The sequence below is a fragment of the Enterocloster citroniae genome (assembly GCF_040545455.1).
Taxonomy (GTDB): domain Bacteria; phylum Bacillota; class Clostridia; order Lachnospirales; family Lachnospiraceae; genus Enterocloster; species Enterocloster citroniae.
In genome coordinates this window covers 115,344-230,686 of sequence record NZ_JBEPLZ010000002.1, presented here as the reverse complement: position 1 = coordinate 230,686, position 115,343 = coordinate 115,344, and the positions used below count along the sequence as shown (strand labels likewise).

The 115,343-nt window shown below is 46.8% G+C and carries 101 protein-coding genes, 2 pseudogenes and 1 riboswitch (2 of these 104 cut by a window edge); of the genes and pseudogenes, 30 read left to right on the top strand and 73 right to left on the bottom strand.

The genetic code is table 11. From position 1 onward, the window contains the following. The 4 genes from ABID13_RS03050 to ABID13_RS03035 form a co-directional block, all read right to left on the bottom strand. Positions 1-251: the 5' portion of a ribokinase gene (locus tag ABID13_RS03050; protein WP_007860612.1), read on the bottom strand. 634 nt of this gene lie to the left of the window's left edge; the window shows 251 of its 885 coding nt (coding positions 1-251); the start codon lies at positions 249-251; the stop codon falls past the left edge of the window. Between the two features lie 111 nt (positions 252-362). After that, a complete protein-coding gene (locus ABID13_RS03045) occupies positions 363-1,466 on the bottom strand; it encodes an alginate O-acetyltransferase AlgX-related protein (protein ID WP_048929816.1) in 1,104 nt (367 codons plus the stop codon). A 21-nt stretch (positions 1,467-1,487) separates the two neighbouring features. Beyond that, positions 1,488-2,960, bottom strand: a complete 1,473-nt coding sequence (locus ABID13_RS03040; RefSeq protein WP_045093227.1) for an MBOAT family O-acyltransferase — start codon at positions 2,958-2,960, stop codon at positions 1,488-1,490. A 39-nt stretch (positions 2,961-2,999) separates the two neighbouring features. Beyond that, positions 3,000-4,361, bottom strand: a complete 1,362-nt coding sequence (locus ABID13_RS03035; RefSeq protein WP_048929817.1) for an MATE family efflux transporter — start codon at positions 4,359-4,361, stop codon at positions 3,000-3,002. 351 nt (positions 4,362-4,712) lie between these two features. On the opposite strand from ABID13_RS03035, the gene ABID13_RS03030 reads away from it, so the two are divergent. After that, the gene (locus tag ABID13_RS03030; RefSeq protein ID WP_007860618.1) at positions 4,713-5,279 is read left to right on the top strand and encodes a manganese efflux pump MntP; all 567 of its coding nucleotides are present in this window, start codon (positions 4,713-4,715) and stop codon (positions 5,277-5,279) included. A gap of 107 nt (positions 5,280-5,386) precedes the next feature. Here the strand turns inward: ABID13_RS03030 and ABID13_RS03025 are convergent, their stop codons facing one another. The 3 genes from ABID13_RS03025 to ABID13_RS03015 form a co-directional block, all read right to left on the bottom strand. Continuing rightward, a complete protein-coding gene (locus ABID13_RS03025; RefSeq protein WP_007860619.1) occupies positions 5,387-6,133 on the bottom strand; it encodes a hypothetical protein in 747 nt (248 codons plus the stop codon). Between the two features lie 40 nt (positions 6,134-6,173). Beyond that, positions 6,174-7,400 (bottom strand): tyrosine--tRNA ligase, encoded by a 1,227-nt coding sequence (gene tyrS / locus ABID13_RS03020; protein WP_007860621.1) that lies wholly within the window; start codon positions 7,398-7,400, stop codon positions 6,174-6,176. A 462-nt stretch (positions 7,401-7,862) separates the two neighbouring features. Next, on the bottom strand, positions 7,863-8,804 hold the full coding sequence (locus ABID13_RS03015; RefSeq protein ID WP_045093229.1) for a DMT family transporter: 942 nt from the start codon (positions 8,802-8,804) through the stop codon (positions 7,863-7,865). Between the two features lie 297 nt (positions 8,805-9,101). On the opposite strand from ABID13_RS03015, the gene ABID13_RS03010 reads away from it, so the two are divergent. Then, the gene (locus ABID13_RS03010; RefSeq protein WP_007860629.1) at positions 9,102-10,133 is read left to right on the top strand and encodes a 3-deoxy-7-phosphoheptulonate synthase; all 1,032 of its coding nucleotides are present in this window, start codon (positions 9,102-9,104) and stop codon (positions 10,131-10,133) included. 260 nt (positions 10,134-10,393) lie between these two features. On the opposite strand, the gene ABID13_RS03005 is transcribed toward ABID13_RS03010, so the two are convergent. The 9 genes from ABID13_RS03005 to ABID13_RS02965 all read right to left on the bottom strand — a co-directional run bounded on the left by ABID13_RS03005 (position 10,394) and on the right by ABID13_RS02965 (position 19,805). After that, entirely contained in the window at positions 10,394-11,236 is an 843-nt protein-coding gene (locus ABID13_RS03005) for an undecaprenyl-diphosphate phosphatase (protein WP_007860631.1), read from the bottom strand. An 81-nt stretch (positions 11,237-11,317) separates the two neighbouring features. After that, positions 11,318-11,992, bottom strand: a complete 675-nt coding sequence (locus tag ABID13_RS03000) for a uracil-DNA glycosylase (RefSeq protein WP_007860632.1) — start codon at positions 11,990-11,992, stop codon at positions 11,318-11,320. A gap of 223 nt (positions 11,993-12,215) precedes the next feature. Next, positions 12,216-13,556 carry an APC family permease gene (locus ABID13_RS02995; protein WP_045093231.1) on the bottom strand — a complete coding sequence of 447 codons (1,341 nt, stop codon included), beginning with the start codon at positions 13,554-13,556 and terminating at the stop codon, positions 12,216-12,218. Positions 13,557-13,631: 75 nt separating this feature from the next. Then, positions 13,632-15,014: an MmgE/PrpD family protein gene (locus ABID13_RS02990; protein WP_045093232.1), complete on the bottom strand. Its 1,383-nt coding sequence runs from the start codon at positions 15,012-15,014 to the stop codon at positions 13,632-13,634. Positions 15,015-15,042: 28 nt separating this feature from the next. Then, positions 15,043-16,329 carry an MFS transporter gene (locus tag ABID13_RS02985; protein ID WP_007860635.1) on the bottom strand — a complete coding sequence of 429 codons (1,287 nt, stop codon included), beginning with the start codon at positions 16,327-16,329 and terminating at the stop codon, positions 15,043-15,045. A gap of 102 nt (positions 16,330-16,431) precedes the next feature. After that, positions 16,432-17,478, bottom strand: coding sequence for a LacI family DNA-binding transcriptional regulator (locus ABID13_RS02980; protein ID WP_045093234.1), 1,047 nt, complete (start codon positions 17,476-17,478; stop codon positions 16,432-16,434). 169 nt (positions 17,479-17,647) lie between these two features. Beyond that, positions 17,648-18,409, bottom strand: a complete 762-nt coding sequence (gene hisF / locus ABID13_RS02975) for an imidazole glycerol phosphate synthase subunit HisF (RefSeq protein ID WP_048929818.1) — start codon at positions 18,407-18,409, stop codon at positions 17,648-17,650. A 28-nt stretch (positions 18,410-18,437) separates the two neighbouring features. Next, on the bottom strand, positions 18,438-19,043 hold the full coding sequence (gene hisH, locus ABID13_RS02970) for an imidazole glycerol phosphate synthase subunit HisH (protein ID WP_048929819.1): 606 nt from the start codon (positions 19,041-19,043) through the stop codon (positions 18,438-18,440). A 99-nt stretch (positions 19,044-19,142) separates the two neighbouring features. Beyond that, positions 19,143-19,805 carry a hypothetical protein gene (locus ABID13_RS02965; RefSeq protein WP_048929820.1) on the bottom strand — a complete coding sequence of 221 codons (663 nt, stop codon included), beginning with the start codon at positions 19,803-19,805 and terminating at the stop codon, positions 19,143-19,145. A 154-nt stretch (positions 19,806-19,959) separates the two neighbouring features. Here ABID13_RS02965 and ABID13_RS02960 point away from each other — a divergent pair, with 154 nt between their 5' ends. Continuing rightward, on the top strand, positions 19,960-21,813 hold the full coding sequence (locus tag ABID13_RS02960; protein WP_048929821.1) for an ABC-ATPase domain-containing protein: 1,854 nt from the start codon (positions 19,960-19,962) through the stop codon (positions 21,811-21,813). Positions 21,814-21,864: 51 nt separating this feature from the next. Here ABID13_RS02960 and ABID13_RS02955 read toward each other — a convergent pair whose 3' ends face one another. The 3 genes from ABID13_RS02955 to ABID13_RS02945 all read right to left on the bottom strand — a co-directional run bounded on the left by ABID13_RS02955 (position 21,865) and on the right by ABID13_RS02945 (position 24,761). Beyond that, complete coding sequence (locus tag ABID13_RS02955; protein WP_048929822.1) at positions 21,865-23,187, bottom strand: MATE family efflux transporter; 1,323 nt, start codon at positions 23,185-23,187, stop codon at positions 21,865-21,867. A 167-nt stretch (positions 23,188-23,354) separates the two neighbouring features. Beyond that, positions 23,355-24,377, bottom strand: coding sequence for an aldo/keto reductase (locus ABID13_RS02950; RefSeq protein ID WP_048929823.1), 1,023 nt, complete (start codon positions 24,375-24,377; stop codon positions 23,355-23,357). A 138-nt stretch (positions 24,378-24,515) separates the two neighbouring features. Then, positions 24,516-24,761, bottom strand: a complete 246-nt coding sequence (locus ABID13_RS02945; protein ID WP_007860651.1) for a hypothetical protein — start codon at positions 24,759-24,761, stop codon at positions 24,516-24,518. 196 nt (positions 24,762-24,957) lie between these two features. Between ABID13_RS02945 and ABID13_RS02940 the strand changes: the two genes are divergently transcribed. The 5 genes from ABID13_RS02940 (at position 24,958) to ABID13_RS02920 (ending at position 28,820) form a co-directional block, all read left to right on the top strand. Continuing rightward, on the top strand, positions 24,958-25,383 hold the full coding sequence (locus ABID13_RS02940; protein WP_048929824.1) for an acyl-CoA thioesterase: 426 nt from the start codon (positions 24,958-24,960) through the stop codon (positions 25,381-25,383). 21 nt (positions 25,384-25,404) lie between these two features. Continuing rightward, entirely contained in the window at positions 25,405-26,568 is a 1,164-nt protein-coding gene (locus tag ABID13_RS02935; RefSeq protein WP_330376676.1) for a ComEC/Rec2 family competence protein, read from the top strand. A gap of 57 nt (positions 26,569-26,625) precedes the next feature. Next, the gene (locus ABID13_RS02930; protein WP_007860655.1) at positions 26,626-26,838 is read left to right on the top strand and encodes a DUF3006 domain-containing protein; all 213 of its coding nucleotides are present in this window, start codon (positions 26,626-26,628) and stop codon (positions 26,836-26,838) included. Between the two features lie 86 nt (positions 26,839-26,924). Next, positions 26,925-27,932 (top strand): aspartate--ammonia ligase, encoded by a 1,008-nt coding sequence (asnA, locus tag ABID13_RS02925; RefSeq protein ID WP_045093238.1) that lies wholly within the window; start codon positions 26,925-26,927, stop codon positions 27,930-27,932. Between the two features lie 231 nt (positions 27,933-28,163). Continuing rightward, complete coding sequence (locus ABID13_RS02920) at positions 28,164-28,820, top strand: trimeric intracellular cation channel family protein (RefSeq protein WP_007860657.1); 657 nt, start codon at positions 28,164-28,166, stop codon at positions 28,818-28,820. A gap of 39 nt (positions 28,821-28,859) precedes the next feature. Here ABID13_RS02920 and ABID13_RS02915 read toward each other — a convergent pair whose 3' ends face one another. Beyond that, positions 28,860-29,702 (bottom strand): class I SAM-dependent methyltransferase, encoded by an 843-nt coding sequence (locus tag ABID13_RS02915; protein ID WP_322746752.1) that lies wholly within the window; start codon positions 29,700-29,702, stop codon positions 28,860-28,862. Between the two features lie 371 nt (positions 29,703-30,073). Continuing rightward, positions 30,074-31,747, bottom strand: coding sequence for a Na/Pi cotransporter family protein (locus ABID13_RS02910; RefSeq protein ID WP_007860666.1), 1,674 nt, complete (start codon positions 31,745-31,747; stop codon positions 30,074-30,076). Between the two features lie 534 nt (positions 31,748-32,281). Here ABID13_RS02910 and ABID13_RS02905 point away from each other — a divergent pair. The 3 genes and pseudogenes from ABID13_RS02905 (at position 32,282) to ABID13_RS02895 (ending at position 33,562) form a co-directional block, all read left to right on the top strand. After that, a complete protein-coding gene (locus ABID13_RS02905; RefSeq protein ID WP_007860668.1) occupies positions 32,282-32,905 on the top strand; it encodes a hypothetical protein in 624 nt (207 codons plus the stop codon). Positions 32,906-32,973: 68 nt separating this feature from the next. Next, a pseudogene (locus tag ABID13_RS02900) lies at positions 32,974-33,183 on the top strand (LysR family transcriptional regulator); the annotation flags it as partial. 148 nt (positions 33,184-33,331) lie between these two features. Continuing rightward, positions 33,332-33,562, top strand: a complete 231-nt coding sequence (locus tag ABID13_RS02895) for a hypothetical protein (protein ID WP_007860669.1) — start codon at positions 33,332-33,334, stop codon at positions 33,560-33,562. A 116-nt stretch (positions 33,563-33,678) separates the two neighbouring features. Here ABID13_RS02895 and ABID13_RS02890 read toward each other — a convergent pair whose 3' ends face one another. The 6 genes from ABID13_RS02890 to ABID13_RS02865 form a co-directional block, all read right to left on the bottom strand. Then, entirely contained in the window at positions 33,679-34,653 is a 975-nt protein-coding gene (locus ABID13_RS02890; RefSeq protein WP_007860673.1) for an ABC transporter permease, read from the bottom strand. A gap of 16 nt (positions 34,654-34,669) precedes the next feature. Continuing rightward, positions 34,670-36,178, bottom strand: coding sequence for a sugar ABC transporter ATP-binding protein (locus ABID13_RS02885; RefSeq protein WP_040415151.1), 1,509 nt, complete (start codon positions 36,176-36,178; stop codon positions 34,670-34,672). 73 nt (positions 36,179-36,251) lie between these two features. Continuing rightward, positions 36,252-37,379 carry a substrate-binding domain-containing protein gene (locus tag ABID13_RS02880; RefSeq protein ID WP_007860677.1) on the bottom strand — a complete coding sequence of 376 codons (1,128 nt, stop codon included), beginning with the start codon at positions 37,377-37,379 and terminating at the stop codon, positions 36,252-36,254. 137 nt (positions 37,380-37,516) lie between these two features. Beyond that, the gene (locus ABID13_RS02875; RefSeq protein ID WP_007860678.1) at positions 37,517-37,960 is read right to left on the bottom strand and encodes an RbsD/FucU family protein; all 444 of its coding nucleotides are present in this window, start codon (positions 37,958-37,960) and stop codon (positions 37,517-37,519) included. 19 nt (positions 37,961-37,979) lie between these two features. Further along, the gene (gene rbsK, locus ABID13_RS02870) at positions 37,980-38,903 is read right to left on the bottom strand and encodes a ribokinase (protein ID WP_007860679.1); all 924 of its coding nucleotides are present in this window, start codon (positions 38,901-38,903) and stop codon (positions 37,980-37,982) included. Between the two features lie 38 nt (positions 38,904-38,941). Then, positions 38,942-40,000 (bottom strand): LacI family DNA-binding transcriptional regulator, encoded by a 1,059-nt coding sequence (locus ABID13_RS02865; RefSeq protein WP_007860680.1) that lies wholly within the window; start codon positions 39,998-40,000, stop codon positions 38,942-38,944. A 334-nt stretch (positions 40,001-40,334) separates the two neighbouring features. Between ABID13_RS02865 and deoC the strand changes: the two genes are divergently transcribed. After that, positions 40,335-40,970 (top strand): deoxyribose-phosphate aldolase, encoded by a 636-nt coding sequence (deoC, locus tag ABID13_RS02860; protein WP_007860681.1) that lies wholly within the window; start codon positions 40,335-40,337, stop codon positions 40,968-40,970. 218 nt (positions 40,971-41,188) lie between these two features. Continuing rightward, positions 41,189-42,295 (top strand): KamA family radical SAM protein, encoded by a 1,107-nt coding sequence (locus ABID13_RS02855; protein WP_045093241.1) that lies wholly within the window; start codon positions 41,189-41,191, stop codon positions 42,293-42,295. Positions 42,296-42,406: 111 nt separating this feature from the next. Here ABID13_RS02855 and ABID13_RS02850 read toward each other — a convergent pair whose 3' ends face one another. The 6 genes from ABID13_RS02850 to ABID13_RS02825 all read right to left on the bottom strand — a co-directional run bounded on the left by ABID13_RS02850 (position 42,407) and on the right by ABID13_RS02825 (position 51,289). Further along, positions 42,407-43,198, bottom strand: coding sequence for a hypothetical protein (locus ABID13_RS02850; RefSeq protein WP_048929912.1), 792 nt, complete (start codon positions 43,196-43,198; stop codon positions 42,407-42,409). Positions 43,199-43,368: 170 nt separating this feature from the next. Beyond that, positions 43,369-44,517 (bottom strand): lactaldehyde reductase, encoded by a 1,149-nt coding sequence (fucO, locus tag ABID13_RS02845; protein WP_007860686.1) that lies wholly within the window; start codon positions 44,515-44,517, stop codon positions 43,369-43,371. A 176-nt stretch (positions 44,518-44,693) separates the two neighbouring features. Then, positions 44,694-45,269 (bottom strand): TetR/AcrR family transcriptional regulator C-terminal domain-containing protein, encoded by a 576-nt coding sequence (locus ABID13_RS02840; protein WP_207740153.1) that lies wholly within the window; start codon positions 45,267-45,269, stop codon positions 44,694-44,696. An 82-nt stretch (positions 45,270-45,351) separates the two neighbouring features. Next, entirely contained in the window at positions 45,352-48,102 is a 2,751-nt protein-coding gene (locus ABID13_RS02835; protein WP_048929825.1) for a hypothetical protein, read from the bottom strand. Beyond that, complete coding sequence (locus tag ABID13_RS02830; RefSeq protein ID WP_007860693.1) at positions 48,092-50,362, bottom strand: efflux RND transporter permease subunit; 2,271 nt, start codon at positions 50,360-50,362, stop codon at positions 48,092-48,094. The genes ABID13_RS02835 and ABID13_RS02830 overlap by 11 nt, the downstream gene beginning before the upstream one ends. Positions 50,363-50,380: 18 nt before the next feature. Then, positions 50,381-51,289, bottom strand: coding sequence for a hypothetical protein (locus ABID13_RS02825; protein WP_048929826.1), 909 nt, complete (start codon positions 51,287-51,289; stop codon positions 50,381-50,383). Between the two features lie 444 nt (positions 51,290-51,733). Between ABID13_RS02825 and ABID13_RS02820 the strand changes: the two genes are divergently transcribed. The 3 genes from ABID13_RS02820 to ABID13_RS02810 all read left to right on the top strand — a co-directional run bounded on the left by ABID13_RS02820 (position 51,734) and on the right by ABID13_RS02810 (position 53,966). Beyond that, positions 51,734-52,324, top strand: a complete 591-nt coding sequence (locus ABID13_RS02820; RefSeq protein ID WP_007860695.1) for a TetR/AcrR family transcriptional regulator — start codon at positions 51,734-51,736, stop codon at positions 52,322-52,324. Positions 52,325-52,422: 98 nt separating this feature from the next. Continuing rightward, positions 52,423-53,655 (top strand): class I SAM-dependent rRNA methyltransferase, encoded by a 1,233-nt coding sequence (locus ABID13_RS02815; RefSeq protein ID WP_048929827.1) that lies wholly within the window; start codon positions 52,423-52,425, stop codon positions 53,653-53,655. Positions 53,656-53,798: 143 nt separating this feature from the next. Then, positions 53,799-53,966 carry a hypothetical protein gene (locus ABID13_RS02810; RefSeq protein ID WP_007860697.1) on the top strand — a complete coding sequence of 56 codons (168 nt, stop codon included), beginning with the start codon at positions 53,799-53,801 and terminating at the stop codon, positions 53,964-53,966. A 7-nt stretch (positions 53,967-53,973) separates the two neighbouring features. Here the strand turns inward: ABID13_RS02810 and ABID13_RS02805 are convergent, their stop codons facing one another. From ABID13_RS02805 to ABID13_RS02795, 3 genes are all read right to left on the bottom strand, one after another. Beyond that, complete coding sequence (locus ABID13_RS02805) at positions 53,974-55,317, bottom strand: MATE family efflux transporter (protein WP_048929828.1); 1,344 nt, start codon at positions 55,315-55,317, stop codon at positions 53,974-53,976. Positions 55,318-55,387: 70 nt separating this feature from the next. Then, on the bottom strand, positions 55,388-55,807 hold the full coding sequence (locus ABID13_RS02800) for a MarR family winged helix-turn-helix transcriptional regulator (protein ID WP_045093247.1): 420 nt from the start codon (positions 55,805-55,807) through the stop codon (positions 55,388-55,390). A 186-nt stretch (positions 55,808-55,993) separates the two neighbouring features. Continuing rightward, positions 55,994-56,428 (bottom strand): VanZ family protein, encoded by a 435-nt coding sequence (locus ABID13_RS02795; RefSeq protein WP_270279454.1) that lies wholly within the window; start codon positions 56,426-56,428, stop codon positions 55,994-55,996. A gap of 559 nt (positions 56,429-56,987) precedes the next feature. Here ABID13_RS02795 and ABID13_RS02790 point away from each other — a divergent pair. The 11 genes from ABID13_RS02790 to ABID13_RS02740 all read left to right on the top strand — a co-directional run bounded on the left by ABID13_RS02790 (position 56,988) and on the right by ABID13_RS02740 (position 69,881). Beyond that, entirely contained in the window at positions 56,988-57,941 is a 954-nt protein-coding gene (locus ABID13_RS02790) for a tyrosine-type recombinase/integrase (RefSeq protein WP_048929830.1), read from the top strand. 343 nt (positions 57,942-58,284) lie between these two features. Further along, a complete protein-coding gene (locus ABID13_RS02785) occupies positions 58,285-59,607 on the top strand; it encodes a nucleotide sugar dehydrogenase (protein ID WP_048929848.1) in 1,323 nt (440 codons plus the stop codon). 19 nt (positions 59,608-59,626) lie between these two features. Beyond that, positions 59,627-60,097: a PssD/Cps14F family polysaccharide biosynthesis glycosyltransferase gene (gene pssD, locus ABID13_RS02780; protein WP_048929847.1), complete on the top strand. Its 471-nt coding sequence runs from the start codon at positions 59,627-59,629 to the stop codon at positions 60,095-60,097. Beyond that, the gene (gene pssE, locus ABID13_RS02775; RefSeq protein WP_117450753.1) at positions 60,098-61,663 is read left to right on the top strand and encodes a PssE/Cps14G family polysaccharide biosynthesis glycosyltransferase; all 1,566 of its coding nucleotides are present in this window, start codon (positions 60,098-60,100) and stop codon (positions 61,661-61,663) included. 162 nt (positions 61,664-61,825) lie between these two features. After that, positions 61,826-62,986 carry an EpsG family protein gene (locus ABID13_RS02770; protein WP_048929845.1) on the top strand — a complete coding sequence of 387 codons (1,161 nt, stop codon included), beginning with the start codon at positions 61,826-61,828 and terminating at the stop codon, positions 62,984-62,986. Between the two features lie 22 nt (positions 62,987-63,008). Further along, positions 63,009-63,953, top strand: a complete 945-nt coding sequence (locus ABID13_RS02765; RefSeq protein WP_048929844.1) for a glycosyltransferase — start codon at positions 63,009-63,011, stop codon at positions 63,951-63,953. A gap of 57 nt (positions 63,954-64,010) precedes the next feature. After that, positions 64,011-64,772 (top strand): glycosyltransferase family 32 protein, encoded by a 762-nt coding sequence (locus ABID13_RS02760; RefSeq protein ID WP_053095349.1) that lies wholly within the window; start codon positions 64,011-64,013, stop codon positions 64,770-64,772. A gap of 7 nt (positions 64,773-64,779) precedes the next feature. After that, positions 64,780-65,799 (top strand): polysaccharide pyruvyl transferase family protein, encoded by a 1,020-nt coding sequence (locus ABID13_RS02755; protein WP_048929843.1) that lies wholly within the window; start codon positions 64,780-64,782, stop codon positions 65,797-65,799. 53 nt (positions 65,800-65,852) lie between these two features. Next, positions 65,853-67,349 carry a lipopolysaccharide biosynthesis protein gene (locus ABID13_RS02750; protein ID WP_048929842.1) on the top strand — a complete coding sequence of 499 codons (1,497 nt, stop codon included), beginning with the start codon at positions 65,853-65,855 and terminating at the stop codon, positions 67,347-67,349. A 1-nt stretch (position 67,350) separates the two neighbouring features. Next, positions 67,351-69,060: a thiamine pyrophosphate-binding protein gene (locus tag ABID13_RS02745; protein ID WP_048929841.1), complete on the top strand. Its 1,710-nt coding sequence runs from the start codon at positions 67,351-67,353 to the stop codon at positions 69,058-69,060. A gap of 2 nt (positions 69,061-69,062) precedes the next feature. Then, the gene (locus ABID13_RS02740) at positions 69,063-69,881 is read left to right on the top strand and encodes an SDR family NAD(P)-dependent oxidoreductase (RefSeq protein ID WP_048929840.1); all 819 of its coding nucleotides are present in this window, start codon (positions 69,063-69,065) and stop codon (positions 69,879-69,881) included. A gap of 301 nt (positions 69,882-70,182) precedes the next feature. On the opposite strand, the pseudogene ABID13_RS02735 reads toward ABID13_RS02740, so the two are convergent. The 27 genes and pseudogenes from ABID13_RS02735 to ABID13_RS02610 all read right to left on the bottom strand — a co-directional run. Continuing rightward, positions 70,183-70,284, bottom strand: a pseudogene (locus ABID13_RS02735) (AAA family ATPase); the annotation flags it as partial. Positions 70,285-70,368: 84 nt separating this feature from the next. Then, the gene (locus tag ABID13_RS28630; RefSeq protein ID WP_416387854.1) at positions 70,369-70,449 is read right to left on the bottom strand and encodes a hypothetical protein; all 81 of its coding nucleotides are present in this window, start codon (positions 70,447-70,449) and stop codon (positions 70,369-70,371) included. Between the two features lie 236 nt (positions 70,450-70,685). Beyond that, positions 70,686-71,330 carry a DDE-type integrase/transposase/recombinase gene (locus ABID13_RS02730; protein WP_156200074.1) on the bottom strand — a complete coding sequence of 215 codons (645 nt, stop codon included), beginning with the start codon at positions 71,328-71,330 and terminating at the stop codon, positions 70,686-70,688. 204 nt (positions 71,331-71,534) lie between these two features. Next, the gene (locus ABID13_RS02725; protein ID WP_048929913.1) at positions 71,535-72,038 is read right to left on the bottom strand and encodes a KdsC family phosphatase; all 504 of its coding nucleotides are present in this window, start codon (positions 72,036-72,038) and stop codon (positions 71,535-71,537) included. Between the two features lie 998 nt (positions 72,039-73,036). Continuing rightward, positions 73,037-74,656: an aldolase catalytic domain-containing protein gene (locus ABID13_RS02720; RefSeq protein WP_048929839.1), complete on the bottom strand. Its 1,620-nt coding sequence runs from the start codon at positions 74,654-74,656 to the stop codon at positions 73,037-73,039. A gap of 52 nt (positions 74,657-74,708) precedes the next feature. Then, positions 74,709-75,371: an acylneuraminate cytidylyltransferase family protein gene (locus tag ABID13_RS02715; RefSeq protein ID WP_048929838.1), complete on the bottom strand. Its 663-nt coding sequence runs from the start codon at positions 75,369-75,371 to the stop codon at positions 74,709-74,711. Positions 75,372-75,391: 20 nt separating this feature from the next. Continuing rightward, complete coding sequence (locus ABID13_RS02710) at positions 75,392-76,807, bottom strand: lipopolysaccharide biosynthesis protein (protein ID WP_048929837.1); 1,416 nt, start codon at positions 76,805-76,807, stop codon at positions 75,392-75,394. A 12-nt stretch (positions 76,808-76,819) separates the two neighbouring features. Further along, positions 76,820-78,739 (bottom strand): HAD family hydrolase, encoded by a 1,920-nt coding sequence (locus tag ABID13_RS02705; protein WP_048929836.1) that lies wholly within the window; start codon positions 78,737-78,739, stop codon positions 76,820-76,822. Then, a complete protein-coding gene (locus ABID13_RS02700) occupies positions 78,729-79,940 on the bottom strand; it encodes an O-antigen ligase family protein (protein ID WP_048929835.1) in 1,212 nt (403 codons plus the stop codon). The genes ABID13_RS02705 and ABID13_RS02700 overlap by 11 nt, the downstream gene beginning before the upstream one ends. 30 nt (positions 79,941-79,970) lie before the next feature. Next, positions 79,971-81,152: a glycosyltransferase gene (locus tag ABID13_RS02695; RefSeq protein WP_048929834.1), complete on the bottom strand. Its 1,182-nt coding sequence runs from the start codon at positions 81,150-81,152 to the stop codon at positions 79,971-79,973. Further along, positions 81,149-81,994, bottom strand: coding sequence for a 6-hydroxymethylpterin diphosphokinase MptE-like protein (locus tag ABID13_RS02690; RefSeq protein WP_048929833.1), 846 nt, complete (start codon positions 81,992-81,994; stop codon positions 81,149-81,151). Before ABID13_RS02690 ends, ABID13_RS02695 begins: the two co-directional genes overlap by 4 nt. 16 nt (positions 81,995-82,010) lie before the next feature. Beyond that, positions 82,011-83,075 carry a glycosyltransferase gene (locus tag ABID13_RS02685; RefSeq protein ID WP_048929832.1) on the bottom strand — a complete coding sequence of 355 codons (1,065 nt, stop codon included), beginning with the start codon at positions 83,073-83,075 and terminating at the stop codon, positions 82,011-82,013. A gap of 1,001 nt (positions 83,076-84,076) precedes the next feature. After that, on the bottom strand, positions 84,077-85,507 hold the full coding sequence (locus ABID13_RS02680) for a sugar transferase (protein WP_048929849.1): 1,431 nt from the start codon (positions 85,505-85,507) through the stop codon (positions 84,077-84,079). Between the two features lie 109 nt (positions 85,508-85,616). Beyond that, a complete protein-coding gene (locus ABID13_RS02675) occupies positions 85,617-86,318 on the bottom strand; it encodes a hypothetical protein (RefSeq protein ID WP_007860730.1) in 702 nt (233 codons plus the stop codon). Between the two features lie 127 nt (positions 86,319-86,445). After that, a complete protein-coding gene (locus ABID13_RS02670) occupies positions 86,446-87,519 on the bottom strand; it encodes an LCP family protein (RefSeq protein WP_045092866.1) in 1,074 nt (357 codons plus the stop codon). Next, the gene (locus ABID13_RS02665; protein WP_048929850.1) at positions 87,516-88,265 is read right to left on the bottom strand and encodes a CpsD/CapB family tyrosine-protein kinase; all 750 of its coding nucleotides are present in this window, start codon (positions 88,263-88,265) and stop codon (positions 87,516-87,518) included. The genes ABID13_RS02670 and ABID13_RS02665 overlap by 4 nt, the downstream gene beginning before the upstream one ends. Beyond that, positions 88,262-89,044 carry a YveK family protein gene (locus ABID13_RS02660; RefSeq protein WP_007860734.1) on the bottom strand — a complete coding sequence of 261 codons (783 nt, stop codon included), beginning with the start codon at positions 89,042-89,044 and terminating at the stop codon, positions 88,262-88,264. The genes ABID13_RS02665 and ABID13_RS02660 overlap by 4 nt, the downstream gene beginning before the upstream one ends. A gap of 8 nt (positions 89,045-89,052) precedes the next feature. Continuing rightward, on the bottom strand, positions 89,053-89,775 hold the full coding sequence (locus tag ABID13_RS02655; protein ID WP_007860735.1) for a CpsB/CapC family capsule biosynthesis tyrosine phosphatase: 723 nt from the start codon (positions 89,773-89,775) through the stop codon (positions 89,053-89,055). Position 89,776: 1 nt separating this feature from the next. Beyond that, complete coding sequence (locus ABID13_RS02650) at positions 89,777-90,268, bottom strand: AfsR/SARP family transcriptional regulator (protein WP_007860736.1); 492 nt, start codon at positions 90,266-90,268, stop codon at positions 89,777-89,779. Between the two features lie 234 nt (positions 90,269-90,502). Then, the gene (locus tag ABID13_RS02645; RefSeq protein ID WP_007860737.1) at positions 90,503-90,955 is read right to left on the bottom strand and encodes a hypothetical protein; all 453 of its coding nucleotides are present in this window, start codon (positions 90,953-90,955) and stop codon (positions 90,503-90,505) included. 384 nt (positions 90,956-91,339) lie between these two features. After that, positions 91,340-91,825: a xanthine dehydrogenase subunit XdhC gene (gene xdhC / locus ABID13_RS02640; protein ID WP_040415158.1), complete on the bottom strand. Its 486-nt coding sequence runs from the start codon at positions 91,823-91,825 to the stop codon at positions 91,340-91,342. Then, positions 91,818-92,705, bottom strand: coding sequence for a xanthine dehydrogenase subunit XdhB (gene xdhB, locus ABID13_RS02635; RefSeq protein ID WP_048929851.1), 888 nt, complete (start codon positions 92,703-92,705; stop codon positions 91,818-91,820). Before xdhB ends, xdhC begins: the two co-directional genes overlap by 8 nt. 17 nt (positions 92,706-92,722) lie before the next feature. Then, positions 92,723-95,011 (bottom strand): xanthine dehydrogenase subunit XdhA, encoded by a 2,289-nt coding sequence (gene xdhA / locus ABID13_RS02630; RefSeq protein WP_048929852.1) that lies wholly within the window; start codon positions 95,009-95,011, stop codon positions 92,723-92,725. A gap of 183 nt (positions 95,012-95,194) precedes the next feature. After that, complete coding sequence (locus tag ABID13_RS02625) at positions 95,195-96,589, bottom strand: NCS2 family permease (RefSeq protein WP_045092863.1); 1,395 nt, start codon at positions 96,587-96,589, stop codon at positions 95,195-95,197. 121 nt (positions 96,590-96,710) lie between these two features. Further along, the gene (locus ABID13_RS02620; RefSeq protein WP_045092924.1) at positions 96,711-97,985 is read right to left on the bottom strand and encodes an amidohydrolase family protein; all 1,275 of its coding nucleotides are present in this window, start codon (positions 97,983-97,985) and stop codon (positions 96,711-96,713) included. 162 nt (positions 97,986-98,147) lie between these two features. Continuing rightward, a riboswitch (purine riboswitch) is annotated at positions 98,148-98,243 on the bottom strand. Positions 98,244-98,882: 639 nt separating this feature from the next. Continuing rightward, entirely contained in the window at positions 98,883-99,551 is a 669-nt protein-coding gene (locus ABID13_RS02615; RefSeq protein WP_040415718.1) for a potassium channel family protein, read from the bottom strand. 162 nt (positions 99,552-99,713) lie between these two features. Beyond that, positions 99,714-101,006, bottom strand: coding sequence for a TrkH family potassium uptake protein (locus tag ABID13_RS02610; RefSeq protein WP_007860750.1), 1,293 nt, complete (start codon positions 101,004-101,006; stop codon positions 99,714-99,716). Between the two features lie 330 nt (positions 101,007-101,336). On the opposite strand from ABID13_RS02610, the gene ABID13_RS02605 reads away from it, so the two are divergent. Together ABID13_RS02605 and ABID13_RS02600 are read left to right on the top strand one after the other, a co-directional pair. After that, positions 101,337-102,896: an ATP-binding protein gene (locus ABID13_RS02605; RefSeq protein ID WP_007860751.1), complete on the top strand. Its 1,560-nt coding sequence runs from the start codon at positions 101,337-101,339 to the stop codon at positions 102,894-102,896. Further along, positions 102,889-103,587, top strand: a complete 699-nt coding sequence (locus ABID13_RS02600) for a response regulator (RefSeq protein ID WP_007860752.1) — start codon at positions 102,889-102,891, stop codon at positions 103,585-103,587. The genes ABID13_RS02605 and ABID13_RS02600 overlap by 8 nt, the downstream gene beginning before the upstream one ends. Positions 103,588-103,605: 18 nt before the next feature. Here the strand turns inward: ABID13_RS02600 and ABID13_RS02595 are convergent, their stop codons facing one another. From ABID13_RS02595 to argC, 10 genes are all read right to left on the bottom strand, one after another. Next, complete coding sequence (locus ABID13_RS02595) at positions 103,606-104,733, bottom strand: hypothetical protein (RefSeq protein WP_053095350.1); 1,128 nt, start codon at positions 104,731-104,733, stop codon at positions 103,606-103,608. A gap of 1 nt (position 104,734) precedes the next feature. Beyond that, the gene (locus tag ABID13_RS02590) at positions 104,735-105,958 is read right to left on the bottom strand and encodes a TolC family protein (RefSeq protein ID WP_048929853.1); all 1,224 of its coding nucleotides are present in this window, start codon (positions 105,956-105,958) and stop codon (positions 104,735-104,737) included. Between the two features lie 47 nt (positions 105,959-106,005). Next, positions 106,006-107,220, bottom strand: a complete 1,215-nt coding sequence (locus ABID13_RS02585; protein WP_045092861.1) for an ABC transporter permease — start codon at positions 107,218-107,220, stop codon at positions 106,006-106,008. Further along, on the bottom strand, positions 107,210-108,112 hold the full coding sequence (locus ABID13_RS02580) for an ABC transporter ATP-binding protein (protein WP_007860758.1): 903 nt from the start codon (positions 108,110-108,112) through the stop codon (positions 107,210-107,212). Before ABID13_RS02580 ends, ABID13_RS02585 begins: the two co-directional genes overlap by 11 nt. A 13-nt stretch (positions 108,113-108,125) precedes the next feature. Continuing rightward, positions 108,126-109,556, bottom strand: coding sequence for an efflux RND transporter periplasmic adaptor subunit (locus ABID13_RS02575; protein ID WP_048929854.1), 1,431 nt, complete (start codon positions 109,554-109,556; stop codon positions 108,126-108,128). 278 nt (positions 109,557-109,834) lie between these two features. Further along, positions 109,835-111,076 (bottom strand): aspartate aminotransferase family protein, encoded by a 1,242-nt coding sequence (locus ABID13_RS02570; RefSeq protein ID WP_045092859.1) that lies wholly within the window; start codon positions 111,074-111,076, stop codon positions 109,835-109,837. Beyond that, entirely contained in the window at positions 111,069-111,959 is an 891-nt protein-coding gene (argB, locus tag ABID13_RS02565) for an acetylglutamate kinase (RefSeq protein ID WP_007860765.1), read from the bottom strand. The genes ABID13_RS02570 and argB overlap by 8 nt, the downstream gene beginning before the upstream one ends. Before the next feature lie 177 nt (positions 111,960-112,136). Then, complete coding sequence (argJ, locus tag ABID13_RS02560) at positions 112,137-113,381, bottom strand: bifunctional glutamate N-acetyltransferase/amino-acid acetyltransferase ArgJ (RefSeq protein ID WP_007860767.1); 1,245 nt, start codon at positions 113,379-113,381, stop codon at positions 112,137-112,139. Positions 113,382-113,453: 72 nt separating this feature from the next. Further along, entirely contained in the window at positions 113,454-113,918 is a 465-nt protein-coding gene (locus tag ABID13_RS02555; protein ID WP_007860768.1) for a GNAT family N-acetyltransferase, read from the bottom strand. Between the two features lie 50 nt (positions 113,919-113,968). Further along, positions 113,969-115,009 carry an N-acetyl-gamma-glutamyl-phosphate reductase gene (argC, locus tag ABID13_RS02550; protein ID WP_048929855.1) on the bottom strand — a complete coding sequence of 347 codons (1,041 nt, stop codon included), beginning with the start codon at positions 115,007-115,009 and terminating at the stop codon, positions 113,969-113,971. A 290-nt stretch (positions 115,010-115,299) separates the two neighbouring features. Here argC and ABID13_RS02545 point away from each other — a divergent pair, with 290 nt between their 5' ends. Then, on the top strand, positions 115,300-115,343 hold the start of the coding sequence (locus tag ABID13_RS02545; protein ID WP_007860770.1) for an argininosuccinate synthase. 1,189 nt of this gene lie beyond the right edge of the window; only the first 44 of its 1,233 coding nucleotides appear in the window; its start codon is at positions 115,300-115,302; its stop codon lies off the right edge, out of view.

Genomic DNA, 115,343 nt, shown 5'->3' with positions numbered 1-115,343 from the left:
ACTGCGATCAGCTCCGTGTTAACACCGGCACTTTGAAGCTGCCGGATCAGGAAGTCCCCGTCTCCTGTTCCCACCGCGCCTGCATGCCAAACCTCAGCCCCGCTTTTGCTCAGGGCAATGGACTGGTTTAACCCTTTTCCGCCGGAAAATACATTCATGCTGTCTGACGACAATGTCTCCCCACCCCTTACAAAATGATCCACACTGTAGGTATAGTCAATATTCAATGAGCCATAATTCAAAATCTTCATGTACGTTCCTTCTCCTTTTCTGCTTCTATATTGAGTATTGCACAGCATTACATGCTATCCCATCTGATTATACGATATTTTATCCATTTACAAAAGATGTAGTTTAAAAAATCATTCCGCGTCCAAGGGAGGCAGCATCTTTTCTACATCCTGTGGAATCCTGGTCAGATCCCTCTCCACGATCTGGTACACAATGGCATCCGGCGGATTCTCCTCCAGCATAGTATAGTCAAATGCCTGCCAGTGGTAAAAGTCCACATTTGCAAAATATCTGGGCAGTTTATCCATCAATGCGGTTCCAAATGAGTCCCTGATAACCGCGATCTGCCTTTTGTCCGGAGCTCCCGGGGTGGACATATGGAGTATGTTTTTATCCCCGTTCACATCCTCTGCATTGACTGTCAGCTCATCCCTGTAACCGGTCACCACCGCATTCTCTTCACTGCAGAACCGTTCCGGCAAATGGAACAGGTTCACCAGATCCCCGGGAGTCCCCTGCTCATAAGTTACGGTCACACCCTCAATGGGTACCGGCGTACCGCCCAGGGCTTCTATGATCATCTGCGTTCCCACGTATCCCCCTGCAAAATTCCAGTGGGTATCGGTCTTGTAGTACCAGGTATAGTCCCTGTTGGCATTAAAATATTCCCTGGGGTCCAGCACCGTGATACCGGAGTGTTCACGGAGATACTCTTCCAGCTGGGCAGGCCTGTTCCCCTCCCATACGCGGCCGTAGCAATCCGGCATGTATTCCCTGTAAACGCCTTCTTTATTAGGCGGTATCATTACGATAAACGGGATCCCCCTGCTCTCATAATAATCTGCCGCCCGTATGATCTGATTCCCGATCCATGCAACATCATCCGGATAAAAGGGCTCCGTGCCCAGCGCATCGTACAGGCTCATGCCTCCTGCAAAAAAATACCAGCCGTCTTTTCCTCTGATCACATCCTGGTTATCCGCATATCCGAACAGCTTTAAGTTCAGCACTGAATTGGCGCTGAGAAAGCGGTTTCTGAAAGCCGCATGGTCGTTGATGTAACTGTCCACCGCTGAGGGAAATGTTTCATATGTATCCGCTTCAAACACAGGAAATTCCGCAAGGGTCCGGTTCTCCGTCCCCCCGCCATCCCCCTTGCCCCCGGCCAGCATAAACAGCAGGTTGGGAAGGAGCACAAGCGCCCAGAATCCCCCGATCAAAATCTTTTTTATCATAAATGTACTCCCTTATGTATGTCAGAATCTGAAGTAGATAAACGCCTGATAGGTACTGCTGACCATGAGCATTGTACAGAGAAGGAGCAGGAATGCCATAACCGCCACATCCAATACCCCCATGCGCTCTTCATCAAACAGCCGCTTTTTAAGCCCAGGAAACAGCTGCTGAACAGGACCGCAAAAGCATACTGCAAGTATCAGGAGGAAAATGATCCGATTGTCCATAAAAATACGGAGATTCCACAGGCCTGCCTTTGGAACCAGCATGGCAGTGACCATGACCTTGGCCTGGTGAAGGTTCTGCACACGGAACAGCAGCCACCCGAAAGCTACCACCACCAGTGCGTACACGTGGTTCAGCACCTTATATGGATTCTTATCCAAAAGCGTTCCGATCCACAGACGCTCCGCCACGATAAATATCCCGTAATAGATGCCCCAGCAGATAAAATTCATGCTGGCTCCATGCCACAGTCCCGTTGCAAGGAACACCACAAACAGATTGACGCAGGTCCTATTAAGGCCCTTGCGGTTGCCTCCCAGGGGAATGTAGAGATACTGCTTAAACCAGGTGGATAAGGATATATGCCACCGCCTCCAGAACTCACTGACAGAGGCGGACAGGTAGGGGAAATTAAAATTTTCCTGATAGGTAAAGCCAAACATACGCCCCAGTCCAATGGCCATATCCGAGTAACCGGAAAAATCATAATAAATCTGGAAACTGTATAGAATGACTGTAAACCACACCATGGCCGTGCCCAGCTGCTCCAGGGGAAGTTCCCAGATCCGGTCCACCACCTGTCCAAACATATTGGCAAATATCATCTTTTTGGCAAGTCCGCAGACAAACCGCTTGATGCCGTAGGCGTGCATGGAAATGCTCTCCCTGCGGCCCGTGATCTGCGGTTCCAGTTCATTGTATCTTACAATGGGACCTGAAAGGATCTGTGGAAACAGCGATATATAAAGGGCAAGCCTGAACATATTTTTCTGCACCGGCTTTACGCCCCGGTATATGTCGGCTATATAGGAAATGGCTTGGAAGGTATAAAAGGAAATGCCGATGGGCAAAGGAATGTTTCTGGGTGTAAATCCATCTTTTCCCGCAATGGTATAAACCAGTTCCAGGAAAAAATTAAAGTATTTGAAATACCCCAGCAGGCAGATGTTTGCTATGACGCAAACGGCCAGGGCCAGCTTTTTCCTGCCCAGCCTTTTCCTGTCCGGTTTCATTTCTCCCGGCCCTTTTTCATCGGATGCTTTCACACCTGGCCCTCTGTCAAGGCCCGCAATGACAAGGCCAAATACATAATTGACCAGAATGGATAAAAGCACCAGCACCACATAGCGGGGTTCCCCCCATGTATAGAATATCAGGCTGGCGATCAGCAGGATCGCATTTTTAAGTTTCCGCCCCGGCATCAGGTAATAGATCAGGGCCAGAGCAGGAAGGAAAAACCATACAAAGGTAAGTGAGCTGAACAGCATAGAGTAATGTTACCTTTCTTTTGCATCTTTTATTGGCATCTAAATCATGGGCATTGCATCCTGTTTCGGAATCTTGCGGCGTATCTTGCGGAAGGTGATCATGTGGGCTGCCGCGGTGATGGCCCAGGACACCGGATATGACAGATATAGGACATCCAGGGAATGATATGCTGCAAATACAGTGAACACCCACAGCACACGGAATCCGCAGGCCCCTGTCAGTGAAACGAACATGGGAATAATGGAGTAACCAAGGCCGCGCAGGCTTCCCACCATACAGTCCATGATGCCGCAGAGAAAATAGGTGGTGCAGATGATCCCCAGCCTCAGCATACCGTATCGCAGCACTTCCGGGTCAGAGGAATAGATCCCAAGCAGCATCCTGCCGCCCAGCACGGCCGTCAGCCCTAAGGACAGGCCAACTCCGGTGACCACCCCCAGGCATATGTACATGATCTTATTGATCCTGCTGTATTTCCTGCCGCCCAGGTTCTGGCTGGTAAAGCTTAGATTGGTCTGATACACCGCGTTCATGGCCGTATACACAAACCCCTCTATATTGGAGGATGCTGTATTTCCCGCCATGGCAATGGAGCCAAAAGAATTGACCGAGGACTGGATCAGCACATTGGAAATGGAGAATATGGCTCCCTGCATTCCTGCCGGAAGTCCGATCTTTATGATCCGCTTCAGCTTCTTGGGATGGATCCGCAGGTTCTTAAGGGACAGCTTCAAGGCTCCGGGCGCTTCCATCAGGCTCTTTAACACAAGCAGGGCCGATATATGCTCGGATATAACCGTGGCCCACGCCACACCGTCCACCCCCATGCCAAGGCCGATCACAAAAAACAGGTTCAGAACCACGTTCACTATACCGGCCGCAAACAGGAAATAAAGAGGGCGCCTGGTATCCCCGATGGCTCTCAGGATCGCTGCGCCGAAGTTGTACAGCATCAGCACAGGCATTCCCAGAAAATAGATCCGCATATACAGCACGGACTGGCTCAGCACATCATCGGGAGTCCCCATCAGGTGCAGCAGAGGTTTGGCTGCCACCAGGCCTAAGACCACCAGGAACAGTCCGCTGAGGACACTTGTGGTAATGGCCGTATGGACCGTTTCGCTCATGTCCTTTTCCCTGCGGCCTCCATAGTACTTGGCCACCAGGACATTGACACCCACGGACAGGCCCACAAACACATTGATCAGCAGATTGATCAGGGCCGAGGTGGATCCCACTGCCGCCAGGGCACTGCTGCCTGCAAACCGTCCCACCACAATGATATCCGCTGCATTAAACAAAAGCTGCAGGATTCCTGACATCATTAAAGGCACGGAAAATAAAAGGATCTTGCCCAAAAGCGGACCGTTGCACATGTCTATTTCATATGACTTTTTCATCTCGCGTAAACTCCCTGTATACTCCTTTTTTCTGCTGTTTTCCGCAGTATCGGTACGTTCTTATCAGTTTAGCACAGGGGCTGTTTTTTTACAATGGTCTGAATCAACGAATTAAACGCTGTTTCAGATCTTTTTTGAGAATTATTCTTGACTTTTCTTCCAATGTCACGTAAAATGTAGCAAGTGATAAGGGAGTAATTGGCATGCGCTGCATGTAATAAGGTCAACACGCTGATAGATTCTATCTGGCTTTATTTTAAATAATGAGACTTATCTACGGCAAGAGAGCTGTAGATGGGTCTTTTTTTATACGCCATTCCATATATTAAACCAATAACGGGAGGATCTGCTATGTCATTAACCGAGTTATTCATCATTGCCGTGGGCCTGTCCATGGATGCATTTGCTGTTGCTGTCTGTAAGGGCCTGGCCATGCCCAGGATGAGCTGGAAGGGTGCGCTGATCGTGGGTCTGTACTTTGGAGGATTCCAGGCCGCCATGCCATTGTTGGGATACTTCCTGGGCTCTAAGTTCAGCATGGCTATCCGTGCCTACGACCACTGGGTGGCTTTCCTCCTTCTGGTCCTCATAGGCGCCGGCATGGTGAAGGAGTCCTTTGAAAAAGACGAGTCCTGCGCCAACGCGTCCCTGGATGTGCGCGGCATGGTCCTTCTGGCCGTGGCCACCAGCATCGATGCTCTGGCCGTGGGAGTCACCTTCGCATTCCTGAACGTTGACATTGTTCCTGCCGTGTCCTTTATCGGCGCTGTCACATTTACCCTGTCCATGGTGGGCGTAAAGGTTGGAAATGCCTTTGGCTGCAAATACAAATCCAGGGCGGAGCTGGCCGGAGGCGCCATTCTGATCCTTATGGGGCTTAAGATCCTGCTGGAACATTTGGGGCTGTTGGCATTTTAAAACATATCTGCACCACATATTTTCAGCACATATTCTCAGCACATATCTGCAATAAAAAAGCTGTATCCGGCACATCATACCTGCCGGGTACAGCTTTTTTCATGTTTTTAATCCACTCGTTTACCGCTGGAATCCAGACGGAATCCGTCAATGGTACAGTCCGCGCGCATCACACCGCTGTCAGGGCTCAGGTAATATACATCTCCCTTATAATCCTGCCATCCGGTCTTCATATATCCGTCTGCGCCGAAATAGTACCATTTTTCATTGATCAGGGCCCAGTTCGTGAGAACCTCGTCCTGATATTCATATTTCCATCCCCGGGTCTCTTTTTTCCATTTTCCCAAAAGGATGTTGCGGTATGCATTCATATCCTCCTCGGGAAACACGGAAAAATACATGGACGACCTGGCATCCCCATAACAGAATTCCACCACATAACAGCGGTTTAGGTATTCATAGAGATTGCCTGCTGCCTTTTCCCGCTCCACGGTCTCCGGCCGGACAATGGGATAATGAGTTCCCTCCTTCAGGCCATAAACCGTGCATTCCAGATACTTTTGTGTCTCACCGTCATAGGTGAGAAGATAATAATTCATTGTCACGTCATCAAGATTGATGTCGTTTCTGTCTTTTGTAACCGTGAATGTATCACTTTCCGATGCCCTGTAGCCAAGCACATAGGTGGAATACCCATCATAGATGGATGTCCTTCTGCTGTTGATATCCATGTGCATGGATACAGGCACCTGTGGCTTTACGGCTGCTGCTTCCGAAACAAACACCGAGCCTATACTTAGGACAGCTGCAGCCACAAATGCTCCCAGCTGCCGTACCGGTCTGAAACCGCTCATCCGGCACCCTCCTCTCAATCTTCTGACTCCGCAGGACTTTTTATTTGGCAATGACCTTCATAAAATTCTTTTTGCCGCGCTTAAACACAAGGCCTTCGCCTGCAAACTGGTCCTTTGAGAAAACTGCCTTGATATCCTTTACAGCATTCCCATCCACGGATACACCGCCCTGTTCCACATTTCTTCTTGCCTCTGAACGTGAAGCACAAAGTCCTGACTTCTGAAGCACGCCCAGCACGTCAATGGCGCCATCGGTAAAGTCCTCATCTGTCAGCTGGTATGTGGGCATGTTAGCCGTGTTGCCGCCGGACTCAAACAGGGCTCTTGCCCCTTCCTGCGCCTTGGCTGCCTCTTCCTCACCATGCACCAGGCTGGTGAGTTCATATGCAAGGATCTCTTTGGCCTTATTCAGCTGGCTGCCTTCCCACCGGTCCATCTCATCAATCTGCTCAATCGGAAGGAATGTAAGCATACGCAGGCACTTGAGTACATCCGCATCCGCAATATTCCTCCAGTACTGGTAAAACTCAAAGGGAGATGTCTTATTGGGATCCAGCCAGACAGCGCCGGACTGGGTCTTGCCCATCTTTTTGCCCTCGGAGTTGAGCAGCAGCGTGATGGTCATGGCGTGGGCATCCTTGCCCAGCTTTCTGCGGATCAACTCCGTGCCGCCAAGCATGTTGCTCCACTGGTCATCACCGCCAAACTGCATATTGCAGCCATAGCGCTGGAACAGCTCATAGAAATCAAAGCTCTGCATGATCATGTAGTTGAATTCCAGGAAGCTTAATCCCTTCTCCATCCTCTGCTTATAGCACTCAGCCCTCAGCATGTTGTTGACGGAAAAATGGGGTCCCACTTCCCTGAGAAAATCAATGTAGTTAAGTTCTAACAGCCACTCCGCATTGTTGACCATCAGCGCCTTGCCTTCAGAGAAATCTATAAAACGGCTCATCTGTTTCTTAAAGCAGTCACAGTTGTGCTGGATGATCTCAGGAGTCATCATGGTACGCATGTCGGAACGTCCGGACGGATCTCCGATCATGCCGGTGCCTCCTCCGATCAGGGCGATCGGCTTGTTGCCTGCCATCTGCAGGCGCTTCATCAGGCACAGGGCCATAAAATGCCCTACATGGAGACTGTCAGCCGTTGGATCAAAGCCAATATAGAATACAGCCTTGCCTTCGTTTACCATTTTCTTAATTTCTTCTTCGTTTGTGACCTGGGCAATTAAGCCTCTGGCAACTAATTCTTCGTAAATCTGCATGGTGTTTTCTCCTCTTCCTACTCTAAATATTTTATCATATTTCCTGTTTCATGCAAGGGCTTGATTCTTACGTTTTTCTATCAGGCAGCATTTCCCCGGGAGGGGGAGATGTTTTCCTGAGTACTAAAAAAGCCCCGTCCTCTTGATTCAAAAGGACGAAGCCATGTGCTCCGTGTTACCACCTGATGTTTACAGACAGCTCACGCTGCCCGCCTCTTCGAGTACTGGAGTGCATGCCTCTCCTTTATACTCTAGCACGATAACGTGTGCAGGATCCGTCACAGCCTACTGGGCAGCCGCCGTTGGGTGTGAAGCTCTAAGATGTATTCATGACCTGCTTTCCATGCGCCTCTCATCACCCGGCTGCTTTCTGTATGCTTTTGCAGATCATTACTTGTTCCCGTCATAGCCAATTCATGAAATTATCCCCATTATAGACAGGCTTCCCTGTTTTGTCAAGCCCTAAATACCGTCTGTTATCCCTGCATCCGCCTTTTTTAGGGATTCGGGCCTCTGTGAAAATGTCAGCACAAACACAGCTCCCAGGATCAGGGCAAACCCAATAAAATCAGCAGGGGTAAAGGACGTGTTCAGCCAAAACACGGAAATAATGACCGCGGACACCGGCTCCACACTCCCCATAATGCTTCCCCGCAAAGGGCCTATAAGGCTGACCCCCTGCAAAAACAGACCAAAAGCCAGGGCTGTCCCCACCACGATCACGCCGGCCAGGGCGCCAACGGTTCCCGTATCCCACACCGGCGCGCAGGTCCACGGACGCACGAATATTCCCATGGCAATGCCGCCCATGAACATGCCGAATCCCAGTACCTGGTAGATATCATATTTGAGGATCAGACCGCCTGGTATCATGGTATAGATCATGGAGCTGACAGCGGCCAAAAGGCCCCAGAACAGCGCTTCCCCCGAGATATGGAAGGTGTGGATATCCCCATGGGTCCCTATGACAAAGGTGCCAAGGAGCGACAGCCCGATGGCCCCCAGCTCCAGGCCTTTGGGAAGGCGTTTTCCACGGATGCACACCACCAAAAGGATCAGTACCGGCGACAGGTACTGCAGCACCGTGGCGGTTCCCGCATTGGATGCCTGGATAGCCATAAAATACGTATACTGGCAGAAGGTGATGCCAAAAATAGCAAAGGCCAGAAGATGGAGTGCGTCCTGTTTTTTTCTGAATATATTAAGATTCTCCCTTCCGTTCAGCTTAAATCCTGTCAGGATCAAAAGGATGCCTGCAAAGAAAAGGCGCACGGTCACCAGCCACGGTGCCTGTACCGCCTTCTGCTCAAATAAGAACTGGCCGCAGCATCCTGAAAAACCCCAGCATATGCCGCCTGCCAGCGCCATGATCGTCCCCATGGTCTGTCTGTTCCCTGTCTTCATAGTTATGTTCTGTCTCCTGGTTATGTATTGTGCCCCGTCTATGGATCGTGTCCCGGTCAGGTATTGTCTCCCGGCAGGTATTATCTCCCGGTCAGGTATTGTCTCCCAAAACCGCCATGTCTCTATTTATACTTGGAAATGCCTTTATTGTCAACATTTTCGTGGGATTCACTATTTACGAATCCCTGTTTCTATACTATAATGAAGCATTGGAACATATCCGTGCGCTGGGGGCATTACATATAGATCGATCCCACGCATAACGGCACGGTATTTATACATGGGAGGATATAGAAAATGGGATTCACGTTTATTAACAAACTGCCGACTCCGGCAGAGATACGGGAACAGTTCCCTCTGGACCAGAAGCTGGCACAGATCAAACAGCAGAGGGATGAGGATGTCAAAAAGGTATTCACCGGGGAAAGCGACAAGTTTATTGTGATCATCGGCCCCTGCTCTGCCGACAATGAGGAATCCGTGTGCGATTACACGGGACGCCTTGTTAAGGTTCAGGAAAAAACAAAGGACAAGCTCATCATCATTCCCCGTGTCTACACCAACAAGCCGCGGACCACGGGCGAGGGTTATATGGGCATGGTGCACCAGCCCGATCCTGAGAAGAAGCCCGATATGTTCGAGGGCATCCTGGCCATCCGCCACATGCATATGAGGGTTCTGCGTGAGACAGGTCTGGCCACCGCTGACGAGATGCTTTATCCCGACAACCTGAACTATCTTTCCGACATGATGGCCTATGTGGCAGTGGGCGCCCGCTCTGTGGAAAACCAGTACCACCGCCTGGTAGCCAGCGGATGTGATGTGCCTGTGGGTATGAAGAATCCCACCAGCGGCGACCTGACCGTTATGCTCAACTCCGTGGTGGCCGCCCAGCTGCCTCATGATTTTATCTTCCGGGGCAATGAAGTGCAGTGCCCGGGGAACCCGCTGACACACACCATTCTCAGGGGAGCTGTCAATAAAAGGGGACAGTGCATTCCCAACTACCACTACGAGGACCTGAAGCTGCTCTTTGACCTGTATGCCAAGAGAGATCTGAAGAACCCGGCCTGCATTGTGGATACCAACCACTCCAACTCCAACAAGCAGTACAAGGAGCAGATCCGTATCTCCAAGGAAGTGCTTCACAGCCGCCGTCATTCCAGCGATATCAAAAAGCTGGTCAAGGGACTTATGATCGAGAGTTATATCGAGCCGGGCAGCCAGAAGATCGGCCAGCACTGCTACGGCCAATCCATCACAGACCCCTGTCTGGGCTGGGAAGACTCAGAGCGGCTGTTGTACGAGATCGCCGATAATCTGGACTAAGCGGGAAATCATTCCTGACTATCGCCTCAGCCGGAAGCAAAACCGCAGCTGCCAGTTAGTTTGGGCGCTGTGTTTTGTTTCCGGCTGAAATTATTTCCATCACTTTTTTCAATCCACCTTGGGGAAGCCGGGCGTACTTGGATGTAAATATCAGATATAAAAAGGCCGGCGTATAGGACGCCGGCGGGACAACTCTCTTTTCTCTTTTTAACTCTTCTGCAACTCGTTTGCATCACTTCTTCAACTCGTTTGCAAACCAGTTAACTGGCCAATGCCGTTATTCCAAAATAAGCCAATACGATCACGCCCAGTATGATCCGGTAATATCCAAAGAACTTAAAATCATGCTTGCGCACATAACTCATCAGGAACTGGATGGAGTAGATGGAGACCACAAAGGCGATCAGCATTCCCAGGACCGTATAAAAGATCTGTGGGCCGGTGAATACATTGCCTGCCACAAAATATTTCACCAGCTTTAAAAGGCTGGCTCCGAACATGACCGGGATCCCCAGGAAAAATGAGAACTCGGCAGCAGCGCCCCTGGAGCAGCCCAGCACCATGGCTCCCAGTATGGTGGAGCCGGAACGGGAGGTTCCCGGGATCAGGGCCAGCAGCTGGATCATGCCGATCATAAAGGCTGTCTTGGCTGAAATCTGCCCCACCTTATTGATCTGAGGATTGGAGCAGACGCTGCTGTTCTCCAGTACAATGAACAGCACGCCGTATATGATCAGGGCCGCCGCCACCACATAGGCGTTAAACAGATGGGCTTCCATCCAGTCATCCAAGAGAAGCCCCAGCACGGCCGCGGGCACACATGCGATCACGATCTTGATCCATAAGGCCCAGGTGGCATCCTTTTGGCGGCTGCTCTTGGTAGGGCTGAACGGGTTCAGCTTATGGAAATACATTACCACCACCGCCAGGATAGCCCCCAGCTGGATCACCACCAGAAACACGTCCTTAAACGCATCCGGCTGGTTTAACCGGATGATCTCATCCACCAGTATCATATGCCCTGTGCTGCTTATGGGCAGCCATTCCGTAAAGCCCTCCACAATACCCAATACAATTATCTTCAACACTTCAACTAAAGTCATAAATTCTCCTTACCGCATGACTGCATTGCTCCGGCTGCATGCTGTACATTTTATGTAATCTTTTCGGTCACTATACCTGTTTTATAGATTCTCGATCTGCCAGTCCACAGGCGTCAGGCCGTGTTCTTCAAGAAAGGCATTGGTCTTACTGAACGGCCTGCTGCCAAAAAATCCACGGAACGCGGAAAGGGGACTGGGATGGGGCGCTTCCAGGATCATGTGCTTTGGATTGTTTAACATGGGCTTCTTGGACTGGGCCGGCCTGCCCCAGAGGATAAATACCATGGGCCTGTCCTGCTCATTGAGGATCTTGATCGCCGCGTTGGTAAACTCCTCCCAGCCGATATCGTGGTGGGAATTGGCCTGGTGGGCACGCACCGTAAGAACAGTGTTCAGCAGCATAACGCCCTGATCCGCCCATTTTTTCAGATAACCGTTATTGGGGATATAACATCCCAGGTCATCATGGAGTTCCTGATAAATGTTCACAAGGGAAGGCGGGATCTCCACATCCGGCTTCACGGAAAAACACAGGCCGTGGGCCTGTCCGTCATTGTGGTACGGGTCCTGCCCCAGGATCACCACTTTCACATCAGCCAGAGGCGTGAAGGCAAATGCATTAAAAATATCATCAGGAGCCGGGAATACCTTCCTGGTCTCATACTCGTGCTTTACGGTCTGGTACAGTTTCCTGTAATAATCTTTCTTAAATTCACTGCTTAAGGGCTGCAGCCAATCATTGGATATTGCGGCCATCTTCTGCATCTCCTTTTCTTCTACATAATTATCCATATTTTCATATTTTAGCATAGGAATACAAAGGAAACAACGGATATATACAAAATATTTGTCAAAGATTTGAGGAATTTGGACATGGGAATGGATTAATTCCCATAAAAAATCCGATTCCCCCCTATCCGGAAGGGGAATCGGACCTTTTTACGGAAAACTTGGAAACAGATCAGCCGCCTGGAATGCGTCAGAATCTGATCTCAGTATCGGAGAAACCTTGTTCCTCTTTAATTTTGATCTGGTATTTTTCACGCCAGAAAATATAGGCCGTGGTTGCCGCCAGCACCAGGGCAACTATAAAAAGCAGCACAGGAGGATAATTTTTCATATTCTCATACACGATCCATCCCAGAGCGGTATAGCAGATCATTAAAAATAGAATCAAAGCCGGCTTGCTCATGTGAAACTTTGAGTTTTTCCAAATTTCAGGATACTTATAAAGAACAGCAATACACGCCACATTGGGAATGATCTTTGTCAGGTATGTCAGGCCTGAGGTCATGCGTGAAAACAGCGTTGTGTCAATTCCTAAAAGGATGGGCATAACGGTGATAACAAACATCAGGCTTAGAAGCATATACGGAACACCATGCTTATTAAGCCTTCCGAGAATGCCCGGAAACCATCCCTCCTCACTGCTGCGGACCAGAGCATTTGCTGTGTTTAGGAAACTGGCATTGATGGTCGTGGCAAGGGCGATCAGCGCACCGCCTACAACAAAAAACAGATAACTGTTTCCCGGATAAATTGTTTTTGCCACAAGGGTAAGGGGCTGGTTTGCGGTTTCACTCAAGGGTAAAACACCGGCTGCCACGATTGCGATCAAGGAAAACAGCACCATGGCGGTTCCCGTGATGGCAAGGTTGCCAAGTATAATGGTCCGGTGGGGATTCTTCACACGCCCTCCGCTGTTGGTCAGCCAAAGGCCGCCTCCCATTGCAAAAACCAGCATTGTAACAGAATCCTTCATCCCCTGCGCCCGGTTGAGAAACATTTTGTCAATGGTAAAATTATCAATATTAACTTTTGGAAGTCCTAAAATCAGAAAGCTTCCCCATGCAAGAATTAAAATAATATTGAGGGCTGTCTGGAGCCTTGCCACATTTTTACCCCCAAAAAGATTTGCTATAAAGAAAACAGTCACGACCACCAAAGCGATCACAGTCTTATTAACAGGAAAAATACTGTCCAGATAATTGGCAAAAGAAACTCCCATAAAACCAATGGTTACATCTGTTAAAAAGATGATACAGGCATAAATGCCTCCCAGTTTCCGGTTCAGTATACTGGCATATACGTAATTGCCGCTGGTACGCGGCAAAACGGATGCTGCCAGCAAAAGGGGACCATTTGCTAAAAATACGGCAACGCCTGCAATGAGATAGGCAATGAAAACACCGCTGCCGGTAAAACCAATGCAAACACCTGTCATTGTGATGATTCCGGCTCCGATTACCATTCCAATGCCCGTGGAATAACATTCGGAAAAAGTTAACTTTTGTTTTGTATCATGAGTATTACCAGACATGAACAGATACCTCCTCATTCCATGAAAGATTGCAGCCGGAAGCCGGGACAGTATTTTCCGGCTGCAATACCGTTCTTATTCCCGGATCAGGTACTTTGCAACCTCTGATACGTTGGAATATTCCTCCAGGTGTTCAATTGCATCCACAAACTGTTTGGCTTTTTCCGCTCCGATATACGGGGCCGTACGCGCCATAAAATGTTCACGTTCCTCTTCAAAGGTATAATTATTCTTGGGATGGCCTTTTGGATATTTAAGCGTTTCTGTGACAGTGGCACCATTTTTTAAAGTGACCTCAACTGTTGTTTCAGGAAAATCACGATCCATAAAAATAAGAAATGCTTCATAGCGATCCATCTCAGGGCCAAAAAACTCAACCAGGCGCGACAGTTCTGCAATACGCCCTTCCGGCTGTCTGCTCTCCTGGGTAAACCAGTTTTCGGACGGAAATGGATTGTCCAAATAAGCTGCAAAGCAATGGGGAACACTGTATTGCGCCTGCATGAACACATACGGCCTGCTCATCCCTTTATCCGTATAGATGTCAAGCTGGGGCGACACGCGTATTTTAGCAATCTCCTCTGTCCGGAACTGGTACTTTCTGCAAAGATTATCAAGTCCGTCCAGAGGCGCTTCGATCCATACATTTACAGGCCAATGTTTCAGAAGGGTCTGCATGATCAGGTAATCTTTGCCCAAATCCCGATCCAGCCAATCCCAGTCAACACGGTCACAGATCTGTCTCCAGAAACCGCTGTTTCCATCCAGCCCATCCAGATAAGGCTCGAATCCGATGCTGGTCAACAGCGCGCTGTTGATACCGCATCTTGCAGAAACCCCGTGGGCCACATGATACGTGTCCGTCAGTCCGGTATCACCAAGGGTAAGAGGGGTAAGATAAGCGCCTTTTGTAATGGCTGCCGCGATCTGATCTCCGTCAAACCCAAGTATTTTGCCGGCCGCAACAGTGGAGGAAAAAATCTGCCAGCACACAAGCCCCCAGCCTTTTCCTTTTCCAAAGTAATTGGACAGGTCCGGCTGCACGGACATCGCAATGCGCTGATACACTTCATAAGCCGCAACCACCGCCTCCAGATACCTTTTTCCCGATGCCTTTTGCTGTTCCGCCATGGCAAAGGCTGCCGGTATCGCCCCGGCTGACGCATGTCCGGTCCAGGTACAATCCTCCCAGTCCAGAGTATCCGCGGTCGTACCATTGGCAAAGCCTGCTTCTTCCACAGGAACCTTCAGATCGGTTCCCCAGACAGTTGCCTCAGGAGTCCCGCCTTTTCTGCGCACCATTTCCACGGCCTTTTGCGCAGTGGGTACATTCATGCTTGCAATGGCAACCGCAATGGTGTGCAGCGTGATCTTTTTAGCCTGTTCAATGACTTCGGCGGGCAGATCCTCATATTTCAGTTCAGAAGCATATTTTCCTAATAAACGCGTGTACTGCATAGTGATATCTCCTTTTATGGTTTTTTATTTAGTTTTCAACATATCCCGGATATCCCGGACGGGTTTCCACCCACAAGGGGTTCTTTTTGCTGGTGGCTATGCAGCCAAAAAGTAATAGCAGCAGCGAGATCCCTGCAAACACCAGCAGGACGATCCGGTAAGAACCAGCGTAATCATACACAAAGTTTAACATCGGCGAACCGATCGCATTTCCCACCGTGCGGAAAATAACAGAATAGCTCATAAACTTTGCAAATTCCCGGAATCCGAACACTTCTTTCATAAACAGCGGGAGGATCGTAAAAAGAAGGATCGCAGCCCCCATGAGGAATCCGGCAACCGTTGCGAGAACCGGAGTCGCCGGGGATACGGTGAGCAGCAAGGCGATGGTTCCCAGGTAGGACAATACACAGGCCACGGTAGCCGGCCGGATCCCCCATCTGTCGATCACCTGTCCCAATGGGATCAGAAGAACCAGGGAGCCGATGCTCATGATCCCCACCGCATTGCTGATCGCGGCGGCATCCAGGCCAATATCCGTAAGCTGGGCGGAAAAAATACCAACCACCGGATATACAATGATGCCGGTGATAAAACACCAGGCGTACGCGCTGTAAAGCTTAATATTTTTCATGGACGTATTAAAATCCGCGCCAGGAAGCTTTGAAGGGTCATCCTCCTCTACTTCATCAGACTGTTCCCCGCCCTGGGGAGTCCCCCATGCGTGAAGGCCCTTTTCGCTGGGATGGCTGCGGATTACCGCATATGCGATGACAGCCACCACCAGCATAACCGCCATGGTGTAAAGCATTGACCGCCTCCAGCCGTAATGGCTGATCCAGTAAGCAATGATCTTGGCATTAAAAAAGCCTGCAATATTTCCACACCCGAAAATAACGGAAATCACGGTAGCGCTTTTCTTGGCAAACCAGTTATTTACAATACTTCCCGCTGTAACCTGGCTGGAAAGAGGCCAGATCAGAGCTGAAAAGGCACCTCCAAGGAACAAAAGAGGCACACTGTGTGCAACTGCGTAGCAAACAGCCGATAACGCGGCGCAAAGCAGCCCCATGGTTGCCAGTTCCCGCAGGCCAAACCTTTTTTGGGCCTTGACATACAAGAAGTAGGCAATTGCAGATATGATTTCGTGAATGGTCTGGTGCAATGAGTATGTACCCCGGGAAATATGAAGATCTTCTACGATAGGCACCATATACATGCTGAAAGGATTACTGAACAGATAGATAGCCGGAATAACCAGGCAATATGCTGCCGCAACAGCAAATGCATAATGGAATCTTCCCTTTGTTTGCATAAAAACGATCCTCCTTAATTATTTTAGTAGAAACTGCGGTTCCGGAACGCAGATCTTATTTAAACTTTTTCGGGAACGTTCCCAGAAAAAGCAAAAATAAACCTATAAAAGTAATCTTCTGACAGAATTTCCTTTTGTCAGAGAGTAGGACATGTACACATCTTTATATTCAAGAGTGTCATCCTCAATGACCTCGATCATCAGTTCAGCAATACGTTTTCCGTAGTCATAATCAGGCAAATGGACAGAGGTAATGGAATCAACGCCGCTTTGGTTGATCTCAAGACCTCCTTCAATGGTAACAAGGGAATAGTCCTTTCCCAAAACCTTTTCATGCTTTGCAAAGGCCCCCAGTATTGTGCGGGTGTCAATTGACTCATCGGCAAAAACAGCCGTAAAATCACCAGACCTATAGGTATGGTAAATGGCTTCCTGCAATTTAGATGTTTTCGCAGAATATCCGGTATCTTCATAGGGATTATAAAACTGACAATGCACCTCACCAGAAATGGAAAGGCTTCCGGCCGCATCCTTAAGCGCAGCTTCCCTGCGGCTGAGAAGAAGCTTGTTATTGTCACGGTATATCATTAAGATCCGGCGATGACCATATTCAAGAAGTAAGTGAAACAGGTCATAGCTGTAATTATAGTTGCCCAGATACACCCTGAATCCCTTATCAGAAAGGATCCGGTCACCGGTATAGACAACATTGCGGAACTTGGTTGCAGCATTTTTAATCTGATCCTCTAGGCTGTCCGTTGCACCCAGGGTGATCAAACCGTTAATTCTTTTTTCAGCAAGATATGTCATATATTTGGGCGTGTTAATGCCATTAAAATTATCATAGTCATCATGTACCAGAAACAGGTCATACCCCTGCTGCTGCAGCACATCTGCAACTCCCGCAAAACGGGTGCACAGTGAGGGGTCACGGAACATCATGCCTCCAAGGGAAAGTACTCCGATCACATTGCTGGAATTTCCCCTCAGGCCGCGGGCCATATAATTAGGACGGTACCCCATCTCCTTAACAGCGTCCATAACCTTCTGATAAGAAGCCTGTCCAACCGCATTGCCGTTGAGCACGCGGGATACCGTACTTTTAGACACTCCTGCACGCTTCGCCACATCCCAGATTGAAAAGTCCATATATAATCTCCTTCGGATCAAACAGAATCATTTTGGGAACGTTCCCAAAATCACTATATCAAATTACCACGTAAATGTCAATGAGGAAATATGGATGAAAAACATCCCATAAAAATACCGGCGGGCAGAACCCGCCGGTGAACCCCATCCCTCACTTGTCACAATGCCCTCACAACCGCACACATATCCCTTTTCCCGCCAGATACTCCTTCAGATCCCCTATCTCCAGTTCTTTGTAATGAAACAGGGAGGCGGCCAGGGCTGCATCTGCTTTTCCCTTTGTCAGCGTATCATAGAAATGCTCCATTGTCCCGGCCCCCCCTGAGGCAATGACGGGAACTGAGACATTTTCAGCGATCAGGGCAGTGAGTTCATTGTCATACCCCCCTTTGGTGCCGTCACAGTCCATGCTGGTGAGAAGGATCTCCCCGGCTCCCAGGCGGTCCGCCTCCATGGCCCATTCCACTGCGTCAATGCCCACATCCACCCGTCCGCCGTGTTTGAATATGTTCCAACCGGATCCGTCTTTCCTGCGCCGGGCGTCAATGGCCACCACCACGCACTGACGGCCGAATTTGTCCGCCGCATCGCTGATCAGCCGCGGGCGGTCGATAGCCGAGGAGTTGATGGAAATTTTGTCCGCCCCTTCCCGAAGGAGCATGCGGAAATCCTCCACTGTGCGGATCCCTCCTCCCACCGTAAATGGAATGAACACGGTCTCAGCCACCCTGCGCACCATATCCACCACGGTCCCCCGGTTGTCTGAGGAAGCGGTGATATCCAGGAATACAAGCTCATCCGCCCCGGCCTTGTCATAGGCCGCAGCGATCTCCACCGGATCACCCGCATCCCTGAGATTCACAAAATTTACGCCTTTTACAACACGTCCGTTATTCACATCCAGACATGGGATAATTCTCTTTGTAAACATAGCTCTCTCCTATCATTTTCAGATACACCTAAACTTCCAGAAAATTCTTCAAAATAGACAGACCCACCTGGCTGCTCTTTTCCGGATGGAACTGGCAGGCAAATACATGTTCCTTTTCCACAGCCGCGTGTATATGGGTGCTGTATTCCGTGGAAGCAGCCACAACACGCTCGTCATCGGCTTTCAGATAATAGGAATGGACAAAATACACATAGGCGCCATTGTCAATCCCCCGAAACAGCGTTGCGCCTGGTTTGATGTCCAGGGAATTCCATCCCATGTGGGGTATCTTAAGCCCCGGAGTATCCGGGATCCGCAGAATGCGCCCAGGAAGGATTCCAAGGCCTTCCACGCCCTCACTCTCCTCGCTGCTCTCAAACAAAAGCTGCAGTCCCAGACAGATGCCCAAAAAGGGAGTGCCCTTATCCACTGTCTCCCGGATGACATCCACCAGTCCATACTGGCGAAGGCGGGACATGGCGTCCCCAAAGGAGCCGACCCCGGGCAGTATGACCCGGTCCGCTTCCAGTATGGACTTCCTGTCCCTGGTGATCACCGGTGCCTCTCCCAGGGATATCAGTGCTTTTTCTACGCTGCGCAGATTCCCTGCGTCATAATCGATAATCCCAATCATATTCTCAAACCTCGTTCCCTATGATTTAACATTTTAGCATGGTAACGTAATAAAGGCAACAGGTTTTTACACCCATTTCACACCGGATGTCCTGAACTGTTACCATTTTAATATAAAATCCACACTGTTGCAGCCAATCCCAAGGGCCCTCTCCCCCACTTCCCCGGGAATCTGGTAAAGGCTTTCGTGGATCCTGAAAAACCTGGCTTTCTGGTTAAAAAAAGCAATTTTCTCAAAGGGCCACCTGATCACCGTGGGGGTCTTAAACCCCTCTCCCAGTTCCAGTATCACCAGGTTCCGGTTCAGGGTGCCTGTCTGCCATCTCTTATAGGCTTCCCAGCGGGGAAGATACCCCTCCTCTATATACCGGCCCGCCTCCAGGGTATTCCCTGTCAGGGGCGCGCCGCAGTGGGGACAGACGTCCCCGGGGACTTCCCCCTCCTCCCATATGTCCTTGGTACACGCGGCAGAACACTGGCGCCAGTGGATATTTCCGCAGGGAGCCACCACCCGGCCGCTGTCAAACCCTGTGTCATAGACGGCTCCGTCCGTCACAGTGGTGACCACATAATAGTCCTTATCCTTTACCAGTTCACATAACCTGCCATAGGCCTCCTTTAGCCGGGTCTGCCCCGGGTCATCCAGCCTGCGTTCCCTTATATCCCGGCCGTCTCCGGCCAGCTTCCATTCATTGCCGATTCCGATGAGCACTTTATCCGCACCTGCCAGTGCATCCAGTATTTCCTGTGTTTGCTGGTCCATTCGATTCATCCCCTTTTATTTCACTATGGTTTCCTGCCGTATCATGGAAATCATCATACCACAAACAATCCCTTTCTTCAACGTCACATCCTGTTGCATTTTCCTGTACCCTGCTATAAAATGGAATGGACTAAATGCGAGGAGACGATCCACTATGAAATCATCAACAGATCTACAGAGGCTCTTGGAGTCCATTGACCGCAGAAGCTACCCCGCCTATAAGGATGCCAGGGGTTCCTATGATTTTAATGACTATGTACTTTCCATTGACCACGTACAGGGAGATCCCTTTGCTTCCCCTTCTAAATTAAGCGTATGGATCCCCCATGAGAAGGCAGGATATCCGGCAGAATATTTTGACACGCCTTGGAAGCAGACTGCCCTGGAAGATTATATGGTAAGGCAGTTTTACCAGGAAATTGCAACGTTTAATTTTAAGGCAAAGGGTTCCGGCAAAAGCGGTCTTATCACCACCAGCCGGCCCGGCCCGGAGATACTGAGCCGCACGGCCTGCAAATGCGGCCCAAAGGGCATTACCGCCCGCTTTGAGGCCGGTTTCCCTGCCAACGGCAGGACCATTAATTCAGGGGAGCTGATCAAGATCCTTTTTGACTTCCTGCCCCGCTGCGTAAAACATGTATTCTACTTTAAAAACAGAAAGCCGGAGGAGGTGCTGTCCGTGATCCATCTGGCAGAGGACCAGCAGTTCATACGCCGTGAGCTTGAGCGCCTGGATCTGGTCTCCTTTGTGGCGGACAAGGCCGTGCTTCCCAGGGAAAGCGGTATTTCCAGCAGGCCCATGAAGGGCAGCGTTCCCTTTTCCTCCCCTCAGTCCCTTCGGACAGAGCTGGACCTGCCTCACCATGGCAGGCTTACAGGCATGGGGCTGAGGCGGGGCATCACCCTGATCGTAGGCGGCGGATACCACGGCAAGTCCACCCTGTTAAAGGCCCTGGAGGCCGGCGTCTACAACCATGTTGCAGGAGATGGACGGGAATATGTGATCACGGACAGCACTGCCATGAAGCTCAGGGCAGAGGACGGCAGGAGCATACAGAACACCGACATTTCCCTGTTCATCAATGACCTTCCCAACAAAAAGAATACCAAGTGCTTCTCCACTGAGGATGCCAGCGGAAGTACGTCCCAGGCAGCTGCGGTGATCGAGGGAATAGAAGCGGGAAGCCGGGCATTCCTGATCGATGAGGACACATCCGCCACCAACTTCATGGTGCGGGATGACCTGATGCAAAAGATCATCAGCCGCTCCAAGGAACCCATCACGCCTTTTATTGAACGGGCCAGGGATCTGTATGAGAATGCCGGCATCTCCACCATCATGGTGGCGGGCAGTTCCGGCGCTTACTTTTACATTGCGGACACTATCATACAGATGGATTGTTACGAGCCATTGGATATTACGGACAAGACCAAGGCTTTCTGCGCCTCTTACGGCGCTGAGCCAATTACCCGCGCCCCGGGTTTTGCCCTTCCCGCCAGGGGAAGGAAGCTTCAGACCGGGACATCCACATCCGGCCTATCCAATTCCGGCCTGTCCGCTTCCGGCCGTTCGGGTCAGTCCCAAAATGCGCAGCCTGAAGAACATGGTAAGGGCGGTTACCGCCAGGGAGGATCTTATGGACGCGGAAGAGGCGGACGGGATGGAGCCCGGGGCGGTTACGGCAGTCAGGGCGGCCGCGAGGAGCGGATCAAAGTCAAGGTTTACGGCAAGGACTCCCTTCAGGTGGGGAAGTCCCCTGTTGACCTGCGTTTCGTGGAGCAGCTGATCGACCCGGAGCAGACCAATGCCCTGGCGCAGATGCTGCGCTACTGTGTGGAGCACCAGCTGCTGGAGCGCTATACCGTGGCTGACACGGTTACCCTGTTGGAAAAGGAAATAAAAAAGGGAGGCATCACCGCTGTCAGCGACACCTCCTATGCTGCCTGCGGCCTGTGCATGCCCAGAACCCAGGAAATCTTTGCATGTATCAACCGGTACCGGGGATAAGCCGGTTCCTATGGAAGACTTATTCCAAGGACGTCCCGGTTTTGGCTCCGCCTATCCTGCGGGCAGTTCCCTAGTGTATCTGCGGATCAGGGAAATGACCAGGACCGCTACCGCTGCCTCTGTGATCACCATGGCAAACCACAGTGAATCGGGGCCCGCGGCAATGGGCAGCAGGCAGATCATAATTCCGCTGAGGATCAGCCCTCTCAGAACCGATACCAGGAATGAGACTCCCGGCTTCATAAGCGCCTGAAAATAATAGGTGGAAAAAACATTGAGAGGAAGCAGCAGGAAGGAGATCCCATAACTCCTCAATATAAAGGGAGCAATGCGGTATATCTCATCTGTGGGCGCCATGAAAATGCGGATAAACCCGTTGGGAAATGTAAATACCAGCAGGGTCCAGACAACACTGAAACATGCCACTGAATACAGGGCATATTTCAGTGTTTCTTTTATCCTGCCCCATTTTCCCGCCCCAAAGCAGATGGAAAAGATCGGCTGTGACGCCTGGCCCACGCTGTACGCACAGCACTGGACAATGGTGCTGATATTAACGATCACGCCATATACGGACAGTGCACTGCCTCCCAGGTATTTCATAATCTGACGGTTAAAGAGCATGGTCAGGATTCCCATGGCCACATCAATAAAAAAGGTGGAAAAGCCCGTCACTATGATCCTGCGGCATTTTCCCCAAAACAGGCTGGGCCTCACCAGTCTCATAGTGTTCTTTTTTGTGAAGAAATGTGAGATCATCCCGGCAAAGGTGATGCCGGCTCCGGCCGCGGTGGCAAGTCCGGCTCCCATGATCCCCATGCCAAACACAAATACAAACAAATAATCCCCAATGATATTAAATATACCCCCTGACAATACAGCGGCGGCGGCCAGGCCGGGATTGCCGTCATTGCGCAGAAAGGCCGCCAGCATCTGGTTAAACAGAAACAGGGGCACCACAAACTTAATGGGATAAAGGTACTCCCTGGCCAGGGGCAGCAACGTCTCCTCCGCCCCAAACAAATGCAGCATGGGGGTGTCAAAAAACAGGACCATAAGCCAGCTGGCAGCTGCCAAAACCACGGTGATCATCAGGGCAGCCGTAAAATACTCCCCCTCTGTGCGTCTCTCACCCTTTCCTTTTGCAGCGCCAAAAAGCACGGATCCGCCAATGCCGGTCAAAAGCCCCAGGCTGTATATGATATTCCACACAGGAGCCACCACTGCAAGGGCCGCCGTGCCCTCAGGTCCCTGGTACTGCCCCACCATGGCCATATCCACAATGCTGTAAACCGCGCTGATCAATGCGCTGCCAAATGCCGCACCCAGATATTTAAAGTATGTTGTTTTAGTGTTTCCCTGCAATAAATCCATCACTGCGTTCCTCCTTTTGTCACTTTAATAACGCAAAAAAAGCCGGACAGGATAACAGGCTTTTCAACCTGTCACCTTATCCAGCTTGCCATTTCCAAACGAATGGCTCACCCTCCGAGTGAACGCTATGCATTATACTAAATCAAACCATAACAGTCAAGAACTTTTTAATATTCTTTGCCGTCCAGGATCTCCAGATAATCCTTCAGGTTCTTTTCAAGGAGTGTGGGCGTATCCAGCCCGTAGGGACATTTGCCTTTGCACTGGCCGCAGTGGAGGCATTTTTCGATCAGCTTCATCTTTTCCTGCATCTGTGGAGTCAGCTGTGCCTCAGAAGGAGACCTTCTGATCATCAGGGACATCCTGGCACAGTTGTTGATCTCAATGCCCACCGGGCAAGGCATGCAGTAACCGCAGCCCCTGCAGAATTCTCCCTGGAGCTGCTCCCTGTCATGGCGGATCAGCTCCTCCAGCTCCTGTGTCATCACCGGCGGCTCCTGTACATAGGAAAGAAACTCATCCAGTTCGTTCTCCCTCTGGACCCCCCAGATGGGCAGGACATTATCAAACCGGGCCAGGTACACATAAGCAGCCCTGGAATTATTGATCAGTCCTCCGGACAGGGCTTTCATGGCGATAAATCCCATGTTTGCTTTCCTGCACTTTTCCACCAGCTCTATATCCTTGTCAGTGGCAAGGTAACAGAACGGGAACTGCAGCGTCTCATAAAGGCCGGAATCAATGGCTTCATTGGCCACAGACAGCCTGTGGTTTGTAATGCCGATATGTTTTACCTTTCCCTGTGCCTTGGCCTCCAGCATGGCTTCATAGAGGCCGGTGCCGTCACCTGGGCGAGGACAGAAGGAAGGATTATGGAACTGGTATATATCCACATGGTCTGTCTTCAGGTTGTCCAGAGAGATCTCCAGATCTTCCCAGAATCCCTCCACTGTGGTGGACATGGTCTTGGTAGCCACTATCACCTTGTCCCGGATTCCCTCCAGGGCAATCCCCACCTTTTTCTCGCTGTCCGAATAACACCGGGCCGTATCAAAAAAGTTGATGCCCCCTTCATATGCCTTTCTGATCAGACAGACAGCATCTTCATCTGATATACGCTGAATGGGAAGGGCGCCAAAACCGTTCTTGTTCACCGTAATGCCCGTGCTTCCCAAAGTCACTTCCACCATCACCTGTACCTCCACCGAGAATTTTTCTCTATTTTATCATAGAAATCATGGGGTATACAAGTGCGGAATGCTGTGTTTTCACATTTATACACAGCTTTCGGGAAACAGCGGACAAATATGCTTTAAGCAGTTACGCTTTTAAGCAGTCAGGCTCTCCTCCGTTCCCCCCGCGATCATCTCTTTTAAATCGTCCATGGTCATATCCCGCTCCCGCAGCATTTCATTGACCACCTTAAACTCCTCCAGCTGGATCTGATCTTCCAGGGCTTTTTCACGCTCCCTCATTGTCTCCAGACAGTTCTCATACTGTGCAATGGAATTCTGCACCTCCGCCAGTTCTCCCTGCAGCTTTTCAATCGGTGTTTTTCTTACTCCCCGTGCCATAATCGCGCGCTCCTTTACAGAATTTAATTTTTCAGGCCGTTTGTTTCTTTCACCGGCCATTTATTACCATTATATGTCAGCTTATCCAAAAATATACGGCTTGTTTCACTGGGAAATGTCAAATTTTCAGGGACTTTACGAAATCCAGGGCCTGGGGTATACTAATCAGTAGCATTTGAACGCACAGGAGGTACCAATGTTTAAAGACTACGAGCACCACGCAAACTATTATGAGACAGACCAGATGGGCTGTGTCCACCATTCCAATTTCATCCGTTGGATGGAGGAGGCCCGGATCGATATGATGGAGCAGATGGGCTGCGGATACCGCTCCATGGAAGAGGCCGGGATCATGAGCCCGGTTCTGGAGATCAGCTGCCAGTACAGGACCATGGTGCATTTTGACGACCATATCCTCATACGGGTAAGGATGAAAGCTTATAACGCCATCCGCATGATCCTCTCATACGAGATGCGGGACAAGGCTACAGGCGAACTCCGGGCCGCGGGTGAGAGCAGCCACTGCTTCCTTAACAGGGAGGGGCATCCCGTCTCCCTGAAACGGACCTATCCCACATGGGATGAGGCTTTTCAAAAGGCCATGGCCACACAGAATATTTAACTGACAGAAAGGCAGACTGAAATGATCGCACAAAAAAGACATATCCGAATACTGATAATATGTTTACTCACTGCAATAGCCCTTCTCCTGGGAGGGTGTTCCTCCGCTCTTTCCCAGTCCTCCGGCCCGCCCGGATCCCAGGCCCTTGCTGCGTCAGGCTCTGAGGGACAGGACTTAAGGGTCCATTTTATTGACGTGGGGCAGGGGGACAGCATATTGGTCCAGTCGGAAGGGCATTTCATGCTCATTGACGCAGGGGAAAACAACCAGGCGGACACCGTCATCCGGTATCTGCAGCAGGCCGGGGTCACTGAGCTGGACTATGTGATCGGAACCCATCCCCATTCCGACCACATCGGCGGCCTGGACAAGGTGATCGGCCAATTTACTGTGAAAAAAGTCATCCTGCCCCCTGTGGAGCACACTTCCAGGACCTTTGAGGACCTGCTGGATTCCATTTCCAATAAGGGGCTTAAGATCACCAAGCCGGTTCCGGGCACTTCCTATTCCTTGGGCGCAGCCGCCTTCACCATTGTGGCTCCTGCAGCGGATTACGGAAATGACCTGAACAACTGGTCCGTGGGCATCCGCCTGACCTATGGGGATAACAGCTTCCTCATGTGCGGCGATGCGGAAAAGGATGCTGAGGAGGATATGGTAAACAGCGGCGCGGTGCTGTCTGCCGATGTGCTGAAAGCGGGTCACCATGGCAGCAGCACCTCCACCAGCGATGCATTTTTTAAAAAGGTATCCCCCAGCTATGTGGTGATCCAATGCGGCAAGGACAACTCCTACGGTCATCCCCACAAAGAGACCATGGAAAAGCTGGAACAGGCCGGATGCCGCATTTTCCGCACCGATAAGCAGGGAACCATCATTGCGGACAGCGATGGAAGCAAGATCACCTGGACAACCATATCGGGACAGATTGGAACGGAGCAGACCGGGACGGGACAGACCGGGACCGGGCAGACCGGGGCGGGACAGACCGGGACCGGGCAGACCGGGGCGGGACAGACCGGGACCGGGCAGACGTACATACTCAATACCAACACAAAGAAATTCCATGTGCCGGAGTGCTCCTCAGTGAGCCAGGTCCGGGACGGAAACCGCCGGGAGGTCACCTCCACCCGCGATGAACTGACAGAGGCGGGCTACGCTCCCTGTAAGCAGTGCAATCCATAGTGATCTTAACCCGCAGTGATCTTAGACCAAACATAATATATGAGAAAGGGGTTTTTTATGAAATACATTATCGACCGCCTGGAGGAAGAAATGGCTGTGTGTGAAAATGAGTCCAGGGAAATGATCCCCATTCCCCTAAAGGAGCTCCCTCCCGGGGCACAAGAGGGGGATGTGATCCTGGAACAGGAGGGCGTCTTCTGCGTGGATGCAGGTGCAACCGAAAAACGGCGCAGGCAAATGCGCAGGAAACTTATGGATCTATATGAGTAATGTTTTTTATTTTTTACTCTTGCGCCTTTTTCCTATTAATGATACCATAAGAAAATACGCTAATCGATTATTTGGAGGTTTGTTAAATGGAACTCATTTTACCTGAACACTATGACCCCCGGCTTAGTATCCGGGAGACACAGGACGCAATCAAATACATACGTGATACATTCCAGAAAGAGATGGGACGGGAAATGCACCTGGAGCGTATCTCCGCCCCCCTTTTTGTGGAACGCAGCAGCGGTCTCAATGACAACCTAAACGGTACGGAGCGTCCCGTGGCATTTGATATGCTGGGACTGCCCGGGGAAACCCTGGAGGTAGTGCACTCCCTTGCCAAGTGGAAACGTATGGCATTAAAGGAATACGGCTTTCAGCCGGGCGAAGGCCTTTATACCAACATGAACGCCATCCGAAGGGATGAGGAGCTGGATAATCTCCACTCCTGCTATGTGGACCAGTGGGACTGGGAGCGGGTAATCACCAAGGAACAAAGGACCCTGGACACCCTGATGGAAACAGTCCGCGAGATATTTAAGATCATCAAGCACATGCAGCATGAAGTATGGTACAAATATCCGGAAGCCGTAAAGCACCTTCCAAAGGAGATCTTTTTTATCACTACCCAGGAACTGGAGGATCTGTATCCGGACCGTACGCCCAAGGAACGGGAGAACCTGATCACCAGGGAACACGGATGTGTCTTCCTTATGCAGATCGGCGACAAGTTAAAGGGCGGGGAACCCCATGACGGCCGCGCGCCTGACTATGATGACTGGAGCCTGAACGGCGACATCCTGTTCTGGTTCGACCACCTCCAGTGTGCGCTGGAGATTTCCAGCATGGGAATCCGTGTGGATGAAAAAGCCCTGGAGCAACAGCTTAAAAAGGCCGGCTGCGAGGACCGCCGTACCCTTCCATACCACCAGATGCTTTTAAACGGGGAACTTCCCTACACCATCGGCGGCGGTATCGGACAGTCCCGTCTGTGCATGCTTTTGCTGGACCGCGCCCACATCGGAGAGGTCCAGGCCAGCATCTGGCCCGGTGAAATGCGGGAAACATGCAGGGAACATAATATTTTCCTTTTATAATACCTGTTCAAACTGATTTCTGTATCAAGACCATCCCGGACCGGGACTGCGATTTCCCCGGTGCGGGATGTTTTTATTATATATTTCCGTTTCACTGGATTTTCCTTCAAATGCCTGTTGACATCCGGCCATTTCTAATATAGCATACATATGGGTTAAATTACGGAGGAGAAATGCCGCATATCCGGGTATATACCGATATCCCTTTGATGCGGCAGAACGGAGAAACTTATGGAATTTCATGTTTCAATCTTTTTTATCATTGAGGTGATCGGCACCATTGCATTTGCCTCATCAGGCGCCATGGTTGCCATTAAGCAGCAGCTGGATCTGCTTGGCGTGGTGGTCCTGGGCGTCACCACTGCGGTGGGCGGCGGAATGATGCGGGATATCATACTGGGAAATGTCCCTCCCAGCCTGTTTATGAATCCCGTCTATGTCCTCACAGCATTCATTACGGTCCTGGTACTGTTCATTGTTGTACGCCTGAACCAAAAGATACTGGAAAGCCGCTACATTGCGGCATATGAAAAAATGATGAATATCTTTGATGCCATTGGTCTGGCCGCCTTCACTGTAACGGGCATTGATACCGCGGTACTGGCGGGATATGAGGACTATCATTTCCTGTCCGTGTTCCTGGGTGTGCTCACCGGGGTCGGAGGCGGGGTGCTCAGGGATATCATGGCCGGGCAGACCCCCTACATCCTGCGCAAGCACGTGTACGCCAGCGCTTCCATTGCCGGCGCCCTGTGCTATGTGTTCCTAAGTGACTGGCTGACCGGGGATGCGTCCATGATCGTTGGCGCCCTGGTGGTCATCCTCATACGTCTGCTGGCCACCCGATACTGCTGGAACCTGCCCACCGCCACCAGGAAGCAGAAATAAAAATGGATCATATTGCTGTACCCTTTAATCACAGGCCGGTCATCCGGCCTGTTTTTCTATGAGTATGGCAATGGTGGGACCATCCTCCCTGCAAGGGCTTCCCGCCACATCCCCCAGCACTCCACATACCCCAAAACCGGCTTCCCCGGCTTCCCTGACCAACATTTCCTTTGTAAAATATGTGTTCCACAGGCAGTATGCCTTTGTTTCCCGCTCTCCGATCACAGTAACCTGCTCCAGTGTCACATGGTCCGTACAGCGGTATTTCCCCGTCAACGCTATATATCCCTCCTTTTTCCAGAAGCCCCCCTTTGGACAGGTTTCCCATGTCTGCAGTTCCTCAAAGCGCCTATAGCTTTCCATTGAAAAGACATCCAGCAGCACCTTTCCCCCTGGCCTTAGATGGTTATACAGGTTTCTTAAAAGAGTTCTCCTTTCGTGATCCGGCAGCACCCCGTAATCACAGTATATCATCACAGCCGCATCAAAGGTTTCCTCCAGTTCCATGGCCAGATAGTTCTGGCAATAATAGGTGATATCCAATCCCTGACTTGCCGCTGAATCCCTGGCGTATTGAACGGACCGCCTGGAAAGATCCATACCAGTTGTCCCATATCCCATTTTGGCAAACCGTTCCGTGTACAGCCCAGGACCGCAGCCCACATCGAGAATACGGGGATACTTTGCAGGGGGCATTATTTCCCCGATCCACGCTGCCGACCGTTGGATAAATTCCAGCTTCCTGCTTGCCCCTTCAAAATCCGGAGCAAGATGGGCTTTTAGCATCTCCCCGGAAATGTGCTCATCATCCCAGAATGCCGCCTCTGTCTTTTGGTAAAGGTCCGGCCTGTCTAAAAACTGTATCATGTGTTTGTACATCATCCATCCTCCCTGCAATCATTTTTAAACGGTACACGTTTATTGACCTGGAAATAATAAAACCGCAGATTTTACTCCGCGGTTTTCTTTCCAGGTCAATGAAAGTGTGAGCAGAGTAAAATCAAATACCGGGTACAAAAACAGAACTGTCAGAACAGCTGCCTTTGATCCGATCCAATTGATTTTATCCGCTCTTTTCCAGTCACACCCATGCCACTGATTCTGTGTCATCTGATATGCCGGACCTTCATCACCTTTTTCTTTTTGTTACGTTTGTTTTATGGTACTATCTTACACCGCCCGGCCTTCCCGGTCAACCGTTTTTTCAGGTTCCCGGCCCTATGCCGCTCTGTTTAGAACCTGTACCTCCCGTCCTATGATGCAATTGCGGCCGCAGCCGTCTGTCCCCCGTCACCGGGACGCTCAATAGCGGCATATGCCTGGGCAATGTTGAGCATATGGTCACCGATCCTCTCATAATCGGTAAGCATCTCGGAATACAGAATGGAGGATTCCACATTGCAGTTTCCTTCACGCATCCGGTCAATCTGATTCTGGCGGAACTTCAGGGTGATATCATCAATCCTCTGCTCGATCTCCTCCGCCATGGAAAGCCTGAACTCGGGGTCACCGTCCGCTGCCCTGCGCAGGATGCCCATTCCCTCCCTGCAGGTTTCTTCCATGGTCTTAAACTCCTTCTGGGCATATCCGGAAAATGATAACCCTTTCTGCTCAATGGTCTCGGCATATTCCGCCAGGTTCATGGCATGGTCCCCGATACGCTCAATATTGCCCAGGATCGTATACATACGGTTCAGGGTGTCCACATCCTTGGGCGTCTGGTCCAAAACAAGTATCTTGGATATCTTTTTGGAGATCCTCACATTGCTCAGGTCGATCTCCTCTTCCCTTTCCTCAATGGGATGGATCCCATCATTTCCAGGCCCGTTGGCCACTGCCATAAAACTCTCCGACACATTCACCGCAGCTGTATCCAGCATCTGGGTGATCTCATCATGGATCTGGCTGATGGCAATGGTGGAAACACCCAGATGGTGCTTGGATGCCATAAGGTCCTCAAACCACCTGTCCGCATCCTTTACCGGTACCTGTTTGTCAGGAAGAAGGGCGATGGCGATCTTCTCAAGCATAGAGCCGAAGGGAAGAAGGATCAGGGTGGTGCTTATATTGAATATGGTATGGACATTGGCGATCTGGGCCACAGGATTATCCGGGGTCAGGCCTGCCACAAAGTCTGTAAACGGAGTGAGGATACAGAGCGTCACAAAGAGTGCGGTTCCGATCACATTAAACATCAGGTGGATCAGGGTGGTCCGCTTCGCATTCCTGCTTGTTCCCACTGAAGCCAGCAGCGCCGTGATACAGGTACCGATGTTCTGGCCAAAGAGCACGAACACGGCACTGTGCAGGTTGATCACGCCGCCCATGGCCAATGCCTGGAGGATACCAACGGATGCGGATGAGGACTGTATGATGGCTGTGAATACAGCGCCCACAAGGATCCCCAGAAGCGGGTTGGAGAATTTAGTCACCATATGGATAAAGGTCTGGGAATCACGCAGAGGAACCATTGCATCGCTCATCATTCCCATTCCGATGAACAGCACACCGATACCGGCCACGATCCCGCCCACATGCTGTACCTTCTTATTCTTTACAAAGATCAAAAGCATAACGCCCACAAAGGCGATCAGGGGGGCCAGGGCGCCTATGTCCAGGGCGATTAGCTGTCCGGTGATGGTGGTTCCCACATTGGCGCCCATGATGATCCATACAGCCTGTTTCAGGGTCATAAGCCCAGAGTTAACAAAACCCACTGTCATGACCGTGGTGGCTGAGGATGACTGGATCAGGGCCGTGATTCCCGCGCCTACCAGCACTCCCAAAAAACGGTTGGCTGTAAGCCGTTCCAAAATCTGCTTCATCCGGTTTCCTGCCACTGCTTCCAGATTGGTACTCATCATCTGCATACCATACATAAACAGCGCAAGGCCGCCAAGCAGGCTTAAAACCAATTCTACTCCCATGTGTTTTCTCCTTTTGTCTTAAGGGATTCAAGGTTTCCCTATATTATCATTTTTTGGATATTATCTGTCCTTATTCCCTAAAAATGCGCAAAAATATGGCATAGCCCGCCATCTTACGTACAAGATCGCAGGTTATGCCAGTTTTTTTACATGCTTGCGGCATCCTTCAAATCGGGCGAACTCCATGATAATCTGTAGCCTCTTTTCCTATTATTTACTTCATCTTAACATTTCTTTTACACATACTCATTATACGGGATATTTCATATATCGTCAATATAGATTCCCGCCCCGAATGTAAAGTCTATGTAAATTATGTGTAAAATTTTATTCGCCCATACAGATATTTACAATTATGCAATACTCCTTGATTTTTATAATATCCGTTTATTGATAATATTGTGTTTCTTACATTTTCCAAACCATTCTTAAGACTTCCAATTATGGTGGAATTCCTTCAGTCCCTGTGATAAAATCCTGAGTATACTACTACTTTTACCAATGAACCATTTTTTATTCAGGAGGAGCAATTAAGTGAAAAAAATAAAGACAGCCATTGGCCTTTTCGTCCTATCCTTATCCCTTTGGGCCTGCAGCCCTTCCGGCAAAAAGCCTGATATGTACATAGAAAAGGCAGCCCTGACCACGCAGGAGCTGAATATGGCAAAATTACTGGGCGCCGGGGACTCTCCCGCCATATACGATTTTAAGCTGGACGATACGGTGCAGACCATCCAGTTTAACACATATGAGCTGGACCAGGGCCAGTGGCGGCTGATGTCCGGAGGGGGAGGCCATCAATTCTCCGATGACACCGGGCGTCTGGCCTTTGATTTTCAGGATCTGTCAGAGGGACTTAGGACCGCGTTCCAGAGCAAGGGCGGCAGCGGAGCCACGGCTCACAGCTCAGTTCCCGCCGAGAAGTCCGATGGCATGAGCGCCGCCACATCCTTTCTGAACGGACTGACCCAGGTGGACTATGAGGAGGAGATCCCCCTTGCAGTTCAGATCATAACCTCACAGAGCACTGTCTTATCCTATGATGTGGATCACTATTTTACGCCTGAACAGTATGATTCAAAGGGATATGAGCATGTCTATGCCCTTACGGTGCGTTTCAGCCAGAAGCCCCTTTCCCAGCTGGACCAGCAGCCCTAAAGCCAGGATTCAGGATGCCATGAGACGGAATACGGCCTCATATATCTTATTGGCAATATAGGATGTGTGCCACGCTTTTTAACCTTTTGATCGGGCTCAACGGCTACACCATCTGCAGCGGCATCCTGAACCGCAACTTAAACGGGGACTCCATCATCGCCGTTCCCCCGGAGACAGAGGAATCCATGGAAATAGGGTGGATATCCAACCCCAAACTCCATCTCAGCGGATTTGCACAGCGATATTTAAAGGAGCTTTATAAGCTGACCCGGCAGTGAATGGTCCCTGCCGGTACAGGGACCGCATAAAATATGGAAAATATTTCATCCCATGCTGTTTAATCATCCCAATTCCTGTTTATCATTTATATATAAGGAAATGAAACAGAAAACCTCAATTTTTTCATGAAAGGATGATGAAAATAAAATGGGACGAAGCTATCATTTATCCAAAGAGCTCAAGCCGGAGCAGGCAACGGAGATTCTCCAGGAACTGTGCCACATCCCCGACCTAAAACAAGCCCAGTTCACCAAGGAACTGGACTATCTGAACGTGGAAACAAAGGACCAGGAATACTATCATGTGATGTCCCGGGCCGTGAATATTTTCAGCCAGAAGGCTGACGGGTGCAATCTGTCCTTTTCAAAATTCGTATGACTGCCTTGTGTCTGAAAAACGTATAAAAGAAGGAGGCTGCAAACTAGGTCTGCAGCCTTCTTATACAGCCGTCCTGTGCAGTCTCCCGGAAGTTCTCCCGGAAAGTCTCCTGCCCTCTAAGCTTTTTTCCTGTTCTTTACCATATCCATTGTAACAGCAAACACGATCAGCACACCGCTGGTGATTTCCAGCACATGCGTATTTAATCCAAACTGTACGCCTGCGTTATTGATCAATACCATAAGGATAGTGCCCAGCAGCGTACCGCTGACAGCACCCCGGCCGCCTGACAGTGACGCGCCGCCGATTACAGCTGCCGCAATGGCGTTCATATCATAGCCTTCGCCTCCGGTGGGAAGCGCGCTCTGCACACGCGCTGCCAGCATGATGCCTGCGATTCCATAGAGCAGTCCTGCAAATGCATACACGGAGTAAAACATTTTCCTGACCTTTATACCGCTTAACTTGGCAACCTCAACGCCGCTTCCGATCACATATAGGTTTCGTCCAAATACCGTGTATCGCAGGATCAGGAATACAACCAAAGCCACTACCGCCCATATAATGGCCAATGCGGGCAGCAAGCCAAAAAAGCTGTTATTGCCCATGTTCAGGATTCTCTCGTCCAGCCCGCTGACTGTCAGCGCTTTGCTTATGATCTTTACAATACCCCTGATAATGGTGGACATGCCCAGGGTAGCGATCATGGGAGGCACTTTAAAGTCATAGACAATAATACCGTTTGCCAGTCCGGCTCCGATGGAAAACATGACCGCTATGATCAGCGTCAGATAGAAGTTCATCCCCGTATCGCGCTGAAGCAATGCCAATACCATACAGGAAAGGCCGGTGATGGCGCCGCCGCTGATATCAATGCCTCCTGTGGTGATGATCATGGTCTGGGCCACTGCCAGAACGCCAATGATGGCACACTGCTTCATCAGGTTTGTAATGTTGTAAACACTAAAGAAATTATCTGTACACACGGACGTTATCACAAATAAAGCCACTATAATGACTCCCAGCGTGAATTCCGTCTGCTGGAATACGCTGGTAAGTGAACTGCCCTTTCCAACCTTTGCCTTATCCATAAAACCCCTCCTATGTCTAGCCTTCAATGGACGCCCTGCGCAGGACATCTTCTTCCCTCAAGGTCTTTAATTCTTCTTTATCAAACTCTCCTGTAATCTTTCCCTGAGCCATTACGATCAAACGGTCCGCCAGGCCCATGACCTCAGGCAGATAAGAAGATATGAGAATGATGCTCCGGCCCTGCTCCGTCAGTTTTTCCATCAGCTTATAGATCTCTTCCTTTGCTCCCACATCCACACCCACAGTGGGTTCGTCAAAGATAAGAAGGTCAGGGTCACGGCACAACAGCTTTGCAATAACCACCTTTTGCTGGTTTCCGCCGGACAGATTGCCTACCAGCTGCAAAATATTAGGTGTTTTTACATTCACACGTTTGGAATAGTCCTCCGCCCTTTCACTTTCCTTTTTCAGGGAAATGATTCCCTTTTTGCTGATCATATCATAAGAGTTCATATTGATATTGGTCTTTATGGACAGCTGGAGCGCCAGCCCGTCCGTGCGCCTGTCCTCTGTGAGGAAGCAGATCCCATGATGCATGGCATCGCTGGGGTTCTTGATATTGACTTTCTTTCCTTTGACATATACATCTCCTGTCAGGCGCCGCTCCACGCCGCACAGGGCCCGCATGATCTCGCTACGCCCGGCTCCCACCAGGCCCACAAATCCCAGGATCTCCCCTTTATGTACAGTGAAATTAATATGTTCAAAATGAGAACTGTCGCTGAAATTTTCTACCCGCAGGACTTCCTCCCCCGGTTCCTGTCGCTTTATATTGTATATATCAGACATTTCGCGGCCTACCATCATGGTGATCAATGAATCCTTGGTCACCTCGCCGACCGGTTTTGTATCCACATACGTGCCGTCCTTCAGCACGGTCACGCTGTCACAGATATCCATGATCTCTTCCAGACGATGGGAAATATAAATGATGCTGACACCATTTTCCTTTAATTCTTTGATAAAGCGGAACAGGACTTCCACCTTTTCATTCTCCAGTAAGGCGGTGGGCTCATCAAAGATCACCACCCGGATATCATTGTTTACCGAGATCTTACTGATGGTCACCATGGCCTGCATGGCGATGGGAAGGTTCCTGATCTTATCCTTTGGATCCACATTCATTTCAAACTTGTCAATGATCTTTTTGCTGTTTTCCGCCATCTGTTTCCAGTCAACTGCTCCCAGCTTTGTCTTCGGCTGCCTTCCAAGATAATAATTTTCCGCAATGCTCAGGTCAGGAGCAATATTGACATGCTGGTAATTGGCGTATACGCCATGGCTTTGTGCCTCCAGCGCGCTTGTATTCACCACCCACTGACCGTTATAATTCATGGAAATGCGGCCTTTGTCCGGCTTTTCAACTCCCATGATACATTTGATCAGGGTGGATTTCCCGGCTCCGTTCTCACCTACCAGTGCACGGACCTCGCCTTTTTTAATCTCAAAGCTGACATCATTTAATGCCGTAACGCCGGGGTAGAACTTACTGATGTGTTCAATCTTTAAAATCGTTTCCTGCATCGACTTATCCCCTTTTATAAAAAGGAGGCAGTTGGACAACGGCCTCCTTTTACCAGTAACGAACGTTTATCAATTACTTTTTGAGACGTGTGGGATCGAGGAGATCCTGCATTTCCTTATCATTCATATTGCTGCTGGTAATGATAACAGGAGGACAATTCACCTGCTTGACGGACTCAGGATTTGATCCATTAATTAACGTCTGAATGGCATTTTCCATACACTTATAGCCCTGTGCATAAGCATCCTGTACAATGATGGCATCCAGGGAGCCGTTCTTAAGGGCATTGATCTCCGTGTCATCAGAGTCAACTGCCACGGAAACGATCCTGTCTCCGATGCCGGCTGCCTGTACTGCCAGACACACGCCGTCACCTGTGATGTTGTTGCCGGAATACATACCGATCAGGTCAGATCCAAAGGTGGAGATAATGTTCTCCGCATTGGCCTGGGATGTCTCTACCACATTGCCGTTATAATATGTATCAGTCAGGGTCAGGTCGGGCGCATTGGCGGCCATATAGTCACGGAAACTCTGGATCCTGTGGTTCAGCGCTTCGTTCTCAACATTCATGTTGATACCGATGGTCCCTTTTGTCTTATCCATGCTTTTTGCATCCATGGCCTCCAAAAATGCCTGGGCCGCCATCTCGCCAATGGTATCGTTGGAGCAATAATAGAACTGGTTGTAGTCTTCTTCATGAGCCCCATCATCCCCAACGCCCAGTCCGCAGTTTACAAAGTTCAGGACTATGCCGTTCTGGGTTGCTTCCTTTGCCTTTGGAACAGTTGCATCAATTGCCAATGTAGCCGTGACAATGGCATCTGGTTTCTTTGCAATACACTGTTCAAATGCTGTTACATAATCCTCTGTCTGGCTCTCCTCTGCCGGTCCTACGGTGGAGAAGTCGATCTTTACCCCTTCCTTTTCCTCCATATCCTTCATGGCATTCTCAATGCCGATCCCAACATAGGTCCAGAACTGGGATGCAGTGGAGGGAGTCAGATAAACAATACTGTACGTCTTTCCTTCCGCCGTCTCAGGAGCCTGCGTACCCTCCGGCTTGGCTTCCTCTGCTTTCGCCGCTGCCGGTACTGCCGTGGTGGGCGCCGCTTCCTTTTTTGCGCAGGCAGCAAGGGAACATACCATGGTTCCCGCCAACAGGGCCGCTGTCAATTTCTTTGCTAAACCTTTCTTCATAACTTAGATCCTCCTTCTCTTATAAACAATAGTCCCCCGGTTGCACCCGGCGCCAAGCCTCTTCCCTGCAGACGCTTGGCGCATGGATACTTTGCCCTGACCGGCCGGATCATTCCGGCCCGGCATTGTCAAAGCACCTATAAAACTCCCTTTTGTAAAATAAAGCATCCGTAAGGCTGACGCTCGCTGGTACACACAGTCACATAAGCCTTCCCGGCTTTTTCATAGAACTTAGTGCGCTCGATCTCTCCCACGATCTTGGGCGCATATCCGTTCCTCACCACTGCTTCCACGGCATCATCCCACACCTTGGGCCGGTCCATGGAAACACCGGCGTCCTGATCCGGCACCATATACTCCACCGGATGCTCACAGTAATCCACATCCAAAGGCATCAGCTTGAGAATATCCTCGATCATCTCAGCGGCGGTGTTGCCCTTGGCCTGGATGCTGACGCCTCCCGGCGTTTTGGTGATGGGTGGATAGAAGTCGTCCGCAATGATGATCAGATCCCCATGCCCCATATCAGCCAATGCTTTTAACAGATCCGATCCAATTCTTGTAGGTATTCCTTTCAACATAACACATTTCCTCCTTCTGCTATTGTGTACTCTGTAAAAATGCATCTATCTCTTCCCGGGAAGGCATGGATGGGGTGGTCCCCAGCTTCTGCACGGACAGTGCCGCCAAACCATTGGCAAAGCGCACCGCCTCCCAGATATCCTTTCCCTCGGCCAGCGCTGCCAGCAGGCCTCCGTTAAAGGCATCCCCGGCCCCTGTGGTGTCAACCGCATCCACCTTAAACGCGGGCACGATCTCCTCCCTGCCGTCCGAAGAAACAAATACTCCCCTTGAGCCAAGGGTTATGAGCACCTTTTGCACACCCTTGTCATAAAAATACGCTGCCGCCTTTTTGGCAGACTGGAGATCCGATACCGGGATGCCTGTCAGCTCCTCCGCCTCCACCTCATTGGGGGTGACCATATATGCCTTGGACAGGAAATCATCTGTCACCGGCGAGTAGGGAGCCGTGTTCACGATCACCTTGCACCCATACCGGTTGGCCATATCCACCACCATCTCATTGGCGTCCTGGTTTACTTCCAGCTGTAGAAGCACGTATTCGGATTCCTTTATAACATTCTCAATGCTTTTGATCTCTTCGTCTGTTATGGTGTTGCATGCTCCCGGTACTATGATGATCTCATTCTGGCTGGTATTCTCATCCACCAGGATCAGGGCAATTCCCGTCTCCCTGTCATCTGAGACAAAGATATGTTCTTTATCCATCCCCAGATCCGTCATGGTATCCAGCGCAACATTGGCAAAGCTGTCCCTTCCCACCTTGGTTATCATGACCACTTCCGCCCCCGCCTTGTGGGCGGCCACACACTGGTTAAATCCCTTTCCTCCCGGTCCCATCTTGAACATGGAACCTTTTACCGTCTCCCCCGGTACCGGAAGATGGGGACTCCTGGCCATCAGATCAACTACAAAACTGCCAAATACAGCAACCTTACTCATTTTATTTTCCTCCTTATGAACACTTGTCTTCAAGGCGCTTATGTGTGATAGGTGTCACTCCCACCTGATAAATCCTTATGTTTTTCCGAGCCTCTTTTTATCAGCCATGTCTTGACCAGATTTCTCTGGATGATCAATTTTTCCTCCTCCACCCCCTCAGCCTTCCGGAACCTTCTCTCCAATATCCGCATTGCCTCGCATCCCATCTCATAAACAGGTCTGGTCACAGCAGTCAGATGAATGTCCGTATACGCAAGTTCCTTGATATCGTCAAACCCTACGACCGATATATCCGCTCCCAATTTCATCTGGCGTTCCTTCAGGCACCGCAGCGCTCCCAAGGTGGTCATGTTGTTGGATGTAAACACAGCCGTGGGAGGATCCTCCAGATCCAGCAGCTGTTTCATGGCCTCATATGATTCATCTTCCATAAAATTGCCGCATATGATGTAATCCTTGTTCAGGGAAATGCCATTATTGGCCAAGGCCCTTTTATATCCTTTCAAACGCTCATGGCCCGGTCTTGACGTATCGGGTCCTGTTATGATCCCTATCTTCTTATGCCCTTCTTCAATCAGGCACTCCACCGCTTCACAGGCTCCCTCCATGTCCTCGGAAAACACCGCGTCAAACCTGGCGTTCCTTACATCACGGTCAATGAGCACCACAGGCACTCCCTGTTCCTCAAATTCCTTAAGCCGCTCAGCCGTCTCCCTGTCCGCTTCCGACACAGGAATGATGATCAGTCCCTTCATCATCTCGATCTTAAGCGAGTCCAGGATCTTGTGCTCTCTGGCCGTGTTCTCAGCTGTGCCAAACATGAAGACATTGTAGTCATTATCCATGGCCCGGTCCGAAATCCCGTGAAGGATCTTGCTGAAAAAAGGATTCTCAATGTCAGGTACCATAAATGCAATGTTCCTGGAAGTGCCCACGCTGAGATTGCGCGCTATGGTGTTAGGCGAATAATTTTTGCCCTTGATTACTTCCTGGATCTTATTCCTTGTCTCCTCTTTTACATTCTTGTGATTGTTTAAAACCCTGGAGACCGTGGCGGGAGACACGCCCGCCTCTTTGGCTATATCATATATATTCATATTCGTTTTCCCGTTTCATCTTTTTCAATCCGCCTTGGAGGATTGGTGCCGGCTCCCACTATACCTCGTGATATAATCCTTGAAACCGCTTTCATAATTACATTTTAAAAATATCACATTTCCTCCCCCTTGTCAATATTTTTTTACAATTTTATTGTGCAAATTGTACTATTATTTTAAATTATTTGAACTTTATTACACATTTATCACATGGAAATACTTATTTTTTATTTCATAAATCCTGTAACCGATTTCACTTGATAAATACAGGCATTTATGCTATTATTTTATTATCATAATTCGGCTCTGCTGTAAAAATAAAGGAGAGAAAACAATGGATATTGCAAAGAAAATCGACCACACCATGTTGAAGGCTGACGCCTCCGCCGACACCATCAAGCGCTACTGCAAGGAAGCCGTTGAGCATAAGTTTGCTTCCGTATGCGTAAACAGCTGCCATGTTCCGCTGGTTTCATCCCAGCTAAAAGGCTCCGGTGTCATGACCTGCTGTGTGGTGGGATTCCCCCTGGGAGCCATGCTCACCTCCGCCAAGGCGTTCGAGGCTTCCGAATCAGTGAAAGCCGGCGCTGAGGAAGTGGATATGGTCATTAATATCGGCGCTGTCAAGGACAGGAACTGGGATTTTGTAAGAGATGATATCAAGGCAGTGGTTGAAGCTTCCAAACCGGCCATTGTAAAGGTGATCATTGAGACATGTCTTTTGACCGATGAAGAGAAAGTAAAGGCTTGTGAACTGTCTGAGGAAGCCGGCGCTGCTTTTGTGAAGACCTCCACCGGTTTTTCCACCGGAGGAGCCACGGTTGAAGACATCAGGCTTATGCGTAAAACAGTAGGGGACAGGCTTCAGGTAAAGGCCAGCGGCGGTATCCGCACCCCTGAGTTTGCCCGTGAGCTAGTAGAGGCCGGAGCTGACCGCATCGGAGCCGGCAACGGGATTGTCCTTCTGTAAGCGTAAGATCCATCCATTTAAACACGGTATGCCGGGCCGTTATGGCTCTGTATACCGTGTTTTTCTTTTTGTCCCTTTGCATTTTCTAGAGGCTGTCATCCTTTCCCGGTTTATACTTTTTTTCTAAAATTTATAATTTATTCATAATTTATTCATAGGACACCTTTCTTTCACCTGTTATAATTTTATGTGAACTACATAATGAAGGGGATGATACTATGAATTGGAAAGAAGCACTGAGAACCAATGTCACAAAAGCGGGCGAGCTGAGGGAATACATGGATCTGACAGATTCCCAGATCGAGCATCTTAACAGGATCCTCCATCAGTTCCCCATGACCGTCACTCGTTATTACCTGTCACTGATCGACTGGAATGATCCGGCCCGTGATCCGGTGTTTAGGATGTGTATCCCATCCATCAGTGAAACTGACTTGTCCGGGGATTTTGATACCAGCGGAGAAGCGGACAACACAGTAATATCGGGTTTACAGCATAAATACCCGCAGACAGCCCTGATCCTGTCCACCCACCGCTGTGCCATGTACTGCAGGCACTGCTTCCGCAAACGCCTGGTGGGTATCTCTGATGATGAGACGGCCGACAATGTGGCTGAGATGGCTGCCTATGTAAATGCCCACAGTGAGATCAGCAATATACTCATATCCGGCGGAGATGCATTTGTAAACAGCAATCAGGTCATAGCGCAGTATCTGGAGCATTTCACCCCGATCCCCCATCTGGACCTGATACGCTTTGGCACCCGCACCCCTGTTGTTCTTCCGGAAAGAATCTATGACGACCACGAACTTCTGGATATTCTCAAGACATACACGCAGAAAAAACAAATCTATGTGGTTACCCAGTTTAACCATCCAAAGGAATTGACCGATCATGCCAGGAAGGCTGTGAAAACCCTGCTGGATGCAGGCGTCATTGTCAAAAACCAGACCGTGCTGTTAAAGGGGATCAATGACAGCAGCCATGTACTGGGCGCACTGTTAAAGGATCTGACCAAATGCGGTGCGGTTCCCTATTACATTTTCCAGTGCCGCCCCGTATCAGGGGTAAAGAGCCAGTTCCAGGTCCCCCTGATGCAGGGTTACGAGATTGTGGAGGGCGCAAAGAATATGCAGAACGGACAGGGGAAATGCATCCGCTATGCCATGTCCCATGTTACCGGTAAGATTGAGATACTGGGACCTGTGTCCCAAAATGAAATGCTGTTTAAATACCATCAGGCCAAGTATGCAAAAGATTACGGCAGGATCTTCACAGGGGAGATGACCCCGGGACAGGCCTGGCTGGAGGAACCGGCAGGATAAGAAAGCCAAAACAGGGCGGCAGCGGCTGAAACAAAACCGCTGGCGCCCATTTTAATGTCCGGCTCCACAGGAAAACTCTTGTGGCAATAAGATTCATGTCATAGGAAGTACTTATCTATGTTCATAGCCATACACTTCAATCTGCGTCAGCGCAGGGAACGGGGACGGGTCATCCGCTTTGATCAGCTGACCAAAGGTAAGCCATGTAATTCCACTCTTTTTGATGGGGATCACATGGGGTTCCACGCTCTTTGCCAGCCGCACCGTCTCCGCGGAGCCGTCAGAAAAGGTAAAGGTGACCTGTTCCCACCAGTTGTCATGAGGGAAGTCCGCCCTGGTATAGAGTACGATCTTGTCAAAATCCACTGCGCGGCCAAATTCCAGGGTCATCTGCGCATCGTCCTGCTGATTGATCCCCCATGATTCATAGGGCCATTTTCCATGGGAACGGTTGGCCGTGACCCCATCTATGGCATTGCGCGCCGCAAACACGGCTTCCCCTCTTGTCTCCACATTGGCGCTGGCATGGGGGTAATATCCGCGGAATACATGCTGGTCCATCACATTCTCAGCCAGATTCTTATAGACCTCAATCTCATGCTCCATGGCATACCGTACGGTCAGGTAATGGCGCTCCCCTGTAAAAGCTTTGGGGTTATAGGATGTCTTCTTTTCCTCAAAAGGAACGATATATGCAAGTTCCGTCTGAACCGCAAAAATGTAAGACTCGTCCATGGTGTCATCCACGCGGACCACATAGAAGCGGTTCTTCTCCGGCAGACCAAACACGATCCGGTCCCCTTCCCGGTACTCCCCCTTCCAGGCCAGAACTGCCTGTGAGGGACCTTCCATGGATGCTTTTATCTCGTTATCCCTGTTTAAAACCGTTATCTTAAATTCCATATATGCCTCCAGATATTTGAATTGTTTGATAAAATTGTACCACAGGGCATAGGAAGTTACCATGTACATTTTTCATGAGAAACTATCATATTGGCCGTTTTATGGTTCCAGACCCCTAAAACGGCGATGCGGACGTATGCCGCTTTGGCAATACGTCCGCATGATCATGGTCACATCAGTGACAGGTACAGGTTCTTGATATCCTCTAAAGATGGATCCTTTGGATTTCCCGGACGGCAGGCGTCATCCATGGCGGACTGGGATAAGAAATCCACATCCTCAGGTTTTACGATCTCCTTTAGGTCAGCAGGGATCCCCACATCCTGGGACAGCTTCTTCACAGCGTCCACAGCAGCCTTGCGGTATTCCTCCTGGCTCATGTCCTCCACGCCTTCCACGCCCATGGCAACGGCAATGTCCTTAAACTTGGTTCCTGTGCAGGGAGCATTGTACTCCATAACCGTTGGAAGAATGATGGCATTTGCAACACCGTGGGGGGTATCATACAGGGCACCCAGGCCATGGGCCATGGAGTGGACGATCCCCAGTCCGCAGTTGGAAAAGCCCATCCCTGTGAGATACTGTCCCAGGGCCATGCCTTCCCTGCCCTCCGGCTTATTCTCCACCGCGTCCCTCAGGCTGCGGGCAATAACTTCGATGGCTTTTAAGTTAAACATATCGGTCATCTCCCATGCGCCCTTTGTGGTATATCCCTCAATTGCGTGGGTCAGGGCATCCATGCCGGTTGCCGCTGTCAGTCCCTTCGGCATGGAGGCCATCATTTCCGGGTCAACCACTGCCACTACGGGAATATCATGGGTATCCACACATACGAATTTGCGCTTTTTCTCAACATCCGTGATCACATAGTTGATGGTAACCTCTGCCGCCGTGCCTGCTGTTGTGGGAACCGCAATGATCGGAACGCAGGGATTCTTGGTGGGGGCAACACCTTCCAGGCTTCTCACATCCTCAAACTCAGGGTTGGTGATGATGATGCCAATGGCCTTGGAAGTGTCCATGGAGGAACCGCCGCCAATGGCAATGATATAATCAGCGCCGGATGCCCTGAATGCGGCAACGCCGGTCTGGACATTCTCAATGGTGGGATTCGGCTTGATGTTGGAGTAGATCTCGTATGCAAGTCCGGCATCCTCCAATACCTTGGTCACCTTGGTTGTCACATTGAACTTGATCAGATCAGGGTCTGAGCAGACAAATGCCTTCTTAAATCCCCTTGCCTTTGCCTCATTTGCAATCTCCCGGATCGCCCCTGCGCCATGATAGGATGTTTCGTTTAATACGATTCTGTTTGCCATGATTTACCTCTCCTTTTCTTTTATCACATGCGTCCGGAAAAACTCCGGCGCTTTGGCTTGTTCTATTTGTTAATATTATAACAACGGGATGTTAAAAATAAAAGTGACAAACATCTCTGTCTGTCACTTTTTCTCAATCTTTGTGCAAGTTAACTATTCTCATTGTCTACTATTACCTATAGCAGCTTCAGGCGTTCAAATACCTCGGCCAGCTTTGGCGGCATGGCTTCCACCAGCTTGCCGGACATGTCCCGGGGCGAATCCTTCATGCCTCCCAGAACCCACTTGACTGTCATATACACGGAGCCCTGGCAGTACATCTCCAAAAGGAACTGCAGTTCCTGATTCAGGGCCTTGCTGTCCTTTCTGGCAAGCAGGTCTGTGTAAAACTTGAGGATCAGCTCAAAATCATGCTCCTTCAGGGAATTTTTGTCATCTGAGCGGAAGGCTTCTGTAAAAAACACCTTTTCATTGAGGATAAATTCAAATTTGCGGGTCAGGCTTTCCCCCACCGTATGCCCCATGCCGATCTGCTCAAAGGACTGGAGCACCAGCTTGTCAAAATACCAGTTGATCAGGTCATATTTATCCAGGAAACTGCGGTAAAAGGTCTGGCGGGTAACGCCGCATCCCTCCACGATATTCTTCACCGTAATCTTATCCACAGGCTGGGTCTTCATGCATTCCTTCACGGAAGCCGCCAGCTTGTATTTGGTTTTCTCCTGCCTGCTTATCTCAGCCACGGTATCCATCCCTCCCCAGTACAGCCGTCCACGGCAATATACCTCAAACTCCTGTGTCAGATACCATTATACTAAAAATTCCCCCGGCCTGCTACCTGTTTTTGAAAATGCTGACCATAGCCTTCCACATCTGGACCAGCACATTCCACATCCTGCGAAGCGGGCTTTCCTTAATCTTTGCCACCTCTGCATCCGCTGTCTTGGCATCATCCTCATCCACACTGATCTCATCGGTGCGGAGCACGATCTGCAATGTCTTTGGAGCCCTGTTCTTATCAGAGGTAAATGAAACCTTTTCAGAGGACGGGTCCATGAACAGGAAACGGTTGTCTGTGTCAAACTTATCCAGCTCATTGTCAATGGTGTCCTTCATGGTGCGGCCCGCCCGGCGCATGGCCGTGGTGCTGTCCAGTATGCTCAGGCTTCTGTCCAGAAGTTCCATGCTGCCTCTTAAGCTGTCCCGTGCAGCAGCGTCAAAATCATCACTGCTGTCCTTTAAGGTATTCTGTACAATGGTCATGGTGCTGACGCCGTTATTCAGGGCATCTGTGGTGCGGCGGACAAGCTCCTGGGAATCATCCAGGGCAGCCTGGAGATCCGGATAATAGGTGTCCAGTGAATCGTGGAGTGCGGTCAGGTCCTCAATGAGATAGTCCAGGTTATCCACGATCTCCGCACTGTATTTTGCCGAGTCCGAAGTGTCATCCATCAGGTTGGACATCAGAAGGGAAAGCTCGCTGCTCTTTTTGGATATATCCGTCAGCATGGACTGTCTGCCGGACAAAAGCTCCATCAGGGTCCCCATGTCCACCGGAACCTCGGGAGTACCCACCAGCGGTACATTGTGCTTTTCAATGACCGCCATTATTGTTGAACCCGGCGTAAGGGACAGTGTTTCTCCTGCGCCGGATGCGGCGTCTGTGTCTGAAGCGGCGCCGGTTCCTGATGTGGAGTCTGCGCCCGATGCAGCGCCCGATCCTGATGTGGAGCCTGCCCCGGATGCGGCGCCCGATCCTGATGCGGCGCCTGTTCCGGCTGCAGTGCCCGATCCGGTCCCTCCTGCTGATGCGTCCGTTTTCGTACCTGCTCCCCCGGAACCATTGGCGGCATTATCCTGGGAACCGGCGGAGCCGCTGCCCTGATCATTCTGGTCGGGAGTGCCGGAGGCGGAACCTGCGTTCGTGGAACCGTCCGTACCGGTGGATCCGCCCGTACCGGCAGAACCGTCCGTGCCGGTGGAACCGCCCGTACCCTGGCTGTTCTTGTCATCTGTTCCTGAGGCATTGTCCGCGCCGGCGGAGCCGTCCGTACCGGCAGAACCGTCCGTACTTGCGGATCCGTCCGCGCCGGTGGAACCGCCCGTACCCTGGCTGTTCTTGTCATCCGTTCCCGGGGTGTTATCCGTGCCGGCGGAGCCGCCTGTACCGGCAGAACCGTCCGTACTTGTTGAACCATCTGCACTCTGGTCGTTTTTCTTATCAGTGTCCGTTGTATCTCCTGTGTTGTCCGTATCCTTTCCCTGGGAATCGGTGTGGCCGGAGCTGCTTCCACTCCCGCCACCGCCATTTCCACGTGAGTGGCCAAAATCCTCTTCATCCATATAATAATCTTCATCCAGGAAACCGATCCCTGCGCCGGCACTGGCCAGACCGGTCACATATACCTGTTCGCTGGCCTGAAGCTGGGCATCCAGGGCAATCAGCTGCTGCATGATCTCCATCAGCTCAGGGATATTCTCGGAGATCCCCGCTGAACTGCTCTTGATGTTATTCAGCCTGGTGTGCAGCTTTCTTAAGGGATCCTGCATATCTCCAAGTGTATTTACAATATCTCCCATACTCTTGTGGACCACTTCCGCTGAATCCTTGGCGGTCTGGAGATGGGGTATCATGGTTTCCAGCTGCTGTGAAACAGAGGTCAGGGACGCCAGGGTCTGGTCGTTTCCGGCCAGGATGCTGTCCTTGGAATTGCTCCACTTCTGCCTTGCACTCTCCGCTGAATCCAGTCCTCCACGCACCTGGTTCACACCCTCACGCATATCTTCCACGGATTTTGCCATCTGTTCCAGGCTGTCATACAGCTCATCCCCTGCGTCCTGCCATGTATCCTTGGCTTCCTTCAGATCCTTGATGTGCTCCAGATCCTCCACGGTTCCCGGCATCATGGCCATGATGACTCCGGTGGTCTCAAAGCTGTCCGTGCCGATGCGCACAGTGTAATCCCCCTCCTCCCCGGGCAGGGCTGTGAACACTACCGCTGTTGTTTCCCCCAGATTCTGGGTTTGTGAACCTTCCGCCTCCACGCTGTAGCATTTCCCCATGTCAACAGGAACCGCCACCATGAGCATCATGTTATTGCGGTAATATTCCCGGGCATCGTCATTGGGGTCCGCCTTTATATGGATCTCCACCAGCCCGGACGCGCCGGCCAGCTGATCACCGTTGGATGGCACGCCGTTCAGTTTATAGGAAACGTCAAATTCCCAGGGCAGTGTAATCTGGTCTTTATCCAGGGCGCATTTGTAATAGAACCGCTCCTTCTGGGCCTGGGGAAAATTCCAGGTGACCGAACCGTCTCCCAGCACCGGCACTGCCTGATTGGACATATTGGTCACATCCAGATACGTGCCGTAATCCGTAAAATCCGTAAGGCCGTTAAGGCTGCATCCCTTAACCACGTTGATCTTATCAAGCCTGCCGTAATAATCCAGGTTTACGTACATGGTCTCATCCACATCCACGGCCGCTTCCGCCCCATATACCGGCAGGCCCCCGCCAGCATTGGTGCAAAGCATAGCCGCGGCCAGGCCGGCTGTCATGACTCTTTTATACTTATACTTCATTGCTTTCCACCTCCGATGGTTCATTGTTTCTTTTATTTCCGATGGTTATTTTATTTACAATGGTCCCAAGCCCAGCTTTGATAATCGCCTTGCGCTTTTCATGGCGTTTTCTCAGGTGCTTTTGCAAGCGGTCCCATTCATTGCTTGTTATGATCCGGTCAAACAGGGCCAGCAGGGCGGGCAGTACGGTCAGCACCAGGATTACGCTGAACAATCCGCCTCTTCCGATCAGATGGCCCAAATCCCCAATGGCCGCTGTGGTGGATATAAAGTGTATGATATATCCTGCCAGTATGATGATGGTCCCCGATGTGAAGATGGACGGGCAGGACAGCATCAGCGCCTGTATACAGGCTTCCTTCTTGGGCAGCGTCTTCCTGCAGGATACGTAGTTATTGGTCATAAGTATGGAATAATCCACGGTTGCTCCCAGCTGGATACTGCTGACAATAATGTAACCCATAAACACCATGGTGTCGCCCTGGAGATAGGGCATTGCCATGTTGAGGAAAATAGCCACCTGGATAGGGATCATTACCACAACCGGTATGATAAACGACCGGAAGCTGAACATGACGACCAGGAATACCCCCAACAGGGACAGGGTGTTTACCCGTGCGTTATCCGAGGTGATCGTGGTCTTAATGTCCTGGGTGGATGGGGTCTCCCCCACCAGATATGCCCCGTCCGGATAATACCGGTCCACAATGCTTTGTATTTCATCCGTGCACTTAAATGCCTGGTCGCTTTCCGTCTTAGTCCTTATGTATATCAGCATTCTGCAGGAATCCTTGGTATGAAGCTCGCTGGTAAGGGAATAGGGAAGGAAATCCTCCGGAATCCCCACAGGCAGGGTGTTGGCCAGGGACATTACGCTTTTAACATAGGGCAGGTCCTCGATCTCATCGGACATTTCCTTTTCCAGCACCGGCGAAGTATTTGGATACAGGGCCAACAGCATGTTGCTGCGCCCGAACTTCTGGGATATCTCCTGGTCGTCCGCATAGACCTGGGTCCCCTCGCTGGCTCCCACCGCACTGTTGCCGTAAAGGAAATCATTCATCCCCTGGGCCACATAGGCGGGCGGGGTGAGTAGGACCATAATGATCAGGGAAGCATAACGCACCTTGTATACCCATTCGCTGAATTTGCGGAAGCTGGGCAGGAAGGGACGGTGCCTGGTCTTGTCATTCCACTTTGTAAACTTCAGGATCATGGCGGGCATAAAGAATACCACGGTGATCAGGCTGAACACAATTCCCTTTGCCAGAACCAGGCCCATATCAAAACCAATGGTAAAATTCATGGACACCAGGGCCAGGAAGCCCACCACGGTGGTCAGGCTGCTGGCGAAAATAGAGTTAATGGCCTCCTCAATGGCTCCCACCATGGCCTCCTCTTCCGTCTTTCCCTTCTGCCGCTCCCTGGAAAACGCATCCAGCAGGAAAATAGAATAGTCCATGGAGGTGGCCAGCTGCAGCACCATGGCCACATTGTTGGTCAGAAAGGACACGGTCCCGATAAATATATTGGTTCCCCGGTTCAGCAGAATGGCCACGCCCATGACCAGCAAAAACAAAAAGGGCTCGGACCACGCCGTGGTGGTGATGCACAGTACCGCAAAGATCATGATCACCGCCACGGTGAGGATAAGGTTCATCTCACTTTCCACATTTTCCGTCAGGGACTTGTTCTGGACAGCCATGCCCACATAATACCCCTTATCCCCGGTGATGGCCTTCATCTCATCAATGGCCTGGGAGGTCTTCTTAGTGGTGTCCCCCTCGTCAAAGGTGATATCCATCACGGCGCAGCCATCCTTATAATAATCCTCAATATCCTTCTGGTTAATAAAATCCTCTCCGGAATAAATATTCACCGTACTGTCGCACCACAGGATCTGGTCCACGCCATCCACTGCCTCCAGCTTATCCTTGTACTGCTTTGCCTCATACAGGCTAACGTCCTTGATCATCAGCCTGGCTGTACCCGGGTATCCGAATTCATTTTCCATTAGATCCAGTCCGATACAGGACTGGGCCGTGTCCGGCAGATATTCGGTCAGGTCGTAATTCACATTCACAAAAAGCATTGCAATCAGGGAAAAGATACACCCTGCCACAAATACGCTCTCGATCCAGCCCTTCTTATGTATGATAAAACCGGCCAGACGGGCGGAAACCGACAATCCATCTGCCTGCTCCTGCCCTTTTACCCTGTGTGTCTTTCTCTTCAATCTGTCAAGCAGTCTCTGTCCCATGTTCCATACTCCCTTACACTACCGCATCATAATTATCAAGAAATATTGTTTCCCATCCTTTTCACCGCGGGCCATACCCAGGCTGCGGTAATATTCCAGGGAATAGGTTCTGTCCCCCTTGGAATCATACCTGTCCCCGGTCCGCTCCATGACTTTGGAAAATGCCTCGGATTCATCCTCACAGCTGCGGATGTACAGTTCCAGGCAGGTGGCATTTTTCCGGTAAGGAATGGAAGCCAGGTAGTCATTCACCGTTCCCTCGCCGGGAATCCGCTCATCCATGTATCCGCCTGCCATGGCTGCCTCCAGCCGGTGGGCCGCGGCCTTATTCAGGGCCATATCCATTTTAAATCCAGCGTTCCGGTCATACACCCTGTGCATATCCCCATCATAATCATCTTCCCGGTCAGGATGCTGGTCAAAATATCTCTGCTTCTTTTCCTCATTCAGTTCATCAAACAGCGCTTGAGTCTCCTCATCATAACAGCCAGCGCTGTACGCCCCGCCCCCGGTATTCTCCACCCACTGGGCCGAAACAAGGGCGCCGTTCCTTGAAAACTCATACATTCCATTGTCAAGGATCAGCTCCCCCAGGTTCATGCCGCCGTCTTCGTGGAAATAGTACCACTCTCCGTCCACTTCCTTCCATCCCCTGGCCATGATCCCATCTTTATCCAGATAATAGGTTCGGCCATCTGTCTGAAGCCATCCCTTATGTAAACTGTTGTTCTCATCCATCCAGTACCAGTTCTCCCCTGACCGGTTCCAGCCCGGGTGTGCCGTGGTGTTGCTTTCGGTTTGCTGTGCCGGCTGTGTCTCCTGGGTTTGCTGTGTCTCCTGGGCCGCTGCCGTTCCCAGGCCGGTTCCCGGAAATGCTCCCACAACCAAGACTGCCATTAAAAAAAGTCTATATTTTCTGTGTTTCACCTGATCATCCCCTTCATACAGCTGTCTAGTTATGCCTATATATCTATTATACGTCTTTTATTCTGTTAAACAACTTCTATTTTATTAATTGACATTTGTTTATTTATTGACTATAATGGATTATACTAAGAAATGGCAAAAATACAATGATTAATTTTGATGGATTCGCCTAATAATCAACACTATTGCATCATTTGTCCAGGAAAAATATGTTAAATATTTGTAAAGTCTAATGGGGCTGCGTTCCCCATATCTGTAGTGCACTCTCCGAATCTCCTGGTACTCAGATTTGCGGGATGGTTTTTGTCAGTTAGCCACAAATGTATGAGGCGTACATGGTGTGTACGTTGATCAGTTTGCGTGGGGCCGGCGGAAGGATCAGCCGCAAGAATGGGTGCCTGGAAGGCTCCGAAGGTACATTATACATCAAAGGAGGATTGAATCATGAGTACTGATTCCATAGACCGCAGGGTTAGAAAAACACGGAGGCAGCTTCGGGAATGTCTTATTTCCTTATTAAAGGAGAAAAAAGTCCAGGACATCACGGTCCGCGAGCTGACAGACATGGCCGATCTGAACAGGGGAACCTTTTACCTTCACTATAAGGACGTGTTCGACCTGCTGGAAAAGACTGAGGCTGAGCTGCAGGACGAGTTTAACCAGCTGGTGCTCAAGCATGACGCCGTGGACCTAAAGCAAAGACCGGCTGTGATCTTTAATGAGATCTATTCCCTGGTTTATGAAAATGCAGATCTCATTGAAATCCTGCTGGGTGAAAACGGGGATCTGAATTTTGTCAACCGCCTGAAAAAGCTTATACGCGAAAAATGTCTCAAGGACTGGATGGAGGTATTCCGCACCGGCAATCCGGCTGTCTTTGACGCTTTCTTTTCCTATATTGCATCGGGCTGCGTGGGGCTGGTACAGTACTGGCTCCAGACCGGACTGAAGGAAACGCCACAGCAGATGGCAAAGCTGACCGAGCAGATCATCACCCAGGGGATCGAGGTGCTGGAGATGGATCCTTACGCGTAGGGGAGGCCGGGGTTTGAATTTTCATTTATATTATGATATGATGGTAGACATGCAAAATTCATGGTATCAGATAAAACAACCAAAGACAGGAGCACTTCATGGAATCTAAGAACTTATACACAGTTACAGCCACTGTCCGCCTAAAAAAAGGCCAGGGACGCACCCTGAAAGCCGGCGGAGCCTGGATTTACGACAATGAGATCGACACCATCACCGGGGAATATGAGAACGGGGACCTGGCCGCCGTGGAGGATTTTGACGGTTATGGGCTGGGGCATGGATTTATCAATACCAACTCCAAGCTGACCGTGCGCATGTTATCCCGCAAAAAGGATACCGTTATTGACCAGAACTTTATTGAGATGCGGGTCAGGAATGCGTGGGAGTACAGAAAAGCAACCGTGGACACTTCCAGCTGCAGGATCCTGTTCGGAGAGGCCGACTTTCTTCCGGGTATTGTGATCGACAAATTTTCCGATGTGCTGGTGGTGGAATCTCTGGCACTGGGGATCGACCGGCTGAAACCTGTGATCGTGGAAATGCTTAAAAAGGTTCTGGCAGAGGACGGGATCACCATCCGGGGCGTTTACGAGCGCAGCGATGCAAAGGTCCGCCTCCAGGAAGGCATGGAGCGGTATAAAGGGTTTATAGGAGAGCCGTTTGATACCAAGGTGGAGATTCTGGAAAATGGGGTCCGCTACCTGGTGGATGTGGAGGACGGCCAAAAGACCGGATTTTTCCTTGACCAGAAATATAACCGCCTGGCTGTGCAGAACCTGTGCAGGCGGATCCAGCCGGACAAGGTGCTGGACTGCTTTACGCACACCGGTTCATTTGCCCTGAATGCCGGGCTGGCCGGCTCCAAGGACGTGCTGGGCGTGGACGCATCCCGTCTGGCGGTGGATCAGGCCAGTGAAAATGCAGCGCTCAACGGAATCCAGGACAGGGTGCATTTTGAATGTGCAGATGTATTTGACCTGCTTCCCAAGCTGGAACAGGATGGGCAGAAATTTGATGTGGTCATTCTGGATCCGCCGGCATTTACCAAATCCAGAAATTCCATAAAAAATGCAGTTAAGGGGTACAGGGAAATCAATCTGAGAGGCATGAAGCTGGTAAAGGACGGGGGGTATCTGGCCACCTGCTCCTGTTCCCACTTTATGGACCCGGAACTTTTCACAAAGACGATCCGGGAAGCGGCCGGGAATGTGCACAAGCGGCTGCGCCAGGTAGAGTACCGTACCCAGGCCAGTGACCATCCCATCCTGTGGGCCGCGGATGAAAGCTACTATCTGAAGTTCTATATTTTCCAGGTCTGCGATGAGAAGTAAGAAATGCCGCGCCCATGTGCATAGGCCGGATAAATGTGGATAGATTGATAGTAAGGGTATCAGGTCAGTGGATATTTGACGGCCTGGTACCCTTTTTGATCGGTTAGATGTAAGTTGTTATTATTTCCGTGATTGGAGGAACTATGCTCTGGATCATTCTGGTTATCCTGCTTCTTATACTGATCGCGTTTATATTATACTGCTGTGTGTGCAACACCACGCCCTATGACCGTGAAGTGGATGATGAACAGCAGATGGAATACCTGCGCCAGTATAAAGAACAGTGTAAGGAACATCATAAAGACAAATAGGAAAAGACTACCCTTTTTTCCGCACGTACCATATGTAGCATATGGTGAAAAAAAGGATGCCGTACAGGGAGGCGGCGGGAACTGCCAATCCAATATCAAACAGGCTGGCGCCTTCCTTTAAGCTGAACAAATAGGAAAGAGGCACACGTACCAGGAAGGACGCCGTGATCCCCTGAACCATAACCGGAAGCGACATGCCGTGTCCGTTAAAATAACCAATATAACTGAAAACCAGGCATGTGAGGATGGCCTCAAAGCTGAATCCTTTCAAATATTCCGCGGCCCTTATGATATAAGCTTCATTCGTGGTAAAGACCGAGGCGGGGATATCACCGCGGAAAAATGAGATCAGGAATATGATCACCCCCACAGACGCTCCTAATCCCATGCCGGTAAGCATTGCCTTCCTGGCCCTCTCCTCCTTTCCTGCGCCCACATTCTGGGCCACGAACGCGGACATGGACTGCATAAGGGCTGACGGGATCAGCATGATAAAGGAGATCACCTTTTGCGCGATCCCATAACCGGAGGACGCCTCCAGCCCAATGCCGTTGACAATGGCGCACAGGATCAGGAAGGAAATGCTGGTAAGCAGCTCCTGCAATGCCAGGGGGATGCCCAGCTTGAGGAAAACCGGGATCTCACTGTTAAAATGCAGGTCCTGCCGTGTGACTGTAAAAGGAAGGTTCTGCCTCCTGATAATAAACAGGGACAGGATCACGCTGACCGCCTGGGCTAAAATGGTAGCGAGCGCGGCGCCTGCCACATTCATGTGAAGAACCGCCACAAAAAACAGATCCCCCACAATATTCACCAGACAGGCAATGGACACAAAGACCAAAGGCAGCTTTGAGTTCCCCAGCCCTCTGAATATGCCGCTGATCACATTATATGCGACCACAAAAATAATTCCCGCTCCGCAGATTCTTACATACTCAATGGTCATTTCATAGGCTGGGGCAGGCGCGTTGAGCCAGGATGCAAATACCGAGGCGCTTGCCAGCAGCAGGACCATAATGACTGCGGTAAAAACGGCAAAAAAGCAGATGCATCCTCCGATCACACTTCCCACACGGTTCACCCGCTTTTCCCCCAGATACCGGCTGATCAGCACCGTTATCCCCATGGTCAGGGAGGTGATGACAAAGGTCACCAGATTTATGATGTTGCTGCCTGTTGCCACGGCTGATATGCCTGCATCCGTGCCAAACTGGCCTACCACCAGAAGGTCTACTGCCCCGTACATGGCCTGGAGGATCAAAGCGCCCAGGATGGGGACCATGAATCTGATCAGTTTTGTTACTATGTTTCCCTGTGTAAAATCATCGGATAGGTTGGTTGGGGTTGACATTTTGGACTCCTTTTATATGTAAAATGGTTTGGATGTATTTCTTCACTTATATAAGACTTCAGCACTCTTCCTAATCATCCAGATTCAGAAGCATTTTCCCGGCAACCCTCATAAATACATCCAATTCTTCCTTGGGTATTCCCCTCACAAGCTGCTCTTCCGTCCTCTGTATCTCCTGCTGAAGGGCCAGGCGTATATGTTCTGCTGTTTCCGTGAACAAAATCTCCTTGTATCTGGCGTCATGTTCGCTGCTGACTCGCTGGATCATCTTCTGCTCTTCCAGTGTTTTCAATAGTTCTGTGGCCGTGGATGGCCGCAGATCAAACTCCTTTTCTATATCCTTTTGAAACAACGGCTTGTCTTTACTTTCAACCAGAATAAACTCAAGGATACGCCCCTGAGCCTCAGTGATGCCCAAAAGCCTTCCTGTCTTCCCGGAACGGCGCCTTAGGCGTATGGATATCATATTAATCAATTTGCCGGTCTGCATAAGCTGTCCTCTCTTATCTGGTCCAGGTGAATCCACATGGAATTATTATAGGGTCCTGATCGGATGTTGACAGGATCTTCATTGGGCCTTCATTGGATTTCCATTAAATTTTCATTGGAAATGCTGACATAGAACGCAATTAGTTCGCTTCCTAAGTATTTAATTATAGCAAGATTTTAACAGTTGTCAATCATATCCTGCCATACGGGTAAAAATCCAAAACACAACGGCTCCGATCAATGTTCCTATCGTATTGGTGAAAATATCATCCACCTGAAAATAGCCCCGCTGCGTGATCAGCTGTATCACTTCAACCGTACAGCTCAAGGCAAATCCAAACAAGGTACAGATAACCGGGTTCCTCATGAGTCTCCATGTCCACGGAGCAAGAATCCCAAAGGGAATGAATAACAGAACATTTTCAATCACATAAGAATTGTCTCTGGGCCCTCCAATGGTCCCAAATAAGGTTAGGCACATTTCAGTGCGCGATCCAGGCTCCCGCTCAAATATAGTGAGAATGGACAGCATGATAAAATAAATAATAAGCAAGGTACATTTCAGGCACCTTTTATTACAGCCTAAAAACTTTATGCTGCAAAGCCCTATCAAAATACCCACAATAAGCGCTATTGGAAGATATCTTGATTTTTCTAATATGTCGGATAAAATATATTCCAAGGTCTGTTGGGATAATAAATGCAATTAGTCTGCTCCATTTCTTAATTTCTGATAATACCGGGCCCATCACTGCTCCTTCGCCCTACCTGTATACTATAATTGCCGTTTGAAGCCATGTCAAGAAAACTCCTGACTTTGTTTGAAATTCGTGGGGGGGGGGGTGAGTACGTCTTGCATTTCCGTGGGGGTGGGATGGACCATGTGCTAAATCGTGAGATGGACCATATGTTAAAGTGTGAGGTGTGCCTTACGCAAGTATACGTTGTATACTTATATGTTTAGTTGTGTGAGGCGTAATTATATGAGGCGTAATTAAATAAACAGCGCATGTGATTGATGCCCTCACATTCCCCTGCAGATATAACAATGCATTGTTTACATTATAGTGGCCCTGCACTTTTTCAGTTAGAATATGGGATAGTCTCTGTTATATCAGGAGAACACTATCATTGGGGCGGTTCCCGAATAATGCCGCCCCTATACTAACAAGGAGGTTTTTATGAAGTACTCACCAGAACAATTGTCCCAACAAACCAATCTCTTTTTAAAACTCCTGTCCGTGGAGCGCAACTTGTCAAACAGGACCCTAAAGGCATACCGGAGCGATCTGCAATGTTTTATGCTGTGGTGTAAAAATACGCAGATCGAGACCTTGGACCAGAACACTATCCTCTCCTACTTCCACTATCTACAGACCACACTGGAGCGAAAAGCCAGTTCCATTCAACGAAAATACATATCCATCCGGCAATTTTTTCAATATATGAATCAGGAAGGGATTTCAGCAGAACGTTTTTTCCGTTTTTCCACAAGGAAATTCCAACTTCCCAAAACAATCCCCCGTATTCTGTCAACAGCGGAGATCCGCTCCCTTCTTTTTCTTGCAGACGCTCAGGTCTGTCAGTCTCAAACCAATTTTCATAAAATACTGAATATACGGAACAATGTAATTCTGGAACTCCTCTTCTGCCTGGGTCTTCGCATTGGTGAGATCAGTGCACTGGACCTGCCTCACTATGACCCGGCAGAACGGACACTGCTCATTCATGGAAAAGGACGAAAGGAACGGCTCCTCTATATTTCTTCCCCGGATGTCATAAAGAAACTCCACACCTGGCTGGATATCAGGCACCAGCTAAATCCCACTGACCACGCAATGTTCCTGAACCGGTATGGAAACAGGCTTTCCATATACGGAATAGAAAACCTCTTCCGCAAATACAGGGACCTGTCCTCCATCAATCCCGCCTCCACTCCCCATTACCTGAGGCACAGCTTTGCAACACAGCTGCTAAATAACGGGGCTTCCATCCGAGATGTACAGGAGCTGCTGGGCCATGCCAGCATTGTTACCACACAGATCTACACAGAAGTCTCCATCGACCGCCGCCGGCAGGTGCTGGAAAAGTATAATGCTCGTAACTTTTTGTTTGAAAGCCAGATAATTGAATAGATTGATTGGATTGGGTTGATTCCTCATTTGCCGGGTGGGTGCTGGCGGGTGGGGAATTTTTTTGGGTGGGGGTGGTAATTTTTTAGTTGGTGCAAATAATAACAATTATTTGGAGGAGCGTGGGCGGGGCTGGGTGGAGACTTAGTTCATCTAGCATGGATGAGGTTGAAGTAGTGCCGAAGGATTAGGACAAGGTTGGTTGATAAGTAAAGTCTAATAGATAGATGAGAAAACAACTTTAATACACCATATAATATATTGAAAAGAATTACTGTAAAGTGAGAACATTATATTACAGTAATTACTGTATGCAGATAATGAAAACAACTGGAGGAGAAAGAAGATGTCTTTATATGAGAAACTCGTTAATGGCAAAGAAAAGATTGCCCTTGTTGGTTTGGGTTATGTAGGTATGCCCATCGCTGTAGCGTTTGCCAAAAAAGGATTGAAGGTAGTCGGCTTTGATCTTAACAGGATAAAGATTGATTTGTATAAGTCCGGAGTTGATCCTACAAAAGAAGTTGGGGATGAAGTTATTAAGACAACTACAGTTGAATTTACATCTGAGGAAAAATCGTTGCAGGATTCAAAATTTATTATTGTTGCTGTCCCTACACCAGTAAATACGGATCATACTCCTGATCTTACTCCTGTAATTGGAGCATCTGAAATTGTTGGTCGAAATCTTACCAAAGGGTCTATTGTTGTGTATGAATCAACAGTTTATCCAGGTTGTACAGAACATGTTTGTATTCCTATTCTTGAAAAAGAATCGGGGCTGAGGTGTGGTGTTGACTTTAAGATAGGTTATTCACCTGAACGTATCAATCCTGGTGATAAAGTACATCGTCTTGAAAATATCCACAAAATCGTTTCTGGATGTGATGCAGAAGCTCTGGAAGAAATCAAGAATGTATACGATATTGTAATTGAAGTCGGAACTTATCCCGTATCTAATATGAGAACAGCGGAAGCTGTAAAAGTTGTTGAAAACAGCCAGCGCGATATCAATATTGCGTTTATGAATGAATTGGCAATGGTATTTGATCGTATGGATATCGATACTAATGAAGTAGTAGATGGTATGAATACAAAATGGAATGCGCTTGGATTCAGACCGGGGCTTGTTGGCGGTCATTGCATTGGTGTTGATCCATACTACTTTACTTATGAAGCAGAGAAACTTGGCTATCACAGCCAGATCATTTTAAATGGCCGCATTGTGAATGACAGTATTGGTGCATATGTTGCGGATGCTGCCATCAAGCAAATGATTGCAGCGGGCCAGGCTCCCAAAAAGTCCAAAGTTGTTATCCTCGGTCTAACATTTAAAGAAAACTGTCATGATACAAGAAACAGTAAAGTAAATGATATTATCAAACAGCTAAATACATATGGCATTGATCCTATAGTTGTGGATCCATGGGCAAACGAAAGAGAGGCTATCCTTGAGTATGACGTGACGCTTACTAAGATTGGAGATGCAAAGGATGCAGACTGTGTAATCGTTGCAGTTGCCCATAACGAGTTTAAAGCAATTAGCTTAGATGATATTAAATTTATGTTTAAAAATTGTCCAGATGAAGAAAAGGTTCTGATCGATGTTAAAGGACTTTACAAGGTGTGTGATCTTAAGGTTTCTGGTCTAAAGTACTGGAGACTGTGAATTAGAGGGTGTAAGGGTTATGAGAGAGAAGAAAGTGAAAATCTGCTTTACATCATCTTCTGGAGGACATTTTGAGCAGCTTTTGATGTTGGAACCTTTAATGAAGAAGTATGACAGCTATATAGTAACAGAAAAGTTGGATTACGATGTTAAAACCGGAAATATTCCTGTTAAATATGTGATGCAGATTAACAGAACTGATAAACTATTTTTTCTCAAATTTATCTGCAATATCATTAAATCATTTAAAATTATTATTACAAATATGCCGGATGTGATAATTTCAACAGGAGCGTTGGCAGCAGTACCGCTTATGATATGGACCAAGATTTTTGGCGGAAAAGTAGTATATATCGAATCTTTTGCAAAAATTGACTCTCCGAATATATCTGGAAAAATAGCTTATAGATTTGCTGATCAGTTTTATATTCAGTGGGAAAGTATGCGTAAATTCTATCCGAAAGCAATTTATAAAGGAGGAATCTATTAAATGATATTTATAACTACAGGTTCAAGAAGTTTCCAGTTTAACAGATTGCTCAAAACGGTAGATGACGCACTTGGTGAAGGTTTAATAACGGATACTGTTTTTGCACAGATTGGTTCCAGCGATTATAGAATTAAGAATTATGAGTACATAGATTTTTTGAATCATGATGAATTCAATGATAAGTTGAACAGTTGCGATATTGTACTGACGCATGGTGGAACTGGCGTTATTGTAAATTCCGTAAAAATAGGAAAACGTGTAGTCGCTATTCCGAGACTAGCTCAATATGGTGAAGCAGTTGATGATCACCAAATCCAATTGATAAAAGCTTTTGAAAAACTTGAAATGGTTACACCATGTTATGACTGCACAAGTAACGGGGTAGCCAGGGCTATAGTAGAGTCAAAGTCTAAAAAAGTTAAACCGTATAAATCAAATACTTATCAAATTTTGAGTTCCATTGAAGACATGATTCATAAAGAAGTTTTAGGGGATGTTGATTATAGTAAAACAAGAATATTAATGTGTAGTTCAGCTAGAACTGAGAAGGGTGGCATGAACAGCGTTATTGATCAACTTATGGATCATACATGGGAAGATGGTTTGGAATTTTCTTATTTAGCAACACATATAACAGGCAATCCCATCAAAAAGGTATTTTTTTTTGTTAGGGCATATGCTCAACTAAAAGGATTAATCGAGAAAAATACGTTTGATATTATTCATATTCATATGTCCTATAAAGGAAGCTTTTATAGAAAGTATGTAGTGACAAAGCTTTGCAAAAAGCATCGGAAACAAGTAATTATTCATCTCCATGGATCAGAGTTCAAAGATTTTTATAATAAGGGTAGTTCCAAATTAAGGAAGAAAATTATTGAGTTGTTTACTATTGCTGATGTAACAATTGTTCTTGGAGATGATTGGAAAGAATTTATAAAGAATATTGCTCCAAACTCTAACGTAGTAGTAATTAATAATGCAGTTCCTATACCAAAATTAAGAAAAAAAAAGGAAAAAGAAGAATTGATATTTCTATTTTTGGGGGCGCTTATAAAAAGAAAAGGTGTTATAGATCTACTTAAAGCTGTAAATAAGATGAAAGTTGATGGTATTAATGATTTTAAACTCTTGCTTGCGGGATCAGGTGATGAAGAAACTGCTTTGAAAAAATACATTTATGATAATTCCCTAACAGAGTGTACAGAGTTTTTAGGGTGGATAGATAATAATAGGAAATCACAAATATTGAGTGAGTGTGAAGTGTTGGTGCTCCCATCTTACAATGAAGGTTTACCAATTGCTATTCTTGAAGCGATGTCTTATGGCCTTCCAATTATTAGTACAAATGTCGGAAGTATTAGTGAAGCAGTGATATCTGGCGTAAATGGGTATCTTTTTGCACCTGGAGATGTTGAAGCTTTAGCTAGGGAAATGAAGCAGATGATTATGGATAGAATTTATTGGAAAAAATGCTCTATGAATGCTAGAAATATATGTGAAAGTAAATTTTCTGAGTATGTTTTTTTTGAAAAAATGACAAAAATATATTTGGATTTAAAGTGAAATTATGTTTCACAGAACTATAAGTTTGAAAATAGAGAAAAGACGAACAAAACAATTTCAAAAGCGGAAGTATATGTAAAATGTTAAAAATGCAATTAGTTTTAATGTTTGTTGCTTAAGGGAGTAATCTTATGTTACATATGAGTAGGAGGAGGTGAAAGAGTGATATATGTTGTAGTTTATGCTATATCTGTCTTGCTGATCTATATTGTTTATAACAAAAAGCAAAATAAAACTATTAAAGCATTTTTGATTCTGGGAGCTTTAAGTTTTCCCATTATTCTAGCGGGTATGAGAAAAATTGGTATTGGAACGGATACCGTTGGATATGCAAAAAGTGTTTTTCAATTAGCCATGAATTCAAGAAATCTTACTGAATTCTTTTCTACTACTATTATGTTTAATTTTACAACTGTTACAGTATCAAAGTGGGAATTAGGATATGTTCTTTTTGTTTATTTTATTACAAAGCTTTTTCACTCTTATCAGATAATGTTAGCTGTTACCCATGCAATAATCATTGTTTTAATATACAAGGGATTGCACGTTTATAAGAATAAAATAAGCGTTTGGTTAGGCATGCTTATATTTTACTTTTTATTTTATGCTTCATCATTAAACTTAATGAGACAGTGGATGGCTATATCAATAGTTTTTTTTGCATTTCAATATCTATTAAAAAACATGAAGAAAACATATATTGTTTTAGTTTTGTTAGCAACAAGCTTTCATTATTCAGCTATACTTGGTCTTGCTATTATGTTTCTTTATTATTTTTTGATTAATGACAAAAAAAAATATATAACGGTATTTGTTGGGGGGCAAAGATTAGATTCAACAACTATAAAAATTGGTATCATTTTATTTGGGGGAATAGCGTTGCTGTTTAGTATTCCTATTTTAAGTCGTATTTTATCTGCAATTGGTTTAAGTAGATATGCCTCACTATATCTTATTGGATCCGTTTCATTTAAATCTAATCAAATAATTAGAAGAATTCCATTCATTTTCCTTGTTTTATATGGAATCAAAAAAGATAAAAGCTATGCTAATAAAAAACTTAATGCCTTTTTTGGCGCAATGATGGTTTTAGATATTATTGCGGCACAATTTGGAAGCCTAGTTGTTGAGGCAGAGAGAATAGGATACTATTTTTATGCTGTTTATTGCATTTCGATACCATATTATATAAATAAAGTAAGTAAAAGAAATAAACATTTAATAATTTTAATAGTTATAGTATATCTTATTTTATCATTTGCGTATGACATTATATTTCAAGGAAGAAGTTCTGTTTATCCTTATATACCGTTCTATAAATAGATACATTAAAAGAGGACTAGATATGAAAAAGCCATTAATAAGTGTTTTAATGAGCACTTACAATGAACCAATTGAATATATAATCGATTCGATCAATTCAATCTTGGCTCAGACGTATGAAAATTTTGAATTTGTTATAATCAATGATAATCCAATTCGTGTAGACTTAGATGAATATTTAAACAAATTATATATACTGGATAGACGAATAAAAATCATTAAAAATGAATCTAATATTGGCCTAACCGCTTCACTTAATAAGGGATTAAGATATTGTTCAGGATTATATATTGCAAGAATGGACGCGGATGATATTTCAGAACCATTTAGGCTAGAGAAAGAATTAGAATATATCATAAAACAAGATCTTGATATTGTGGGAGCGTATATACAGCCCATAAGTCCAACTGGGGAAAATTATGGAAAATCCAAAAAATATCCTGTTTGGAATAGCGGGTGCAGGAGATATTTAAAATCGCGAAGTTCATTAATACACCCAACCTGGTTAGTTAAGCGTGAAGTTTATGAAGTTCTCGATGGTTACAGAAATGTAAAATATTGTGAGGATTACGATTTTTTAATTCGTGCTTCAAAAATATATAAACTTGCCTGTTGTCCATGGATTTGCTTGAGGTATAGGATAAATCCGAATGGAATTTCAGTAAGTAATAAAATTACGCAAAAAGTCTATTCAAAATATTTAAGAAAAAATTTTAATAGAATAAACGAATTGACACCACATGATGCAGACCTTTTTTACTCAAAATCTGCTGGCTATATAAGTCAATTGGAATATTATTTTAATGAAATTGAATTTATAAGAACTTGCGTCTCAAACTGTAGAAAAGTATTAGAATATTTTAGAATATTCTTTGGTTTAAAATTCGCAAGAGAATCGTTAATTGAAGTATTAAGAATGAAAATGATTATGTTCATATCTAATTGTATAGAAAAAGCTCGAAAATAATGCAATCGCAATATGTTAAATATATATTTATTTAAGGTACCTGATTAGGAGGTCTTTATGATACCCAAAATAATTCATTATTGTTGGTTTGGTGGTAGTGAATTACCTGACTTAGCAAAAAATTGTATAGAATCGTGGAAGAAGTATTGCCCAAAGTATGAAATAATTGAATGGAATGAAAACAATATTGATTTAACCGCATGTCCATATATTGAAGAAGCATATTCTCAAAAAAAATGGGCCTTTGTGTCGGATTTTGTCCGTTTATATGTATTAGTGAACTATGGTGGAATCTATCTAGATACTGATGTAGAGATTATTAAAAATTTAGACTGTTTTTTGAACCAAGAGGCTTTTACTGGTTTACAGACAATAGATTCTATATCAACAGGTCTATTGGCTTGCCAGAAAAATGATAAAGCTTTTACCGAAATTTTAAACGAGTATTATGGAAGATCCTTTATTAATAATAATGGTGAAATGAATGAGACTACAAATGTAGAATATATAACTTCATATTTTGTTAAACATGGTATGAAATTTATGGATGATTTGCAAAAAGTAAATGGTGTAAATATATATCCATATGACTATTTTTGTGCAAAAACGTGGAATACAGGAAAGTTATCTGTTACTCCGAACACATATGCCATTCATTATTTTTCGGCCTCTTGGTTATCACTAGAAAAACAAAAAAATTTAAAGATGAAGTATTACTGTTATGAACATTTTGGGATTTTTGCATCACTTTTTTATAAAATATATTTTTATGCCTTACACCCCAAAAATATTTTATTAAAAATCATTAGTAAGAGGTAATTGTTAGATGCAAATAAATATTTTGACATACTATAATGCTATAAATGTTGGTGCATTTTTGCAAGCATACTGTTTGCGAAGCTTTCTATCTGAGATATTTACCTGTGATGTTTATTTCGTCCCTCAAAAGGAGATTAAATATTTTTACAAAATGTATGCTCCTTTATTGAAATCTAAGAATTTTAAATACATATTTAATTCTATAAAGAGAATAAGAAATTCTAGGCGTGCTCAAAAGAAATATTTTAAAATTTCAAGTAAAAATAATATTGATTTACTTGTTGTTGGTAGTGATGAGTTATGGAATATAGAAAATCCTATTTTTTCAATACAAAACTTTGGATTAAGTATTCCGGCTATAAAAAAAATAAGTTATGCAGTGAGTATGGGAAGTACCCCCCTTAATTCAGAGACTGTAAAAATATACAAAGAATGTTTAAGGGATTTTAATAATATATCTGTGCGTGATGAAAATAGTCGTGACATTATTTATAAAAGCAGTAATATAAAAGCACCTATTCACTGTGATCCAATATTTTTATATGATATTCCTGCTGTGAAACCAGACCATGTATGGAACAAGCCATATATTATGATTTATGGAGGAATAATAGATAATTCGCTCATTGATGTGATCAAAAAGTATGCTGATAATAAAGGTTATGACATAATATCTGTAGATATATACAATGGATGGTGTAAAAATTTTGTCCCCGATTCACCCTTTGAGTTTGTAGGATATATAGATAATTCTGAGCTTGTAATAACAAATATGTTCCATGGAACTATGTTATCCATAGTAAGAAAAAAAAGTTTTTTAACATTGCTTACGAAGGAAAGGGAAAATAAAATGATATATGCGCTTAAAGTTTTTGATTGTTTGAATAGAGCACTTCCCATAAATGAGTTAAATTCATCTAACAAAATTGAAAATATTGTAGCAATTAGGATAAACGAAAATGAGTTGGAAAATAGAATTTTATCTGAGAGGCAGAAAGCAAAAGATTACTTTATTAACAATGTCTAGATGACTAATATCAACTGGGGGATTAGAAGTGTAATTCAGGAGGTCAAATCGATTTGAAAAATTTAAAAAATGTTTTTGTTAGTTTTATAAGCCAGATAATTATATTATCCCTTGGTTTAGTAGTTCCTAGAATAATTTTAGTACACTATGGATCTGATACAAATGGACTAACTAGCACTATAACTCAAATATTTTCATATATGGCTTTATTAGAAGCCGGAATCGGTCAAGCTACAACAAATGCATTATACCCCTTTATTCATGGCGATTCAAAAGATCACGATGAGATATCTCAAGTTATGTCTGTTTCGAGACTGTATTATAGAAGAATTACTTTTCTATATGGTGCTGGAGTTATAGCACTTTCGTTTATTTTACCGTTTGGTTTAAAAACTAATGTAAGTTATTGGACCATTTTCTTTGTTGTTTTGTTTGAAGGAATGACAGGCGTCATTTCTTTCTGGTTCATCCAAAATCGAACAGCATTTTTAATTGCAGACGGAAAAAACTATATACTATCTAATATTGAACTGGTTAGTAAAATACTCTGTTATGGTTGTAAGATTGGACTAGCATTATTTGGCGTTAACATTGCTTTTATACAATTGGGATATTTTGCTGTATCACTTTTAAAACTTGGTCTCTATAAAACATATATGGATAGGAATTATGATTGGATAGATTATAATATAAATATTGAAGGTTTAAAATTAAAAGATAGGAACTCATATATAGTAACAGAAATTGCTTGGACAATATTTTCTTCCACTGACATGATTATTCTATCTGTCTTTTGCTCTACTCAGTTAGCAAGTGTTTATGCAGTGTATAATATGGTGTTTTTTGCATTAAATAGTCTTTTAACAGCCATTTATAATAGTGTAAAATTTAATTTAGGACAAACATTTCATCAAGATATCAATAAATACTGTAAAATGCATGACCTATTTAATTCGATTTTTATGTCAAGTATAACTATATTAATGATAGTTGCCTACTATTTGATTATTCCTTTTGTTAAACTCTATACAAGTGGTGTTCAAGATATTAATTATATTATCATTGGACTGCCATTACTATTTTGCTTAGTTCAGATGATCTCATGGAGCAGATATATTGCCGGAAACCTGACAGCTATAGCAGGATATGCAAGTAAAACTGCAAAATTTTCTATTATTGAGGCTTTTCTTAACGTTACAATCTCTTTAGCTTTAGTTTCGTACTTTGGATTATTTGGAGTACTGCTAGCAACAGTTTGTGCACTTCCAGTAAAATCGCTGTACTGTAATTATTTATCAGATATTAAAATCCTAAAAAGGCAGCCGATAAATACAATTTCAATAATAGGAATCAATTTTATAACCTTTTTTTTTGCAGTGTTGCTAAAAAGATCCATTAGTTACTCTATATCATCATATTCCAGTTTTGTTATTTATGGGGGACTATTTACCTTGCTTTTTAGCGTTACAGTTTTTTTTATAAATTGTTTAATAAATAGAAATTTATTTAATGTCTGTAGAGGAACAACATATAAGTTATTGAGGAGATAAAATGATTAATAATGAAAAAAACATTGATATTATTGTATCTGCTTTAAAAGCGCATAACATAAGACATATAGTCATTAGTCCAGGAGGAACAAATATTTGCTTTGTGCGTAAAGTACAAAAGGACTCCTTCTTTAAATGTTATTCGGTAGTAGATGAAAGAAGTGCGATGTATGTTGCAATAGGAATTTATTTGCAAACAGAAGAGATTGTTGCTACTTCATGTACTAGTGCTCAAGCAACACGAAATTATATACCTGGATTAACAGAAGCTTATTACAAAAGAGTTCCCATTCTAGCGCTTACGATGGAAAAGCATACTCGATTTAAATATCAGGAATATATGCAAGCTCCTGATCAAACTTCTTTACCCAAAGATTGTGTTAAAGCTTCTTATGAACTTCCTGCTATTGCAGATGAAAATGATATTTTATTTTCTAATAGATTGGTAAATGAAGCAATCCTTGAATTAAATCATAATGGCTATGGACCTGTTCAGTTGTGTATTCCATGGCTAGATTTTCAACTTTCCCGCAATGATATCAATTACAGATATATCAAAAGATATGAATATAACACTGAATGGGATGTTGTTCTTTCAAATAAAAAAGTTCTTATGGTTGTCGGTGAACAGCTACCTTTCAATGCGAAAGAGCAGGAACTATTCGATGAGTTTTGTACAAATTATAATGTTGTAGTTTATTGCAATCATCTTTCAAATTGTCATGGAAAGTTTGTTGTAAATGCAAATTTAGCTTTGTCTACAATAAAATTATCTGAATTTTTGCGATACAAACCTGATATTGTAATCGCTCTTGGGGGGCAAACTGGAGACTATCCTTTATATAAAATCATATCAAAGAATGAATTAATAGATGTCGAAGTATGGAGAGTGAATCGAGATGGTGCTATAATTGATACTTATGATAAACTAACAAAAGTCTTCGCAGTCAGTAATTCAGAGTTTTTTATGAAAATGAACGAGTTGTGTTTTGCGCGTTCTACGCATGACTATTTTGAACTTTGGAGTTGCTTAATTAGTAGTAAGAAACGCGATATTGAAGTACCATTTTCCAATATATATACCGCCCAAAAAATGTCAAAAGTTATACCAAACAATAGCATTCTGCAGTTGTCCATTCTAAATAGTTTGCGAACATGGAGCCTTTATGAGATAGATAAATCGGTGGAATGTTACTCAAATGTTGGTGCTTTTGGAATTGATGGAGGTATGTCCACATTGATAGGACAAAGTCTTGCTACAGATAAAATGTGTTTTATGATTATAGGAGACTTGGCCTTTCTTTATGATATGAATTCTATTAGTATTAGAGGAATAAAAAATAATGTCAGAATTCTATTAGTAAATAACAACGGGGGAATAGAATTTAAAATGGATTCTATGAATGATTATGAATTCATAGATAAATATATTGCTGCTGGGGATCATTTCAAAAATGCTGAAGGATGGGCGAATGTATGTGGATTTAAATATATGAGGGCTGGCACTAAGCAAGAATTTGATTCTAAAATCACAGAATTTGTCAGTGCTTCTGAAAAGCCAATTATTTTTGAAATATTTGTTAGTGATGTTGATGAAGCAAAGGCATATAAAACTATAATTGATACAAACACAAGCTACAATTTTGAAGAGAAAGCTGCAATGGGTAAACAAGCACTAAAAAATGGACTCAAAAAGATGATTGGTAAGTAGACATGAATATAAAAAAAATTATTAAATTTTTTAAAACAAAAGAGCAATATCCTGTTCCGAAGCTGATTAACTCAAATAAGTTACTAGAAAATAAAGTGGCTCTTATAACTGGTGGCAGTTCGGGAATTGGATTTGCAATTGCTAAAGATTTCATCGAGAATGGTGCGAAAGTAATTATAGTAGGACGTAATAGAGATAAAATTAATCAGGCCGTTAAAATTTTAGGAAACAAAGCTAAAGGGCTTGTTTTTGATATAACTAATGTTAAAGAGATTCCGAGAAATCTTATGCAAGCCGTTAACTTATTTGAAGAAAAAAGGATAGATATACTTGTAAATTCAGCGGGGATTGGTGCTAAAAATAGCTTTCTAACAGTCACAGAAGATGAGTATGACGCTATAATGGATACAAATATCAAAGCGACATTCTTTATGAACCAAGTTGTAGGCAATTATATGATCAATAATAAAATTCATGGTCATATATTGAATGTATCTTCATCGAGCGCCATGAGACCAGCCTGGACGCCTTATGAAATGTCAAAATGGTCTGTACGAGGTTTTACATTAGGTGCTGCTGATCTTTTGGCTCCTTATGGTATAATTGTAAATGCTATTGCTCCGGGACCCACAGTCACCCCAATGTTAAGAATGAATGAAAACGATAGTATTTATAATGATAGCACTTGTATAAAAAGGTCTGCTATGCCTAATGAAATTGCTTCCTTAGCTACATATATGTGTAGCGAAATGGGGAATATGATTGTTGGTGATACCTTTTATATTACTGGTGGTGCAGGAAACATAAAAAGTCATATATAGTGACGACTGTTTCCTGGGCACCACCACAACTTTCCATGATGTTGCGTTGGGAATATACCAGACCGGTAAGTCTGATGATTTCTAGGTATCTGGTCATAATTACGACCTCCTTACAAAGTATTTACATCATATGGTGCATAAAACTATTATAAGGTTTTATCAGATAGAACGATTTCCACTTTACCAGAATCATGATTTCCACAAAAATGGAATAATGATTTCCAAAGTCTGGAAAGGTGATGTATTCACCCCGTGTTTATTCCGATGAGAATGTACTCATGTTCCGTAGGAACGGATACCGATCCGTAAGGCGGATATATTTGGTTTTGTACCGCTGTTTGCAGGCTTCCATCCCGAAGGCGCAGGCCATATAGGCCTTGCCACTCCCGGTGGCTCTGCTGATGGGACGGAGGTATATGCTCGGAAAGGGTGCTATATTGCCCCTTGCGCCCACAAAGACGGCAATGGGAAGGATACGCTTGTTATTCTAAAAAACTTCGATGGTCTTATCTGTAACCCTCATATAGACCTTACGCTTTATATACTCGTAAGGAACTGAGTATAGCATTCCGGCGCAGGATATGTGATAATTGAACTGAACGGTGGCCTGTTTCCATTCTGCCAGTTAGTATGAGGCAACAGGTAATGGCACCAGCAATGGCAGTTCTTCATTGCGGAAGATCTCATACCGGCTACCCTCTTTCTTTAAAAAGGGCAACGGCTGAATTCTTCTAGCTTTTGACGGATAGCAAGGTTTAGCTCTCTGATTGAGAAAAACTGTTCATTGCACAGTAGTGCAATGATCTATGTGGAAATAGTTCCAATGTTGCCTTCAGCATTTGGCACCCTTTTTTTGCGGGGATGGGGGGGGGCGTGATACTCAGCCATTTCCTTATAAATGGCGATGATACGTTGGTCTTTCCAGCCATGGTTGTGGTCAACTGCTGTTTTACCGTTATCAGGTCCAAGTATTTTTGCTACACCGCCAAAGTATTCATACATATGGACGTGCGCGGTAATCCAGGCCGACTGTTTTTCATCAATAGGAGCCTCAACATAGGGATACTGTCTGTAAGTCATTATGCCAACGAAAAGATATGCGTTGGTAATTTCGCCGGTATCCGGATCGATGACGTGGGCCGGATCGCCCGCCCAATCAACTTCTACCTGTTCACCTGGTTTGTGGTTGATGTGCATCGTTGCACGGTGTTTTTGCTCATCCTTCTGGATTTGATAGCAGAACTGGGAATACATAAGCGGCTCATCGCCGGTCTGGCGGCATTCCTCAAGGTATTCTGTCCACAGAAGCTTTTTGTTGACGCCATTGCGGAGCAGTTCCTTTCGGATATAAGCAAAATTAGGCATCCGTTTGTTAGTGGAAGGCGTTGCCATCTCTACTTTTGGAAATAAGGTCTGAGACAGTACATCGTCTGTGTACTTCGGATCCAATGGTCATATAAAATTCTAAGCTTTTGTCTCTTTAAGAACCTTGTTGACCGTAGTCTTGAATGCACTGACACTGAGTACGATGTTAGTTTGGCTGAAATTTAAGCCGGCAAGCCGGATAATCTCTCAATACTCGGTCATGATAGAGATCTCTTTAAATTGTATTTACACCATAAAGCGCATACATACAGTTTAAATGAAGATTCATTATTTTTCATGACTTCGGTATTGTTCAACCAACCATTCAACGAAATCTCTTACAGCACCTTCGCCGCCATTATGTTCAGCCACATAATCTGCTAGTACAATCACATCTTTCACAGCATCTTTTGGGCAGCCCACAATACCTCCAGCCGCTTTAACTGGAATCATACAGGAGAGATCATTGATATCATCGCCAATATAAGCAACTTCTCTCAAGTCAGTAGTTATTGTTAGAAGCTTTTCGATTTTATTGCGAATACCTTGGTAGACCTTTTCAATTCCAATTTCTCTGCACCGCTTCATGACAATATCTGATTTTCTTCCAGTGATAACGATCGGTTCAATTCCTGCTGGAATCGCAATGTCATGAATACCACAACCATCTTTAATGCTAAAAGCTTTGCATATTTCGCCGCTGCTACCCATGTAAATCTTGCCATCTGTTAGGGTTCCGTCCACATCCATTATCAAAAACTTAACCATTTTATTTTCTTCCCCTATGTTCATGATTATTTGCACTTGCACTTAAGGCCTTATCCAATCATATATAGAAACCATTTCTCTATAGTGATATTAAACGGTATTAAAGAGATAAAAATGTAACATGCAAGTCCGACTGAGTAAAAATTTATTATGTAATTCATCAGCAGAGATAATTAAGATGACAAAAACCAACTTTATCGCAATTCTCCAAATAAGTTCATTGATACAAACAACAATCAGTGAGCGTTTTCCGAAGAATTAAAAGGTTCTGTTTTATTTGGTTGCGCTAAACACTAATAGCAGGACTATTATTTCAAAAAAGCGAAGACCAAAAACAGTATTTAATTTCTATACTTTATGGATACCATATTGCATTCTCCGTTGATAAGACCTATAATTTAGCATCAAAGCAATAATCACCAAAGCTCTTTAGCATTTAGTGCCTTCTCTTTTAATCTTTTGCTCTCAATATCATATATCCAGCGAAATAAAAAATAATGACAAATAATGCGATATCTATACCCCAAGGTAGACAAAAGGGCATTCGTCTCTCACCAATGACGCCAAGAACAACGATCAAAAAACTCCGCAAATTTTTTCTGTTACATACCGCTTATGGCCAAAAACGAAGGTCTTATTACGAACAAACATGGTGGGAACAAAAGCGCGGCATTAAGAGTTAGAGCATCACTTTCACTAAAAAACAAACTGAACAATAGCTCAAGCTGCCAAATAGGGAACAATTATTGTCTGAAATTGTTTAATCAGTACTCGGTTCCAATTTTTTTACATCATACTTGGATAAGTGCATTGAATATCCAGACAAGAAAAATAACGGAACATGAAATACATAAATCCAAATTCTGAATTGTCCACCATTCAACGTATGTCCAAGAACAATTAAAAATATACCTAGCCCTATTGCGCCATCAATGTCTGCCTGTTAAAATTGTTTTCTCTTTACTTACGTCTGGCAAGTCCATTGCTATGGAAGCTTTTAACTCAAATGCTTCTACTTCTTCCTACTCTTCATTTTCATATAAACTCGGTGTTAATAACTTAATAATACATTCCGGATATACAGTTTCTTTAATCTCCTTGTACATCTGGGCAACTTCTTTATTTAGAACAGAAAATTCAGAAATATGACGATCGTTTTGGAAGGAATTATCGGAGTAGTTCTTTTCATTTTCTTCACTAAAACCATCGAAACCAGCGATAACGATCTTCCTAGGACTAACCCTTTTCAACATATTAAGGAGCATAATTGTTGAATTTTCAAAGTACTTATATCCACGGTTTATTAAGCTGTGATAATTCACGACCAGATCGCCATCATTATCCGCTTTTACATTAGAAGAAATAATAACATTACGTCCTATTCTCTTTGCTGCAAGTCTGGCATATCTTTTTTGATTTCCAAAGAATGCATAGGCATTCGGATCTTCAGCCACAAAATTTACACTGACCACAATAGGTTGATTTTTATTAATATATGTATCAATCTGCTCACGATGTGTGTTCAGCGTATTTCCAGGTGCCATAACTAGCACCTCTTTTCCCTCTGTTAAGTGCTTTAATTGTGCTATTGTTTCATGATCATCAATCTTATCAGCGATATACTCGGTATAAAGTCGTTCAATGTTATTGTAATCGTATTTCTGGCGAGTTACCGGATCAATCATAGAAAGTAGCTTTCCAATATCTTTTGTATCAAGCCTAAACTTTTCTGTTAGATAAATCACATTATTTGGATGAGATTTATAAACGCCTGCCATCATCGCGGTGGTTGAGTATCCCCACTTATGATTAAGTGAGTACTTGTAGACATAATCATCCAAAATATCTAGAATATCCTCGAACTCATAGTCGTAACGTTTTTTACGGACGAGATAATCAATGATCAATTCAGTATTTAAATTTCCGGCAACCTTGCCCATACCTCCAAGTGTTCCGTCAATGATAATTTGACGATTACTTGTTCCACTAAGCTTGATCACTTCCTGTGCAAAAGCAAAAGACAGCTGATAATTGTTATGGGAATGGAAATTGATACAAATATCTGGAAGCATATTATGATCTATAAGCCCATATAATCTATCGACATCATCTATGTACATTGCTCCATAAGTATCCACAATGCCGAAACTGTAGGGATGTACACTATTCACCATATCAACGATTTCTAACAATTCTCTGTCTGAATAATTCAAGGAATTGACGCCCTGAATGAACAATTTATAACCACGCTCTTTAATTATCCTAATCCAGCGCAAGATTTCATTCTTTTCCTCTGTGTAATCTTTTTTTGTAAAACCAAAACGAATTGCATCAATAGATGTTCCGTCATACGGTTTTAAAGAATCAATGTCACACATGCCATAATCAATAAATGCCGTGTAAATAGTGCTCTTATTCTCCCGATTAATATATGGTTTAATTTGATCTACATCAGTAAAGAATGTACTATTCCCATGATAATTCACTTTGCGCCAATCGCGCAAAAAACCTACTTCTATAATATCAATCTTAGCATTAGCAAGACGATCAGTCATTTCCTTTATTTCACGATCTGGAAAAGCGCAATCGATAATACGCCCTCCATCGCGTAATGTGCAATCAAGGACCCTAACATTTTTCATGAGGTCTTCTCCCTTCTTAATATCAATCATTTAAAATTTTATCAAGCTAGAATTACTTATTTGACAAGTAGACAGCTACAGATTCTGCAAATTGAAAGTCTTCTGCAGTGTCAATGTCTACCGCCTCAAATTGGTCAATTTCGTAAATATATGGCTTATCACCAATACGCTGCCCCAGTTTTGTATATACTTCTTTTCGAAAAATAAAGAATGCACCTGTTTCCATGTAAATTGGTTCAAGATCCTGTGTACGGACAATATTCTTCATATCATAATTAAAAGGTCTACCGTTCATCCACATATAATCCTGTAGAACAACTGCGGAGAACGCTGAGTCATACTCACCAGATACAACCTTTTCCAGAGCGTTCTTAATAGACGCTGACTTTGTAAATGGCTGTGTGACGTGTGTGAGCACATAAATGTCTGCATCGACATCCCTTACAAACCGATCAATAATTTCTAGTCCCTTCACTTGAAATCCGTCAAGACACGGATCTCTTTTAAGGAATTTCAGCCCTTTTTCTTCATAGGGTACTATATAAGGTTTTATTGCTTCATCACTACAGTACACGTACTTCTCATCAATAGTGTCAACTCCGGAAATGGTCTCAAAAATATAATCACATGTTGGACGATCATTGAGCAGCATAGTGTTTTTTCCGGGTAGTCTTTGGTTGTTAAGTTTGATTGGAATAAAAGATACTACTTTCATGATTAGTTTCCTTTCCTTATTTATTTGATGATTTTAAGTGTATCAATACATTCTTTGAGATTCTTTCTTGTAAACACGCAATAGAAAAAAAATGCAATCAGATATACACAAAAAGCAGTCGCCATTGGAAGCACCATGTTTGACAAAATGAAAATCAATGACAGCACGCATTCCCAAATAACATTAATCTCAGTTGGAATGCTCATTAGTTTTGACAGATATATATTAGTAATTAGGCTGCGTACTGCTATAGCAATAACCATGCAAATTACCACTGCCATCATGCTGTTCAGCACATAGGCTCCTATGGCGCACAATATGGCACTCACACCTAAGGAAATTAGATTTATCAAAAGAAGAACTTTTTCCTTTCGAAGCACCTTCAAATATGTGTTATATAAAAGCTGCATCTTGCCATCGAAAATACATATTGGAAGTAGTATCGCCAAATACTCTAGACTAACTGCGTATTGCGGAAGCCATAGGCATAATATGTATTTTAGTGGAACATAAAGCGCCAAAATCGTACAAAGGAAATAACTGATTCCACCACGAATAACAACAAAAATATGCTTCATTTTTTCATGCTCAAACTGTCGTAGCATAGGAAACATAACCATGCTTACCTGTGAAATAAATTGCAAGAAAAAATTTGTCAGAGAAATTGCCAGAGAAACCATTCCAAAAGAACTAATTCCCTGTGTAGCATCGATCATTACCCGACCCACGCCTAAAATAAAACTGCTTGCCAGATTTGAAAATGTGAGATTGATTCCAATCTTAGCATTATAAAACATCTCTGTAAGAGTCTTCCTAAATGGCAACTGATGAAAAAAAATAAACTCCCTTCCTTTATACGCACAATAAAGTAAGGCTAAACCTTGTGATACTACATAAAGCACTACATAAATCTTAAATTCCGATGGTTTCATAACCATCAAAAGGAAAACGCAAACCGTGAAAAACACTTTGCTTATAATTGTTGCGATAGAGTAATTTTTTGTTTTATTTGCCGCTTGATAGATAAATCCTAGAAACCAAAAGGCATTTGTAATCACCATGTAAAACGCAGTGAGAATCCATACAAATTTTCTTTCTTTTTCCAGTGGAAATGAAAAAAGAATCAGTACACCAAGCAAACTGATGATAACATGAAACAAAGTCATCAGCCGAAGCTGAGACCCCAGCAAAGGCTTATCAATAGCATCTAATTCTGTCCCGCCGTATTTCAAATAAACCCCATCTGGCAAGCCTAAGTGAAAAAAGCCCACATAGCCGCTATAAAATATAAACAACTGCCAGTATGCAAATTGCTCAATACCTAACAACTTTGGCACAATTAAAGACATAATCACACTAAGTGTTAGGCTTAATAACTGTGCCATAAACGCAAATGATAAATTTGAAGCAAAAGTTTTTTTAAAATCATTTTTCACGTTTCATGGTCCTCATGTTTTTGCAATCCTCTTTAATGTGTAATAAATCTGTTCATATGGTAATGGTATCCGGAGTAAACGATACAAAAATGCAATTTTCCATGTCGATGCCGAAAAATCTTTTTTAAACTTCTTAGGATTTAATAAATACCTAATAAGCGGATCTGGATGTGCAATATGTGAAACCCTTGTATCAAACATTCGAAAGTCCGAGAAAAGCCCAACCCCTACTTTCTCGGGTCTAAGTCCCATGCAAAGTAAATTATTTATCGCTAAATGATTATTTATGACAAGCAACTCATTTCGTACCATTTCAGATACGTATTCCACGTATTTTAGTGCACCATGCTGGAAGCTGGTTATTATCTGAATCTCGTCCACATAGCGTTCTTTCTGAGCGACATATTCATATTCATAGAACTCTGCCTCCACTATCCCGTCTCCCATTTTAAATCTATATGTAGAGCCATGCTGTGCAAGAAAAATACTTTCGAAAACAGAAATAAAAGCATTTATGTTATCTTGATATTTATTTTTATGATTTGGTCCATAAAGGAAACTGTAGGCGTTTATTTCATGGTTCATTATTAACTTAGACTTTGGGTTTAATCCCATATAAAACCCATGAATCTCATTTCGAATCCCCATCGAGCTAAGAATTATCTGCAGTGCTTTCTGCATTGTGCCATTATAGCCAATGTCAACAATCGCAACTTTTCCCTCTACGCCTTCACTTTTCAAGTATTCAGTAAGTGCCTTATACTCCTCCTTTGAATTGATAATCACCTTATCTTTAACCAAAGAATACAGAGCTTTGAACTCTTTAGACTTAGGTAAAAGTGTCTTATCAATTACCGTATTCACATCCAGGCCACTTAATCTGATTTCTTTTTTACATTTTTCTGGTAAAATTCCTATACGCATCAAAAAGCTGTATACCGAGGTTTGAGGAAACATAGAAACATTTTTTAATATATCCTCATACTCGGGCTCCATCCAAATTGCTGGAACTGTCCATGAACGTCTCGAGGCATAAATATATGCTGTTTCAAATTCTCCTGAATATATTGCTTCAAATGCCCTTTTCATTGTAAAGCCATCTCTAGAAAGGAAGAAGACTTTGTGGATTCCTAATGATTTCAACTGAGTAGCCATCCATTTAGAGAAACCTGTTAACAATGGGCCGAGTACCTTTGCCCCCATTGATTCATTCTCTCTCATCGATTCGCCCACTATGTCTGCGCACCGATTCATCATTACAAAATCTAGCCAATCATTAACTTCAGCTTTTACCAAATACTTGCAGGATTTTTTTTGCTCAATTTGATAGGTGTTTATTCCTAGTTTTTTCGGTGAACTAATATCTCCTTTGGGATTATCCCCAATATGCAACCACTTACTTGGTGTTCCTTTCACATCATCAAGCACTACTTCAAACAACTTTACTGTTGTTTTAGTTACTCGATATTCACAGGAAACAAACAGCTTATCATACCCGCTAATTCCACAGTTTTCTAGCATTTTTTCTAGAAAAACCGCATCAAGGTACATGTCAGAAATAATATAGACCTTTTTATCTTTCTGAATACATTCGTAAAATATTGCCACAATATCAGGATTTGGTTTGCAGACATTCAATTCTATCCATTTTTCTATAGCCTCCAGTTTTCTTGCATCACCTCCATAGTTGGCACAAAAATAATCATAAATTTCCTGAATCGTGCTTGGACGCCTGCTTTGAGTATTAACTGTACGCTCTGCCATGAGGCGCTTATTTTTAAAATCATCTGGTAATGGAATCTTTCTTTTATTGCAATACTGCTGCATGAGTGAAAACACATCATGAGGATCTGGAACAACACGCTTGATCAGAGTATCAAAAATATCAAAGGAAATACATTCATACTTATTTATGTCAATATTATGTTTCATTCTCTCTTGCCTCTATCATCGTGGGTAACGCCCAAATCATACCTATTAATACATACATTGTTGCACCAGACAGTGCACCCTCCGCCTGAGCAACAATAAAAAAGCCAAAAAATCCTATTGAGCATACATTATACAAATTCTGATTCTTTACTTTAAGAAAATTAAGGCGTTTATTAATATATACAAGAATCATGCAAAAGGAGCCAAAACAAAACAATCCGCCTCTAAACCACATGTCTAAAAAGGTATTATGTGTGGTGGTAGCGCCAGCGGCGATGGTGGACAACCAAGTTAACTGATTCAAATTTAAAGCCCCATGTCCCCACAATGGTGATTCTAAAATCTTGTCCCAAGAAATTGTCCAAATCTGAAATCGGGCTGAAACCGTTCCTGTTCTACCAACGATCAGGCCTAGGGCATCTCCTAATGTTGATATAGGCGAAAGTTTCCCCACACTTGTCAGAAAGAAAAACATCACAATATGTGCAATCACCACGATTTTAAAAGACAAGCAAATTGACTTTTTAAAGAACATCACAATAAATAGTATTGTCATTAAAAAGTAACTAAGATACCCACTTCCAACTTTTAGATGATTTATAGTAATGAAAACAGCGGTGTATAAACAGATACATCTAATATTCGTTCTGACTCGCCTGGGTTTTATATACCAATAGGTAACATCAACTATGCACGCTAAAAGCAAATATGTTGTCTGCGCATTTCTCAATCCTAGAACCCATGTTTGATCTGAGATCCATCCAGATTCAGTAGTAAATAAATACAATCCATGAGGAAAAAGTATTATAGTAATCAAATTAGCATAAACTAAAATTTCAAGGATACTATATAATGCATCAACCATCATATCATTTCTTTTTTGTGCGGCAATATCCATTACCATTGCGGAGCCAAATGAAACAGCACAAAGTGTAAATGCATTTATAATATTTCCTTCATTGATAAACGTTGAGAATAAAGGGATCACTGAATATAACAGTAATAATGCAGAAAGCTTAAATATTCTGTGTTTTCTAATTAAGTAATAGATTAGCAAAAGCACAACTGCAACAATTCTAATAACATTGAATATTTGATCCAGTTCTGCGATCGTTCCAAAATATGCAGGTTTTAAAAATGCCAAGAAAATCAGCATCCATACAATTTTGGATGATGAAGGCTTTTTTATTGTTAGAGTCACTTTTTTCCTCCGCTCATTCCAATATCACTTCTAAAATTCTACGAACATTTTCAAAAAATCATTTCGTTTTTTATCAAGTACCTCATAGTAATAGTCATGCGCTCTATTGAAACTGCTTTTTGCTTGCTTTTCATAAGTATCGGCCACAATCAACTTCTCCAAAACATCAGCAATCGCTTCGGCATTCCCTGCTCCTACTAAAAACTCTTTCGAACACAGCTCGCCATTACCTCCAACATCTGTACAAATAACTGGACAAGCTCGACTCATTGCCTCCACTACTGCCCGGCACAATCCCTCGGTAAAGCTCGGTTGAATATAGATATCTATATCATCAAGCCACATATATACTTCCGAATGTGGTTTGGTTCCATCTAAGATCACCTGATCTTTAACTCCAAGCTGTTCAGCATATACCATTAAACTGGCGCCACTTCCCGCACCAAGCAAATGATATTCGAACTTGTGGCCTTTCCGCTTGAGTAAAGAAATTGCTTTTATAACAAATTTGTGACCTTTTCGCTTGTCGTCTATATTGGCTACTGTGCCCAAAACGATTGTGGCCTTTCTGCTTGTTGTCTTTTCTAATCTCTTTTTTAGAATATCTGGATTTAAGTCCGTAATTTCAACATCGGAGCAGCCGATTGTTTTTCCATGACAAGGATACCTTTTTTGTAGAAATTCTTTTGTCACATATAATCCATACGGAGCAATGGCCATATTTTTCTTACACTCGTGTTCATGTTTCCATGCAACAAATTTTCCATCCCATCCATGATTCCAATCTGTTTCAAATGCGAAGCCACCAACCAAGAGCATGTATCTCTTATTGTAAGTTTTACAGTACTTAATCCCAGTTTCTGCATAAATACCGGTAGCAGAAGCGATAATCACCTTATCTGCCCACTTTATATTCTCTAAAAAGACCCGATTCATTTCTCGATATTTCTTTACACTAAATAAATTTGTTATCGGATGATACGGGTTGTAACAAATACTCAAATCCGCTAGATCTTTGGGAAAAGGATCATATTTTTTTCTTGCTTCTTCCTCTGCGCAACAAATGCCGCTGTCTCGCAGAATCATCCGAAGCTCATCACATATAACTCTGTATCTCTGTATCGTTTTTTTATTCATATGAGCGTTTAAATAAATATTTCCGGAATTGTCACTAATTGTTCTGGCACTCATACTTATAAACAGCAGCTTCATAAATTTTCTTCCTGACGTATAATTTTATCTAAATCCACTCGTTCAAAAACCTCTAATGCGCCCCCACGTGTAGCATTAAATACTTTAAATCCATACTTATCCATTTGCTTCTTTACTTCTTCATATCCAGCAATATTTCTGTCCCTTGCTGTATCAATAGTAGTATCAGGAACTCCATAATCCTTGAAGTGTATCTTACCACCTTTCGGAAAACTACAATCAGCTCCTAAAAGATAGATTTCGGTAAAGCCCATATAAGCAGCAATCTGAATCAGTGAATGTGTAATACTATGCATTCCATACACGATCCGATAGCAATCTCCGCTAAATTTACACCAAAAATTCTGTGTAAACCAACGGTCATAAGTGTGATATGCAACATTCTCTGGGAAAACATGCCACCATTCTTTTATTTGAACATTACGTTTGATTCTATCAGAAACAAAGACTTCAATTGTATCGCTACAATAATTCTCTATATCAGTTTTAAGCTTCTGATAAACTCCTAAATCATTACATCCATAGAATGTTGGGCGGAAACTCGTTTTATCTGCCAGTAAACAAATAGAATTCATACCAAAAGTGTATTCATTCTTTAGCTTTTCTAAATCATTTGTGGCAAGACTTGGACCAGTGCAAATAATAAAACATCTCTTTCCATGATATTTTCCCTTCAATTTCAGCAGATCTTCATATTGTTTTCCAAACAGTCCATGACATCTTAAAAATCCTGTTGTTTCATCCCATATATTAATGCATGCCATAATCAGCCATATACCGGCTTTTATTATAATTTCAAACACCTTATTTTTTCTCGCCAGATTAACTAATTTGGTCATCATTGGATTTTTCACTCCTTTAAATCGACTTATAAAGCTTTACATACTTCTTCTTCATTTCAGCAGTATTATAAATATTCAACACATCCTGATATGCTCGCTCAGGCAATTCTTTCGGAAAGATCTTCATTGCAGCTTTAATTCTTTTTGCATACTCTTCAGCTTTTTCACATACATATCCATTTACGCCATCTTTGATGACACTCTTATTTCCCATGGTATTACTAACAAGAATTAATTTCTTTATGTACATATTCTCTATCAGGCTCATAGCAATTGCTTCACCGAGGCTACACAAGATAAAGACATCTGCTCCCTTTGCAATTGCAAGCGCTTCTTTACGAGGTTTCCAACCAGTCACCTCTATATTCGGAGCAATGAGCAGATTTTCAAGTTCACCATTACCAATCCATACAAACCTTGCTTCTGGCACTAATTCTGCAATTTTATTGAAGACCTGAGGTTGCTTCTGCACACAGGCTCTTCCTAAAGTAAAAACTGTAAACTTTTCATTTTTTTCCGGCTCAATACCGTTAAGAGAAGCGGACAAATCAGCCAAATCAATTCCGGTCTCAATATATGCCGTTCTCTTACACAGTGTTTTAGCCACTTCATCTTCACTTTCACAACAAGTTAGGGTTATGAAATTCATTCTCCCTAAAATCTTCTCCATCCATTTATATATCACACTCTTTTTGTCGGATCCCATCAAAATGTGGGCATAGCCATGAGGTGTATAAACAATCGTATTATTCTTTCCTTTAAATGCTAATCTCCCTATTCCGCCTGCAATAGAAGAATGCAAATGAATAATATCCGGTTTAACCCTCCTCTCGATTGCTCTAAGTTCTTTTATCACCTTGATATCATTCGGAATATTCGTTAGTCCTTTTACACTAAAACTGTTTACTTGAATCAAGCAAACTCGCTTATCTAAAAGCTCTTTATAGTTTCGTGGTGTTTGCGGACGAAGTGAATAAGCTAAAAAAACATCAAAATCATTGCACATATCATTACACAACTGGGAAACGTAAGTGAAAACACCACCGCCAAATGCCTCACACACCATCAGTATTTTTTTCATATAACATTATCTCCTTTATTATTCTGAAAATAGCCAGCCAGGATAGTAGACTCGATGATCATAATGGTATTTGGGTTATAATCCATAACGAGTACGATTGCATTCTCTACCACAAATATTTCAACGTGTTGAATGGAATTATCATAATTGAAAGAAACAACCACGATTTCAGAATCCGCAAATACATGTGCTTCCTTATATTCATATTGGATTAGAGCATCTGTTGTTAACCATCTCAACCTGAGACTCTGTTAATATACGCAGTTGCGATTTGGGGGCTGCTGTGACGAAAAACTGCCAGGTTATATGAAAATAGCCTATATTAGCGACTGCAATCGTATCTATATGTTTTTTAATGATATTGCCCTTCTTGTACAAACAAAGTTCGGTGGAGAAAGTTCCCATAATTCCGCATTTTTCAGCCGAACATCGCAATAACCATCCTTAAAGTCAGTGAACTTCTCAAACCAAATATATGTAAACAGACGCATCGCTCGGTTTGAACCTATATATACTGCATCACCTGCTAAACCCCCTGTTGTGTTCTGTAAATTAATCCAACTTACTTTATGTACCATCTGCTTTTGGTATTATGATTTCTTCTAACAAAAGTTCCTAATATGTACCCAAATTGTTTCGTCTATCATCAATGTCATTCTATATTTTGTGATTATCATTCGTGTCATTGCTTCATTCGCACAGGTTTGTATCTATTCCAATAGGTTGACCTTGAAAGCCGCATAAAAGCATATTATCGTCAATTGATAATCTCATTTACCATTATCACATAACCTTAAATGTGTACTAAGGTTTTATAATGATAGTTACATATCCCTAATTCTCATCGATAGCGCTTTTCGCTATCAGAGATGCTATCTCATAAAATCATTTCTAATCTTATTCCCGCCCCAGAATATTTCCCCGCCCATTCTCCTCCAAATAATTGTTATTATTTGCACCAACCACCCTCACAAATCCCCACAACCATTCCCCCGCACCCTCTACATAGACCCCTTCTTATCAAAAACCACCCATACCGTCTTAAACAAGGTCCTTATATCCAGCCCAATACTCCAATCCGTAATATAGTCCCTATCCAGCTGGACGACTTCCTCAAAGTCCGTTATCTCGCTTCTTCCGCTCACCTGCCACATTCCGGTGATCCCTGGCTTAATACTCAGCCTGGCTCGGTGATGCAGGTCGTACTTCTCCCATTCATCCACGGTGGGGGGCCTGGTGCCTACCAGGCTCATATCACCCTTTAGCACATTCCAGAACTGGGGAAACTCATCAATGGAGTATTTTCTGATAAAGTTCCCAATTCCCTTTGCTCCGCCAATGATCCGGGGATCGTTCTCTATTTTAAACATCATCCCGCCCTGTACGCGGTTCTGACTCATTAATTCCTTTTTGCGCTCCTCAGCATCCATATACATGCTTCGGAATTTATATAATTTAAACTTTTTTCCGTTCTTTCCGATCCGGACCTGGGAAAAGAATATTGGTCCCGGCGACTGGACGTAGATGCAGGGCGCCACTATAACAAACAGCAGGCCTGTTAATACACATCCTACGATCCCTCCCGCGATATCCATGGCCCGTTTGAAAAACGCCTGTCTCCATGAAGCCATGTTGATGCTGCTGGTCAGCACCGTATAGGTTCCCAAGCGCTCCACGTGCTGGATCTGGCCTTTCAGCCTTCCCATCTCGATCAGCTTCAAATGAACGGTAACTCCCATGTCTATAAAGCAGTCCATCAGCTCCTGGGGCAGCGGCATCTTCTTGGGAAGATTGACAAATACCTCGTCCACCCACTCCCGGCACACATACTCGGCAACGGAATCGCTGTTAGCAACAACTTCCACACCATTGATACTCTGTCCGGCCCAATCCGCATCCAGTAACGTGACGCCCACAATGCGGAAACACTCATAATTGTTCTGGCGGATATTCTCAACCGCTTCCTCCACCATATCCTTGGATGTGAGGATCAAAAGGGAACGCTTTCCCTTTCCTCCATCTCCCCTTGTAAGAAGATATCTCTTCCAGAGAATCCTTGCTCCGTAGGAAAACACGGCATAGAATACCCCGGTCATTACCAATGTGATCCTGGAGTATTCCTCCCCCTGCTGAGTAGCAAACAGATAAAAGGCGGCAATAAGGACCACCAGGCATACATGCTTGACAGCCGAAATCAGTTCCTTAAAATAGCCTCGTTTCAGCACATTCTTAAAGCTCTCGCCAAAAAATGTAACAAATATCTGAATGAACAGAAATACAAACACCATGTTGCGGTACAACTGGCTTTCGTATGGCCAGTGAAGCCCATGACGCACAAAATACGCTGCAACATATGCAAGCTGCAGACACAACGCATCTATCAAAGTAAAATCCAGATGCTTCATCCAGCCCTTATCCGCTTTTCGATACATTTTTTCCCACCACTCTTTTCCTCAAACCCCTGCTCCCTGTCCTATCCCTGTAGAACCGGGTACACGGCTTTATCAGTCATGTACCCCGGCCTGCATTTCTTCAATGCTTTTAGTTCTTGTAAACTACGGATAATGTGCCAGATCCTGGAACATTAACAGCTACGGTCTTGGTAACCGGGTCCACCTTAAGGGCTGGAATCAGCTGCCACTGGCCGGTAGCGTTGTCGTAGAACAGTACCTGTACGTTAGCCAGGTTATCAACCAGGTTTGGAACATACAGGGATACTTCTACTGCACCTGTCTTAACAGCGCCTGTGTTTGCATCCATGGTAACAATGGCATGGGTGCCTGTCAGTGCGTTGTATCCGGTCAGGTCAAGGTTCTGTACAGCTTCTGTTAATGGCTTACCTGCATTGATATTGTTGATTGCAGATACTACATTCTCAGGAAGACCTACTGTTGCTGCTGTGCTTGCAGCAAATCCAACTGCTGTGTCGCCGATTACGGCCTGTCCCTTGGAGTTGGTTGTTACCTGCTGGCCTGTTGTGGTCACAGTGTCTACTGCAACACCGATCGTGCTGCCTGCTGGGCTTGCACTGGTGGTTGCTCCTGTGGTCTTGACGCCAGAGGGTGATACAGTTACTGTGGTGTTGGAACTGTTGGTTGTAGTGTTGGTTGTAGTTGTTGCAACAGAACCGGAATCAAGTCCGATGCTGCCGTCACTGGATGAACTTCCTGCTGCAAATGCCCATACCGGCTGTGAAGCCAGGGCTGCTGCCAGAACCAACGCTGCTACGTATTTCTTTTTCATATCCTTCACCTCTCCTTTCTTCTCTCCTAAAGAGTTTTTTATATTCAATAAACAGCATGTTTCCACACTGGATATTGCGCCTTTGTGTTTCCCGCTTATCACTTGCCTGATTCTTGCTTCCCGCAACTTACTCAAGCTCGCGGTAAAACAGTTCCAATATAACCGGGGTCAATGCATCTTTGTCCGCATAGAACTCATCATATCTTGGGGTTACTACCCCCTCACCCGGAACCGTGTAGAAATCTTCATCACTTAGCTTTCCATTCCCCACTGCATCCATTGCAATCTTGAGATACTGGTCTTTGGCCATATTGGTCACCATGTAGTCCTGGACCTTGTCGAACAGCCTGACCACCAGTCCGTTGTCGTGGGAAGCCCCCTTTTGTACGGTTTCAAAAAAGCTTTTGATATACTGCTGCTGCTGGTCCATGCGGAACAATGCCGAATGGTCCACATGGATATCCCTGAACCGGACAAATATCTCCGCCTGCTTTCCTTTAAGGGTTACTGTTTCCCCTTTGATCAGGGCCGGATCCCGTTTCTCCATCCCATCTGTCTCTATGGTCACGGCAACGCCCCCCACCTCGTCATTGAGCATTGAAATGGCGCTGGTATCAGCTGCCAGGTACCACTCTATTTTCAGGCCTCCAAGAAGCCCTGATACCGCCTCCACCATGTATTCACAGCTCTTTTCCCTGCCATCGCCGTATGCGTAGGCCAGGTTCAGGTGCTGCAGGTCCTTGCCCAGCTCATTGCCGCTTAGATCTGTCAGGGTAATATCTGTCATGGTGTCCCTGGGGATCATAAGTATTTTCAGTGTGTTGCGCACCGTGTCCTGGGCAATGAGGAACAGTCCATCGGCCTGTCCTCCGAATCCGGTGGTGGTCTTTTCTGTCATCTCGCCGGCCCGGTCCACACCCATGCACAGAATGGCTTTTACATAGCTGTTGCGCCTGTATTTCCTGCCGTTGTATGTAACGATATCGCCGCTGAACAGGTATGTGTCGTTCTGACCCCCTGACTGTCCCCCGGACTGGTTTGCAGACTGGGCAGCGTAGTTCCTGGCCGCAATCTCTGCTTCTATGGCTTTTCTCTGCCGGTACAGTCCGATGCCTGCCCAGATAAAAGCCACAATAGCCAGTGCCGCGATCCCGATTCCAATGCGGTAAACGGTAGTTCTATGGTTTCTCAGCCAACTCATGCCTCTGCCTTCTCGTATTTTTCATATTTCCCGTATTTTCCATATTTGCCGTACTTGGAGTATTTTCCATATTTACCGTAACGGCTGTAGTATTTGCTGTAATAACCGTTCCGCTCCATGCTCACTTTGTTGAGCACGACTCCCAGGATACGGCAGCCGCTCTTTTCCAGCTGTCCTTTTACCCTTTGCTCCAAACGGTAGCTGATGCAGCCGCTTTCCACCACCATCACGGCACCATCGCACTGTCTGGCCACAATGGCCCCATCGATCAGGTTTGCCATGGGCGGGGTATCTATGATCACGTAATCGTATGTCTTTTTCAGTTCCTGGACCATCTGTTCAAACAGATCCTCCTCCAGAAGCTCCGCCGGATTAGGTGAATACGGTCCCGCGAATACCATGCTCAGGTTCTCCACATTTGTATCATAGAGCACGTCCGCCAGCATTTTCTGGCCGCTTAGATACTGGGACAGTCCATAAACCTCCGTCTCCAGCTGGTACCTGGATACCAGTACGGATTTTCTTATATCCGCATCAATCATCACTACCTTTTTCCCGATCTGGGCAAGGGAGGCGGCCATTGCAAATGTGATGTCGCTCTTTCCCTCATCGGGAAGGGAGCTGGTCAGCATAATGGTCCTGATACCGTTTCCGCAAAACTGTATATTGGTCCTCAGGGTCTTGATCGCCTCATTGTAGTGATAATCGTCCTTCATATCCCTGTTTAATGTTATGATCTGTTTCATGACGCTCTACCGCCCTTCTTTTTCCTTGATTTTCCAGTTCCCGTCTTGGGCTTTGACTTTCCCGAGATCATGGCTTCCTTGTCCTCAGGCTTTTCCCCTTCTCTCTCAGGCACGGAAGCCAGGACGGAGAGTCCCAGATACTTGGTTACGTCCTCCTCGGTACGGATGGTGTCGTTCATCACTACCTGGACCGTGATCAGGCCGCAGATCAGCACCGCACCCAGCAAGCCGCCGATCAATGCATTCTTGGCATTGCTGGGGCTGGATTTAAGGACAGGCACCTCGCCCTCCTCAATGAGTTTGGGCGGAACCATTTCCATGATATCTCCAATGTAGTCTGACGACACGGTTGCGATCTTGTCCGCGATCATCTTTGCCATGTTGGGATCCGGGTCTTCCACGGAAATGGAAAGGATACGCGTATCCTGGGGATTGTCAATGGTGACCTTTTCTTTCAAATCTTTGTATGTAAGGCCCAGTTCCATCTCATCGATCACCTGGTTTAACACCCTGCGGCTGGTGACGATTATCTTATAATCCTTGGTCAGCTGGCTGCCGATCTGCAGATCTGCCAGTGAAGTCAGCGTGGTCTCCTTGGAAAGGATGTAGACCATGGCTGTGGATTTGAACTGCGGTGTAAGGACAAACTTGCTGAACGCCCCTGCAACGCCTCCAAACAGCACGATAACGCCCAATATGATCCATATCCGGCGCCGGAACTCCCTCAGCAGTTCCAAGAGGTCGATCTCTATCTCGTCATCATCAAAATTCTTTTCCATACCTATCCCTATTCTCCTGTTTTTCTTTTTTGTAGTATTTTGTCCGCATTGCTGCTAACCAGGGCTCTTACCTCATGTTCGCCCATATGTTTTTCCAGCCACCGGAGGGATTCCTCCATGTCCGGCTTCCTGTAATCCATTCGGTGCATGTCTGTGCCAAGCATATGGATTCTGCCCTCCGCCACCTGTCTGCGGCACCACCGCACATCCCGGTTCCATATGCCGTTTCCCTCCAGGCTGCTGTAATTCATCTGAAGCCTGCAGCCGCATTGGATCAACTCTTCCACCCCGTCCCCTTCCCTCAGGCAGAAATAGCGCTCCACGTGGGCGATCACGGGTATGTATCTGGCCATGGTCATTTTCCTGACCGCCTGGTACAGGCTGTGGTAGGACACCTGGGGATCAAACTCCACCAACACATACCTGGTGTTCTCCAAGGTCAGAGCCTTTCCCTGCTTTAGGTTTTCCACCAGACCTTCATGGAAATATGTTTCCTGTCCCAAACCTGTCTTAAAATCCGGCGCGATCCTGCCTGCCTCCTCTGACAGCCTTTCAGCCAGCTCATATATCTGGGGCGGCAGCCCCCTTCTGGAATAGTGGGGCGTGGCTATGATACAGCGCGTTCCCTGTTGATAAGCCGCCTCCAGCATCCTCCTGCTCTCGTCCCAATCCCTTGATCCATCATCGATTCCCGGCAGGATATGGGTGTGTATGTCAATGATTCCTGTCATGTCACTTCAACACTCCGTTGTATTTTCGGTACAGATTCTTCAGATAAGGCAATGTGTCCTCTGCCCAGGAATATTCAGGCATGTAGCTTCCTGAAAATAGGGTTCCATAATCGGGATTTCCCTCTATAAACTCATAAAAATCACAGACAAATAACTCCGTGTCCACCGCATAGCTCCCCCTCTTCTTGATCAGTATCTTCTCGATCCCGTACTCTTCCAAGCTCCTGCGTAAACGGTGGTAGATAACCCTCAGATTATTCTTGGCTGTTTTTTCTTCCACATTTTCATACAGTAAATACGTCATCTGGGATAAGGATACGCTGCTTCCACGCTTTTCCACCAAAACCGCCAGCATCTCCTTTGCCTTGCTGCTGGGAAAATAAATCAGTTTGCCATTTACATAAACATCAAAGCCGTCAAAGGTCTTGACAAATATCCTCTCATTTTTCACCACCGACATCAGCGTTATTACTCCCGTTATTTCCAGCCGCATAGTACTGTTCTCTGTAAGGATATACCACCTAATTGCTTTCAGTTTCGTTACAGAACCGTTTCAATTATACGCGGCATGTAATTTTTTGTAGTTTTCTGGAAATATTGGGTATAATTTGTTAATTACACACATATAAAAAAAGAAGCTATCTTTTCAGACTGCTTCTTCTTTCTTTCCGGAAAACCTAATATTTTATTATTATTTACCTTTCTAAACATTTGATTCAGAATTTTCCTAAAATTCCTCCTCAAAATAATCCCTCATAAGACTTGACAGAGTTACCTCCGCCCAGCTGTACTCCGGCATATATTCACCTGCAAAGTAATTAGATGCGCCTTCTACCTGTCGCACCATATCATAACTGTCGCAGACAATCTGCTCCTTATTAACGGCATATGTACCTCTTCCCTTTATGACGATCTTCTCAATTCCGTACTTCTTAAGAGTTTGCTTCAGTCTGTGCCATGCCAGATGGACAGCCTGTTTGGCCGCTGCCTCATCCCGCTCTCCTTCTGATAGAACTCCTGCCAGATGGGCCAGCGTAACCGCTTTACCTCTCCAGTCCACAAGCACTGCCAGTAGCTCCTTGGCCTTACTGCTGGAAAAGTATATCAGCTCTCCCCTATAATACAGATCAAAGCCGCCAAAGGTTTTTACATATACTTTGTCCATATTAATATCAAACATGATGCATACTCACCTTTTATCCCACGTCTTAGGGACCAAGCGTCCCTTTATCTCCTCGCAGGGCCTCCCTGGCCCCTACCTATATGTTAACATAAACGACCAGCTAATTCCAGTAATATAACCCTAAATCCCGGAAATTTCCCCCTCCTTATTTTACATATAAATTATAATTTTTCAACATTTTTATGTACTTTCTCAAAAAGTTCCGTTAGCTTCCATTTACTGGGATTTTATAGTGAAAAAGAGGGCGCCGTATTTGGCACGGCGCCCTCTTTTTCACTATGGTGAATCCTAAACTCTTATATCTCAAGATGCCGTCCAAGCTTCCTCAGGGCTTTGTCCGTTAACCGCATCCATCGATCTGATCCAATTAAATCTTCTTTTCTATTTTCCAACTACCTTGTAGGTTTCTTCAACAATCCGCTCCATGGCATTGAGGATATTTTCATACCCCGTACATCTGCACAGGTGCCCGGATATGAGTTTTCGCAGTTCCTCACGGTTATACCGCTTTCCGGTCCCTACTATCTCCACAGCCGACATGATCAGCCCGGGCGTACAGAACCCGCACTGCACGGCTGCTTCCTCTATAAATGCCTTCTGTATGGGGCTCAGCTCCCCGTTAGGCCCCTTTAGGCCCTCCACGGTCATAATGCGCCGTCCCTGCGCCCACATGGTCAGGTAAATGCAGCTGTCTATGGCCTCACCGTCAACCAACACGGTACAGGCACCGCACTCCCCCACCTCGCAGCCCTTTTTTACACTGGTCAGGCCCAGGCGGTTCCTCAATGTGTCCAGAAGGGATTCCCTTGGATCCACTGCCAACTCCACTTCTTTCCCATTGACGGTCATCTGCACAATATTAAGCATCCCATTCACCTCCTGCATTGATCACGGCCTGCTTCACAGCCCTTTTTCCCAGTTCCTCCACCAGCTGCAGGCGGAATTCCTTGGAAGCCCTCCAGCTGGAACGCGGACTTACTTCACTGAGAGCTCCTTTTCCCACCTTCTCAGCCAGGGCATCCCCCGTCTCCATACCGATCACGGATTGCTCCGTCTCACGGCACCGGATGGGTGTGGGAGCTGCCACGCCATATCCCAGGCGCAGATCCTCAATGTGCTTTTTGTCCTCACTCAGCTTTACGGTCACGGCACAGCCCAGGGTAGCGATCTCCATTGCCCCCCTCTTTCCATATTTAATATAGTGGCCGCCGTAGCCTTCATAGTTTTCCTTCTTTATTTTAATTGAGGTCAGAAGCTCATCATGCGCCCTCACCGTTCTGCCGGGTCCGGTATACCATTCACTGATAGGCACTTCCCTGACGCCTGCCGGTCCCGTAAGGACCAGAATGGCATCCAGGCAGCAAAGGCTGCTTGCGCTGTCGGCGCTGGTCACTCCGTTGCACACATTTCCGCCCACGGTTCCGATGTTGCGCAGCTGGGGGCCTCCTACCATATCCACTGCATCCCCCAGGATCGGAATATACTCCTGGATGATCTTATTGTTTGTAATATGGGAAAAGGTAGTGGCCGGGCCGATGACAATGGTACCGTCCTCCTCCATGGAAATGCCTTCCAGTTCCCTGATCCCATGTATGCTCACCAGGGAACAGCCTGCCAGCTTTCCTTCCCTGATCTTAATCAGTACATCGCTGCCTCCTGAGATCACAACCGCATCCGGGTCAGCAGAGAGAGCGCGCACTGCATCATCTATATCCTTTGCCTGGTAATATTTTTCAATATCATACATGCCTTACACCGCCCTTTCTATATTAATCCTGCTGCCTTAAAATGCTCCACCATTTTCTGGGGATCAAGGGGCAGAGAGTCCACTGCTACTCCGGTGGCATGAAGCACCGCATTGCGCACGGCCGGGGCAACCGGAATGGCCGGCGGCTCTCCCAGCGCCTTGTTGCCAAAGGGGCCTGTGGGATCGTCCAGCTCCACAAACAGGGCATTCAGATCCGGGGTGTCCATGGAGGTGGGCAGTTTATAATCCAGCAGGTTGTCATTTAACGGCCTTCCCTTTGCATCAAAGAGCAGCTGTTCGCTGAGCCCGTATCCCAGGCCCATGCTCATGCCGCCGTGTACCTGGGCAGCTGCCAGCTTGGGGTTAATGAGCGTCCCGCTGTCGTGGACATTAACAATGTTGGTCACTTTTACTTTGCCTAACGGCATATCTACTTCCACCTCGGCAAAGCACACACCTGTGGCAAAGGTGTTGATCTTGCAGTGGCTGGTGGCCTCCGCCGTGATGTGCACGGAACGGTCCAGGCTGTAAAACGCCGTGGTTGCCAGTTCTTCCATGGAAAGAAGCTGCTGTCTTGTCTCCTGATCCACCACATAGTTTGCCTCTATATCCAGTGTGTCCTGAGGTCTGCCCAGCATGTAGGCGCCGTAGTCCAGGATCTTTTCCTTCAGGACCGCGCCGGTCTTTTTCACTGCCATGCCGCTTACATAGGTCTGTCTGGAGGCATAGGCTCCTGTGTCAAAGGGTGTTATATCCGTGTCCTGGGTGGACATGATATTGACCTTATCCTCTGTGATACCGGTCACCTCCGCCGCCATCTGGGTAAACACAGTGTCGGCTCCCTGGCCGATCTCCGTGGCTCCCATCTGAAGCTGCATGGAACCGTCCTGATTCAGTATCATACGGCATGCCGCTGTTTCCAGGGAAATGGGGTAGACTCCTGTCTTATAACAGAAGATTGCCATTCCGATTCCTTTTCTCACAGGTCCTGTCTGGTTTTCATATTCTTTGCGTTTCTCATCCCAGCGGATAAACTCCCGGCCCTTTTCCATACAAGCTTCCAGGCCGTATGAATTACATTTTACATGGGTGTGGGGATCCTCGTATCCCGCCTGCATGCAGTTCTTTTTCCTGAACTCCAAGGGGTCCATGTGCAGGGCCAGGGCCAGGTCATCCGCCATGCACTCTGCTGCAAACGCCGCCTGGGGAATGCCGTATCCTCTCATGGCGCCGCCCGTGGTAATGTTGGTGTAAACAGTGTAGGCATCGGACTCCAGCACTTTTTCATCCCTGTATATCTGCTTAAATTCATTGGATGAGTTGGCCACGATCGCATGGGCGTGGGATGCATATCCTCCCTGGTTGGAATAAGCTTCCAGTTTCCTGGCCACCAGTGTCCCGTCCTTTCTGGCCGCTGCCTTTACCTTAAGTTCAATGGCATGGCGCACACGGGTACATCCCAGGGTTTCCTCCCTGGACAGTTCCAGCCTTACGCCCCTGCCTCCCACCTGTGTGGTGAGAAATGCATTCAGCGGCTCATAGAGCACATCCTGCTTATTGCCAAATCCGCCGCCGATGTACGGCTTGATAACACGGATCCTGCCCATGGGCAGCCCCAGCGCCTGGCTGATCACCCGGCGCACGATATGGGGGATCTGGGTGGAGGTTGTGACAATGATCCTGTCATTCTCCATGTAAGCAAATGAAACCGGGGTCTCAATATGGCAGTGCTGCACGCTCTGGGTCCTGTAGTCCTTATCAATGACCACCAGCCCTTCCTCTTTTACAGCCTCCTCGTAGGTCCCCTCTCCCACCTTAAACGCGGAATGGGCGATCACATTTCCCGGCTTTTCATCATGAAGGCGGGCGGCTCCCTCTGCCATGGCTGCTTCCACTGTGAGCAGGGGCTCATACTCCTCATACTCCGCCTTTACCTTGCGCGCTGCCCTGGCGGCCGCTATCTCATCCTCTGCTATGACAGCGGCAATATCATCCCCGTACACCCTTACCCGGGTGTTCAGAAGCTTCCTGTCGGCAATATCCTGATGGGCTGTTTCCACGGACCACGGATGGCCCGGGGTCGGGAATTGGATATCCGGCACATCAAAGCATGTGACGATCTTCACCACCCCCGGAACTGCAAGCGCTTCCTTCAGGTCAAAGCTTTTTACCACGCCGTTGGCAATGGTGCTGTGCACCACCTTGGCCACCAGAAGCCCCTTCGGCTCTAAGTCAGCCGTATACCTGGCATTACCGGTAACCTTATCCTTTGCATCAACGCGGGTCATGTTATTACCAATTCCCATTCCATCCTCCTCCTTGCATTGAGCACTTAGCGCCTGTATTTTGGGCGCTTATGTGCGAAAGCACTTCGCCATACTTTGCGAGGTCTCTTCAAGCTTAGTATGGCTGAAGTTTCCTTTGCTGCACTTGGCGCCTGTATTATAGGCGCTTATGTGCGAAAGCACTTCGCCATACTTTGCGTAACATTAAATCAGTACATATTTCAGAACAAACAGCACGGCCAGAACGTACATCAGCAGGCTGATCTTCTTCTCTTTTGCATGGCCGGTAGCCAGGTTGATCACTACGTAAGAGATAACGCCCATTGCAATACCTTCGGAAATACTGTACATAAACGGCATTGCGATGATTGCGATATAGCTTGGGATTGCCTCTGTGAAATCATTAAAATCAATTTTCAGTATGGATGACACCATCAGGAAGCCTACTATGATCAGAGCCGGAGCCGTTGCAAAGGACGGAATGGCTAGGAAGATAGGTGACAGGAACAGGGACAGTCCAAAGAACAGGGCTGCTACCACGGATGTAAGACCGGTCCTTCCGCCTTCAGCAACACCGGATGCGCTCTCCACAAAGGTGGTGGTGGTGGATGTGCCGAATACCGCGCCTAAGGATGTACCAACCGCATCCGCCATCAGGGCACCTTTGATCTTCGGAAGCTTTCCGTCTTTATCCAGCATATCTGCCTTGGAAGCCACGCCGATCAGGGTTCCCAGTGTATCGAACATATCCACAAACAGGAACGCGAACATGATGGTGATAAAGTTAAAGGACAGGATTCCTGAGAAATCCATCTTAAAGAAGGTTGGCGCCATGCTCTGGATGCCGAATCCGCTGGAAAAGTCCGGCAGTACGCTGAACATTCCCAGATCTGCGTTTGGCTGGTACAGTCCCGTAACCTCACAGATGATGCCCAACAGCCAGGTAATCAGGATTCCCCAAAGGATATTTCCCTTTACATTCTTAACCACCAGTATACCTGTGATCAGCACGCCGACCAGTGCCAGGAGGACCGTAATCCCCACTGAACTGAATGTTCCTGCTTCCAGGGAACCCTTGAAGGAGAACACGGAAACAAGGGTTGCGCTCTCCACTACGATCTTTGCGTTCTGAAGGCCGATGAAAGCGATAAAGAGTCCGATACCTGCGGAAACCGCATGTTTTAAGTTCATTGGTATTGCGTTAAAGATTGCTTCACGGACACTGGTCAATGACAGGGCGATGAAAATAAGGCCTTCAACAAATACGGCTGCCAGGGCCATTTCCCATGAATAACCCATCTGAAGCACTACGGTGTATGCAAAGTATGCGTTAAGTCCCATACCTGGTGCAAGTACAAAGGGATAGTTTGCAAAAGCTGCCATTAACAAGGTTGCAATCAGGGACGCCAGGGCGGTTGCGGTAAAGACCGCGCCCCGGTCCATTCCGGTCGCACTTAAGATGTTTGGATTAACTGCCAGTATGTAAGCCATTGTCATGAAAGTGGTGATTCCTGCGATAATCTCTGTCTTTACATCGGTGTGATTTTCTTTTAGGTGAAATACTCTTTCTAAGAAACCCTGCTCTGCCTTGTTCTCCATACTTCATACCTCCTTGATTTGAATACCTATAGTTTCACTTCTATAATAAAGAACGTTTTCCCCTATTCGTTCTCTTTACACATATTCAGTTTTAATGGAACGGTACAGTGTTAGATCGTGCCTAGAAAACATTGCTTCCCGACACATACTTTGCATCAATATGGCGCTCATCTGAAAGATAGATAAAACGCTCCAGCCGTTCCTTAACACCTAATGGCTGGGGATGCTTAAGGCTCTGGTCATTAAGAACCACTGCATCAAACTCATATCCTTCCTCAAAGCTTCCCACCTTTCCAAAGAAGGCTCCGCCTCCCACGGTTCCCAGGTAGAACGCCTCCTCCACAGTAAGCGGCTTCAGGCTTTCATCCACCAGCCTCCAGCGAAGTTTTGACACCTGGACGGCATCTGCCATGGCCCGGAATATGGATTCCCCTACGCCTCCGGCCACATCCGTGCCAAGTCCCACCCTGATCCCCTGGTCCAGATAAGTCCTGACCGGCGCAATCCCCGATGACAGGTTGGTGTTGGACTGGGGACAATGGGCAACAAACACGCCGTTATCCCGCATCCGGCTCACTTCCTCATGGGACGGCCACACACAGTGGGCCATAATGGTTCTTACCCCATTTCCAAAGAGTCCGAAATGGTCATATGCATCACCGTAAAACTCAGACCATGGGCAAAGCTCCTGAACCCATGAAATCTCCCCCCGGTTTTCGGACAGATGGGACTGCATGGGCAGGTCGTACCTGGCCTGGATCTCTTTCAGGCGTTCCATGAGTTCATCTGAACAGGTGGGAATAAAGCGGGGTGTGAGGATAGGCATTGTGTTCTTATACCTGCCCTCAATGTCCTCCAGCCATCTGATCGTTTCTTCCGCTGATGCCTCCGGCCCTTCTTCCACCAGGAAATCCGGGCTGTTGCGGTCCATATTCACCTTTCCCACCATGGTCTTTAATCCTGTTTCCTCCATCAGGTCCATGAGTATTTCCGTGGCATCCCTGTGAAGGGTGGCAAATATACATGCCCTTGTTGTCGCGCTGCGCTTCATGTTATCCGCAAATATGGAATATGCTTTTTTTGCATATTCATTGTCTTTGTACTTAGCTTCCTCCGGGAATGTCCGTGTGTTCAGCCATTCCAGCAGTTCAAGATCCATGCCCAATCCCCTGAATGAATACTGTGGCGCATGGAGATGCAGGTCCACAAGTCCCGGCACGATCAGCCGGTCTCCATAATCTGTCAGGGGTAATGCTGCATACATCTCAGGAAGCTCTCTGTACACTCCGGCTGACCTGCCATCCATACATACCGCATACCCCTGCTCTGCTATCTTAAGGGTCTGGGCATCCTGGCTGTAGCAGATATTGCCTTTTAATACAAAATTCTCTGCCATATGCTCCTCCTGTTCTGGATTGCGTGCGGTTTTGCTGTCCGCACACATACTTGTATCCACCTGACCAGCGGCAGGCCCGGGCTTTTATATGATTTTTTACATACAAAAAAACCACCGCTGTGCCTAAGGTTTCACAACTGTCTGTCCCCAGTGCCCCGGGCAGTACCAGATGTGAAAACTTATAGTCAACTATTACGGTAGTTGGTAGAAACGCTCAACCTATTTTGAGCATATATAAGTTTTGAATACTTATACGTCTATTTAGTTGTATCATCTTCTGACACTTTGAGTCTATCACAATAGACAACTGGATGTCAATACGCCGCCACTTTTTTGTGCATTTTCTACATTTTGAATAAATTTTCTGATAAATCTTTGAATAAAACAGAAAATCTTTGTTAATTGTCGATATTCTCAAAAAAGTATAACGATTCCTTTTTCTAACAACAACTTGTCCCGTGTGATCAGCTTATATCGCTGTTCAGGCCGCACCGATATGGTATTTGCACATCTTCTTAGGCCAGTTTACAAGAAGCAATTAGGGATCAATCGTGTTGCAGGGTGGCGTTGGCCTTCATTCTACATAGGATGGAGGTGATGTCTATGAAACATTTCGATTTTAAAGACCTTATGGCTTTTGGAATGTTTATTTTAGCATTGCTGACATTCATTTATTTGATTTGTCACTAGCTTAACATAGAAAAACCACCCCAAAACTTGACCGGTTGGAGGGTGGTTTTTCTATACTCATAATCAGGTCACCCCCTTGTGGGCGGTTGTTCCTCTTTATGTCTATATCATAACAGATTTCAGCTATCTATTTAAGAATTTTTTACAGTTTGTAGTTTTGCCTTACCATAACCCTTTGGCTTTCTTCGCCATATCAATACTGCATTTCTACAGCGCATCTTCCAGCCTTTTTATTTTATCCCGTTCCCCGATCACCACCAGGGTATCTCCTTCCGCCAGGGTATAATCCGGGGTGATATCCGTGGTAAGCCATCCGCCGCGGCTGATGGCAATGATATTTACGCCGTAGCGGTTGCGAAGCTGTGCTTCCAGGACCGTCTGTCCGGCCAGCCGGGAGGTAAGCTTAAATTCCGAAATATCAATGTTATGGTCCAGTTCAAAGAGATTAAATACCCTTTTGGAAATAAGGCGTTTTGCAAGGCGCAGGGCCATATCCTTTTCCGGATACACCACCTGGGCTCCGATCTTTTCAAGTATTTCTCCCTGTTCCGGGCTATTGGCCTTGGCCACCACCTGGGGGACCCCCAGATTGATCACATTCAGGGTCGTAAGGATGCTCACATCCACCTTATCCCCGATACAGACCACCACCACGTCACAGTTCTGGATCCCGGTTTCCCTGAGGGTCTCCTTCTGCAAATCCTTTACCACATATGCATGCTCGGTAAAATTGCGGATCTGCCTGACCTTTTCCTCATTGCAGTCCAGAACCATGATCTCCTTTCCGGCTTCCGCCAGCGTAGACGCCAGGGCGCTTCCAAAGCGGCCTAATCCGATAATTCCATATGACAGTTCTTCTGCCTGTTTACGTGCCATCATTACTTTCCTCCTCGTTATGAGCACTTAGGGACCGTACCTTGGTCCCTTACGTGCGATGCATGTCATCTCCACTTGGCGCGGTCTTCCACAAGCCTAGTGGAGTGGCTCGCTATGAGCACTTAGGGACCGTACTTTGGTCCCTTACGTGCGATATGGGACTCATCCGATGGATATGCTTCCCTCAGGGAAGGATACGGATGTATCCGGCTTAAAAATCCAGATAGTGACAATTGTCAATGGTCCAAGCCTTCCGATGTACATGATCAGGACCTCCAACAGCTTGCTTAAGGGGCTCAGCCCGGGTGTGATGCCGGTGGACAGTCCCACGGTGCCAAAGGCGGATGTGATCTCCAGCATGATGTCCTCAAAGGGAAGCCCCGGTTCCAGCACACACATGCACAGAATACCGGAGATCACCACCAGGGATGACAGGGCTGTCACGATCGCGGCTTTATAAAAGGCCTCCTGGGGTATCTTGTAGTGAAATGCATGGGGCTGGGTGTTGGTGGCAGCTCCCTTTATGGTGTGGAACAGAGTAAACAAGGTGCTGGTCTTGATCCCGCCTCCTGTGGACCCAGGTGATGCACCGATAAACATCAGCACAGTAACGGTCAAAAGTCCCGCCGTGGTAAAATCACTTAAGGGAAATGTGGTAAATCCCGCTGTTCTGGCTGAAACACTGGTAAAAAAAGCGCCCAGCCATGTGATGTCCTCTGTGAGCCGCAGCAGCACGGTCCCCACTGCCAGCAGGATCAGAGTAGTGACGATCACTGCTTTGGAATGAAGACAGAGTTTTTTAAATGAACGTTTTCCCGCAATGTCCATGATTACCAGGAATCCCAGGCCGCCAAATATAATAAGGCCGGAGGTGGTAAGGTTTAACAGGATATTATCTTTATACCCTGTCAGATTCTGAAGCCCTCCCAGAATGTCAAAGCCTGAATTGTTAAATGCAGCCACCGAATGGAACAGGCTGATCCCCAGAGCCTTTAAAGGGGGATAATCCCTGGAAAACACAAGATAGCTGAGAACAGCGCCCGCCCCCTCAAAACACAGGGTGGTCTTTAGTACATTCTTTACAATGCATACGATCCCTTTTCCCGAATCCAGGTTCATGGCCTCTTTTATCAGCAGACGTTCCTTCAGGTTCACCCTGCGTCCAAGTGCCAGGATCACGCCCACTCCCACGGATGTCACTCCCAGACCGCCGACCTGTATCAGAAAGGCGACAATGGCCTGACCCAGGGCCGTGTACGTGTCCGCGGTGTCCACTGCGATCAGTCCGGTTACACATACTGCGCTGGTGGATGTAAACAGGGCGTCCACATAATGAAGATTGACCCCCGGCTTCACGCACACGGGCAGCATTAAGAGAAATGACCCAGTCAGGATCACTGCCATAAAGCCCAATGCTATGATCCTGGCAGGGGTTTGTTTTTCTATGGATTTCATATCATCAACTCCTCCTGTTGGCTAAAGCTTATCACGGAAGGCATAAAACAGGTATAATGGAAAGGGCCAGCCTATAAAGATTATGTAAAGAAATATCCAAATCCCTGTTGATTGCCTGGGGATTGTGCTATAATTATTTCAGTGTACTCTCGGAGTTTCCTGGTACTCAGATTTGCGAGATGATTTTTTGTCGGTTGTACATAAATTTATGAGGCGTACACGGTGTGTACATTGAATCAATTTATGTGCGGCTGGCGGGAAATCAGCCGCAAAGATGGGTGCCGCGGAGACTCCGAGAGTACACTTCACTGTAAAGGAGGCATTTGATCCATGAAGTTACTACATATTGGGCACACGCTCAAGCATACCAGATGCACGGACACCATGATCACGGTTTCTGTGCTGGCGCTGTCAACAGCCTTAGGGTTCCTGTTTGAGGAGATGGGCCTGCCGCAGACTAATATCATTACCGTATATATCCTGGGTGTCCTGGTTGTGGCCGCCCTTACCGCCAGCCGGTGGTACAGCACAGCCGCTTCCCTTGCCAGCATCCTTTTGTTCAACTATATCTTCACAGAGCCCATGTTTGCGTTTAAAGCAGATGATGCGGGCACGCAGCTTACACTGCTGATCACATTCCTGGCCGCTGTTTTTACCAGCTCCTACGCGGTCCAGATCAAGGAAAATGCCCGCATATCCAGACAGGATGCCTACCGCTCCGGCGTGATCCTGGACACCAGCCAGATGCTTCAAAAGGCCGGAAACCAGGAGGATATTCTGAGAACTGCGGCCATCCAGCTGAACAAACTTTTAAAACGGGACATTGCCTGCTTTCAGGCGGATGCACGCGGACTGTGTTCCCCTGTGGGATTTACGGAATTCTCAGAACATCCCGACAGCCGCGGACCTTCTCCTGAGACCCTGGAGGAAATGACCGCTGCCAGGAAGTGCTATATGGGGCACTGCGAGACAGGAGCTACCACACAGATCCTGTCCACCGCCGCGTTCCACTATCTTCCGGTAAAAAGCTGCGACCTGGTGTACGCAGTAATGGGGATCCGGGTTGGCCTTGTGGTTCCTGACGACTTTGAGAACAGCCTGGCCATTGCGATCCTGAACCAGTGCGCCACAGCCCTTGAAAAGGAATACATCTCCCGCAAAAGGGAGGAGGAGGCAGCCATGGCCCAGGCAGAGCAGTTCCGAAGCAATCTGCTGCGCTCCATTTCCCATGATCTGCGCACCCCTCTTACCAGCATTTCCGGCAACGCCGGGGTCCTTATGAATGACGCGGACAGCCTAGACCATGAGCACAGGCAGCGTATATATAAGGATATCCATGATGATTCCATGTGGCTTATCAGCCTGGTGGAAAATCTGCTCTCCATTACCAGGGTAGAGGGCGGGGCTGTACAGCTGCACATGGAGACTGAACTGTTGGAGGAGATCATCGATGAAGCCATGCGCCATATTCACAGGCGCCATGAAAGCCGCAAGGTCCGGGTGACCCAGGAGGGAGATTATATCCTGGTCAGTGTGGACGCCCAACTCATCATCCAGGTGGTCACCAACCTGGTGGATAACGCCATCAAATATACCCCTGAAAACTCTGATATTACGGTGAAAAGTTATCAGAGGGGAAATTGTGCTATTATTGAAGTTACGGATAACGGTCCGGGAATACCGGATGATTCCAAAGAAAAGATTTTCCAGATGTTCTATACCACAGGCTACAAATCTGCTGACGGAAAACGCGGCATGGGCCTGGGGCTGCCCCTGTGCAGGGCGATCCTGAATGCACACAAGGGAACCATTGAGGTTCTGGATCACACGCCTTCCGGAAGCATATTCCGGATCACATTACCTGCTGAGGAGGTTTCCATCCATGAATAAAACCGGAATATTGATCATAGAAGATGACAAAGCGATCAAGAACCTGATCGCCACCACCCTGGAGATGCACGATTACCACTATATGTGGGCTGACAAGGGGGAGCAGGGAATCCTGAGCGCGGCTTCCCAGCGGCCCGATATTATACTACTGGACCTGGGGCTGCCTGATATGGACGGGGTGGATGTAATTAAGAAAATCCGTTCCTGGTCCAAGATCCCCATTATCGTCATCAGCGCCAGAAGCGAGGATGACGACAAGATAGCTGCCCTGGACGCTGGTGCGGATGATTATCTCACCAAACCCTTCTCAGTGGATGAGCTGCTGGCCAGGCTTCGCACTACCCAAAGGCGGCTCAGCTATATGCAGAGCCTGAAGGAGGATCAGTCCTCCACCTTTATCAACGGAGGCCTGATTATCGACTATGCGGCCGGCTATGCCACCCTGGACGGTGAAGAGCTCCACCTGACCCCATACGAATACAAACTCCTGTGCCTCCTGGCCCACAATGTAGGCAAGGTCCTGACCCATTCCTATATCACCAGGGAAATCTGGGGCGCTGCCTGGGAGGGGGATGTGGCCTCCCTGCGGGTATTTATGGCTTCGCTTAGGAAGAAAATCGAGAGAACCCCGTCACAGCCCCAGTACATACAGACCCACGTGGGAGTCGGATACCGGATGCTCAGGCAGTGACGGAGCATCCGGCAGAATTCAGTTAGTGGCCATCAATCCCTTCACCGCCCAGTCATACATATCCATGGCCTGCTGAAAATTCACATCTGCCTGGGCCTTGGCTGCCGCCCCGTCCAGATAGGATGATCTGGCTTCCAGGTATTCCTGTCTGGAGAGCATGCCCAGGTCCATCTTGTTGGAAGCGGCCTTCCACTCTGCCTCCCGGGCTGCCTGGGCCGTTACAGCGCTCTGCCACATGGTGCGTCCGGCCAGAACATTTTGGTACAGTGTATCCATCTGGCCGTACATGGTTGCTTCGCCCTCCTCTATTGTCCGTTGGCGGACATGGTGCTCTTTAATGGTTCCGCCGGAAGAGCTGCCCCTCTGCTGTCTCAGTTCGTAGTTATTCCCAAGGGCTCTCCACTTATCCGCCTCCAGGGTGATCCCATCCACACGGCTCTGATCCGGAGCGGGTAACATGCCGATCTGGACCTGGGAATCCCCGGGATATCCCGTAACCATCAGAAGTTCCTTCCTGACACGCTCCATATCATCCTGAAGGGACTGTACCTTGTTGGCTGCCGCTGTTGCTGCCTTTCCCGCCTCATCCGCCGCTGCCTGGGATACCATTCCAAGGCCGGCCTGACGCATTGCTTTCTCGTATTTCCCCTGCATAAGCTCGGCTTCTGCAAGGGCGCCTTCCTGCTCTGCCCTGAGACTGTGGTAAGTCCCCATAAGGCTCTGGGCGGTCCATATCATGGTATCTTCCATCCTGCGCAGGGACATGGTGCTGGAACTTCCCTTGGCTGAGCGGATCTGCTTATCCATATCCTTTGCAGCCTCCTCCAGGACCTTTGCCTGGGTCCTGTAATTGCTTGCCCCATCGGAATCCCCATTTTTCTCCATATCCTCCGCTTCCTCCCGCAGGCGGCGTCTTGTTTCCATCATCTCTTCCCTTGCGGATTCATAACGTCCCAGCCTGGTTTCATACAGGGTCCGCTCCATCTGGACCTGGGGAGAATAGGTTTTTACCAACTCCGGCAAATCGCTGTACTGGATGACCTGGGCTCCCCAGGCCGTCTGGCCACTACTGCTCACAGCCCCTGCCGCGGAAAATGCCAGGCAGGCGCTCATCAATGCCGGAACGATTCGTCTGATCCTGACCATATCATGCTCCCTCCGTCTGCGCCAGTCCATTCACAGCCCACCGGTAATCCTCCATGGCCTGTCTGAACCTGAGTCCGGCCACATCATTTGAAGACTGTTTGGATGCCAGCCCGTCCCGCTGCTGCAGGTACTCGTTTCTGGAAATAGTGCCAAGGCTGTAGCGGCGTTCAGCTGCCTGGGCATTTCTCACCGCCAGCTCCAGCTCCCCCCGTGTCTGGTCATAGTCTGCCTGAGCCTGTTTTAAAAGCTTATACTTGGCTTCCACATCCGCCTCAATCTGCCGGCGTCCGCTTTCTACCTTGCGCTCCATCACATCATACTGGTTTCCCACACCGGTATATTTCAGGCGGCGTTCGTTGGCCGCCTGGGTATAATTGGTGGTTTTGGCTCTTTCCTTATCAGCTGCCAGATCAATGGAATCCACCTCACCGGAATCAGGTACAACGATCTCCTGAATATCCGGCCGGGCATCATAGCTCCAGCCCGTCATAACGCACAGTTCCCTGCGGAGGGCGTCCATCTCCTTTTCATTGGTCTGGATTGCCGCCTGGGCTGCTTCCGCCTTCTCCTGGGCGGACAGAAGCTCAGCCTGGGTCACCATGCCCTGGCCTGCTTTCACTGCCGCTGACTGATACTGGGAAAGGGCTGTGGCTGCCGCTTCCTCAAGGGCGGGCATTGCTTTAAATTTCTGCCAATAGGAGTTCATCTTGGCCTGGGCTTCCTTTACAAGGGATGCCTCCTGCCTGTCATATTCCAGTTTCTTTACATAGCCGTCTTCGTTCTGGGAATCCGCCATGTCCTGGTTCTGCTCGGCCTGAAGCCGGGCGCCGATCGCACCCGCCGCCATACTGCCGTATCCAGGCTGGTCCTCGTCCGTGGCGTCCATCATCTTATCACTGGAATCGTAAAGCTTATCCGCCATGTCCTGATAGGCATTTTTCATATCGTCATGGTCCTTGCCCCTGTACTCGTCATACTCTATCCTGTTATTGATCACAGTCACATTATACTCATGAATCAGGTCCGCCAATTCATCATATTCCAGCACATTGTCGCGAAGGGACGCCCACTTTTCCCCAGTATAGGCAAACTCCGGACTGGCCCAGGCAGTAAACGGTGCCGCTGCACTGACGGACACCGCCAGAAACATGGCGCCAAGACAGGTGCCATGATGTCTCAGGCGCGCCCGGATCCTCCTTTTGTCCTTCCTGCTGTTATCTATCATTAACAAACCTCTTTTCTAATAAAAACCTTTCTTCTGTTACCTTCCTGTTACTCATAGCGCAGCGCGTCAATGGGGTCTGACTTAGCTGCCTTGGACGCGGGATAAAGTCCAAAGAAAATACCCACCACCGCTGAAAAGGATACGGCCACAAGGATGACTCCCGGCTTTATAATGACCGGCATTCCCAGTGCCAGGCCTCCCAGGGACACAAGCCCCACGCCCATGACCACGCCTATGATCCCGCCGCAGGCCGACAGGATTGCCGACTCTGTGAGAAACTGGATCAGCACATCCTGCGTCCTGGCTCCCAGGGCCTTTCTGATACCGATCTCCCTGGTCCGCTCCGTAACGGATACCAGCATGATATTCATGATGCCGATGCCGCCTACCAGAAGGGAAATGGCTGCAATACCGCCAACTGCCATGGACAGGCCTCCCATCATGGCATCCACCGAGGTCATCTCCTGCATGGCCGTGTACATGTACATATCCTCCGCCTGCCTGCCGTGCATCTTGGCCGCATATGCCTTAAACTGTTCAAAGAACTGGTCCAGGTTCACATCATCCTTGGCATATACGTGAAGCTGGTAGAAATAGTCATTGGGCCAGGTGAGAAGGGTATATGGTATGAACGCAGCCCCTTTATCGCTGTTGCTGCCGCCCATCATCAGTGCCTGGAAGGCATTGACATTCTTCCGGTACACGCCCACCACTGTAAAATCCTCCGTGCTGCCGTATATGGTGGTGCGGAATGATTTTCCCACTGCATTCTCTATGCCAAAGAGCTTCAGGGCGCTGTCCGTGTCCATGACCGCATTTTTCTTCCTGCCAAGTATATCTCCCTCATTCAGATACCGGCCGTAAACCATGTTCACCGGCTGTACATCCTGGTAATTATAGTCAATCCCCTGAAACTCAAACTTGATCTTGGTACGCTTGTAACTGGCGTCAGCGCTGGTATAGGCGCTGCTGTCAATGTAAGCGACTTCATCTTTGAATGCCTCCCTGGCCCGCTCCATCTCATCTAATGTAAAATAATCGCTCTGCCTTACATCATCCAGCCAGTAACCAACGGATACATATGCCTGGGTAATGCCCACGTCCTTGTACAGGTCTGCAAAAAGCCCTCTCATGGTATCCCCAATGGATACAATGGATATAACAGAACCAATACCGATTATAATGCCCAGCATGGTGAGGGCGGAACGCATCTTGTTTGCGCGGATGGCGGAAAATGCCATCTTCATATTCTCAATCAGCATCCTCTGCCTCCTTTCCGGAGCCGCAGGCACGCGTTCCATGGAAATCGTCCCCATGGACATTCAGCGTGTCGCTCTGTATCTGCCCATCGCTGAACCGGATAACCCGGTCCGCAAATGCGGCTATGTCTTCCTCATGGGTAACCACCACCACGGTGGCCCCTTCCTGGTGCAGCTGGCTGAACAGCTCCATGATCTCAATGGAGGAAGCCGTATCCAGGTTGCCTGTTGGCTCATCAGCCAGGATCAGGGGCGGTTCGTTGGCCAAAGCCCTTGCAATGGCCACCCTCTGCCTCTGTCCTCCTGAGAGCTCGTTGGGCATATGGTCCTGTCTTGTCCCCAGGCCCACCCGTTCCAGCAGCATTCCGGCCCTCTGGAGACGCTTTGCCTTTGGTACCCTGGCATAAGTCATGGGCAGCTCCACATTTTTAAGAGCCGATGTCCTGGAAATCAGGTTAAAGGACTGGAACACAAACCCTATCTTCCGGTTCCTGATATCGGACAGCTCATCCGGTGTCATCTCCGCCACATCCACGCCATCCAGGTAATAATGTCCCAGCGTAGGGCGGTCCAGGCACCCCAGAATATTCATAAGGGTGGATTTTCCAGAACCGGAATGCCCCATAATGGCCACAAACTCGCCCCGGTCTATGGTGAGGTTGATCTTCTTAAGTCCCAGAACCTTGATGGCTCCGGTATCATATATCTTTACCAGGTTTTCCAGCTTGAGCAGGGGACCGTCCCCGGCCTCCTGGTGCGGGGCATGAAGGGGAAGGAGCAGCCGCCTGAGCCAGGCCGGGTGTATGTGCGGCGCCAGGCGGAAAGTGATTTTTTTATATGTATATCCCTGGGTAAATCCCTTTTGAAAGCCCTGTTTTATTTTGTCTATTTTCATTGGACGCCTCCTGCTACTGCGGGCGCACGATCACATCCGCGCCATCCACCATCATGGGATTGGGATTCTGGATGACCTGCATGCCCTCTTCCAGTACCGTATCGTCCGTTGGTATCACTTCCACTAACACATCACCGTCCACGCCAATGGTAACCGGTATGCGCTTGACCTTCAAATCCTGCACAATGGCAATATATGTAGTGTCCCCGTCATCCAGAAGGGCGGTTGTCGGAACCACAAATGCATCCTCCGACTCCTTGATCAGCAGTTCCGCCTTGGCTGTAATGCCGGCGATCAGCTTTGTGTCCTGCCCATCCACACGGATGGTAGTGGGGATGACCCGCTCCGTGGAGCCGCCTCCCTTTTCCTCGCCGGTGGGCGATATCTTGATCACCTCGCCGTTTACCGTGCCGCCGTCCAGGATGTCTGCGCTGATCACAGCCGACTGTCCCACCTTTACCTTTCCGATGGAGAACTCGCTGACCTTGATCTCCAGTTCCAATTGTTCCAGGTTCTCTATGCTGAATATAGGTTTGTCATCTTCCACCTTGTCGGCAAACTGACCCACCTTGGAATTGACCCTGACGACCGTACCGTCAATGGTACTTTTGATCTGGGTATTTTCCAGTTCTTCCATCTTCTTTTCCAGGTCATACCGGGCATTTTCTATCTGAAGTTCATATGACTTATCCGCCACGCCCTTTCCATTGACCACCGTATAGCCATCCATGGTGCGCTTTGCATCATTTAACGCATTGGCGCTGGCCTCCAGATCCATCTGGGAAATATCCCCGGTGGCAAACAGCTGGCTGTTGCGGCTGTGGTCCATGCCGGCCTTCTGGAAATCCTGTACCGCTTTCTCATATCCCAGAGCAGCTTCCTTATCCTTTTCCTGCTTGTTATTCACTGCCAGGTCATAGGCGTTCTGGGCAATCCGCACTTCCCGCTCCAGGTCCGTGCTGTCCAGCACTGCCAGCACCTGGTCCTTATGGACCTGGTCGCCCTCCTTTACATTCATGGCCGTGATCTCGGCATGGATATTGGATACAACATCCACGCTGTCCGTCCCGGACACCGGGCCGCTTAAGGACAGCTTTTCCTGTATGGACTGCTTTGACAAAGGAAGGACATCCACCATCATCCCCGTGTTCTTGCTGCTTCCCCCAAACCGGGAACTTATGAACACGGCTGCGATCACAATAACCGCTGCTGTAATGATCTTGCGTCTGCGGCTCCATCCCTTGATCCGTTTTATCAGACCCTGTTTTTCCGAATATCCGTTTTCTCCTTTATTTTTCTTTCTTTTTTTCTTTTTCTTACCGTTTCCTCCATCTTCCTCAGGCGCCATTAACGCCTCCACCCTGCGGTCTATCTCCTCTGATTCTTTCATCTCAGCCTGTATGGCATCCAAATCCACATCCTCTGTTCTTTTCTCACGCTCCATGCCGCCCTCCTGAATCCATTCTTTACTGTACTATTTATATTAATACAGTTATATCACATTTCTTACTATGCTACAAGAAAAATAAACATAATGCCTTTCTTTGTTCATTCCATAAGGCCATTATAGAGGGTTGGGCTAAATATTTCATCCAGTATTTTCATAACAATTTATAAATGAAAACGAAAGAATTACTTAAGGCAGCCTAATAAAAGTGGAAAAAGAAATGCTCCGGGAAGATCATTCTTTTCCCGAAGCATTTCTCTTATCATCTCTTTCCTCTAAAATGAGGCCTTAATCGCCCGTCTAAGTCTCAGGATCATCTCGTCCACATCCCCCTCCCGGATCACCAGAGGCGGTACAAAACGTATGATGTCGGCTCCCGCGCTGATGAGCACAAGCCTTTGTTCCAACAGTGCGCCGGACACCACGGGACCCACCGGACCGGCAAATTCCAGTCCCTGGATCAGGCCCATTCCCCGGCGTTCTTTTACCACATCAAATTCATTTACCAATCCATCCAGCTTTTCAGCCAGGTAAGCGCCTATTTTCCTCACATGCTCCACCATGTGGCGCTTTTCAAATAGATCCAGCACCGCGCTTGCACCCGCTGTCACCAGGGGATTCCCCCCGTAGGTGGTCCCGTGATCACCGGGCACCATGGCGTCCGCCGCCTTGCCCCGGGCCAGGAATGCGCCCACGGGAAGGCCGTTTCCAAGGGCCTTTGCCACGGTCATCACATCCGGCTTCACGCCGTAATGCTGCCATGCGAACATTTCACCTGACCGCCCCATACCACACTGTATCTCATCCAGGATCAAAAGCAGGTCATGTTCATCACAGAGGGCCCGGACGCCCTTTATAAACCCTTCCTCTGCAGGGTAAATACCTCCCTCTCCCTGGATAGTCTCCATGATGACCGCGCAGGTCTTGTCATTGATCAATGCCTTGACGCTGTCCAGATTATTAAAATCCGCAAAACGGATGCCGGGAACCAGGGGCTTAAAGGGCTCCTGATAATGGGCATTGCCGGTAACAGACAAGGCCCCCAGGCTGCGCCCGTGGAACGAGTGGTTCATGGCAATGATCTCACCGGTCATGTCCGCATCCACGTCCTCACATCCCTCAGCCCCATCTCCCATGGATTCATGGAGTTTGTTATAGTGATAACGCTTAGCAATCTTTAAGGCGCCTTCAATGGCCTCTGTCCCGCTGTTGGTAAAGAATACCTTATCCATCCGGGATACCTTTAACAGCTTCTCCCCAGCCTCCACTGCCGGCTGGTTGTAAAACAGATTGGATATATGGGTCAGCTTGTGAAGCTGCTCTTCCACCGCCTTTGTATACTCCTCATCCCCATATCCCAGCCCCATAACGGCAATTCCCGCGCCAAAATCCAGGTATTCATTGCCCTCTGTGTCGTAAAGCTTTACGCCCTGTCCGTGGTCAAACACCACAGGAAAACGGTTATACGTCTTATAAAGGGCGTGTTCCGCCCGGTCGATCAACTGTTTGTCAGCCATGATAGTACCTCTCATCTTCCTCAGAATTAAATATGGCGGTCCCAATGCCCCGGTCCGTGAAAATCTCCAGCAGCAGGCAGTGCGGGATGCGGCCGTCCAGTATATGTACCCGTGATACCCCGCTGGTTATGGCATTGATGCAGTTCTGGAGTTTTGGAAGCATTCCGCCTCCCAGCATTCCGCTGCTCACAAAGCTCTGCGCCTCCTGCACCGTCATTTCGGAGATCAGGGACTCTTTGTCGTCAAAGTCCTTATAAACTCCCTCCACATCCGTGAGGAATGCCAGCTTTTCCGCCTGTACTGCGGTTGCAATGGCACAAGCAGCGTCATCCGCATTCACATTATAGCTTAAGAACTCGTCATCAAACCCAATGGGACATATGATGGGCAGGAAATCCTTTTCCAGCAGGTCATAAATGATCTTGGGATCGACCTTCTCCACCTCGCCCACGTATCCGATGTCCTCGCCCCCTGAATACTTCTTATGGCACTTCAGCATCATGCCGTCCTTGCCGCTGATCCCCACCGCCTTGATGCCCAGCTCATTAACCAGCTGGACCAGGCTTTTATTCACTTTGTTCAGCACCATCTCCGCTATTTCCATGGTAGGTTCATCCGTGACCCTGAGCCCATTGATAAACTGGGCCTCCATACCCACCTTATTTACCCATTTGCTTATTTCCTTGCCCCCGCCGTGGACAATAATGGGCTTAAAGCCTACCAGCTTTAAAAGCACCACATCCTGGATCACCTTTTTCTTCAGTTCTTCATCCAGCATGGCGCTGCCGCCGTACTTGACAACCACGATCTTCCTGTTAAACCTCTGGATATAAGGCAGTGCCTCAATCAGCACAGCCGCTTTCTGCATCGGTTCCAAATTCATCTCATTCTCCTCCTCGTTATGAGCACTTAGAGACCGTACTCTGGTCTCTTACGTGCGATACATGACAGCTCCACTTGGTGAGGTATCTTACGAACCTAGTGGAGTGGCTCGTTATGAGCACTTAGAGACCGTGTTTTGGTCTCTTACGTGCGATACATGACATCTCCGCTTGGCCGCTTAAGACCTGTAATCCGCGTTGATCTTCACATAGTCCAAAGTCAGGTCACACCCCCATGCCGTTGCCTGGGCATCTCCCATCTTGATATCCGCCACTGCGGTGACCTGGGGCTGGGACAGTATCTTTGTGGCCTGCTCCTCGCTGTAGTCCACGGCCACGCCGTCCTTTATGATCTGCATTTCACCGGCAGCGCTCTTAAAGAACAGATCCACCTTTTCCGGGTCAAAGCTGGCTCCGGAATACCCCATGGCACAGAGGATCCTGCCCCAGTTGGCGTCATGGCCAAAGATGGCAGCCTTGGTCAGGCTGGAGGTGATGACGGATTTGGCCAGCACCTTGGCCTGGTCCTTTGTCTTTGCGCCCACAATGGTCACCTCAAACAGGGCCGTGCATCCCTCGCCGTCCCCGGCCATTTTCTTGGCCAGAGTTTCATTGATATAGTTAAGCGCCTTGCAGAACACCTGATAATCACTGTTCTTTTCCCTTATCTCCTCATTCCCTGCCAGTCCGTTGGCCAGAAGGAGCACTGTGTCATTGGTGGAGGTATCACCGTCCACGGAGATCATATTATATGTATCCTTAATGTCCTCACTGAGGGCTTCCTGGAGCATTTCCTTGCTGATCGCCGCGTCCGTGGTCACAAAGCTGAGCATGGTGCACATGTTGGGATGGATCATGCCTGAGCCCTTGCACATCCCGCCCATAGTCACGGTAACCCCGCCCAGCTCAAACTGTACGGCCACTTCCTTATTCTTAGTATCCGTGGTCATAATGGCTTTGGATGCCTCCGTCCCGCTGTCCGTCCCGCCGTCCAGTAAAGGCGCCATGGCCTCGATGCCCGCCTTGATCTTATCCATGGGCAGCTGCTTTCCGATCACTCCGGTGGAAGCCACCAGCACGCTCTCTGCCGGAATACCCAGCACTGCTGCGGCTGCATCCGCAGTCTGGCTGCAGTATCCCATGCCTTCCTCACCGGTGCATGCATTTGCAATGCCCGCGTTGATAACAACGGTACGGGCCGGCACATTGCCGGTAACCTGGTTCTTATCCCATTTCACAGGAGCTGCCTTCACAATATTGCTGGTAAATGTACCCGCCGACTTACAGGGCGCCTCGCTGTAGATCAGGGCCATATCCTTTCTGTCCCTGTATTTGATCCCTGCCGCAGTGGATGCTGCCTTAAATCCTTTGGCAGCAGTCACACCGCCTGCTATCTTCCTGATTCCATCCACATTTCCGCTCATCACTTGATTCCTCCGTTTATTCCGCTTATGCAGCGATTTCCAATATCTTTGGTAACCGCGGCCACAGCCGTGTCAGCGCACAAAACGCGTTATATTTTCCTCATTTAAAATAAATTCATAACTGTTGACATCTTCTCTCTCGGTCCATCCAATCCCCTGCCAGAAGGCGTTTCCCACCTCATTGTTTTTAAATGCGATCAGGCTGATCTTGCTCACCCCTTCACGCTGAAGGGCTTCCATGGCTGTCCGGACCATACGGTATCCGATTCCATGCTTCCTGTACCCCGGAGCCACACACACATGGTAAAAGCAACCGGTCCTTCCGTCATGCCCGCAGAGGATATTTCCGATGATCAGTCCATTCTGGACAGCTACCACGCTGGTGGTCGGGTTTCTTTTAAGGAAACGCTCCACCCCCTCCCGGGAATCGTCAATGCTTCTGATCCCAAAGCCTTTGATATCTGTCCAAAGCTCATAGACCTGTTCGTAATCCTCGATCGTCATCTCCCGGATGAGGATATCCATTGTTCCTGCCATGATAAGCATTCCCTTTCTATGGAAATTTCAAACCCGTTCCGATTTCCTTCTTAGGGAAATGCCGGAATCTGCTTAAGCCCCGTATTCTCCGGCAATCCGAACATCAGGTTCATGTTCTGGACGGCCTGGCCCGCGGCGCCTTTGACCATATTGTCAATTGCTCCCATGATCACAATGCGGTTTGTTCTTGGATCGATCTTAAAATTCACATCTGCAAAATTGCTTCCCTCCACCCATCGGGTCTGGGGCACCACATCCCTGTCCAGCACACGGACAAAATATTCTTCCTTATAATACTTGTCGTAGGCTGCCCTTACTTGCTCATAGGTAACTTCCTTTGTCAGGGAAGCGTAGGCGGTTACCAGGATCCCACGGTTCATGGGCACCAGGTGGGGAGTAAAGCTGATGGTCACCGGCTTCCCTGCAGCATAGGACAGCTGCTCCTCGATCTCCGGCGTGTGTCTGTGGGATCCCACGCCGTATGCCTTAATATTCTCATTCACCTCACAGTACAGACTGTCCACCTTTGCGCCCCTGCCCGCTCCGGAGGTCCCTGACTTGGCATCAATGATCAGGGTATTGGGGTCGATCAGCCCTTCTTTAACAAGGGGGTATGCGGATAAGAAGGAACAGGTGGGAAAACATCCCGGATTGGCAATGATCCTGGCTTTCTTTATCTTCTCCCTGTTGATCTCAGGAAGACCGTACACGGCCTCCTCAATAAACTGTGGCGACCCATGGGTGAGTTTATACCACTTTTCATAAACGGCAACATCCTTGATCCTGAAGTCAGCGCTCAGGTCGATCACCTTTGCCTTTGATAAAATGTCCTCATCCACCAGGGAAGCGCACAGCCCCTGGGGCGTTGCGGTAAAGATCACATCCACCTGCCCGGCCAGTTCCTTCATATTATCATCCATGCAGTCCGCGTCCACGATCCGGAACATATTCTGGTATAAGGATGCATAACTTTGCCCGATGTAGCTTCTGGAGCCATACCATTTGATCTCTATGTCATCCCTCTGAAGCAGAAGCCTTGCCAGCTCTCCTCCTGCATATCCTGTGGAACCGATGATTCCTGCCTTAACCATATCCATTCTCCTTATACATATTTATAAAGTATTTGTAACTGCTCAGAATAACTCGTCTTCTTAACCGGAAAATACACCAATACCCTAATTATAGTAACTTTTCCCACAAAAGGAAAGTATCTTTTAGGACCGGCTTTTCACCGTGTTTCTCTTGATTTTCATAATTATACATTACAAATGCATAATATGCAACATTTTTTAAAATTTTTATTTTAGTGCTTGCATTTTCCTGCATAATGTTGTATATTTATGAAAGTTCAATTAGAGAGCAATATCAGGAGGATATAGATATGAAAGAGAAAGTAATTTTAGCTTATTCCGGCGGGCTTGATAC

What these genes read in the sequence shown, in the direction of transcription:
- ABID13_RS03045 (WP_048929816.1), bottom strand. Translation starts at nt 1,466, where the DNA reads ATGATAAAAAAGATTTTGATCGGGGGATTCTGGGCGCTTGTGCTCCTT.
- ABID13_RS03040 (WP_045093227.1), bottom strand. Translation starts at nt 2,960, where the DNA reads ATGCTGTTCAGCTCACTTACCTTTGTATGGTTTTTCCTTCCTGCTCTG.
- ABID13_RS03035 (WP_048929817.1), bottom strand. Translation starts at nt 4,361, where the DNA reads ATGAAAAAGTCATATGAAATAGACATGTGCAACGGTCCGCTTTTGGGC.
- ABID13_RS03030 (WP_007860618.1), top strand. Translation starts at nt 4,713, where the DNA reads ATGTCATTAACCGAGTTATTCATCATTGCCGTGGGCCTGTCCATGGAT.
- ABID13_RS03025 (WP_007860619.1), bottom strand. Translation starts at nt 6,133, where the DNA reads ATGAGCGGTTTCAGACCGGTACGGCAGCTGGGAGCATTTGTGGCTGCA.
- tyrS (WP_007860621.1), bottom strand. Translation starts at nt 7,400, where the DNA reads ATGCAGATTTACGAAGAATTAGTTGCCAGAGGCTTAATTGCCCAGGTC.
- ABID13_RS03015 (WP_045093229.1), bottom strand. Translation starts at nt 8,804, where the DNA reads ATGAAGACAGGGAACAGACAGACCATGGGGACGATCATGGCGCTGGCA.
- ABID13_RS03010 (WP_007860629.1), top strand. Translation starts at nt 9,102, where the DNA reads ATGGGATTCACGTTTATTAACAAACTGCCGACTCCGGCAGAGATACGG.
- ABID13_RS03005 (WP_007860631.1), bottom strand. Translation starts at nt 11,236, where the DNA reads ATGACTTTAGTTGAAGTGTTGAAGATAATTGTATTGGGTATTGTGGAG.
- ABID13_RS03000 (WP_007860632.1), bottom strand. Translation starts at nt 11,992, where the DNA reads ATGGCCGCAATATCCAATGATTGGCTGCAGCCCTTAAGCAGTGAATTT.
- ABID13_RS02995 (WP_045093231.1), bottom strand. Translation starts at nt 13,556, where the DNA reads ATGTCTGGTAATACTCATGATACAAAACAAAAGTTAACTTTTTCCGAA.
- ABID13_RS02990 (WP_045093232.1), bottom strand. Translation starts at nt 15,014, where the DNA reads ATGCAGTACACGCGTTTATTAGGAAAATATGCTTCTGAACTGAAATAT.
- ABID13_RS02985 (WP_007860635.1), bottom strand. Translation starts at nt 16,329, where the DNA reads ATGCAAACAAAGGGAAGATTCCATTATGCATTTGCTGTTGCGGCAGCA.
- ABID13_RS02980 (WP_045093234.1), bottom strand. Translation starts at nt 17,478, where the DNA reads ATGGACTTTTCAATCTGGGATGTGGCGAAGCGTGCAGGAGTGTCTAAA.
- hisF (WP_048929818.1), bottom strand. Translation starts at nt 18,409, where the DNA reads ATGTTTACAAAGAGAATTATCCCATGTCTGGATGTGAATAACGGACGT.
- hisH (WP_048929819.1), bottom strand. Translation starts at nt 19,043, where the DNA reads ATGATTGGGATTATCGATTATGACGCAGGGAATCTGCGCAGCGTAGAA.
- ABID13_RS02965 (WP_048929820.1), bottom strand. Translation starts at nt 19,805, where the DNA reads ATGGACCAGCAAACACAGGAAATACTGGATGCACTGGCAGGTGCGGAT.
- ABID13_RS02960 (WP_048929821.1), top strand. Translation starts at nt 19,960, where the DNA reads ATGAAATCATCAACAGATCTACAGAGGCTCTTGGAGTCCATTGACCGC.
- ABID13_RS02955 (WP_048929822.1), bottom strand. Translation starts at nt 23,187, where the DNA reads ATGGATTTATTGCAGGGAAACACTAAAACAACATACTTTAAATATCTG.
- ABID13_RS02950 (WP_048929823.1), bottom strand. Translation starts at nt 24,377, where the DNA reads ATGGTGGAAGTGACTTTGGGAAGCACGGGCATTACGGTGAACAAGAAC.
- ABID13_RS02945 (WP_007860651.1), bottom strand. Translation starts at nt 24,761, where the DNA reads ATGGCACGGGGAGTAAGAAAAACACCGATTGAAAAGCTGCAGGGAGAA.
- ABID13_RS02940 (WP_048929824.1), top strand. Translation starts at nt 24,958, where the DNA reads ATGTTTAAAGACTACGAGCACCACGCAAACTATTATGAGACAGACCAG.
- ABID13_RS02935 (WP_330376676.1), top strand. Translation starts at nt 25,405, where the DNA reads ATGATCGCACAAAAAAGACATATCCGAATACTGATAATATGTTTACTC.
- ABID13_RS02930 (WP_007860655.1), top strand. Translation starts at nt 26,626, where the DNA reads ATGAAATACATTATCGACCGCCTGGAGGAAGAAATGGCTGTGTGTGAA.
- asnA (WP_045093238.1), top strand. Translation starts at nt 26,925, where the DNA reads ATGGAACTCATTTTACCTGAACACTATGACCCCCGGCTTAGTATCCGG.
- ABID13_RS02920 (WP_007860657.1), top strand. Translation starts at nt 28,164, where the DNA reads ATGGAATTTCATGTTTCAATCTTTTTTATCATTGAGGTGATCGGCACC.
- ABID13_RS02915 (WP_322746752.1), bottom strand. Translation starts at nt 29,702, where the DNA reads ATGATGTACAAACACATGATACAGTTTTTAGACAGGCCGGACCTTTAC.
- ABID13_RS02910 (WP_007860666.1), bottom strand. Translation starts at nt 31,747, where the DNA reads ATGGGAGTAGAATTGGTTTTAAGCCTGCTTGGCGGCCTTGCGCTGTTT.
- ABID13_RS02895 (WP_007860669.1), top strand. Translation starts at nt 33,332, where the DNA reads ATGGGACGAAGCTATCATTTATCCAAAGAGCTCAAGCCGGAGCAGGCA.
- ABID13_RS02890 (WP_007860673.1), bottom strand. Translation starts at nt 34,653, where the DNA reads ATGGATAAGGCAAAGGTTGGAAAGGGCAGTTCACTTACCAGCGTATTC.
- ABID13_RS02885 (WP_040415151.1), bottom strand. Translation starts at nt 36,178, where the DNA reads ATGCAGGAAACGATTTTAAAGATTGAACACATCAGTAAGTTCTACCCC.
- ABID13_RS02880 (WP_007860677.1), bottom strand. Translation starts at nt 37,379, where the DNA reads ATGAAGAAAGGTTTAGCAAAGAAATTGACAGCGGCCCTGTTGGCGGGA.
- ABID13_RS02875 (WP_007860678.1), bottom strand. Translation starts at nt 37,960, where the DNA reads ATGTTGAAAGGAATACCTACAAGAATTGGATCGGATCTGTTAAAAGCA.
- rbsK (WP_007860679.1), bottom strand. Translation starts at nt 38,903, where the DNA reads ATGAGTAAGGTTGCTGTATTTGGCAGTTTTGTAGTTGATCTGATGGCC.
- ABID13_RS02865 (WP_007860680.1), bottom strand. Translation starts at nt 40,000, where the DNA reads ATGAATATATATGATATAGCCAAAGAGGCGGGCGTGTCTCCCGCCACG.
- deoC (WP_007860681.1), top strand. Translation starts at nt 40,335, where the DNA reads ATGGATATTGCAAAGAAAATCGACCACACCATGTTGAAGGCTGACGCC.
- ABID13_RS02855 (WP_045093241.1), top strand. Translation starts at nt 41,189, where the DNA reads ATGAATTGGAAAGAAGCACTGAGAACCAATGTCACAAAAGCGGGCGAG.
- ABID13_RS02850 (WP_048929912.1), bottom strand. Translation starts at nt 43,198, where the DNA reads ATGGAATTTAAGATAACGGTTTTAAACAGGGATAACGAGATAAAAGCA.
- fucO (WP_007860686.1), bottom strand. Translation starts at nt 44,517, where the DNA reads ATGGCAAACAGAATCGTATTAAACGAAACATCCTATCATGGCGCAGGG.
- ABID13_RS02840 (WP_207740153.1), bottom strand. Translation starts at nt 45,269, where the DNA reads ATGGATACCGTGGCTGAGATAAGCAGGCAGGAGAAAACCAAATACAAG.
- ABID13_RS02835 (WP_048929825.1), bottom strand. Translation starts at nt 48,102, where the DNA reads ATGAAGTATAAGTATAAAAGAGTCATGACAGCCGGCCTGGCCGCGGCT.
- ABID13_RS02830 (WP_007860693.1), bottom strand. Translation starts at nt 50,362, where the DNA reads ATGGGACAGAGACTGCTTGACAGATTGAAGAGAAAGACACACAGGGTA.
- ABID13_RS02820 (WP_007860695.1), top strand. Translation starts at nt 51,734, where the DNA reads ATGAGTACTGATTCCATAGACCGCAGGGTTAGAAAAACACGGAGGCAG.
- ABID13_RS02815 (WP_048929827.1), top strand. Translation starts at nt 52,423, where the DNA reads ATGGAATCTAAGAACTTATACACAGTTACAGCCACTGTCCGCCTAAAA.
- ABID13_RS02810 (WP_007860697.1), top strand. Translation starts at nt 53,799, where the DNA reads ATGCTCTGGATCATTCTGGTTATCCTGCTTCTTATACTGATCGCGTTT.
- ABID13_RS02805 (WP_048929828.1), bottom strand. Translation starts at nt 55,317, where the DNA reads ATGTCAACCCCAACCAACCTATCCGATGATTTTACACAGGGAAACATA.
- ABID13_RS02800 (WP_045093247.1), bottom strand. Translation starts at nt 55,807, where the DNA reads ATGCAGACCGGCAAATTGATTAATATGATATCCATACGCCTAAGGCGC.
- ABID13_RS02790 (WP_048929830.1), top strand. Translation starts at nt 56,988, where the DNA reads ATGAAGTACTCACCAGAACAATTGTCCCAACAAACCAATCTCTTTTTA.
- ABID13_RS02785 (WP_048929848.1), top strand. Translation starts at nt 58,285, where the DNA reads ATGTCTTTATATGAGAAACTCGTTAATGGCAAAGAAAAGATTGCCCTT.
- pssD (WP_048929847.1), top strand. Translation starts at nt 59,627, where the DNA reads ATGAGAGAGAAGAAAGTGAAAATCTGCTTTACATCATCTTCTGGAGGA.
- pssE (WP_117450753.1), top strand. Translation starts at nt 60,098, where the DNA reads ATGATATTTATAACTACAGGTTCAAGAAGTTTCCAGTTTAACAGATTG.
- ABID13_RS02765 (WP_048929844.1), top strand. Translation starts at nt 63,009, where the DNA reads ATGAAAAAGCCATTAATAAGTGTTTTAATGAGCACTTACAATGAACCA.
- ABID13_RS02760 (WP_053095349.1), top strand. Translation starts at nt 64,011, where the DNA reads ATGATACCCAAAATAATTCATTATTGTTGGTTTGGTGGTAGTGAATTA.
- ABID13_RS02755 (WP_048929843.1), top strand. Translation starts at nt 64,780, where the DNA reads ATGCAAATAAATATTTTGACATACTATAATGCTATAAATGTTGGTGCA.
- ABID13_RS02745 (WP_048929841.1), top strand. Translation starts at nt 67,351, where the DNA reads ATGATTAATAATGAAAAAAACATTGATATTATTGTATCTGCTTTAAAA.
- ABID13_RS02740 (WP_048929840.1), top strand. Translation starts at nt 69,063, where the DNA reads ATGAATATAAAAAAAATTATTAAATTTTTTAAAACAAAAGAGCAATAT.
- ABID13_RS28630 (WP_416387854.1), bottom strand. Translation starts at nt 70,449, where the DNA reads ATGCTATACTCAGTTCCTTACGAGTATATAAAGCGTAAGGTCTATATG.
- ABID13_RS02725 (WP_048929913.1), bottom strand. Translation starts at nt 72,038, where the DNA reads ATGAACATAGGGGAAGAAAATAAAATGGTTAAGTTTTTGATAATGGAT.
- ABID13_RS02720 (WP_048929839.1), bottom strand. Translation starts at nt 74,656, where the DNA reads ATGAAAAATGTTAGGGTCCTTGATTGCACATTACGCGATGGAGGGCGT.
- ABID13_RS02715 (WP_048929838.1), bottom strand. Translation starts at nt 75,371, where the DNA reads ATGAAAGTAGTATCTTTTATTCCAATCAAACTTAACAACCAAAGACTA.
- ABID13_RS02705 (WP_048929836.1), bottom strand. Translation starts at nt 78,739, where the DNA reads ATGAAACATAATATTGACATAAATAAGTATGAATGTATTTCCTTTGAT.
- ABID13_RS02695 (WP_048929834.1), bottom strand. Translation starts at nt 81,152, where the DNA reads ATGAAGCTGCTGTTTATAAGTATGAGTGCCAGAACAATTAGTGACAAT.
- ABID13_RS02690 (WP_048929833.1), bottom strand. Translation starts at nt 81,994, where the DNA reads ATGATGACCAAATTAGTTAATCTGGCGAGAAAAAATAAGGTGTTTGAA.
- ABID13_RS02685 (WP_048929832.1), bottom strand. Translation starts at nt 83,075, where the DNA reads ATGAAAAAAATACTGATGGTGTGTGAGGCATTTGGCGGTGGTGTTTTC.
- ABID13_RS02680 (WP_048929849.1), bottom strand. Translation starts at nt 85,507, where the DNA reads ATGTATCGAAAAGCGGATAAGGGCTGGATGAAGCATCTGGATTTTACT.
- ABID13_RS02675 (WP_007860730.1), bottom strand. Translation starts at nt 86,318, where the DNA reads ATGAAAAAGAAATACGTAGCAGCGTTGGTTCTGGCAGCAGCCCTGGCT.
- ABID13_RS02670 (WP_045092866.1), bottom strand. Translation starts at nt 87,519, where the DNA reads ATGAGTTGGCTGAGAAACCATAGAACTACCGTTTACCGCATTGGAATC.
- ABID13_RS02665 (WP_048929850.1), bottom strand. Translation starts at nt 88,265, where the DNA reads ATGAAACAGATCATAACATTAAACAGGGATATGAAGGACGATTATCAC.
- ABID13_RS02660 (WP_007860734.1), bottom strand. Translation starts at nt 89,044, where the DNA reads ATGGAAAAGAATTTTGATGATGACGAGATAGAGATCGACCTCTTGGAA.
- ABID13_RS02655 (WP_007860735.1), bottom strand. Translation starts at nt 89,775, where the DNA reads ATGACAGGAATCATTGACATACACACCCATATCCTGCCGGGAATCGAT.
- ABID13_RS02650 (WP_007860736.1), bottom strand. Translation starts at nt 90,268, where the DNA reads ATGCGGCTGGAAATAACGGGAGTAATAACGCTGATGTCGGTGGTGAAA.
- ABID13_RS02645 (WP_007860737.1), bottom strand. Translation starts at nt 90,955, where the DNA reads ATGTTTGATATTAATATGGACAAAGTATATGTAAAAACCTTTGGCGGC.
- xdhC (WP_040415158.1), bottom strand. Translation starts at nt 91,825, where the DNA reads ATGCTTAATATTGTGCAGATGACCGTCAATGGGAAAGAAGTGGAGTTG.
- xdhB (WP_048929851.1), bottom strand. Translation starts at nt 92,705, where the DNA reads ATGTATGATATTGAAAAATATTACCAGGCAAAGGATATAGATGATGCA.
- xdhA (WP_048929852.1), bottom strand. Translation starts at nt 95,011, where the DNA reads ATGGGAATTGGTAATAACATGACCCGCGTTGATGCAAAGGATAAGGTT.
- ABID13_RS02625 (WP_045092863.1), bottom strand. Translation starts at nt 96,589, where the DNA reads ATGGAGAACAAGGCAGAGCAGGGTTTCTTAGAAAGAGTATTTCACCTA.
- ABID13_RS02620 (WP_045092924.1), bottom strand. Translation starts at nt 97,985, where the DNA reads ATGGCAGAGAATTTTGTATTAAAAGGCAATATCTGCTACAGCCAGGAT.
- ABID13_RS02615 (WP_040415718.1), bottom strand. Translation starts at nt 99,551, where the DNA reads ATGGCACGTAAACAGGCAGAAGAACTGTCATATGGAATTATCGGATTA.
- ABID13_RS02610 (WP_007860750.1), bottom strand. Translation starts at nt 101,006, where the DNA reads ATGAAATCCATAGAAAAACAAACCCCTGCCAGGATCATAGCATTGGGC.
- ABID13_RS02605 (WP_007860751.1), top strand. Translation starts at nt 101,337, where the DNA reads ATGAAGTTACTACATATTGGGCACACGCTCAAGCATACCAGATGCACG.
- ABID13_RS02600 (WP_007860752.1), top strand. Translation starts at nt 102,889, where the DNA reads ATGAATAAAACCGGAATATTGATCATAGAAGATGACAAAGCGATCAAG.
- ABID13_RS02595 (WP_053095350.1), bottom strand. Translation starts at nt 104,733, where the DNA reads ATGGTCAGGATCAGACGAATCGTTCCGGCATTGATGAGCGCCTGCCTG.
- ABID13_RS02590 (WP_048929853.1), bottom strand. Translation starts at nt 105,958, where the DNA reads ATGATAGATAACAGCAGGAAGGACAAAAGGAGGATCCGGGCGCGCCTG.
- ABID13_RS02585 (WP_045092861.1), bottom strand. Translation starts at nt 107,220, where the DNA reads ATGCTGATTGAGAATATGAAGATGGCATTTTCCGCCATCCGCGCAAAC.
- ABID13_RS02580 (WP_007860758.1), bottom strand. Translation starts at nt 108,112, where the DNA reads ATGAAAATAGACAAAATAAAACAGGGCTTTCAAAAGGGATTTACCCAG.
- ABID13_RS02575 (WP_048929854.1), bottom strand. Translation starts at nt 109,556, where the DNA reads ATGGAGCGTGAGAAAAGAACAGAGGATGTGGATTTGGATGCCATACAG.
- ABID13_RS02570 (WP_045092859.1), bottom strand. Translation starts at nt 111,076, where the DNA reads ATGGCTGACAAACAGTTGATCGACCGGGCGGAACACGCCCTTTATAAG.
- argB (WP_007860765.1), bottom strand. Translation starts at nt 111,959, where the DNA reads ATGAATTTGGAACCGATGCAGAAAGCGGCTGTGCTGATTGAGGCACTG.
- argJ (WP_007860767.1), bottom strand. Translation starts at nt 113,381, where the DNA reads ATGAGCGGAAATGTGGATGGAATCAGGAAGATAGCAGGCGGTGTGACT.
- ABID13_RS02555 (WP_007860768.1), bottom strand. Translation starts at nt 113,918, where the DNA reads ATGGCAGGAACAATGGATATCCTCATCCGGGAGATGACGATCGAGGAT.
- argC (WP_048929855.1), bottom strand. Translation starts at nt 115,009, where the DNA reads ATGGTTAAGGCAGGAATCATCGGTTCCACAGGATATGCAGGAGGAGAG.